Origin of the sequence: Hydrogenovibrio kuenenii DSM 12350 (assembly GCF_000526715.1) — a bacterium.
Classification (GTDB): domain Bacteria; phylum Pseudomonadota; class Gammaproteobacteria; order Thiomicrospirales; family Thiomicrospiraceae; genus Hydrogenovibrio; species Hydrogenovibrio kuenenii.
Map to the genome: position 1 here is coordinate 749,729 of NZ_JAGP01000001.1, position 115,343 is coordinate 865,071.

Consider the following 115,343-nt stretch of genomic DNA (forward strand, 5'->3'; position numbering starts at 1 on the left):
TCTTGCAAGAAGTCTTTATGGGGCACGATTTTGAAGCCTTGCATATACGTCTGAAGAAATTGCATTTTGATATCCGTAATGCACGTTTGTTTGTTGCTTTACACATGCATGCTGGGGATGGAAATATTCACACCAATATCCCAGTACACTCGAATAATTATGAAATGGTTCATCAAGCAGAAGTCCTTGTCGATCGTATTATGGAGATTGCCAAACGATTGAACGGAGTTATTTCTGGAGAGCATGGCATTGGTTTGACCAAATTCCAGTATTTGGATGAAGACAAAGTTCAGGCATTTGTTGAATATAAAAACAAAGTTGATCCGCATGGACGATTCAATAAAGGCAAGTTAATGCCTGGTTCAGGTTTGGATAATGCCTATACACCTTCCTTACATTTGGTTGAACAAGAAGCGTTGATTCTTGAAGCAAATGATTTGGATTTATTGAATAAAGACATTAAAGACTGTTTACGCTGCGGTAAGTGTAAGCCAGTTTGTCAGACGCACATTCCTAGAGCTAATTTACTTTACTCGCCCCGTAATAAGATTTTAGCGACAGGGCAGGTGATTGAAGCCTTCTTGTATGAAGAACAAACACGTCGTGGTATTTCTTTGCATCACTTTGATGCGATGAATGATGTAGCTGACCATTGTACGACTTGTCACAAGTGTGAGTCTCCTTGTCCTGTTGATATTGACTTTGGTGACGTGTCCATCCGTATGCGTACGATTCTGACCAATATGGGGCAGAAAAAAACCAGCATTATGGTTAAGTTGGCGATTTATTTCTTAAATACTAAGAGCCCATTTACCATCGGTTTGTTGCGTAAAACGATGATTGGTTGGGGAGCGATTGCCATGACGTTGGGACACCGTTTCGCTAAACTGTTTGGCTTGGTTGAAAGAAAAAATGCTTTGCCTGCAAGTACGAGTGAGCCTGCGCCACTTCAACAACACGTTATTAACTTTGTTCGTAAACCCTTAGATACTGGGCCGAATCAAAGCAGCTATCGTTCTGTACTCGGTTTGGAAGATGCAACGCAAGTTCCGATTGTTAGAGATCCGAATAAAACTACAGAAGATTCTGAAGCGGTGTTTTATTTCCCAGGCTGTGGTTCAGAGCGTTTGTTTAGCGATATAGGGTTAGCAACGATTTCATCACTTTACGATGCGGGTGTGCAAACGATATTGCCGCCAGGTTATTTGTGTTGTGGTTACCCTCAGGCTGCTGCAGGTCTGGCACAAAAAAGTTCTCAAATTACGACTGAGAATCGTGCGCTGTTCCACCGTGTTGCCAATACGTTGAATTACATGGATATTACAACGGTTATCGTTTCTTGTGGAACTTGTTATGACCAATTGACCAAATATGAATTCGAGCGTATTTTCCCAGGTTGCCGTTTAATGGATATTCATGAATATCTAACTGAAAAAGGTTTAGGTCTGGAAAATGCGACAGGTAAGCAGTATTTGTATCATGCACCATGTCATGACCCAATGAAGAAAATGGATGGAACACAAGTCGCAAAAGACTTGTTGAAGTCTGAGGTTCTTTTCTCAGATCGTTGTTGTGCAGAAGCAGGGACATTGGCAACCAGTCGTCCAGACATTGCAAATCAGCTTCGTTTTCGAAAAGAAGAAGAACTGACAAAAGGTATTGTCGAGTTGACTGGTGAGTCAAAAGTGAAAAATGGTGAGGTGAAGCTTCTGACCTCTTGTCCTGCGTGTCAGCAAGGCTTAAACCGTTATCACGATAATACGGGGTTAGATACGGATTATATTGTTGTTGAGCTAATGAAGAACCGTTATGGCAAGGCTTGGAATAAAGAGTTCTATGAGAAGTTGAAAAACGGTGGTGTTGAGAAAGTGTTGTTGTAGGCATTTTTTTAAATGCCAAATACAAAAAAACCTCCAATTTGGAGGTTTTTTTGTGTCTGAACTATTCTTCTTATTTTTGAGATGAATAGTAAGCAGCCAATTCCTTAATTTCGTCATCAGTAAGGCCTTTGGCGAACATTTGCATAGTAGCATTTCTGCGGAAGCCATCTCTAAAGTCTTTTAAAGCTTTTTCAATATACGCAGCATGTTGACCAGCAAGAACTGGGAAATTTGGAACCACACTATGACCGCCCTGACCATGACAGCCTACACAGGTTTTAACTTTGGCAGGCGCATCTGCTGCATTAGCCATGGAAGGTGCAAGTGTCAAAGTCGCTAAAGAGGTTACTAGGGCTAAAGTCGTTTTTTTCATTTTGCTTTCTCATTTCATGTATTTAAACAAATAGTTTGCTTATTAGAAACTATCCGTGTGTGGAGGTCAAGCTTAAGACGATGGCTAAAGCTTGAATGAATGTTGGGCCTGTGCAACTCAGTTATTAAAAAGAGTAAACTGCATTTCGGTAACGAGGCCATTTAATCTAACATCCCAAGGTTGGCTTTGCAGCTCTTTAACTTCCTGGCATTGGTGCGCCCAGCCAATTAATTTTGGGGAAGCGTTTTTAAAGTATCTTTTGAACTGAAACGTTTTGTCATAGTAGCCACCGCCCATGCCAATTCGGTTTCCTGATGCATCAAAGCAAGCTAAAGGTGTAATGACCAAGTCTAAATGCTTTCCATCAATAAGTTCGTGTTTACCTACTTGAGGTTCGTGAATACCAAAGTACTTTGGTTCAAGTTTGGTTTTAGTCGTGAAAGGTGCAAACATCATTGGACGGCGATTGTACCGAGTTAAGACGGGTAGATAGATATTCACTTTCCTTTGCCATAATGCTTGTATTAATGGCATGGTATTCATTTCACCATCTTCAGACAGGAACACGGCAACTTTTCGAGCGCGCATAATGGTTCTGCTTCTTAAGATGAAACGAGCAGCCGTTTGCGCATGCAGTTGTTGAAGCTCAGGAGGTAATGATCTTCTTCTTTGACGGCATTGTTGGCGAAGAGTAGCTTGGGACGTCATGAGTAGAATTAGGTTTGTTAAGTGGATACCGAGAAATTTTGGATACGGACTAGGTACGAACCCTGAACCGTTAAGTTCAGGTGGCAGCCTCCACTAAAATTTAGGCTTCTCGGACATAAGCGAGATGCGCACCATTTAAGTTTCTGGCCCGAGATCAAAGCTATCGGCAGGGGTTAAACCTAGCCCGTATGTGGGTTCATTATAACAAGAATTCAGCTGGAGCAAGCTGTAAATTCATTAGAAAAACTGATTTCGAATTAGAGAATATAATGATGGCTAGAGAATTTTGGGTGTTTTATTTTCGAGATTGTGCGACTTGAGCAATGGTTTCATCAAGTTGATCTTCAAGCTGCAAGCAATATTGTGTTGTTTCCGTTTTAAGCTGTAAATACTCATAACACATATTCAGTGCAACCATAAGAACCTTACTTTCACCTTTAAGTCCCGACACCTGATCAAGTTTATCTTCCAATAAGGTGGCAGCTTCAATCAGTTTTTCTTTGTCTTCCGGTTCGCAAGGAACTTGGAAGGTATGATTCATTAAAGATAGGGTCAGCATAGGTTTCTCAAGGGGTCATTGGAATTAGTGATTTATGTTATTATTCATTATTTACGGCAATTACTCAAGGCAATTACTTGGCTTGTTTCACAATTTTTACTTAGGTTAGTCAACAATGAATTTTGATCAAATTAGCGAAGCAATGGTCGCTTACCCTGAACTTGAATCCCCTTCTTTTTTACAAGGTTTGCTGATGGGCCTTATGTGTGGCGATTCGGATTTAAAAGAAAGTGCTTGGGTCAAAAGAATTTTAGAAGAAGCAGATATTAAGTCTGTAAAAGAAAGTTTTTTACTGGTGTTGCATGAGCTTTATTTAGAAGCCGAAAAAGGGCTGAATGGTTCAGGATTTGAGCTGGAACTATGCTTGCCAGACGAGAATGAATCTTTGAAGTTTCGGGCAGCCATGCTCGGGCAATGGTGCGAAGGATTTTTATACGGTATGGGATTGGTCGGACAGGACGAAGGTAAGTTAACAGGAGATGTTAGCGAACTGTTCCGTGACTTTGGCGATATTGCCCGTATCGAAATTTTGGATTTGGAAGAACCAACGGATGAAGAAGAGTCTGACTTTATGCAATTAATGGAGTTCGTTAGAATCGGTGTGTTGACGATTAACGAAGAGCTCAATCCTGTTGAAGGTTCTCCCGTTATGACGCAACAACCACCGACGGATTCTTTGCATTAAAATCATTAGGAAATAGTTTTCATGAACCCCCAAAATTCTTTTGTGCAGAGAAGACAGAAAGTACTGGATGCCATGGTTGATCATTCTTTGTTGATGATCTCTTCTGGTGAAGAACAGATCCGCAATCATGATGTTGAATATCCCTTTCGTGTGCAGTCAGATTTTTACTATCTAACGGGTTTTGAAGAGCCTGATGCTGTGCTTGTGCTGATAAAACGTTCCTCAAATGACCATTTCGAACAGCAAAAAAGTGTGTTGTTTTTACGTCCGAAAGACATTGAAAAAGAAATCTGGCAAGGGCGTCGCCTTGGTGTCATAGATGCACCTTCAGCCCTTAAGATGGATGATGCTTTTTCCATAGAAGATTTTTCGGATGAAATGTCTGATCTGATTGAAGGTATAGAAAAGCTTTATTTTAGCTTTACGCAGTTGTCTGATTGGTCAGAGTTGTTAACAGGTTGGATAGCGGCACAAAAAGCGAAAGCGAGAAAAGGAATTGAAGCGCCTTCTAGTTTGTTAGATGCGGATGTGATGCTGCATGAAATGCGCGTTATTAAATCCGGTAGTGAAATCGACGTCATGAGAAAGGCTGCGCAAATTTCAGTGCAAGGTCATTTGGCAGCGATGTCTTGGGCGGCAAAACAGTTTATGCAAAAATCTGCCAGGCTGGGGTCGGAAGAACCTGTTTACGAATATCAGATGCAGGCTGCACTTGAACATAAGTTCAAAGAACAAGGTTCCATGCGAGTGGCTTTTAACTCTATTGCTGCTGGTGGAGAAAATGCCTGTATTCTGCATTACACAGAAAATAATGCACCATTAAAAGATGGTGATTTGGTGTTGGTCGATGCAGGTGCTGAGTATCAAGGTTATGCGGGTGATATTACCAACACTTTTCCATTGAATGGCCGTTTTTCAGAAGCGCAAAAAGCTTTGTATGAAGTCGTTTTGCAGGCTCAGCAAGCTGCGATTGCCGTTATTGCTCCTGGTGTTCGTTATGATGAGATGCATAAAGCATCGTCACAAGTATTAGTGGAAGGCCTGGTTTCACTGGGTATTTTAAATGACGATATTGATAGCTTACTAAAAGAAGAAGCCTATAAACCTTTCTTTATGCACGGTACTGGCCACTGGTTGGGTATGGATGTGCATGATGTGGGGCGTTATAAGATAGGTGGAGAGTGGCGACTTTTAGAACCTGGTATGGTGATAACGGTTGAGCCTGGTCTTTATATTTCTGCGGATGTTGGTAAAGAATACCAAGTTGATCAAAAATTTTGGAATATAGGTATTCGGATTGAGGATGACGTGCTTGTCACGAGTTCAGGTCATGAAGTACTGACCACAGGCTTGCCGAGAACGCCGCAAGAAATCGAAAACTTTATGCAAAATGAGGTTTAGTCATAGTGTCTAAAGCAGCACCAAGTGAAGCCGAAAGAACATCTATAGATGCCTTCATCAATGGTGGAGGTCCTGTAGGATTGATTTTGGCGATAGGGCTGGCAGCGCAAAACAGGCAAGTAGTTTTGGTTGAAAAGTCGCTTCCCAAAAAAGGACCTTCTTTTGATGGACGAGTTCTGGCACTAAGCTATGGCTCACGTTTAGTGTTGGAACAGCTTGGTATCTGGCAAAAACTTGAACCTTATGTGACAGAAATATTGGATATCCATGTTTCGCAAAAAGGTTTTATGGGTGTGACACATTTACATGCTTCTGAGGTGAAAGTGCCTGCACTTGGTTATAGTGTGACGGCATTTGACTTGGGGCAAGTGCTTTGGGAAATCGCTCAGCAAACACAAAATATACAGCTTTTTACAGAGTGTAGTTTGGAAGGCTTTGAGCAAAACGAAACTCGGGTATCGATTGATATTCAATGCTCTAAAAATGAAAGTCGACCTTTGGCGTTTGACGCCAAGATTTTGGTGGGCGCGGATGGTACTTACTCAAAAGTAAGAGAAGTTCTTAAGCTTTCCTTAGAAGAAAGTGATTATGGTGCTTTCGGTTTTATTGCTAAAATTGAAACTGAGCTGAATCCAAATGGTTGGGCTTTTGAGCGCTTTACTTCTGAAGGTCCGGTAGCTTTGCTGCCTATGGGCGGCCATTTCCATAAGGCTGTTATGGTTGTGCCTAGTGCAAAAATGGATGAAGTAAAAGCTTTGAGTGATGATGAGTTTATCGCTCGTTTCACTGAAAAAATGGGCGAAAGGCTGGGGCGTTTTGTCAGTGTCAGTGAACGAGTGGCTTATCCATTAAAAGAAACTTATGTGCCGCAAATGGTTGTAGGACGAGCGGTATTGATGGGCAATGCTTCTCATACTCAGCACCCAGTTGCGGCCCAAGGATTGAATCTAGGGATTAGTGATATCCAAGCGTTTTTGTCAGCGGTTGAGGCAGAGAATGATCTGGGGAATGCAGAGGCATTACTGAGTTATCAAACATCGCAACAAACGCATCATCAGAAGATTATGGGTTTCACAGACAGTTTAATTCAGGTATTTCAAGCGCCCTCTTCAGTGGTGGGGCACATGAGAGGCATAGGCTTAATGGCAATGGAAGCTATGCCGAGTTTGCGGAAAAGATTGTCTAAAATGGCAATGGGTTTGGCAAAGTAAGTGAGTTCAGTCAGGAAATAAGATGGCAAAGACGAAGCAAGTTAAGAATCAATACAATCAATCAGAAGATTCTCTTTACGATGTTGCAGTTGTAGGGGGTGGCATGGTTGGTGCGACGGTTGCACTTGGCTTGGCTAAAGGTGGATTTAAGGTAGCTTTGATTGAAAAGTCTCGTCCGTCTTTGGAATGGCAATCTTCGGATTCTTTTGAAACGCGTGTGAGTGCTCTGACGCGTGCATCGGAAAACATTTTAAAAAGTTTGGGCGCTTGGCCGGGTATTCTCAGCAAGCGCTATCACGCCTTTACTGATATGCATGTTTGGGAAGATATTTCCAATGCTCAGGTTCATTTTGCTGCGAAGGATATAGAGGAATCTAATCTGGGCTTCGTGGTTGAAAACAAAGTGATTCAAATTGCGTTATGGGAACAGTTGCTTGAGCAGCAAAACGTAACGATCTTAACGGATGGTTTATTGGCTTCAATCCAAGTGGCGGTTCAGCCTGGGGGAATAAGTTCAACTTATCTAGAATTTGATAATGGAAACACTATTCAAGCTAGTCTAGTAGTTGGAGCTGATGGTGCTTTTTCTAAAGTGCGACAGATGTCTGGTATTGGCTTAGAATCTCATGATTATGAGCAATGTGCTGTGGTGGGGTGTGTCGAAACCGAGTTGAGCCATCAAAACACTTGTTGGCAACGTTATCGAGAGGAAGGACCTTTCGCTTACCTTTGCATGAATGGTAATATCAGTTCTATTGCATGGTATATGCCTGTTGAGAAAATGGATTGGGCCATGTCATTAGATGATAAAGCATTTGCTGAAGAAGTGGAAAAGGCTTCGGGTGGCTGTTTGGGGAGAGTCATCAGTGTTAATAAGCGTGATGCTTTTCCTTTGACAAGACGTCATGCTTTGGAATACGTTAAGCCAGGTATTGCCTTAGTGGGTGATGCTGCACACACAATCCATCCGCAAGCAGGCCAAGGTGTAAACTTAGGTTTGTTAGATGCAGCTGCACTTATTGAAACCTTGGTAAATGCCAAGCAAGAAAATGCAGTATCTTGGAGCCGTTTTTCTGTTTTGCGCCGATATGAGCGCTGGCGCAAAGGTGATAACCAAATCGTTCAACGATCGATGGAAGGATTTGACTGGTTGTTTGAACAAGACAATAATGCAAAAAATGCAGTAAGAAAAGCTTTGCTACCGATGGCAAATCGTATGCAAGCTGCAAAAAATTGGTTGATGTCACAAGCACTTAAAGGGCGACATGCTTTGCCTGAACTTGCTAGAGATTAGATGCGAATATGAGAGATGAAGATTTAGAGTCCCCGGGTCTGTTGAAGGATTCAGTGCAAGAAAGAATCAAGCAGGTTAACCTGAGAGCTATCCTTGGGGTAGAGAGCGTTAATGCGGATGAAAGTCAGTTAGCGATAACGGTGGGGCGAATATTTACAGTCGCGGTTGTTATAGCTCTAATTGCTGTTTTAATTCAACTGGTATTAGGGCTTGCTCGTGATCATCAAGGTGATTTTTATGTCACAGTAGGCGTTTGGGTGGTATTTGCTGCTGAGTTAGGTGTGAACCTTCTCTTGGTAAAAAATAGGAAACGCTATCTACTTCATAATTGGTTGAATGTTGCCATTGTCGTTTTTGCATTTCCATGGTTTGATTATGGAACAGAGTGGGCAGCTATTCTAAGAATATTGAGGTTTATGCTGCTCATTAGGGTTGTTGTGGATATTTTTTGGGATGTCGTGCTTGTCTTGAAACGCAATAACTTTTGGTTGGTGCTTTTAGCTGAAACTATTTTGATTATTGTTTCGGGTGCTATTTTTGCAGCATTGGAACACCGAGATTTCTCAACGGGTATCTGGTATTCATTGGTCACCATTACGACAGTAGGTTATGGAGATGTTGTCCCTTATACTGAAAAAGGGCGCATTTTTGGCGCGATTTTGATTGTATTTGGTGTGGTCTTCTTTTCACTGATTACGGCGAATATTTCAGCGTTCTTAGTTGGTGCGGAGCAAAGAAGAACTGAAAAAGAAATTTTAGAGTACGTTAAAATCACTAAGTTGCGCTTGGAAGAGCAGTCTGAGTTGCATGAAAAACGTATGAACCATATCTTGACGCAGTTAACCGAAAAGCTTGAAACGATTGAGGATGAAATCGAAGAAAGGCAACATGCGCACCGACTGGCAAAACGTGTTAATGAATTTGAAGATAAACTGTCAAACGACTCAATGCATTTCCAGCGTCGGTTAGATGAAATTGAAAAGCATATTAATAGACGTGCTCAAGAATTAGAGTAAATCGGCAGTTAAAGCAGGTTTTTAGTGAAAGTTTTTGACTTTTAGCGGCAATGGTTCTATAGTCGAAACACTAAATTTTTTTATGAGACGGTTGAAAAAATTCATTTCACCGTTTCCTTGAACAAAGAGGCAAAATGAATGGCAGATAGAAGGCTCCAAGTTTTTTATACTGTTGCAAAAGTTCTAAGTTTTACAAAAGCAGCAGAAACCCTTCATATGACCCAACCAGCGGTCACATTACAAGTAAAGCAACTCGAAGAATTTTTTAATACTCGTCTCTTTGACAGAACGCATAACAAAATCTCATTGACGGATGCCGGCAAGATTGTCTATGACTATGCCGAGAAGATTCTCGATCACTACGATAAGATGAATAGTGAGGTGAGGGAGCTTACGGGTGAGGTGACCGGTAGCTTACTTATTGGGGCAAGTACCACGATTGCTGAATATATGTTGCCTAGCCTGCTTGGTGCGTTCAAGAAGCAATTTGAAGATGTTAATATTCGCCTGCAAGTTGGGAATACGGATGCTATCGTTGCTATGGTCGAGAACAATATGATTGATCTTGGCGTGGTAGAGGCACCTGTTTATAACAAAAACTTGGAAGTAGAAGTTTGCCGTTTAGATGAGATGGTGTTGATTGTTCCATTAGGGCATCCGCTTTCTAATCGAGACAAAATTTCAGTTGAAGATATTCGTAAGTATCACTATATCTCACGTGAAGAAGGTTCAGGTTCTCGTTCAGTGATTGATAGCTATATCCGTGAACAAGGTTTGAGTTACTCTGACTTGAGAGTGGTTATGGAACTTGGTAGTCCAGAAGCCGTTAAGATGGCAGTAGAATCAGATGTAGGGGTTGCGATTGTATCTAGAACAACCATTACCAAAGAACTGAAGTTAGGCACTCTAAAAGCTATTCCATTAGATCCGCCACTAGATCGTCCGTTCTCTCATGTGCGTCAAAAACACAAGTTTAGACATAGAGCAGTTGGTGAGCTTTTGGATTTTGCGGTAGATTACTGTAAAGAGAAAGCTGTTGAGCAAGGGTTTAAATTACCTTCTGAAGAAGATATGGAGAAGTATACTTCTAAGTCGTCATCAAATTGATGGATGGTGATTAAGGTTTAGAGCTTTAAAAAAAAAGCGGGCATTTGCCCGCTTTTTTGTTATTGGCATTTTAAAAAAAATCTGCCAGGCTGGGTATGTAAAAAAACATCATTAACCCAGCCTGGTAGATTTTTTGTTTCGATAGCCAGTTTAAAGGTTGTCCGAAGCAAACTCTGCCAAACGAGAACGTTCACCTTGTTTTAAGGTGATGTGTGCTGCATGAGGCCAGCTTTTAAAACGGTCAACGATATAAGTTAAGCCCGTTGTCGTCTCCGTTAGGTAAGGAGAGTCAATTTGTCCGATGTTTCCTAAACAAACGATTTTGGTGCCTTCGCCTGCACGAGTGACCAGCGTTTTCATTTGTTTTGGAGTGAGGTTTTGCGCTTCATCTAAAATAATGTATTTGTTTTGGAAGGTGCGCCCACGCATAAAGTTTAGAGATTTGATTTTGATGCGTTTGTTTAGCAATTCCTGTGTGGTTTCTTTTTCCCAGTCGGTATGTCCTTCGGATTTGGTGAGAACCTCAAGGTTATCCATTAAGGCTCCCATCCACGGCGTCATTTTCTCTTCTTCCGTTCCAGGTAAAAAACCAATGTCATCACCAATTGGAATTGTCGCACGAGTCATAATGATTTCGTTGTAAACACCTTCGTCAAGCGTTTGTTGCAAGGCAGCAGCTAAGGCAAGTAATGTTTTCCCTGTACCTGCAACGCCTAATAGTGAAACAAAGTCGATCCCTGGGTCGAGTAAAAAGTTCAAAGCCATGTTTTGTTCGTGGTTTCTTGCACTAATGCCCCAAACATTATGTTTGTTGTTTTCAAAATTGTGCATGTATTCGAGCGTAGCCACACCATTGTGAATATTGCGAACAATGGCGCTAAACCCTGATTCGTTTTCACTGACTAAACATTGGTTTGGATACCAGTGGCTATTGTCTCCAACTTCAATTTCATAAAAGGTATTGTTGTTTTCTTGCCAGGACTTCATTTTGCTGAAATTGTCTTCAAAAAAGTTCTCAGGCAAAACTTCCCAGCCACTGAATAATAGATCAGCATCTTCTAGTACGCGGTCGTTGTAGTAGTCTTCAGAGTGGAGGCCTGCTGCAGAAGACTTGATGCGCATGTTAATATCTTTCGTGACCAGTGTTACGCCACGATCTGGATACATGGCTTTCAGTGCTAAACCGGTTTGAAGAATATGGTTATCCGCTTTATGGCTAGGTAGTGATTTTGGTAGTTCTGCCAGTAATGGTTCAGTTTCAAAGAACAATTTGCCAAGATGAGAATTATCAGCGTCTTTATTAGGGTGTATGCGCTCTAAATCTAAGCCCTGTTTGATTTCTTCAAAAGTTGCTTTGTTGATAATCTGATCAATCAAGCGGTTGGTTTCACGTACGTTTCGGGAAACTTCCGACATCCCTTTTTTGCCTGCATCTAACTCTTCCAGCACGGTCATTGGCAAAAAGATGTCGTGCTCTTCAAAGTTGAACAATGCCATGGGATCATGCATCAATACATTAGTGTCGAGAATAAAAAGTCTTTTTACGGTATCAGTCATGAACTTTTCCTATATCAAAGTTTCATTTTTAATTGGATTGTAGTTGGCGAACTTGGTTGAGCACGTCATTGACGTGTTCTTTTACTCTGACTTTACGCCATTCGTAAATCAATTTGCCCTCAGGGTCGATCAAGAAAGTACTCCTTTCGATACCAAGATATTCACGACCGTAGTTCTTTTTAAGTTTGATAACATCGAAGATTTGACAGAGGACCTCGTTGTCATCACTGATCAATTCAAATGGAAAGCTGTATTTTGCTTTAAAGTTTTCATGTTTTTTGATGCTGTCTTTTGAAACGCCGAAAATTTGCGTGTTTAGTGCTTGAAAGTCATCAAAGTGCTGAGTGAAATCTAGGCCTTCATTAGTACAGCCTGGCGTATTGTCTTTGGGGTAAAAGTAAATGACTGTATAGTGGCCGAATAAAAGGTCTTGCGTTATAGTCTGGTTGGATGTGGCTTCTAAGTTAAACGTTGGAATAACGTCCCCAATTTTCAGGCTCATTTTGGCTCCTTTTTTTTAATCAGTATGCAATGAAAAAAAACATTGTTCAATGAAAATTTTGTGAAAACAAAAAAAGCGTGGAAAGCTGGTTGAAAGGCGAAAAGTCTGCTTGAAGAAAAGGGGGGGAAAAGGTAATATTATGCCTTTGCCCTTCGGTTATTTTTTTGGAGAATTTTACTGTGTTTAGAGGAAGTATGGTTGCTTTGGTCACGCCAATGTTGGCGGACGAATCCGTGGATTTCGATGCGCTTGAAAACTTAATTGAGCTACATGTCAAATCCAAGACCAAGGCAATTGTCGCGGTCGGTACCACGGGAGAGTCTGCGACCCTTGATATGGAAGAGCACTGTCGAGTCGTGCGTTTTGTTGTTGAAAAGGCTGCGGGACGTATCCCGGTGATTGCTGGAACAGGCGCAAACTCGACTTCTGAAGCTATTGAGTTGACACAATGCGCTAAAGAAGCGGGGGCAGATGCTTGTTTGTTGGTGACGCCTTATTACAACAAGCCTACGCAAGAAGGGCTGTATCTGCATTATAAAAAGATAGCTGAAACGGTTGATATCCCTCAGATTCTATACAATGTTCCTGGCCGTACTGCTTGTGATCTTTTGCCAGAAACGGTGGGTCGTCTAGCTTCTATTAAAAATATTATCGGTATAAAAGAAGCAACGGGCGATCTATCTCGTGTTGCAAAAATAAAAGCCTTGGTTTCAGAGGATTTTGATCTTTATACGGGTGATGATGCAACCGGTATCGAATTTGTTTTATTAGGCGGGCACGGAACTATTTCAGTAACGGCAAACGTTGCGCCTGCGATAATGGCGGAAGCTTTTGATGAAGCCTTAGCTGGTAATGCAGATAAAGCTAGAGCGCTTGACGCAAAAGTTGCTGAGTTACACTCCAAGTTGTTTGTGGAAGCCAATCCTATTCCTGTTAAATGGGCAATGTTTGAAATGGGGCTGATTGGCTCCGCAATACGTTTACCTTTAACTTCTTTATCATCAGCCTATCATGATGTTGTTAGACAGGCATTAAGAACCGCTGGGGCACTCTAAATTATTATGAAATTTATTCACTTTTTAAAGCGTGCGGCTGTCATCATGATGGCAGCATTTTTTCTCGCATCTTGTTCATCCACAGCTTCTAAAAATGCCAACGATGTTTTAAATAATTATGACGATACTGACTATCGTACAACTGAAACTAAGTTGGCACCGAATCTTGAAGTGCCACCTAATTTATTGGCACCACGCGCTGCCCCTGATGGTTTCGCTCAAGCGCTAAAAGAAGAAAAGGCTGACGAGCCTAAGCAAACGATTCCCACCTATAAGGCTCAAAATATAAAAGTGGAATCCAATTTTTCTGAACGTTGGCTGGTGATTAAAAGCTTAAGTAGCGACCAGGTCTGGAAAGGTGTGACAGCATTTTTAACTTCCAGTGGCTTTAAAATTAAAGAATCTCGTAAAGATATAGGGTTAATTAAGACGGACTTTACGCCTAGAAAAGAAATAGTGCCGCCAGATGCAATGAGTTCTATTACACGAGTCTTGAATAGCTGGCGCCCAGAGTTGGCAACAGGTGGTTATGATAGAGTGACCGCTAGAATTGTTTATGATGCAGACAAGAATGAAACTCGTGTCTACTTCTATAACACAACTATTTATGATGCGACTTCAATAAATGATAATGACTCGATTACGGTAGAAGATGCAACTGGCTGGCGAATCCGACATTATAGCCCGTTAGCTGAAGCGGTTACGCTATACCAGGCTTTGATCTTCTTTGGGACATCACAAGAAGATGCCTTAAAACAAATTCAGTCAGTTGAACAGCAGCGTCAGTTAGTGGGTGGCGATAGTGAGTTTGAAGGTGTTTTGTTCAATGCAGATAAAGATACTGTTTGGAATTATCTAATCGCGATGGTTTATCGTTCAGGTTGGCAGATTGACCATATGAAACCTAAATCCTATGCGCTTTGGGTGAAAATTCCTGAAGGTCTTAAAAAAGATAAGAGCTTTATGTCCAAACTGGCTTTTTGGAAGTCTGATGGCGTAGCTAAGCCAGTGGTCGTTAAATTATCATTAAGTGATGTTAAAGATGCTAAAACGACGCAAAGCCTCTTGAGAGTTCAAGCTCTTGAATCGGCAACGCCATTAAATGCAGATCAACAGAAAGCGATTGTTCAGTCGATGGGTCTGCTTACAAAATAATATTAAGTTTAATTAAGCCCCTGAAAAATGGGGTTTTTTTTATTGCCTCAATCTAAGGAATTGTCATGCAAATTATTTGGGGAAATCCTGCACATTCTCAATATCGTTTAGAAAAACTATTGGCGAAACTTCGTCAAAAACAGACTGTCGAATCAATTCGTTCACAGTATGTTTACTTTGTTGAAACCAATGAGGGTGTAGATCTTTCTGAAACGGATATTCGTAGTTTAAATGTGTTGTTAAATGAAACAGAACAGATGGTTTCAGGTGCGCTAGATGATTCATCATTTATCGTTGTACCACGATTGGGAACGATTTCTCCTTGGTCGTCTAAAGCAACGGATATTACCCACACTTGCGGAATTGAGTCGGTTCAGAGAATTGAACGAGGGATTGTCTATTTTGTTGAGGGTGTCGTTGGCGTTAATCAGCAAGAGATTGCTGCAGAAATTTATGATCGTATGATGGAGCAGGTTTTCTATAGCTTTGATGGTTTGTCAGGGTTGTTCTCTCATCAGTCCCCAAAACCTTACAACACGGTTGATGTTTTAGGTGGTGGTAGAGAGGCTTTGATTGCGGCTAATAGCGCAATGGGGTTGGCATTGTCAGTTGATGAAATTGATTACCTAGTAGATGCATTCACGAGTTTGAATCGAAATCCCGTTGATGCTGAGTTAATGATGTTCGCACAAGCCAACTCTGAACACTGTCGCCACAAAATCTTTAATGCGGATTGGACGATTGACGGTCAAAATAAGCCTAATTCGTTGTTTGGGATGATTCGTAACACTTATCAAAAAAATCCTCAGGGCGTGTTATCGGCCTACAGTGATAACGCTGCGGTTGTTGAAGGTTCTAAAGCATCGCGTTTTTACCCTGATCCATCAACAAGACGTTACAAATATAATGAAGAAAATGTTCATTTCCAGATAAAAGTAGAGACACACAACCATCCTACGGCAATTTCACCGTGGCCTGGAGCGGCCACTGGTTCCGGTGGGGAGATTCGTGATGAAGGGGCAACGGGGCGTGGGTCCAAGCCTAAAGCAGGATTAACAGGTTTTACCGTTTCGAACTTGAATATTCCTGGCTACAAACAGCCTTGGGAAAGAGAGTATGGCAAGCCTTCTCGCATTGTGTCTGCGTTTGATATTATGGTCGAAGGACCATTGGGTGCAGCAGGCTTTAATAACGAGTTTGGTCGACCTGCAATCAATGGTTATTTTCGTACTTATGAAAATGCCATGATTACCCATGATGGTGAAGAAATTCGTGGTTACCACAAGCCAATTATGTTGGCAGGTGGTTTGGGTAATATCCGTGAGCAGCATATCCAGAAAAACGATATTCCTGTAGGTGCGAAATTAGTTGTGCTAGGCGGTCCTGCCATGTTGATTGGTTTAGGTGGCGGTGCAGCTTCCTCTGTGGATAGTGGGAAAGGCTCCGAAACACTTGATTTTGCTTCTGTGCAACGTGAAAACCCAGAAATGGAAAGACGCGCACAAGAAGTAATTGATCGTTGTACCTATTTAGGTGATGACTCTCCTGTTGCTTCAATTCATGATGTGGGGGCTGGCGGTTTGTCCAATGCTTTTCCTGAACTGGTGAATGATGCTGGTCGAGGTGGAAGCTTTAATTTAAGAAATGTACCAAATGACGAGCCGGGTATGTCGCCAATGGAGATTTGGTGTAACGAATCTCAAGAACGTTATGTTATCGCCATTTACCCTGATAAATTAGAGGAATTTGAAGCGATTTGTCGTCGTGAACGCTGTCTTTATGCTGTGGTTGGTGAGGCGACTAAAGAACAGAAGTTGGTTGTGAATGATACGGTGTTTGATAACAACCCTGTTGATATGCCGTTAAATGTTTTACTAGGTAAGCCACCTAAAATGCATCGTGCGGTAGAAACACGTCTTATTCCTCAACCAGGTTTTGAACCTGCAGTATTGAATATGGATGATGTTGCTGAGAGATTATTAAAATTACCGACAATTGCCAGCAAAAACTTTTTGATTACTATCGGAGATAGAAGTATCACCGGTATGGTGACAAGAGATCAAATGGTTGGCCCATGGCAAGTACCTGTAGCAAATGCGGGTATTACTTGTTCTGATTATCTTGGTTATACCGGTGAAGCGATGGCTTCAGGTGAAAGACCGCCTGTTGCATTAATTAATCCAAAAGCATCAGCGCGTTTGTCAATCGCCGAAGCAATTACTAATATTGCTTGTGCAAAAATTTCCGATATTAGTGAGATTAAAATTTCTGCAAACTGGATGGCAGCAGCAGGGCATCCAGGTGAAGATTCTGCTTTATATGATGCCGTTGAAACGGTCGGTTTGGAATTGTGTCCTGAGTTAGGTATTGCTGTGCCAGTTGGTAAAGACTCTATGTCGATGAAAACAGTTTGGCAAGATGATGATGGTGAGCAAAAGTCAGTGACGTCTCCAGTATCATTGAATATCACTACTTTTGCACGTGTTGAGGATGTTCGCAAAACGGTTACACCTCAATTGAGAACAGACTTGGGCGATACTCGCATTCTTGCTATTGATTTAGGGAAAGGCCAAAACCGTTTAGGTGGAAGTTGCTTAGCTCAGGTTTATAACCAAATTGGTGATGAAGCAGCGGACTTGGATTCTGCGCAAGATTTGAAGAACTTCTTTGTCGCTATTCAGGCATTGATGGCGGATGATAAGTTATTGGCTTATCACGATCGTGCTGATGGTGGGTTCTTAATCACTGCGTTAGAAATGGCGTTTGCGGGTCATTGTGGTTTGGCTTTGGATGTCAGTCCTTTAGGTTCTGAGTCAGTGTCTGCACTTTGTGCTGAAGAAGTGGGTGCGTTGATTCAAGTTAAAGCTTCGGATTTAGAGGTGGTTAACGCAGTATTGTCTCAATATGGTTTGGCTGAAATGACGTTTGATATCGGCTCTACCACTTCGGATGATCGCGTTTCGATTCAAGCGCATGGAAAAACAGTGCTTCAAGGTGAGCGTAAGCAGTATCAATCTTGGTGGTCGGAAACTAGCTATAAGATGCAAGCTTACCGTGATAATGAAGAGTGTGCAAAACAAGAATTTGATGCGATTGTTAATGATGATAAGACTGAGATTAAGCCTTTCGTCAGCTTTGATCAAAATGAAGATATTACAATAGGCTTCAGTCGTGAAAATCGACCAAAAGTAGCTATTCTCAGAGAGCAAGGTGTTAATGGGCAGCAAGAAATGGCCGCAGCTTTTGAAAAAGCAGGTTTTGATGCTGTTGATGTTCATATGACAGATGTGTTGTCTGGAGAAGTGAGCTTTAGAGACTATAAAGGTCTTGTTGCTTGTGGTGGTTTCTCATATGGTGATGTGCTTGGTGCAGGTAGAGGTTGGGCAAATTCAATTTTGTTTAACCCTGTAGCAAGAAATGAATTTGAGAGCTTTTTTAACCGAGAAGATACTTTTACATTAGGTGTTTGCAACGGTTGTCAAATGCTGTCGAATTTGAAAGAAATTATTCCTGGTGCAGAAGGTTGGCCGAAATTTGTTCGAAATCAGTCAGAGCAGTTTGAAGCACGTTTTTCTCTGGTTGAGATTCAATCTTCCCCTTCGATTTTATTGCAAGGTATGGAAGGATCTAGAATTCCGGTTGCGGTAGCGCATGGTGAAGGACGAATGGATTTTGGAGAAGGATCGTCTGCAAGTGTGGATGGTTTGGTTGGTGTGCGTTACATCAATGCCGATGGCGAACCAACAGAAACGTATCCTTTTAATCCAAATGGTACGGAAGCAGGTATGACAGGTTTAACGACTAAAGATGGTCGTGTGACGATTATGATGCCACACCCAGAGCGAGTCTTTAGAACAGTACAAAATTCATGGCATCCTGACGATTGGCAGGAAGATGCTCCATGGATGCGTTTGTTTAGAAATGCCAGAAAATGGGTTGGATAAAAGCGTTAAAACGTTTGTAAATGGAGTTTATTCCATAAAATTTAGTAGGAAAGCAATAATATGTCTTTATTTGACTTTTATAGCGTATTTCTATAATGTTATCCGACTTTAAAAAAACTTATTACTTATAGCGATTATTAAAGAAATTTAATAACAATTTTCAATTTAGCAAAACGGAGTAGGAGACTATGTCTTTAAATCGTCGTGAATTTCTTCATGTGATGTCTATGGCCGCTGCAGCAGGTATGTTACCAGGTACTGCAAGCGCTATGTCATCTAGCCCAGAAAAGAAAAAAGGTGCTGCGGCATCAATGGATATGTATAACTTGCCTATGAAGGGTAAAGTTCGCTTGTTGCACATTACAGATACTCATGCACAGTTGAAGCCTATCTACTTCCGTGAGCCTAACGTTAACTTGGGTACTGGTCCAGCATTCGGTAAGTTGCCACATGTTGTAGGTCACAAGTTGATTAAAGAGTTAGGCATCAAAGAAAATACACCTTTGTCATATGCGTTTTCTTATTTGAACTTCCCTGATGCGGCTGCTCAATACGGTAAAGTTGGTGGTTTTGCTCACGTTAAAACTTTGTTAGACAAGTTGCGTGAAACTGCTGGTGGACGTGATAACACTTTGACTATGGATGGTGGTGACTTGTGGCATGGTTCTGCTACAGCGCTTTGGACTCGTGGTCAAGATATGGTTGAAGCGTCAAATATCCTAGGTATTGATATTATGACTGGTCACTGGGAGTTTACTTATAAAGAAGATGAGGTTTTGACTAACCTTGGTAAATTCAAAGGTGAATTCTTAGCGCAAAACATTCGTATTAAAGAAGATTCTTTATTTGGTGATGACTATAAAGATATGACGGATCGTCATAATGGTATTGGTCTTTACAATGAAGATGAAGCTCGTGCATTCAAACCATATACTGTGAAGATTGTTAATGGTGAGCGTATTGCTGTTGTTGGTCAAGCTTTCCCACGTACGGCAAATGCTAACCCACAGTCTAACTTCCCAGATTGGTCATTTGGTCTTCGTGAACAAGCGCTTCAAGAGACTGTTGATAAGATCCGTAAACAAGAAAAAGTTGCAGCTGTTGTAATGATTTCTCATAACGGTATGGATGTTGATATCAAGATGGCTTCTCGTGTTAACGGTATCGATGCAATCTTCGGTGGTCATACACATGATGGTGTTCCAAAAACGATCGACGTAAAAACACCTGAAGGTGGTGTATGTTACGTAACGAACGCTGGTTCTAACGGTAAGTTCGTTGGTTGTATGGATTTGGATATTCAGAACGGTAAGTTGAGAGGTGTTAACTACTCACTATTGCCTGTTTTCTCTAACGTATTGCCAGCTGACCAAGAAGTAACTACTTTCTTGGATCACCTATATACTAAGAAATATGACACGAATATCGTAGAATCTCGTGATCCTTCTCGCGCTTATAACAAAGACCGTCTAGGTAAAACTTACGGTGAGATTCTAAGTGAAGAGTTAGCTGTAGCTGAAGATACACTTTACCGTCGTGGTAACTTCATGGGTACTTGGGATCAAATCATCGTAAACTCACTACGTGAAGAGCATGATACTCAATTAGCTATGTCAGCTGGTGTTCGTTGGGGTACTTCCGTTCTAGCTGGTGAAACTATTACTATGGAGCGTGTAATGGATGAAACTTCTATGACTTATGGTGAAACTTATAAGTCTGAAGTAACAGGTGCTCAAATGAAAGATATCCTAGAAGGTATCTGTGAAAACCTATTCCAAAAAGATCCATACCTACAATCTGGTGGTGATATGGTGCGTCTAGGTGGTATGGATTACACTTGTGAGCCAAACGCTTCACTTGGTAACCGTATCTCTAATATGCGTTTAGATGATGGTACACCTCTTGATCCAAGCAAAAAGTACAGTGTTGCTGGTTGGGCTCAAGTTGAGTCAGTTGGTAGTGGCCGTTTGATGTGGGATGTTGCTGCTGATTACCTACGTAATCATAAGAACGACATGAAGCTTAAGAAGGTGAATCACCCAACACTTAAGGGTGTTAAAAACAACCCAGGTATCGAAGCATACCCAGGTAAAATGCTTTAATATTTTATATATACTGAAGCTAATAAAAAAACCCGCCTTGCGCGGGTTTTTTTATGCGCGTTAGAAAAAGGGGGAGCTGGTTAGGTGTTTAGTTGTTCATTGGTGTTGGAGATATATATGTAGGGAGTGATCTCAAGGCTTTGCTTGTGGTCTAAATGTGCTACGGTTTGTATTGTGTTAAGAGTGTTGTTAGGGTTGTAGCTATAATTTAATGAAATGTTTGTAAAAGAATAGAGGGGTGGAGTATTGAGGCAATGTCGAGTTTAAGCTATAGAATTTGGATGGGATTTAAAAGACAAAAGAAAGTGGGGCGAATGACGGGGATTGAACCCGCGACAACAGGAATCACAATCCTGGGCTCTACCAACTGAGCTACATCCGCCATAGTAGGTGTTTCAAAAGAGTATGACACACCTTAAAATGGTGCGCCCATCAGGATTCGAACCTGAAACCCTCGCCTTAGAAGGGCGATGCACTATCCAGTTGTGCTATGGGCGCTCTTTCGAACCTTGTTGTATTCAATTTATATAAAATCAAACACGGAATTATTGGTCGGAGTAGAGGGATTTGAACCCCCGACCACTTGTACCCAAAACAAGTGCGCTACCAGGCTGCGCTATACTCCGATAAGATGCGGCGTATTTTATAGAGCACTGCTAAAGCTGTCAACCTATAAAATAAGATTTTTTAAAAATAATAGAGTTAAAAAACAAAGTGGGAAGAGCTTCTTAGTTTTAGCTAGATTTTTTGAAATGCGTTATGATATGCGCCAAGAGAAAAATACGATGGAGAATTGTTTATGGCGGCAAAAATTTTGGATGGAAAAGCCATTGCTCTTGAGTTGAGAGAGTCAATTGCTGAAGAAATAAAGAGTCAGGTTGCTAAAGGAAATAAAGCACCTGGATTGGCTGTTATTTTGGTGGGCGAAGATCCTGCATCACAAGTGTATGTAAGAAATAAAAAGATTGCTTGTGAGAAGGCTGGTTTTGTTGATGTATCAATGGAGTTACCTGCTTCGACCACACAAGAAGAATTATTAGCAAGAATTGATGAGCTGAATGCTAGAGATGATGTTCATGGCATTATTGTTCAATTGCCCGTGCCTAAACATATTGATCCTGAAGAATTGATCGAGCGCATTGATCCTAAAAAAGATGTTGATGGTTTTCATCCATATAATATGGGGCGTTTGGCAACACGTATGCCTGTATTGGCGCCTTGTACGCCACATGGTGTGATGACGATGCTTGCAAAAACAGGTATTCCGTTAAGAGGATTGAATGCAGTAGTAGTGGGAGCATCTAATATTGTGGGTGTACCTATGACACTTGAGCTGCTAAACGAGCGTGCAACGGTCACGGTTTGTCATAGCGCTACTAAAGACCTTGCGAAAAAAGTGAGTGAAGCGGATATTGTTGTAGTTGGTGTTGGTATCCCTGAGATGGTGAAAGGTGACTGGATTAAGGACGGCGCCATTGTTATTGATGTTGGTATTAATCGTTTGGAAGATGGTCGTTTAGTCGGTGATGTTGAATATGAAGTCGCTAAAGAAAAAGCCAGTTGGATTACGCCTGTGCCTGGTGGTGTAGGGCCAATGACCATTGCAACGTTATTACAAAATACCTTGCAAGCAGCTTATGAATTGTAAGTATGGAATTGAATAAAAAAAGCCCGGCAATTGCCGGGCTTTTTTGTAACAGATTTTTTATAGATTAAGCATCTTTTTCATCAGTTTTTGAAGCATTGTCAGCTGCTGATTCGGTATCCGTTGAAGCTGTTTGAGTTGGTGTGATGCCTAAGTATTTGTTGGTGAAATCGGTCATGCCTTTGGTAACTAAGTCCCACGTACTATTGAAGTTGTCTTTGATTTGACCATCAAAAACCTTGAGGTCACTCAAAATACCTTTAGCCTCATCAAACCCTTGTTTTAAACCGCCACCGACAACTTCATTGAATTTATCCATTAAAGCTTGCCCCTGCAATTCAGGGTGAATTTTTTGAAAGCCGTTTAAAAAGGCAGTTGAGCCTGAAACAATACGGTTTGCGGTGTTTTCTGGAGACCAGTATTCTATCCCACCTTGTTTTTTAAGGTTTTTTTCACTGATAGGCGCTGTGTCAGAATTATTCTTGCTCTTGTCTGTACTTGTTTCACCAGTAGCTTTTGCATCAGCAGATAGGATTTCATTCAGTTTGCTAATTGCTGCTTGATAAGTCATTTTCAGCGCATCACTAGGCGCACTTTCTTTATTGCTAAACAGTGATGTTACAATGCTGGATTGTTGAGAGCTTTTAGAAGAGCTGATTTCAACACCATATTGTGCGGCTCTCTGCGCAGCAATATCCAATCCTTTTGCTTTGTTATTCGTTTGATTGGCATTGTTTTGGTAAGTCTGAACTAAGTCAGTAATAGTTGTGGCAGCCATAATCTATTTCCTTCTGGTCAATGAAGAATTTTCTTCTAATGTTTTTTTATTTTACGCTTCTCATAAATGACTGAAAAGCTTTATATTTTTGTAAATAAGTTATCGGCCATAAGTGCTATTTCTTGAGAAATGTTTCATTGTTAGGTGTATTTGGATTAAGTATGTAAGAATTGTGTTTTTTGTGCTGTAACATGGCTGAATACTCTTGGCAAAAGTGATAAAATTCTCCTTTTTTATTGGGGCAGCTTTATGGCGAGGTCAAAAAAGATTTTTATCTTTGATCCGGATAAAGTCCTCATAGCCGTAAAAGACACCTAACAACAATGGAATTAAACCCGATTTATAGCAAAATCAAAGATTACTCTGAGCGTACGCAAGTGCTTAGGGGGTATCTTTGACTTTGAAACCAAACAAGAGCGCTTAGTCGAAGTCGATAGAGAGTTAGAAGACCCTACGATTTGGAATGATCCAGAAAAAGCCCAAGCGCTAGGAAAAGAAAAATCTCAATTAGATTTGGTTGTAAAAACTATCAATGACTTGGAATCTAGTCTTGAGTCTGTTCAAGAAATTCTTGAAATGGCGGAGATGGATGAAGATGAAGAAATGGTCAATGAGGTTGAAGAAGAATTATCCCGCCTTGAACAGATGCTTGATAAGCTGGAATTTCAGAGAATGTTCTCAGGCGAGTTGGATGCTAATAGTTGCTATCTCGAAATTCAGTCAGGTTCTGGTGGAACCGAAGCGCAAGATTGGGCAAATATATTGCTCAGAATGTATTTGCGTTGGGCCGAGTCACATGACTTTAAAGCAGAAATTTTAGAAATTTCGGATGGTGATGTTGCGGGTATTAAAGGTGCGACTGTTCATGTGCAAGGTGATTATGCCTACGGTTGGTTAAGAACAGAAACAGGTGTACATCGTTTGGTGCGAAAATCACCTTTTGATTCAGGAAATCGTCGACACACCTCTTTTGCATCCGTATTTATTTCACCTGAAATTGATGACAGTTTTGAGATTGAAATCAACCCAGCCGATTTGAGGATTGATGTTTATCGTGCGAGTGGTGCAGGTGGGCAGCATGTCAACCGAACAGAGTCTGCTGTACGTATTACGCATTTACCGACAAATACGGTGACTCAGTGTCAAAATGGTCGATCACAGCATCAAAATAAAGCGGAAGCAATGAAGCAGCTACGAGCTAAGCTTTATGAATTAGAAATGCAAAGCCGTAATGCTGAAAAGCAGCAGTTAGAAGATAGTAAGTCCGATATTGGTTGGGGAAGTCAAATTCGATCTTATGTCTTAGATTCGGGACGAATCAAAGACTTGAGAAGTAATATCGAAACGGGAAATACCGGTGCTGTATTGGATGGTGATTTGGATCAGTTTATTATTCCAAACCTGAAAGCGGGCGTTTAGCCAATAACTACCTGAAAGTAAATATTCTATACAGAGTTTAAGTTAATAGGAAATATCATGTCAAAAAACGAGAATCAGTCCTCAGAACAAGCTAATGCAGTTGATGAGAATAAAATTATTGCCGAACGTCGTGCAAAATTGACGGCATTACGTGAAGAGGGGCATTCTTATCCGAATACTTTTCGACGTCAGGATATTTCAGTAGATTTGCAAGCCGAATATGGTGAGATTTCTAAAGAAGATTTGGCAGAAATGGAACCTGTTCGTGTGAGAGTTGCTGGACGTATGATGTTGCGTCGTATTATGGGTAAAGCCAGTTTTGCAACCTTGCAAGATACTCAAGGGCGTATTCAAATTTATGTTACTCGTGATGAATTGCCGGAAGGTTTTTATAACACGCAATTCAAAAAATGGGATTTGGGTGATATTGTCGGTGCAGAAGGTTACTTGTTTAAAACGAATACAGGTGAGTTGTCGGTGCATGTGCAAAGCATTGAACTGATTACCAAATCAATTCGTCCTTTGCCGGATAAGTTTCATGGTTTGCAAGACCAAGAAATCAAATATCGTCAACGTTATGTTGATTTAATTGTGAACGAGGAAAGTCGTAACCGTTTTGTTGTGCGCTCAAAAATCGTACAGCATGTACGTGAGTTTTTGATTGGTAAAGGCTTTATGGAAGTTGAAACGCCAATGATGCACGTCATTCCAGGTGGTGCAACGGCCAAGCCGTTTAATACACATCATAATGCGTTGGATATGCCCCTGTATTTGCGTATTGCACCAGAGTTATATTTGAAGCGTTTGGTTGTTGGTGGTTTCGAAAAAGTATTTGAAATTAACCGTAGTTTCCGTAACGAAGGGCTGTCTACTCGCCATAACCCAGAGTTTACAATGGTTGAGTTTTATTCGGCTTACACCGATTATCATCAGTTGATGGATCATACGGAAGAGCTATTGAAAGAATTGGCTGAGCTGACAGTCGGCTCAACTAAAGTACCATATCAAGGTCAGGAATTTGACTTTGGTAAGCCGTTTGCTCGTATGACGATGAAAGAGTCGATTATGCATTTCTATCCAAATGTAGCTGAAGCGCAATTAGCGGATTTAGAGTCTGCAAAAGCTTTGGCAAAAGAAATGCATGTTTCTATTGATGATTCTTATGGTTTAGGGAAAGTGATTACCGAAATCTTTGAAGAGCATGTTGAAGAAAAGCTGCTTGATCCGACCTTTATTACAGAATATCCAGCAGAGGTTTCACCTTTAGCACGCCGTAATGACAATGATCCATTCATCACTGATCGTTTTGAGTTGTTTATCGGTGGTAGAGAGTTGGCAAACGGTTTTAATGAGTTGAATGATGCTGAAGATCAGGCAGAGCGCTTTAGAGCGCAAGTAGAAGCTAAAGATGCTGGTGATGATGAAGCGATGCATTATGATGAAGATTATATTGTTGCGCTGGAACATGGTATGCCACCAACTGCAGGAGAAGGGATTGGTATCGACCGTTTGGTTATGTTATTTACCGATTCGGCTTCTATTCGTGATGTGCTGTTATTCCCGCATATGAGACCAGCAGAGTGATTTGTAATTAGTTGTAGCAGTCAATAAAAAAGCCTTTGCATTTTGCAAAGGCTTTTTTGTTTTTACGCCGAAAGTTTTGATACCCAGCCTGGCAGATTTTCATCAAAATCTGCCAGGCTGGGGTAGAGGCGTTATTCTTCCGCTAAGTCATAAGGCATAGGTTCAATGGTGGCGATTGAACCAGTAGCTGTTTTTAAATCACCTTGTGCGGATTCTAGAGGCTTTAAAGTGGTTACTGCTAGGGCTATCGAGCCTTCATAGATATCTTGCCCAATAGAAATAATCGCAAACTTATAGTTACGATCAGCATCATCTTGTAGAACCAGTTCTTCACCAGAAGTTAAGGATAGTGGTTCATTAATATGAAGTCTTACCATGCGCTTGGTTGCTTTTCCACGATAGTGCATACGCGCGATGATTTCTTGCCCTGGGAAACACCCCTTTTTAAAGTTGATGGCTTCAAGTTTATCCAAGTTTAGGAATTGAGCTATAAATTCATTTGAAGTGTTTACAGTGACTTCTGGTTGACCTGAAACGATATTCAAAAGCGCCCAATCATTTTGTCCAACACCTTCACTGTTACCGCTTAGCGTGTTCCAAATTTGTTTGATGGTTTCGATATCACCGAATAAGCTATAACGATGATAAGGCCCTGGTAGCTTGATACCAATAACACCTTCTAATCCTTCTTTGGAAACGCTTTCAACTTGGTAAGTTTCTTTGATTTTTGTGGAAAGGGCTCTTTGTAAATCTAAATCGGCAAACTCGCCGGCATAACCAATTTGTATCATTTGCTCGGAGACATCTTCAAGTTCAACCTTTGAACGTAGTTTGAACATGGTCAGGCGTTGCATGATTTGATCTTTTAAAGAACTATCAAAGCTTAAGTAGTAAGCTTCACCCTGCTTAAAAACAGTGATCAGCGCAAGCACTTTACCTTGAGGTTCACAGTAAGCAGTTAACTGACCTTTTGTGTCCGTTACGTCATTAAGATCGTTTGAGAACTGACCTTGAAGAAAAGTTGCTGTTTCTTCACCAGTTACTTTGATTAAGGTTTGGTGTGATAGGTCAGCTAGTATTGGTCCATGTTTAACTAGAAAATGCTCTAATTCAGGGTTGCCAAAGTCTTTGATGCTACCCTGTTCATTAAAATTAGCGCCTTGTTCTTGTAAAAAAGATTTCCATTCACTATTCATTATTACTTTAGTCCCGTTTTTTGGCGTTATTATACTATTGATATGTGCAAACTTAATCGGTAATATCTTTGAATAAAGATTAAGAGTGCACTAAGCATTAGTTTTGGAGATAGATTGTGTCTGAATCAAAAAAAGAATTTTTAACATTTAAGCTGGGTAAAGAAGATTATGCGGTTGAAATTAATCGTGTTCAAGAGATTCGAGGATGGCAAGAGCCAAGTCCTTTGCCAAATGTGCCTGCATTTGTAAAAGGAGTGATTGACCTTCGTGGTGAAGTGGTACCAATCCTTGACCTGCGAGAACGTTTTCATTTGAACGTTAGTTATAACGCAACCACGGTAGTTATTGTTGTGAATGTTTCTACAAAAAATGGTGAGCGTATTGTTGGTTTTGTAGTGGATGCGGTGTCTGATGTGCATCAGTTTGATTTAAACACTATTCAGCCTGCACCTGATGTTGCAGCTATTGATAATCAATTTATGATGGGATTAACAACTATTGTCGAGAAAAACCATGCTTCTAATTCCATGTCTCAAGCAGAAAAAGAAGGTGAATCCGCTGGTACCAAGCGAATGGTTATCTTGATTGATATTGATAAACTGGCTTCTGACGGAATGCTTGAACAAATCAGCGACAATGTTGATAACATGCCGTTACAAAACGGTTAATTCAATATGATGTTAGGCGGAACCGCCTAACATTATCGGCCTAAACAGTTTTAATTTTTCTTTTCGTGCTTAGGTAGTTTTTTCTTAGGCTTTAAAGTGGTTGGTTTGGATTTTAGCTTTGTTTTTGGATAATCCAGATTGTAATGCAGACCTCTGCTTTCCTTGCGTTTGATTGCACTTTTTACCATCAAGTCCGCCACTTCAGTAAGATTTCTAAGCTCTAATAAATCACTTGTTAGTGTGTGTGCATAAAAGTATTCACGAATTTCTTGCTTTAGTATGCGGATACGTTTTAATGCTCGGTTAAGACGTTTATTAGTACGGACAATCCCGACATAGTCCCACATCAATCGACGTAACTCATCCCAATCGTGGCTAATAAGTACTTTTTCTTTAGCCTGGGTGACAAAGCTGGTATCCCAGTTTTTTACACAGAAAAAAGTTTCGGATGATACGGGTTCGAAATGCGTTTCTATCCATTCATAAGCTGTTTCGGCGAACACTAGTCCTTCTGCTAAAGAGTTGCTGGCTAGACGATTAGCACCATGTAATCCTGTGTAGGCAGTTTCACCTATCGCGAAGAGTCTTTTTAGGTCGGTTTTGCCATTTAAATCCGTTTTAATGCCGCCGCAAGTATAGTGGGCAGCAGGGACGACGGGGATAGGGTCTTTAGTGATGTCGATACCAACTTTTAAGCAACGTGCATAAATGGTTGGGAAGTGATGAATAATAAAGTCCTCTGGACGATGAGAGATGTCTAAATAGACACAATCAATCCCGTGCTTTTTCATTTCATGGTCAATGGCGCGTGCAACAATATCTCTTGGTGCAAGGTCGGCTCTTGAGTCGTGTTCGGACATGAAAGCATGACCATTTGGTAGCTTAAGGATGCCGCCTTCACCACGAACCGCTTCGGAAATCAAAAAAGAACGATCCTGAGGATGGTATAAACAAGTAGGGTGGAACTGGTTAAATTCCATATTCGTTACCGAGCAGCCAGCGCGCCATGCCATCGCAATGCCATCTCCAGTGGAGGTATCCGGGTTGCTGGTATAGAGATAGGTTTTGCTGGCACCGCCAGTTGCTAGCACAGTGTAGTGTGCAATTAGTGCTTCAACCTTATCTGTCTTTTTGTCTAGTACATAACTGCCTAAGCACTCAGTTCGGTCGCTGTTTAAAATCAGGTCAACCGTCATATGTTCTGGTAGTAATGTTATGTTTGGATTCTCTGTAACTCTTTCAATAAGCGTTTCCGCGACTGTTTTACCTGTATGGTCAGCAGCGTGGATGACGCGGCGATGGCTGTGTCCACCTTCTTGTGTGAGGTGGTAATCATCAGAAGAGGTGTCTTTGCTAAAAGGTACGCCTAACTCGATGAGTTCGTAGATGGCTTGAATGCCTTTGGTTGCGACTAAGCGAACGGCATTTTCTTCACAAAGCCCTGCACCAGCTTCTAAAGTGTCTTTAATATGTGATTCCACTGAGTCAAAAGGATCAAGTACAGCAGCAATGCCTCCTTGGGCATACTGAGTACTACCTTCTTGCAATGAAGCTTTTGCAACGACGGTGACTTGATAATGTCGAGCTAGTTTTAAGGCAATTGATAAGCCTGCAATTCCGCTACCAATAACCAAAATATCTGTTTGTTGCTTAAAAGCACTTGTCAAAAGAGGTATCCTACTGCTTTGGGTTTGAGTTTAATCTGAACAATTTTTGTTCTGGTGTGAACTTGTCGAGTTACATTATTATACCCTTGGCATAGAATAGATTTATCAGGATGTTGTTGTGGAAGACCAAAATAGAATTTTGAGCCCTTTTTCTTTGGAAGCGGAAAAAGAAAATTATGCCAGTCAAGGCAAACTAGTTGCGCTAGGTACTGTTGTTGAGCAGCAAGAAGAAAAGATTTGGGTTGTAACTGAACAGGATGCTGGATGTAAAGGTTGTGCAACAGAATCGGGTTGTGGAACCTCAGCTTTGGCTAAATTGTTTTCACCTAACAAGAATGCGCCTTTATTGATGTTGAATGATCTTGGAGTGAAAAAGGGAGATCTCGTCTTACTCTCAATAGATGAGTCAGACTTATTTAAACATTCTATGATGGCTTATGGCTTACCATTATTTTTAATGATTGGCTTGGCTTCGGTTGGTTTGGCAGTGACGCAATCAGATCAGTTTTCGATTTTGTTTGGTTTTTTTGGTTTGGGACTGGGCTGGTGGTCAGCTCGACATTTTTACCATCCGAAACAACCTAAGTTGGAAAGAGTGATCCAAGCCGAATAACTAGAAATTTCAATGGGAAGTTTCGAACGCGTAAGTAAAAAATCTAAGGGAGAAAACATGTTTACAAGTAAACATAAGTTCTTATCTGCTATGTGGTTGGCAGTTTTGTTAAGTTTTTCGGCAACGGCATCGGCACAAACGCCAATGGTTTCTTTGCCAGACTTTTCGGTATTAGCGGCACAAAACAGTCCGGTTGTCGTAAATATTAGTACAACCAAACATGTTTCAACGGTGCCAAAACAGTTTCGAGGTTTGCCGGACGAAATGCTACGCCGTTTCTTTGGTATTCCTGAGGGGCAGAGTCCAGGAGCACAAGAGCGACAAGTAACTTCCTTGGGTTCAGGTTTTATTATTAGTTCAGACGGTTATATTTTGACGAATAACCACGTGGTTGATGGTGCTGATGATGTGGTGGTCAAATTAAGTGACCGTAAAGAGCTTAAAGCAAAAATTATTGGTCAAGATAAGCGTACAGATGTAGCGGTATTAAAAGTTGATGCCACTGGTTTGCCTGTCGCAAAAATAGGGTCATCTAAAAACTTGAAAGTAGGTCAATGGGTACTGGCTATTGGCGAACCATTTGGTCTTGACTATACAGTTACACACGGTATCGTTTCAGCTATTGGGCGTGCGTTACCAGATGATACCTATGTCCCATTTATTCAAACAGATGTACCTATTAATCCAGGTAACTCTGGTGGACCATTATTTAACATGAATGGTGAAGTTGTTGGTATTAATTCTCAAATTTACAGCAGTAGCGGCGGTTCAATGGGGTTGTCTTTCTCAATTCCAATTGATATTGCTATGTCGGTTGCCGAACAATTAAAAGCGCAAGGGCATGTGACTCGTGGCTTCTTGGGTGTGAGCGTTCAAGATGTATCTGGTGATTTGGCAAAATCTTTTGGTTTAACTGTGCCAAAAGGTGCTTTGGTTGCAGAAGCTGTAAAAGGAACACCTGCTGAGAAAGCGGGGATTTTGGCCGGTGATATTATTCTTGCTTTCAATGGTCATCCAATCAATAAATCTGCTGACCTACCTCCAGTTGTAGGTGCTACACCAATTGGTAAGAAGGTAAAAGTTAAGCTGCTGAGAGCAGGTGATGTTAAGTATGTTTCGGTTAAGCTCAGAGCACTTGATAAGTTCGATGGAGTGAGCGAAGGTGCTGCCATTCACAATGCTGCATTGGGCGCACAAGTGAAAATGGTAAATCCTAAAGTTCTACATAAATTGAACCTGCCGTTTGGTATTCGTTTGGTGCATGTTGACAATGATGGTGCGGCAGCCAGAGCAGGTTTAAGAAATGGCGATATTTTAGTAACAGTTAATTTCCACTCAATAGAGTCTGTTAAGGGGCTCGAAAAAATCACAAAAGCTGTGCCTAAAGATAGAGCAGTGCCAGTGAGAATTGTGAGAGGGAGTCGCTCTATTTTCTTGCCAGTGAAGTTTGATAAATAAAACTCGGCTGACAAGATATTTTAATGAGTGAGTTTAAAGTCAAATTAGCGTAAAATACGCAGATTATTGAGTTGTTCTCGTATTTATTGCTGATTTGGCTTGTTTTGAATCACAGCGTAGCATGTATTTTTATGTGCTACAACGTTGAGGAAAGGGTGCAAATTCCGTCGGAATAAGCGCCCTTTTTTTGTGGTGCTGAAGGTAAATACGAGATGAAAGAATTTGAAGGTTATCGAGGCTTAGATGTCAGTAAATATTGACCACATCAGAAATTTTTCCATCATTGCGCACATTGACCATGGTAAATCCACTATTGCAGACCGTTTTATTCATTTATGCGGTGGTTTAACTGACCGTGAAATGGCTGCCCAAGTGCTGGATTCTATGGATATAGAACGTGAACGCGGTATTACCATTAAAGCGCAAAGTGTTACGTTAAACTATGAAGCTGATGATGGACAAGTCTATCAATTAAACTTTATCGATACGCCGGGCCACGTTGATTTTTCCTATGAAGTCTCACGTTCTCTTGCTGCTTGTGAAGGTGCATTGTTGGTTGTGGATGCTTCGCAAGGGGTAGAAGCTCAAACTGTTGCCAATTGTTATACCGCAATTGAGCAAGGGCTTGAAGTACTGCCTGTTTTGAATAAGATTGACCTGCCTGCTGCTGAACCTGACCGTGTGGTTGATGAGATTGAAGAAATTATTGGTATTGAAGCACATGACGCGGTTCATGCTAGCGCCAAAGCGGGTGTTGGTATTAAAGAAACTTTAGAGCAAATTGTTCAGAGAGTACCTGCACCGGAAGGTAATGCAGATGCACCACTAAAAGCTTTGATTATTGATTCTTGGTTTGATAACTATTTGGGTGTTGTCTCTCTCGTTCGTGTTGTTGATGGCAGAATTGGTAAAAAAATGAAAATGAAGATTTGTTCAACCAAGGAAGAGTATATGGTTGATCAAGTCGGGATTTTTACACCAAAACATACACCAACGGAGTATTTGTCTGCTGGCGAAGTTGGTTTTGTTGTTTCGGGAATTAAAGATATCGATGGTGCCCCGGTTGGAGATACCATTACCTTGGCGGGTAATGATGTTGAACCACTCCCCGGATTTAAACCTGTTCAACCTCGAGTATTTGCCGGTCTTTTTCCGATTAGTTCCGAAGATTATGAAGACCTTCGTGAAGCTCTCAGAAAGCTAAGATTAAATGATGCGGCTTTGCATTTTGAACCTGAGTCGTCAGATGCTTTGGGATTTGGTTTCCGTTGCGGTTTCTTAGGAATGCTTCATATGGAGATTATCCAAGAGCGTTTGGAACGTGAATATAACCTGGATTTGATTACCACTGCTCCAACCGTTATTTATGAAGTGCTGACTAAAAGTGGTGAGGTTGTTAAGGTAGATAACCCTTCTAGTTTGCCTGAAATTACTGTCATTGATGAAATACGTGAACCGATTATTCAAGCGAATATTTTGGTGCCAAACGAGTATGTCGGTGCGGTGATGAAGCTTTGTTTGGAAAAGCGTGGCGTTCAAAAAAATATGCAATATGCAGGAAATCAAGTATCTATCACTTATGAGCTGCCTTTGAATGAAGTGGTTCTGGATTTCTTTGATCGCCTAAAATCTACCAGTCGTGGCTATGCTTCCATGGATTACGAATTTAAGCGTTTCCAGTCTGATGACTTAGTAAAATTAGAGTTTTTAATTAATGGTGAACCTGTAGATGCGCTGGCAATTATCGTTCACCGCTCTACGGCAGTTCAACGAGGTAAAGTCTTAATTGAAAAACTGAAGGACATTATTCCGCGTCAGATGTTTGATGTTGCCATTCAGGCGGCCATTGGTGCTAAAATCATCGGCAGAACAAATGTGAAGGCACTCAGAAAGAACGTAACGGCTAAGTGTTATGGTGGTGATGTGTCTCGTAAGAAGAAATTGCTACAGAAACAGAAAGAAGGGAAAAAACGCATGAAATCAATCGGTAGCGTTGAACTGCCGCAAGAAGCGTTTTTAGCTGTATTGAATACCTCAGACGATTAAGGAAGACAGGATACGACTATGAGTTTTGAATTGATACTGGTCATCGCAACGGCTATAACAGGGGCGATTGCCTATGTCGATAAATTAGTATGGAAACCTAAGCGTGATCGATCTGTTACAACAGAAAGTGAGCCGCTGGTCGTTGAGTATGCGCGTTCATTGTTTCCGGTGTTTTTAGTTGTATTGGTTCTACGTTCATTTGTGGTTGAGCCTTTTAGAATCCCTTCTGGTTCAATGTATCCTACATTGGAAATTGGTGACTTCATTATTGTGAATAAGTTTGCTTATGGCTTAAAGTTGCCAGTAACGCAGACTAAAATTGTGCCAATCGGTGAACCTAAACGTGGTGATGTGGTTGTTTTTAAATATCCTAAAGATCCAGATGTGGATTACATTAAGCGCGTAATTGGTTTGCCTGGCGATAAAATTACCTATGTTGGACGTACAGTTTTCATTAATGGTGAGCCTTTGAAGCAGTCTTATATTGGTAGTTATAAAACTCATGGTGCGGGTGCAAATATGGATGGAACGTCTGAACTTTCAGAAACTTTTCCGTCTGGTAAAAAACACATGATTCTTTTGGATAAGGATAAATTTAGTCAGGATATGCAAACTGTTACAGTGCCGCCAGGACATTATTTTATGATGGGGGACAATCGTGACTATTCTAACGACAGCCGTTTCTGGGGCTTTGTTCCTGAACAAAATATTAAAGGTAAGGCTTTCGGAATTTGGATGAATTGGGATGACGGTATTCACTTTGATCGTATAGGTAAGGGAATTAATTAACCATGTCCGAATGGGAAAAAGAGGCTAAGTTAAAACGACTTTCAAAAGCGTTAGGCTACGAATATAAAGATTTAGGTTTCCTTGAAAAGGCTTTGACTCATCGAAGTGTGGGTTCTAAAAATAACGAAAGGCTTGAGTTTTTAGGGGATAGCCTTGTTAACTTTATGATTGCGGATGCGCTGTTTCACCAGTTTGAAAAAATTTCGGAAGGTGATTTAAGTCGAATTCGTGCCTTTTTGGTAAAAGGAGAAACGCTTGCCAAAATAGGCAAAGAGTACCAGCTTTCAGATTATTTGATGCTTGGCCCCGGAGAGTTGAAAAGCGGTGGTTATCGACGTGAATCAATTATTGCGGATGCAGTTGAAGCAATTATTGCATCTGTTTATGAAGATGGTGGGTTAACGCCTTGTAGAGAGTTGGTATCACGTCTTTATAAAGAAAGGTTGAATGAGCTTGAGCCTGAAAAGGTGGGTAAAGACCCTAAAACACGTTTACAGGAGTTTTTACAGTCGCGTCACCAACAGTTACCTGAATATAGCGTGATAAGTGTTAACGGCCCGGCGCATGCACAAGAGTTTATTGTCAGTTGTTATGTTGGTCAATTAAACCGTAAGTTTGAAGCAACGGCAACTAATCGTAGAAAGGCAGAGCAACTGGCTGCTGAACAAGCTTTGGACGTTTTGGAGAATCAATAATGACGGAAGAGACGGATTTTAAAGCTGGATTTGTTGCTGTTATAGGCCGACCAAATGTTGGAAAGTCTACGCTAATGAATATGCTGCTTGGGCAAAAACTAAGCATTACCTCACCTAAGCCTCAAACCACGCGTCATCGTATTCATGGCATTCATTCTACAGATCAGTTTCAAATTGTTTTTGTTGATACTCCAGGAATGCACCTGGGTGGACAAAAGTCGATTAATCGTTATATGAACCGTGCAGCTACCAGTGCATTTGCAGATGTAGATGTTGTGCTGTTTGTTGTTGAAGCTGGACGTTGGACAAAAGAAGATCAAGCGGTCGCTCAAAAATGTCAAAATTTAGATATTCCCGTTATTGTTTTAGTGAATAAGATCGATAAGATGCAGCAAAAAGAAGTCTTGTTGCCTTACCTGCACAAAATTGCAGAAAAGATTGATTTTGATGAAGTGATTCCTGTTTCGGCTTACAAGAAATCTGGTTTAGACATTGTAGAAAAAGAAGTCTTGAAGCACTTGCCGAATCAACCAGCCATTTTCCCAGAAGACTATATTACGGATCGTTCTTCTCGTTTTTTAGCATCGGAAATTGTGCGTGAAAAACTGATGCGAAGTCTTGGTGATGAAGTGCCTTATGGCGTGACAGTAGAGATTGAACAGTTTAAGTTTGAAGAAGACGAGGGGCGTTGGGTCATTCATGCACTGATTCTCGTTGAAAGATCAGGGCAAAAGCAAATCGTTATCGGTAAACAGGGGCAACTGATCAAGCAAGTTGGTATTCAAGCGCGAAAAGACCTAATGAAAATGCTGGATGGCCGAGTGCATCTTGAGCTTTGGGTCAAAGTGAAAGAAAATTGGGCGGATGATGATCGCGCTTTGGCAAGTTTGGGTTACACCGACGAAATAAATTGATGCATGGAGAAATAGGCTTTGGCTTTAGAAGTACAACAACAAGCCTATGTCTTGCATAAAAGACCCTACCGGGAAACGAGTTTGTTGGTTACCTTTTTAACATCAGAAAAGGGGCGACAAAATGCGGTTATCAAGGGCGTTAGAGGCCAGTCCAAGTCTAGTCGGATCAAACAAGCCTGGTTACAACCCTTTCAAAGCTTAAATATTAGTTGGTTAGAGCGTTCAGTTCATCAGTCAGACCTAGTTAACTTGAGATTGTTAGAACCTTCATCGGTTCGTTTTCCTCTGGTTGGCGATGCTAGTATTTGTGGTCTTTATCTCAATGAATTACTTTATCGTTTGCTGTATCCAAGAATTGCTTCTGAGTCGATTTATGAAGACTATCAGCAAGCTTTATTAGGGTTGGCAAAAGCCGGAACTCGATTTGAACAAGCATGGGTGTTGCGTAAATTCGAATTTCAGTTGTTGGGTGATCTAGGTTATGGGTTTGATTTGTCAGTAGATGCCAATGGTCTGCCTATTGATGAAAATCGGGTCTATAGATTTATACCGGAAATGGGCTTTATTGAACATTTTCCTTCGCAAGATTTACAAACAACAATCCTATCAGGAAAGTGTATTTTGCAGTTTTTGGAGCAAAAGTATTCTGAGAACTGTCTTAATGAAATGAAAAAATTCTTTAGACAGGTATTGGCCTATTACCTGGGAGAAAAACCTGTTCAAGCCAGGGCTTTATTTCAAGGGGAATAGGATAAAAAATGGGCGCATATAGAGGTAAGAAGGAATAAAAATGAATCCGATTTATTTAGGACTGAATATTGACCATGTAGCAACAATTCGTCAGGCAAGAGGAACGCGTTATCCTGATCCTGTTAAAGCTGCATTAGATGCTGAGATGGCCGGCGCAGATAGTATTACACTGCACCTAAGAGAAGATCGCCGTCATATTCAAGATGAAGATGTACGTCGAATTAGTGAAGCACGCCAAACTAAAGTAAATTTAGAAATGGCAGCCACTTCTGAAATGTTGTCTATTGCATTGCAGACTTGTCCAGAAGATGTTTGTTTGGTTCCAGAGAAAAGAGAAGAACTGACAACGGAAGGTGGACTTGATGTCGTTTCTCAGCAGGCATGGTTGACAGATTTTTGTGGTAAGTTAGCTGAAAATAAAACGCGAGTCTCTTTGTTTATTGATGCAGAAGAGTCGCAAATTCGTGCAGCAAAAGCCGTTGGTGTACCAGTTATTGAGCTTCATACGGGTACTTATGCCGAGCTAACAGATTCAACTGCAATTTCAGCTGAGTTAGAGCGCATTAAACAAGCGACTGCTCTAGCTAAATCTTTAGGATTAGTTGTTAACGCTGGTCATGGACTTCATTATCACAATGTTCAAGCGATTGCTGCGATTAAAGATATTGAAGAGTTAAATATCGGTCATGCGATTATTGCTCAAGCATTGTTTTCAGGTATGCCTGAAGCCGTTAGAGAAATGAAACGTATTATGGTGGAAAGCCGTAAACAAGCATACCTAGGATAATTGGGCTGGCTTCGGAATGATTGTTGGAATTGGAACAGACATTGTAGAAATAGCAAGAATTTCCTCCTTGCTCTCCAAAAGAGGGGAGGTGTTTGCACATAAGATTCTTTCAAGCATTGAAATGAAGGAATTTGCAGCGCAAATGCATCCTGAAATTTATTTAGCGAAACGATGGGCTGCAAAAGAAGCGATCGCAAAAGCATTGGGTACAGGTTTTTCTAATGGTGTAACTTTTGGGGAGATGACTATTGGACATACTGATCTAGGACAACCTTTGGTGAAGTTACATGGTAAAACACTTGCTTTGTCTGAGGAAAGGCAGATAAAGTATTGGTCTATTAGTATTAGTGATGAAAAACATTATGCAATTGCTTTTGTCGTTGCAGAGGCTGATTAGTTTCATAGATTGGTCTAGAAAAAAAATAAGGAAGAATACACGGATGAATTATTCCGCTTACACTTTTCAACAAGATTTAATACAATGCTAGCTATGAAGCGATTAATGATTGTTTTTTCAAGAAAAATCTGCCAGGCTGGGGTGCTTGTTGTGAGTTGGTTTTCAGCCAATGTATACGCTTCGACAGCTGATAGCGTTGGTCTTTCAAAGAATAATATAGAACCATCAAGTTATTTCGGACAAATTCTCATTTCTTTAATGTTTATTGTATTGGTTATTTTTGCCGGTGCATGGTTGCTAAAAAGATTTGGTAGAGTTAATGGGCTGGTGAGCAAAGATATGCGCATTCTGGGCAACATGGCCATAGGTCAGAGAGAGCGTATTTTGCTGTTACAGGTTGGAAAAGAACAGTTGTTAATAGGGGTAACTTCTAGTCGAATATCGCTATTGCACGAATTAAAAGAACCTATTGAAGTTCGAGAGGTTACGACACCAATGAACAGTGCCTTTGCTCAAAAGCTTCAAGAAGCCATAGCCAATAGAAAAAAGCCGGAAAATGACTAAAAGACTACCTTTCTTACTCTTTATTTTTACCCTTCTTTTTCCTGTAATGGGGGCTGCTGCTGTCCCTGGAATTCCTGCTTTCACGGTTCAAACGGATGCGCAAGGAAATCAGGACTATACCTTAACCATTCAAATTTTATTGCTGATGACTGGCTTGACGCTGCTACCGGCAGCGCTTATTGCAATGACATCTTTTTTGCGAATAATCGTCGTGTTAGCCTTATTAAGGCAAGCACTAGGGGTGCAATCGACACCTTCGAATCAAGTTTTGATTGGTTTGGCGCTATTTTTAACTTTGTTTGTTATGTCTCCCATACTCGATCAGATTTATAAAAACGCAGTTACCCCTTATCTTAATGAGCAAATTAAGTTTAAAGAAGCTATTGATGTCGGTGCTAAGCCTTTACATAAGTTTATGATCCAGCAAACACGAGAATCTGATCTTGGTATGTTTGCTCAGATGGCTGATGTAGAACTTAAAGACCCAGATACCGTGCCTTTCAAAGTATTGATTCCTGCATTTATGACCAGTGAATTGAAGACCGCCTTTCAAATTGGATTTATGATATTTATCCCATTTTTGATTATCGATCTGGTCGTGGCCACATTGTTGATGGCGATGGGGATGATGATGTTATCTCCGATGATTATTTCTATGCCTTTTAAACTTATGTTGTTTGTTTTAATAGATGGGTGGGCATTGATTATGGGAACGTTGGCGAATAGTTTCGTAGTTGCAGGAGGTACGTGATGACACCTGAATTTGTACTAACCCTAGGTCAAAGAATGCTGGAAGTTGTGACTATGTTGGCAGCGCCATTGTTGCTACCTGCATTAGCAGTAGGTTTGTTGGTTGGTATGTTTCAAGCAGCAACCCAGATTAATGAAATGACTCTGAGCTTTATCCCGAAAGTTGCTATCGTCGGCGTTGTTCTAGTTGTAGGTGGTCCTTGGATGCTAAACACCTTGGTTTCTTTTACCAAAGAGCTTTATGAAAATATTCCAGCACTGATTGGTTAGTCATAATGTTGACATTCAACTATGATGATTTTCTTAGTTTATTAGGGCTTTATTTTTGGCCCTTTATTCGTATCACGGGCATGCTAATGATGGTGCCACTATTTTCTGCAAGTTATGTTTCGGTTAATATTCGTTTGATGTTGGCTGTTTTCATTACTTTAGCAGTTGCACCGTCTTTACCACTTCCTGATCCTATTGATCCTTTTACCTGGCATGGCGTTTTGTTGATTGTGCAGCAGTTTGGTATAGGTTTGGCAATAGGACTGATTTTTGCTGTTATATTTCAGGTGTTCGTTATAGCGGGGCATTTGGCTTCTATGTCAATGGGATTGGCAATGGCAACAATGGTGGATCCCTCGACAGGTGTGAATACGCCAATTATAGGGCGTTATTTTACGATTGTTGCCACTTTACTGTTTTTGTTGATGAACGGGCATGTGTTGGTTTTTAAAATGGTTATGGACAGTTTTCAAACGCTACCTGTGGGGTTACATTTTTTTGACACTATGAGCTTGAAGCAAATTTATAGTTTTGGGTCGATTATGTTTGAATCTGGTGTGTTATTGGCTTTACCTCTGGTAACGGCGCTTTTATTAGTAAATATTTCGTTTGGAGTGGTTGCGAGAGCTGCGCCAGCCCTTAATATTTTTGCGGTTGGTTTTCCAATTACTTTGACTGTAGGTTTGGTGATGTTGATTTTTATTACTCCATTGTTGTTGCCAACGATGCAACATTTAATGGTTTCTGTTCACGATTTAATTGGTACTTTAAAATTGAATCAATAAGGTGATAGGGTTCGCCTGAAGAGTGCTAGATGGCTGAAAACGAAGACGGTACAGAAAAAACAGAAGACCCCTCCGACAAAAAACTCCGTGAAGCTAGGGAGAAAGGTCAGGTTCCAAGGTCAAAAGAGCTATCAACTCTTATGATGACCCTGTCTGCAGCTATTTTTTTATATTTTTTTGGTCACTATATGGTCGCTCAGTTTGAGGAGATTATGACCAAAGGGCTACAGTTAGATCGAGCCCATGCTTATGACATTGGTATGTTGACAAACAGGGTACTGGGTATGTTGCTAGAGTCGATTTATATGTCGCTACCCTTTCTGACATTAATGGTCGTTGTAGCGGTGGTTTCTCCGCTGCTTTTAGGTGGTTGGAATTTTAGTACACATCCGTTAATGCCTAAGTTGAGTAAACTTAATCCTGTTAGTGGAATAAAGCGGATGTTTTCCAAGACAGCGTTAGTTGAACTTATTAAAGCAATTCTCAAATTTGTACTGATTGCGGCCGTGGCGGCATATTTTTTGTGGCATACCTACCATGAAGTCGTTTCTATTGGTCTGGAACCGTTAAAAATGGCTATGGCGCATTCCGCTAAGCTAGTGCTTGAAGCTTTTATTTTTGTAAGTTTGTCTCTGATAGTGATTGCTGCTATTGATGTTCCGTTTCAGGTGTATCAACATATCAGTCAATTAAAAATGACAAAACAAGAAGTAAAAGATGAGCATAAGCAACAAGAAGGGAGTCCCGAGGTTAAAGGGCGTATTCGTCAGCTACAAAGAGAAATGTCCCAACAGCGTATGATGCAGCGAGTACCAGAGGCTGATGTTGTTATTACCAACCCAACACACTTTGCTGTGGCTTTAAAATATGATGCAGATGGTATGCAGGAACCAATTGTTCTTGCAATGGGGGCAGATTTTATGGCGGCACAAATTAGAACACTGGCGACAGATAATAATATTCCATTAGTAGAAGCGCCACCCTTAGCACGTGCTTTATACTATAATGCAGATGTTGATAAACCAATACCTTATGAGTTATTTAAAGCTGTAGCAGCGGTATTGGCTTATGTCTATCAGCTGAAAGATGGACGAGTACCACAAGAGTTGGATTTTGAAACCTTGCCTATTCCTGATGGAATGAAAACGGAGTCGTCTTCAGAGAGTAGTGAACAGGAACTAACAGAACAATAATTAGATGAATTTTTCTCAGCTACTCAATCAGATCAAGCAATCATTTAAAAATGGGTTAGGGATACCTATCGCTATTTTAGCTCTGTTAGCGATGGTAGTTGTTCCTTTACCACCGTTTTTGCTTGATGTCTTTTTTACATTTAACATAGCTCTGTCGCTCGTTGTCTTGATGGTAACGCTTTACTCTAAGCGCCCTGTAGAATTTTCTATTTTCCCAACTATTATCCTATTAACAACACTATTTAGACTTTCTTTAAACATTGCTTCTACTCGAGTCATTCTTTTAGAAGGGCACAATGGTGGGGCATCAGCCGGTTATGTTATTGAATCATTTGGTGAATTTGTTATCGGTGGAAACTTTGCCGTTGGTTTGGTTGTTTTTGCCATTTTAGTTGTCATCAACTTTGTGGTTATCACAAAAGGTGCAGGCCGTGTCGCAGAAGTTAGTGCACGTTTTACTTTGGACTCCATGCCGGGGAAGCAAATGGCGATAGATGCGGACTTGAATGCCGGGTTGATTACTCAAGAGCAGGCACAAGAACGACGTGGTGAAATTGCAACTGAAGCAGACTTTTACGGTTCTATGGATGGTGCGAGTAAATTTGTTCGAGGTGACGCCGTTGCCGGGATAGTGATTCTTTTCATTAACTTACTGGGTGGTTTTGCGATAGGGGTTGGGCAACATGATATGTCCTTTAGTGATGCGACACATGTATATACGATTTTGACTCTAGGGGATGGGTTGGTTGCGCAAATCCCATCACTTTTACTCTCCACCGCGACAGCAATTATCGTTACCCGTGTTACTGGTGACAAAAAAGATATGTCGCAACAGGTGCAGATGCAAATGTTCGCCAATCCTAAAGCACTGGGAATGAGTGCAGGTATAGTAGGTATTTTTGGATTGGTTCCAGGTATGCCTAATGTTGCTTTTCTGTCTTTTGCCGCAGTTTCAGGGCTTGGCGCTTATTTAATCCATAAAAAACAACAAGAAACGCCGCCTGTAGAAGAATTATTGAATGATGCTGAAGGGGATACGGTAGAACAGGGTTCTGAGTTGAGTTGGGATGATGTTCAATCCGTCGATACACTTGGGTTGGAAGTGGGTTATCGTTTGATTCCAATGGTGGATCAGGCGCAAAATGGCCAGTTGTTAGAACGTGTTAAAGGCGTTAGGCGCAAGGTTTCACAGGAACTCGGTTTTCTTGTACCACCTGTACATATTCGAGATAACTTAGATTTAGCGCCAAATCATTATAAAATTATGCTGTTAGGTGTTGCTGCCGGTGAAGGTGAAGTTTTTCCTGACAAAGAGTTGGCAATTAATCCAGGACAAGTATTTGGAGAGGTTCAAGGAACGCCTACAAAAGATCCTACGTTTGGTTTAGATGCTGTTTGGATTTCGTTGGCAGACCGTGAGCAGGCTCAAGCCCTCGGTTATACCGTTGTAGACTCTAGTACCGTTGTAGCAACACATATTAGCCAAATTATTCAAGATTATGCATCTGAACTGCTTGGTTATGATGAAACGCAAAAACTATTAGATAAGCTTAAAGAGGTTTCACCTAAGTTGGTGAGTGAGCTGATACCAGATAAATTATCTTTGTCTGCTGTAGTAAAAGTATTGCAGAATCTTTTGATAGAAAAAGTTTCAATTAAAGATTTAAGAACAATCTTGGAAACCTTGACGGAAAATGCAGGTCGTTTACAGGATCCAGAGTTGCTGACTATGCAAGTTAGGGCTGCGTTGGGACGATCTATCATTCAGAACCTTGTGGGCTCTGAAGGTGACTTGAAAGTGATTACTCTTGATCCAGGATTGGAACAGTTATTGCTACAAGCTTCTCAAGGGTCTCCAGAAGGACAGTTGGCTATAGAGCCAGGCTTAGCCGAAAGATTGCATGCGACTTTAAAAGAAGAGTCGCAAAAGGTTGAAATAGAAGGGCAGTCGGCAGTTCTTCTTGTCGCACCACAAATCCGAGCTCAATTAGCTAAACTGTTTAAGTTCAGTTTACCTAATTTGAATATATTGGCTTATTCAGAAGTGCCAGAAAATCGTCAAATTAGTGTGGTTGCAAATGTTGGACAGGAGGCTAGCTAGATGAAGCTAAAACGTTATCTTGGGCCTAACATGCGGCAAGTAATGGCGTTAGTTCGTGATGAACTGGGCGACGATGCGGTCATTATGTCAACCCGAAATACGGATGAAGGTGTTGAAATAGTTGCTGCGATGGATCCAGATTCATCACCAAAAGAAGACAAAAATAATGCTGTAGCTAAGGCAAGTTTTGCTTCTCCTGAGTTATCACAGAATGCGCAGATGAGCGCTCGCGGTAACCAAGAAATACAAAAAATGGCAGCAGAACTGCAGTCAGTCAAGACGATGCTGCAAGATCAGTTATCAGGCTTGGCCTGGAATCATTCTGAAAAAATGGAACCTGAAAAGGTCAGGTTGTTAAAACGGTTGGTTCAGTTAGGCATAGGTTGGGATTTAGCTCAGAACTTGGTAAATGGCATAGAAACAATTGATGAGAGTGCTTGGTCTGAAGTTTTATTTGAACTAGAAAGACGTATTCCTTCAGGTGCTGGTGATGTAGTTGATTCAGGTGGGGTGGTTGCTTTAGTTGGACCCACAGGTGTAGGGAAAACAACGACGATTGCTAAAATGGCAAGCCGTTTTGTAATGCGGAATAGTGCAAGTCAACTCGCACTTATTACCACGGATTGTTATAAAATAGGGGCTCAAGCGCAACTAAAGACTTTTGCTGATTTGTTGGGCGTGCCAGTTTATGTTGCTGCAACAGAAGGTGAACTATTGAACTTATTGGCATCATTAACGAGTAAGAAGTTGATATTGATTGACACAGCTGGTTTAAGCCAAAAAGATGCATTAATTGACCAGCAACCAACAAAAACCAAAATGGGATTAGAAATGATTCGGAACTATTTGGTTATGTCGGCGGCAACGCAACTTAGTGTGATGAAAGATATTGTTGGTTCCTTTGGTAGAGTAGGGCTCAAAGGATGTATTTTAACCAAATTGGATGAAGCTACTCAGCTTGGCAATGTGTTGACCGTTTTAATTGAACAAAAGTTAGCACCTGTTTATGCTTCTAATGGACAACGGGTTCCTGAAGATTTGGAACCAATAAAAATAAGAGATTTAGTCGACAAAGCAATGGTACTAGGACAACAGAAATCAGTAAACGAAGAAGAAATGGCATTTCGTTTAGGTATGGGTAAGGATATTTCAGATGCACAATGATCAAGCAGCTGGTTTAAGAGCTATGCAATCTCATAATACTAGTCCGGTAAATGAAACCGAGCCGAAAAAAACTTCTGGGCGTCCATCAAAGCCAGTTAGAGTTCTAGCTGTAGCAAGTGGGAAAGGTGGTGTTGGTAAGACTAATGTCTCCGTAAATTTGGCTGTCTCTTTAGGTCAGTTAGGCAATCGTGTTTTGCTTATGGATGCAGATATGGGGTTAGCTAATGTAGATATCATGCTCGGCCTGCAAACGAAATATAATTTAGCCGATGTTTTGGATGGAGAAAAAACGCTTAGAGAAGTCATGGTTGATGCCCCAGGTGGTATTAAGGTTATACCAGCCGCATCAGGTGTCAGGCGTATGGCTCAATTAACGCCAGCAGAGAATGCCGGCATAATTAACGCTTTTTCCGAGATAGATGGTTTTCTTGATGTATTAGTGATTGATACTGCTGCGGGGATTGCAGATAGTGTTGTGAGTTTTTGTAGAGCTTCTCAAGAAGTGATTGTTGTCGTAAACGATGAACCTGCATCAATGACAGATGCTTACGCATTGATAAAAGTATTAAGTAGGGAATATAATCTTACAAAGTTTAAATTGTTAGCCAACATGGTTAGGTCAGAAAAGCATGGTTTAATGCTATATGACAAGTTTTCTAAGGTTTGTGAACAGTTTTTGGATGTGTATATTGACTATTTAGGAACAATTCCTTTTGACCATGATTTGAGAGAAGCAGTGCAACGACAAACACCGGTTACAATAGCAAAGCCGGATAGTGAGTCTGCTAAAGCTTTTAAAAAAATAGCAGTAGAAATTAATAACTGGCCAATACCAACGGGAGTAACGGGGTATTTACAGTTCTTTGTCGAGCGTTTGTTTCAAACGCAGAACAGTTAATTAAAGGTTGGGTAATTCATGACGGGTACTCAAATTTATGCAAATATTCAAAAGCAATTGGGTCAACCTATTGATATTGAAGAATTTTTGCCGCTTGTCAATCGAATTGCTTATCACTTGAAAGGGCGTTTGCCAGATAGTGTCATGGTTGATGATCTTATTCAATCTGGTGTTATTGGGTTGATTGAAGCATCACAGAAATTTGATGCCAGCCAAGGTGCTAGTTTCGAAACCTATGCCGGTATTCGAATTCGTGGTGCTATGTTAGATGAAATTCGTAGAGGTGATTGGACGCCAAGGTCTGTTTATCGAAAATCTAGAGAAGTATCTGACGCTATTTCGAAAATTGAAGCGAGAGAGGGGCGAGAAGCAAAAGACCCAGAAGTCGCTAAAGAAATGCAGGTAAGTTTGGACGAATACTATCATATTCTCCAAGATACAAATTCGGTACAATTGCTTTCCATTGACCAACCTGACCACGATGAGTTGTCAGAAGACAGAATGGTTGGACAAATGAAATCTCAGTTATTAGAGATTTCTGAAGATGGGTTCCACAAGGAATTATCACGGGAAATTGATAATTTGCCTGAAAAAGAGAAGCTTGTGATGGCTCTTTACTATGATGAAGAGCTTAACTTAAAAGAAATTGGTGAAGTATTAGAAGTCAGTGAATCTCGTGTAAGCCAGATTCATAGCCAAGCAATAAAAAGATTAAAAGCTAGGCTAAAAGATTGGATTTAAAATTGAAAGGTCAGTGTTAACTGAAGGAATAAACAATGCAAATTGATAGAAATATGAATATATTGGTTGTGGACGATTTTTCTACCATGAGAAGAATTGTAAAGAACTTATTGAAAGAATTAGGTTTTAGTAAGTTTGATGAAGCAGATGATGGCGCGACTGCCTGGCCGATGATTCAAAGTGGTAAATACGATTTTATTGTTAGTGACTGGAATATGCCTCAGATGACAGGAATCGATCTTTTGAGACATGTTAGAGCAGATGCGGCACTAAAAGATACGCCATTTTTGTTGATTACTGCAGAAGCAAAAAGAAGTCAGATATTGGAAGCTGCTGAAGCAGGTGTTGATGGTTATATTGTTAAACCATTTACCGCGGCAACATTAAATGCCAAAATTCAAAAGATTTTTGAAAGAGTTGAAGAACGTAAAAAAGCCAATGCCGGTTAAATTCACTTCGATAAAATCTATAGAAAAAGCCTTATATAATGTTAATTATATAGGGCTTTTTTTTTAACAAAGAGGGGAGAAAATGGAGAGCATAAGTGTTGAACAAGTAGAGTCTTTGTTAAAGTCGATAAAAGACAAAAATTATCAAGAAGCTGCTTCAATTATTGATGAATTGGTAAAAGTTAAAAATGAGAGCTTGGTAAAAGAAGTTCAAGAGTTATCAACCAGTTTACACAAATCACTGGAAAGCTTTGGAAATGATGCTGTTATATTGAAACATACCAAACATGATCTTCCTGATGCCTCTGAGAGGCTTAAATATGTTATCGATGCTACAGAAGAGGCTAGCAACAAAACTCTGGCAGCGGCTGAATCGGTATTGGAAAAAATCGAAGCCATAGAGTCTAAAACAACAGATAAGTCAATTTTGGATACGCTTTCCGCTGTTCAGTCGCAAATGACGGATATTATGGTTGCACAATCATTCCAAGACTTAACAGGTCAAGTTCTGAATCGTATTGTTGATTTGGTGACCAGTCTAGAAAAAAGTTTAAATGAATTAATTGTGAAAGCTGGTGTTGATTTGGATCTAATCACAAATCTGGAAGTTTCAGGCGATAAGAAACATTCAGATGAAATGAAAGGAATTGGTCCAAATGTGACTAAGGCAAGTAAAAAGGATGCTGTTTCTTCACAGGATGATGTGGATGATTTGCTTGGAGATCTAGGGATATAACTTGAGTGGCATACTCGTTGCTTTAAATTTCCTATATTTAAACTATTGGAAAATAGTCACTTTGTTGACAGGCATCTAGACGAGGACTGAATTGTGGATGAAGAAATTTTACAGGATTTTTTAGTTGAAGCGTCTGAGCTGGTAGAACAGCTCGATGAACAATTAACAGATCTAGCCAATTCACCGACGGATTCTGATTTATTAAACGCAATTTTCAGAGGTTTCCACACAATTAAAGGCGGCGCAGGGTTTCTGGGCGTAACTGCCTTGATTGAAGTGTGTCATAGAGCTGAAAATGTTTTTGATAAAATTAGAAATGATGAGATAGCTTATGACCATGTTGCAAGTGATATCATCATGCGTGCCTTTGATGTTATTACAGACTATATAGAGCAGTTAAAGGATGGTGCAAGAGAGCTTGAAGATGCAGATCAAGGATTACTTGATGAGTTAGATGGTTTGTGGCGCGGACAGGCTGTCTCTTCAGGTGACGCATCGCAAGAGGAAGATGTTGCCACTCATGAGGCTGAAGTTGCCTCTGCACAACCAGAGGTTAAGCTTCAATTAGATGAAGGGCTTGATCCTGATGGTGAAATTAGTGATGATGAATTTGAAGCGTTACTGAATCAACGAGACGCACTCTCCGAAGGTGGGGCTGGCGGTACTGAGTCTGCGCCAGTTAAACTTGAGCTGGATGAAGGACTTGACCCTGATGGTGATATTACTGACGATGAGTTTGAAGCTTTATTGAACCAAAGGGATATGTTGAGTTCAGAGCCAGTTCAATCTTCACAACCACCTGAACCACCAAAAGTAGAAACACCTCCTCCTGCGCCAAAACCTACCGCAAAACCTGCTTCTAAGACAGCAGAAGAAGGTAAATCTGATGATAAGCAACATTCTAAGGCTGCTGCAGAGTCAACAGTAAGGGTCGATACACGTCGTTTAGATGAGATTATGAATTTAGTCGGTGAGTTGGTATTGGTTCGTAACCGCTTGCTGACTTTGAAGTCGCTTGAGGACTCTCAGGAAGAGCTATCCAATGCTGTTGGAAACCTTGATCATGTCACTACGGATCTACAAAATTCAGTTATGAAAACACGGATGCAACCCGTGAAAAAAGTCTTTGGACGTTTTCCTCGTGTCGTAAGAGATTTAGCGAGAAAACTGGGCAAAGAGATTGAGCTAGAGTTGCAGGGTGAAGAAACAGATTTAGATAAAAACTTGGTTGAAGCATTGGCTGATCCTTTAGTTCATTTAGTAAGAAACTCTGTTGATCATGGTGTTGAAATGCCTGATGTTCGTGAGCAAGCGAATAAACCGAGAAAAGGCACAGTAATTTTAGCTGCGGAACAGGAAGGTGATCATATTCTTCTCTCTATTACCGATGATGGTAAAGGGATGGATCCAGATGTCTTGAGAAGAAAAGCTGTTGAAAAGGGCATGATGGATGAGGTTAGTGCCAATCAGCTAGATGATAAGTCAGCGTTTGAATTGATTATGTCTGCTGGTTTTTCGACAGCAGAAGTAATTAGTGATATTTCCGGACGTGGTGTTGGTATGGATGTGGTTAAAAACATGATTACCAAACTGAACGGCAGTATTGATATCCACTCTGTTCTTGGCAAGGGAACTCAGATTAATATTCGAGTGCCTTTAACCTTGGCTATTTTACCAACGTTAATGGTTGCCTTTGAAGAAGATAGTTATGCGATTCCTTTGACTAGCGTACAAGAAATTTTCGATTTTGACTCAAGTCAAACTAACAAGATAGATGGACAAATGATGGTTCGTTTGCGTGAGAAGAGTATTCCTCTATTCTTCTTATCAGAGTGGTTGGCACCAGACAGTCAAAAAGAAGGTTTTGATGGAGACAAGGTTATTATTGTTTCTATTGGCAATCAAAGGGCAGGTTTTGTTGTTGATCAGGTTAATGGTCAAGAAGAAGTGGTTATCAAACCTTTGGGGGTTATGATGAAGCATATTGAAGGATATGCTGGCGCTACCATTACAGGTAATGGGAATATTGCTCTAATTCTGGATTTACCAGGTGTAATTCAACGTTTTCAATGTTAAGGAAGGATGCACATGGCTTTAGTTGCAGCAGGTCAAAATAAAGACGTCGATTTAGCTCTTATGAATGAAGAGGATCAGGAAAAGTATTCTGGTCCCAGTATTCGATGCGTTTTATTTGAATTAGACTCGGAAGTTTACGGTATCAATGTTAAGAAAATTCGTGAAGTATTGCGAGTAGGTTCTATCCGAAAAGTTGAAGGGTCAGGCTATAACGTGCTTGGCATTATTAATGTCCGCGGTGTTATTGTAACAGTTGTAGATACTCGACTTTCTTACGGGATTTCGCCTAAGCCTATCGATGATCTATCAAGAATCATTATTGTTGAAATGGATGAAGAAAATATTGTGGGAATGTTAGTAGATTGCGTTCTAGAAGTTAAAGATATTCCTGAAAAACAATTTGAACCTATGTCATCAACGAAAGAAGGTGCTTCACGTTATCTTCAAGGAATAGCGCATTTTAATGGAAATGTGATTATTCTTGTTGATGTTGACAGTATGTTTAAGGCTTAAGGTCAAACTGTTTCCCAGAAAGTTGATAGGCAAAAATCAACACTTGAACGACAGCTTCATAGAGGGATTCAGGAATTTCGCTATCGAGTTCTACTTGTGATAGCAAAGAGACTAAGTTGTGATCTGAAGTAATTGGAATGTCATGTTCCTTGGCAATTTTAATAATCTCATCAGCAATATATCCGTAGCCTTTCGCAGAAACTTTAGGTGCACTTGAGCCATCATATTCTAGCGATATCGCAACGGATTTATCTAATGTAATCTTTTCCAAAAAATACTCACTATCTGAAAGCGATTAAGCGTGATTAATTGGCTTTTACGAGATTGAATCTACCAATAAATAGTATAAAGTTTAGGTTTTTTTAAGAGAGCATAAGCTTTTCGGTTAAGCCTAATTTTGTTGCGCTTGTGGTTAATTGTTCTGACGGAGTAATCCACTGAATGGTTTTATTTTGAGATTGTGCCTGCTTTATGAGAGCCAATAACAACTGCAATCCTGAAGTGTCTATCGCTTCTATACTGGATGCTTCCAAGTTTAAAGTGTCGGCATCAGCTTGAAAGGCCATTCTTAAGTCCCCTAGATGACCTTCTATTTGATGAATCGTCAAGCTTTCAGGGAGAGTAATGCTGGTTTCACTCATGACGTTCTACTCCGGGGTTGAGATTAGGGGTTACAGTACGCGAGAAATGACAGATAGCAATTTTTCAGGGCTGAAAGGTTTAACAATCCACCCTGTTGCACCGGCTTCTTTACCCTTTTGCTTCATATCACCTGATGACTCTGTTGTTAAACATAAAACAGGTGTGAATTTGTAATTTGGCATGCCTCTTAACGCCTGAATTAACTCAATACCATTCATATTTGGCATATTGATGTCAGTAACGACTAAATCAAACTGTTCACGTTTTGCAATATCAAGTGCAATGGCGCCGTCTTCAGCTTCAGTAACGTCGTGGCCAGCAGATTTTAAAGACATACTTACCATTTGACGCATTGATTTAGAATCATCTACTGCGAGAATTTTAGACATTTTTTTCCTCTCAAAAAAAATTAAATTTTAAAATGAATTATAACGTTATTCTTCTATACGCAAGCTTTTTTTAATGGCACTTAAGATGCCTTGAGTGATCAATTGATCGACATTCAAGACGATAACCATTTTTTCAGAAACGGTAGCCAGTCCTTTTACGTAATCAGAGTGAATAGAGCCATTTATATCAGGAGCACTTTGAATAGTATTATTATCTAATGTGTGCACATCTGAAACACCATCAACCACAATGCCGATGATTTTTTGTGTTCCAGTATTTTCGTCGTTGGATCTCAAAATAATGACAACTGTACTGTCATCATAAGTGATATTTGGTAGGCCGAAACGAACTCGCAGGTCTATAACTGGAACAACAGCACCGCGAAGGTTAATGACACCCTTAACATAATCTGGTGAGTTTGGAATACTCGTGGTTTTTTCCCAGTCTTTAATTTCTTGAACACGAAGAATATCAACGCCATATTCTTCTCCGCCCAGAACGAAGCTTAAGATTTGTTCATCAACGCCATCTGTAGGCTCATATTGGTTCGGACTGTTTTCAGTTTCTACTTCTGCATTCATAAAACACCATTAGTACCCGAAATCGTTTCGTATGCGTAAAAGTTAACCGATTTGAGTCAAAAGGTCTAGCCCATTTTGATGATAATTGATGTGAGGATTAGTAAATTTTAAGAGATGAAAAAATATGTTGTTGTTTTAACGTTAAAAAGCCAGTGGTTTTATTGATTAAACTTTAATGTCAATCAACGCAATTTTTGTAGCTATTGGGTTGGGTTCGGGTTTCTGCTGGTTAATTAGAATATGCTTTACCTTTAACCCATTCTGGTTGAGCTGATGTCTGAATGTTTCTATTTGTGTTTCAAGCTCTGATTTTAAAATGGGTTTTTCAGCCCAGAATTGAAATCCAAATTCTTCATTTTGTAACGTACATTTGCTAATTAGCGTACCCATGTCTTCGATTTCAAGCGAAATGATAGTCTCCCAAATAGCATCACTTTTAGTGGTTGTTTTTCGAATATCCAGTTGAAATTCGATTAATGAATGGTCTGGAGATGTGGGTATTTGAACGTGCCATGAGTTCGGGTTTTCGATTGCTTGAATCTGTTGATGAGTGATTTTATTTAAGAGCTGTTGTAGCGTTTTGGCAAGTGTTTTAAGCTCGGGTGACTGCGTTGATTCACTTTGTACCAGATTAAGGAGTTTTAAAAGGTTTGCTTTAAAGTCGTTTCGAGGTGGCTGTTTATTTTTGGCAATGGCGCTTTCTAAAAATAATCCACTGGATAAAAGGGCTGCTTGAAATTCTTCAGGTTTGACTCGTCCGCTAAGTTTAAAAAGACCGTCAAAGAGTTTGAATAAATACCCTTGAATTGCGGTGGGAAAGTTGCTCGTTTGTGTAAGCTGAACCAGTTGTGCCATGCCGTGTGATATTGACGTTTGGTTGGGCAGTATCTGTGTGAGAAGTTGTTGCATAAGTTTTTCTGGCGCTATAGAGCTTGGAGTATTGGTAGTTGATATAGCTTGTGGATTGGAAAAAGTTAAAACCACACTAGGTTTGATTTGTGTCACCTTTACTTGTAATTGTTGGCCTTCAGTCAATGTTTGTTGTGGCAGTTTTGCTGTTATGGTTTGTCCTGCTATATTGAGGAGTGCTTGGCCATTACTTATTTTAACGACCGTTGCAGCCAATTTTTGCCCTAGAACAATTTGTAGCCCCCCCTTATCTGAAGAGCTGGCTTTTCCAAGAGAAGAGAGTGTCTCATTTGTTTGAGGGGGAGTTGGTGGTGATAAAGCCATAAATTAGTTCTCAAACGAGTGAATTTAATTAAATTGAAGTTTATTATCTTTTATATAATCTAACCATAGATAAAGCCTTGGTCAAAACAAAATTCTAAACTGCTATTAGAGTATATTTAGATCAAAAAGAAGGTGTAAGATGAGTTCAGAAAGAGAATTTCACTATACAGATAATGATTTTTTGCGTGTAAAAAAACTGGTTTATGATTTTGCTGGTATTGATTTAAATGAATCGAAAAAGAATTTAGTTTATAACCGACTAGCTAAGCGTATCCGTTTTCTTGAGCAAGATTCTTTTGATGAATACTTAACTTATGTCGAGGCACAAGGTGAGTCTGAATTCATTCATCTTATTAATGCAATCACTACCAATCTGACCTTCTTCTTCAGAGAAAATCACCATTTTGAGTTTCTGGCAGAAACGGTTGTTCCCGAGTTGCTACAAAAAAACCAGTCGAGTAAAAAAATTCGTATTTGGTCTGCTGGTTGTTCTACGGGTGAAGAACCTTATTCTTTAGCGATTGTATTGAAGGAAGCCGTTCCAAAAGATTGGGATGCCAAAGTTATTGCTACTGATTTAGATACTAATGTTGTCAACACAGCTCAGAAAGGTGTTTATAAAATCGACAGATTGAAAGGGGTGTCTGAAGAGCGTAAAAAAAATTGGTTTCTGAAAGGAAAAGGCAGTAATAGTGGGTATGTCAAGGTTAAACCAGAAGTTCAATCTATTATTGAGTTTGGCCAAATTAATCTGATGAATGACTGGCCAATTAAAGATCAAATAGATGTTATCTTTTGTCGAAATGTTGTGATTTATTTTGATAAAGAAACTCAGTCACGCTTGTTTGATCGTTATGCGGACTTGTTGAGTGAAAAAAGATATCTATTTGTTGGTCACTCAGAGTCACTATATAAAGTCTGTGACCGCTTTGAGTTGCTGGGCAAGACCATTTATCAGAAAAAATATTGAGTTATATGACAGCACTCATACAAAAGAAAAAATTAGATAGGGTGGCAGTATGTCAAAAGTAAAGGTACTCGTTGTTGATGATTCGTCGTTGGTAAGACAAATGTTGTCGGATATGTTGAGTTCAGACCCTTTTATTGAAGTGGTAGGAACTGCATCTGATCCTTATGATGCCAGAGATAAAGTAAAGTCACTTCGCCCAGACGTTCTGACCTTGGATATAGAAATGCCACGTATGGATGGCGTGACTTTCTTAAAAAACTTGATGCGTTTACACCCTTTACCAGTTGTGATGGTTTCAACTTTGACGGAGAAGGGTGCTGACATCACTTTTGAAGCGCTTGATTTAGGCGCTGTTGATTTTGTTACCAAACCTAAAATTGATTTAGAACATACCTTCGAAGCCTATTCATTAGAAATTCGTCGCAAGGTTAAAATTGCTGCCAAAGTTGAAAAAGAGCAACTTGCAAGGCAGTATGAGCGTTACGTAAAAAACTTAGAGTCCAAGCCTAAATATCAACCAAATCGAGTTCAAACACCATCTTCTGTACCAGAGAAGTTAAGTGTGGATGCTATCTTACCGTCAAAGCCTGCGCCAAAAAGTTTTGGAAAAACACAACAAGTCATTGCACTAGGAGCGTCAACTGGTGGGACTGAAGCGATTAAAGAAGTTTTGATGCGCCTTCCTGAAAATACGCCTCCAATAGTGATTTCACAGCATATTCCAGCTGCGTTTAGTTTGCCATTCGCTAATCGTATGGATTCTATTTCGGCAATGAGAGTTGTTCAGGCGGAAGATGGACAAGAAATTCTGCCAGGCTGGGTTTATATTGCCCCAGGTGATAGGCATCTCTTAGTTGAAAAGCTAGGTGGGAAATATGTTTGCCGCTTAAATGATGGTCCACCTGTAAACCGTCATAAACCCTCTGTGGATGTCATGTTTCGTAGCGTATTGCAAACAGTAGGTACTAATGCTATCGGTGTTATCTTGACGGGTATGGGGGCTGATGGTGCTCAGGGGTTGAAAGAATTACGTGAAATTGGGGTACACACAATAGCACAAGATGAAAAAACCAGCGTTGTTTGGGGAATGCCTGGAGAAGCCACTAAAATTGGTGCCGCAGAAGAAGTGTTATCTTTAGATAAAATATCGGAAAAAATTCTTAGTTGGGCGAAGTAAAGTCTTAATCGGTTACTTGGCACGATGTCTGCTCTCAAAAATACATTGTTATTGTCGAAATAAGGTCTCAATATGTTACGTGTACTACAGCGTTTTTGGATTGCATGGTTGCTTACTATAATAGGTGTGGGCTTGTCTTTTACTGTCATACCTTATATCGGTGTTATCTTCCTTTTTATTGTTTCTATTACTTGGACGCTTTTAGCGGCAAATACTGCCGATAAAACTGAGAATGTATTGCTTGAAAAAGTAAGTAAGCCTATCGCTAAAGAAGCGGCTAAAGGCGGCGATATTGATATGATCGAAACGACGCTTGCAACGATTTTGGATGATATTGATTCAGTTATGGGGCAGGAAGTTGAAGTAGTTAGAGGTGAGCTAACGCAAGTTAAAACTCTAGTTGCTGAAGCAATAGAAACTTTAAATGATAGTTTCATGGGGTTGCACGAACAAACCCAGGCAGAATACCAGCTGGTATTATCACTTTTAGATAACTTGGGTGGTGGTTCGGAAGGCATGAGTATCCAAAAGTTCTCTGAAGAGATCAAAATACTTTTAGCCTCTCTCATCGAACTTTTAACTGTTTCGAGTCAACGTAGTAATGAAACTGTCAACAAAATCGATAACATGGTTGAACAAATTGAATCAATCTTTATATTGTTGGAAGATGTAAAAGGTATTGCTGATCAAACTAACCTGCTTGCACTGAATGCGGCAATCGAAGCGGCAAGAGCTGGCGAAGCAGGTAGAGGGTTTGCCGTTGTGGCAGATGAAGTTAGAAAGCTCTCTCTAAACTCTAATCAATTGAATGAACAAATTCGTAAGCAAGCAGAAAAAGCGAAGCAAACTGTTGATCACGTACGTAAGCTGGTAAGTGATACAGCAGCTAAAGATATTCAAGAAGCCAATACTTCTCGAGATCTGGTTACCAACTTGTTGACTGATCTTGAGTCTATGAATACGGGGATTTCTACAAAACTGGGTGATGTATCAGGCTTGATTTCTGAAATTGAAGTTTCGGTATCTAATGCGATGCGTTCACTTCAGTTTGAAGATATTGTGAGACAGCTGGTTGAGCAAATTACGCATCATTTAGATAATTTGCAATCTTTCTCGCAAGAGATTAATAAGCATGTGCATGAAGACTGTGAAACACCATCACTTTCGTTTGAAGAGTATAAAGATAAAATGGCAGATTTCCGTGCGACTATCCATTCTCAGCGAGAGTCAATTGAAAGTCAGCGTATGAAACGCGTTACGTCGGCCTCTATGGATGAAGGTGAAGTTGACCTTTTCTAAAATAAGCTGAGAGATAATGCCTAATAAAAAAGCCCTTGACGGGCTTTTTTATTAGGCATTTTATTATTTTATTTTACATGCCACCCATTTGAGAATTCCAAAGGGTACCAAAAATTAAGCTAAAGAATAAGCCTGTAGCAAATACGATATACCAGTATTTTTTGTAGGTAGTAGCTTTGACTGCGACTTCTGAGTTTTTGTCTTCATTAGCAGAAGGATCTTTAAAAAATACGACCATAAAACCAATTGCGGCAATAAAGCCAGCAATATTGGCGAAATAATGTATTTTAGTAACCATTGAAAGAATACCCAGTGTAAGAATGACGGCATAGGTAATTAAAATTAATTTCATGGATTGCATATCAGTTGTCCTAACGCTTTTTTTTAAGAAGATTTATTGTATCCGCTATTGGTTGTTAAGGGGAGGGTAAGCAGATTGTTAAAGTTAGTTTTTTATGTTCCCGAATCTCATTTAGAGCATGTTAAAACGGCATTATTTTCCGTTGGAGCAGGAAAAATAGGACATTATGATAGTTGTTGTTGGCAAGTGCAAGGTCAAGGGCAATTTCGTCCCTTAGAAGGGAGTCAGCCATTTTTGGGTAAACAAGATGAGGTTGAGACTGTTAGTGAATATAAGGTTGAGATGGTTCTAAAGGAAAGCTTGGTGAAAGTGGTTCAGACAGCATTGTTAGAGGCTCATCCCTACGAAACGCCTGCCTATGATTTTTACGAAATTTTGGATGTAAATTGATAAATAATAAGGCTATTTATTAGTCTTATCTATAGGTATAAAAGAATATTATATTAGGAAGGGGTAAAGTATTGGCTTATGATGTGCGCCAGTTGAAACTTCAACTAATCCTCCCACTTGGTATTTAAGATAATACTGACCCCAGAATTTTCTGGGGTTTTTTTATTTCAGAGAAGTCAATTTCGTTGATTAATGAGTAGGCTTATCTTTACTGTATGTAATCAGTTCAATTGTGAAGACTAATGTTTGGTTAGGTCCGATCACTTTCCCTGCGCCTTTTGATCCATAACCAAGTGAAGGTGGAACAAAAATTTTCCACTTAGAACCAGGTTTCATCATTTTTAGAGCTTCAGACCAACCTGCAATGACATTACTCATTTGAATTTCAATAGGCGTTCCTCTTTGGTAAGAGCTATCAAAGACTTTACCATCAATGGACGTCCCTTCATAGTTGGCAGTGATGTAATCTTTTTCAGAAGGAGGCGTGCCTTTACCTTTTTTTAGAACAATATACTGAAGGCCACTTTTAGTTACTTTTACACCAGGTTTGGTTTTATTTTTTTCTAAGAAAGCTTGTCCTGCTTTGGCGTTTTGCTCACCTAGCATTTTGTGTGCTTCCATTTGTTTTTTCATCAAGTCTTTTTTAACTTTTTCGACAGCGGTTTCCATGTCTTTTTCAGTTAGACGGATTTTTTGTTTATTCATTACATCAGTCAAACCCAACATTAAAGCTTTGGAATCAATTTCTAATCCTTGTTTTTCAAAGCTTTTTGCCAAGTCAATTCCCAGTGCATAGCTTGCTTTTTGATTTGCAGTTTTAAGATCTACATTAGCATCAGCGGCAAAAACGGCTGGCGCAAGCAAAGATGTGGTGAGTATTGAAATTAAGGCGGTATGTTTCATATCAATCCTTGGATGTGTTAGATAATAAAATCTACCAGGCTGGGCCAGGTAGATTTAAGTGAAATTTGACTATACAAGAAGATGCATTCTTATTCAAACCCTTTTAAAAATTAGGATTTTTTTGACTCAAGAAGATCTAAATATTTTTCAGCATCAAGCGCAGCCATGCAACCAGCACCAGCTGAAGTGATTGCTTGCTTATAGACTTGATCCATGACATCGCCAGCAGCAAAGACACCTTCAACAGACGTTTGTGTCGCATTGCCTTGGATGCCACTTTGTACTTTAATGTAACCATGATCCATCAGCATTTGGCCTTCAAAAATACCGGTGTTTGGTGTGTGACCAATGGCGATAAAAACGCCTGAAACATCAAGGTCTTTGGTTTCACCTGTCTGGGTGCTTTTCAGTCTTACGCCTGTTACCCCCATGTTGTCACCAAGTACTTCATCAACTTCGCTGTGGAATTCAATGTTGATGTTGCCGTTTTCAGCTTTATCCATCAGTTGTTGCGCTAGAATTTTTTCAGAAGAAAAGTAATCACGACGATGAACAATGGTCACTTCAGCAGCGATATTTGATAAATAAAGTGCTTCCTCCACTGCGGTGTTACCACCACCAATAACAGCAACCTTTTGGTTGCGGTAGAAGAATCCATCACAAGTCGCACAAGCAGAAACGCCTTTTCCTTTGAAAGCTTCTTCTGAAGGTAGGCCAAGATATTTTGCTGATGCACCCGTTGCAATAATTAGAGCGTCACAAGTATATTCACCAGCATCGCCTGTCAATTTAAAAGGGCGGTTTTTTAAGTCGGCTGTGTGAATGTGGTCGAAAATGATTTCAGTCCCAAAACGCTCGGCGTGTTTTTGCATGCGTACCATCAAGTCCGGTCCGGTCAATCCTTCAACATCACCTGGCCAGTTATCAACTTCTGTAGTTGTCGTTAGTTGTCCGCCTTGTTGCATACCTGTAATCATCACAGGCTCAAGGTTTGCGCGCGCCGCGTAAACCGCAGCGGTGTAACCAGCTGGTCCTGAGCCGAGAATAAGTAGTTTACAATGTCTTGCAGCCATTAATTGGTTCCTCTATTTTTTGATGCTAAACTAGCTAGAATTTTAGGCAAAATACCCCGTCGAGCCTTTGTGAAGTTTAATGCTTACCACTAGGCTGGTCATTTTTGCTAGGTGTAGCGGGTATCAATCCGAGAATTAAATTCTGTGCTTTTGTGCTAAAATTCTAGCAGCTTTTGTAACGGCAAGTTAAGGAATTATGATTCTCTCAAGAGTATTTCCATAAAACCTTTTTTAACATATAACTTCGCCTTGAGATGTCGAATAACTTCGTTTTCTCATGGGTGTTCAAACAAAAATTAAGTGATTTAAAGCGAAACCATGCCGGATTATTCTCGATCTCAAGCTTCAAAAAAAAATGACGAGCAAGTCGAAGTGTCAAAGCAACCTATTCATTGGATATTAAAAGATGCCATTGTGCTTGCGTGCATTGGCCTGTCGTTTTTCTTATTTTTGGTTTTGTTTAGTTACCATGGCTCTGACCCAGGGTTTGAAACTGCATCAGCTTCTCAAGATATTCAAAACTATGGTGGTAGAACAGGTGCATGGATTGCATCGCTATTGCTATATTTATTCGGCTTGGTCGGGTTTTTGATTCCCTTCGGTATCTTTATGGCCGGCATGGTTACCTTAAAAATTCGTGCGCAAGGGGAAACGGATTACCTACATTTTGGTTTGAGCTTAGCCGGACTGATCTTATTAATTATTTCTGGCTCAGCGTTATCAACCTTGTTTCTTTCTCCTGACTTAGGGGCGCTGAAGTTACCTTATTCCGGCGGCGGTGTTTTGGGATATGAAGTCAGTAATACATTGGTAAATGCCATTGATTTATTGGGTACCACGCTTTTACTACTGATTGTTTTTGCCGTTGGCATCAGTTTGTTTACCCAGCTGTCTTGGATGTCAATTTTAGATAAAACAGGCCAGTTGACTTGGTTTGTCATCAATAAAGCAAAACCACACTTGCAAGCCTTGTGGGAAAATACAAAAAATAAAACGGATCGTGATGACCAAGAAAGAAGAGCTTATCCGGTAATCGCCTCTAAAGAGGAAGACGAACAAAAGACACGAAGTCCTATCGTTGAAAAGCTTGCGGAAAAGGTCAAGTCAAAGACTCTATCAGTCTTGGAAAGAAAAGATGAAAAGCTTTCTAATGCGGCTGATCATGAAATATCTATCGACGGCAGTTCTAATAGTGATGTTTCTGTAAAAGTAGGGCGTAAAGTTTCTTCAAATATTACTGTTCCTGTACATCAAACGGGGGACTTGCCAAGCGTTGAACTACTTGATCCAATTCCTGATAGTTCAGATGAAGGTTTCTCGGCAGATGAGCTAACATCACTGTCATTGTTGCTAGAAAAACGCTTAGAAGAGTTTGGTGTATCTATTAAGGTAGAAGCAGTTCAACCTGGTCCTGTCGTCACGCGTTTTGAAGTTTTACCAGCAGCAGGGGTGAAGGTCAGTCAAATTTCTAACTTAGCGAAAGATTTGGCTCGTGTTCTATCGGTTAAGTCAGTTCGTGTTGTCGATATTATTCCCGGTAAGGCGGTAGTAGGGATCGAAATTCCAAATGAAGAACGTGAAGTCGTGAGCTTCCGCGAAGTGATTTCTTCAGAAGAATTCCAAAACTCAAAATCCCCTTTAACGGTTGCTTTGGGGAAAGATATTTCCGGTAAACCCGTTGTTGCAGATATTGGCAAAATGCCACATCTTCTTGTTGCTGGGACTACGGGTTCCGGTAAGTCGGTTGGGGTGAATAGTATGATTCTGAGTTTGCTTTATAAAAGCACGCCAGAAGAAGTTCGCCTTATTATGGTTGACCCAAAAATGCTGGAGTTGTCCATTTATGAAGATATTCCGCATTTACTAACGCCAGTGGTAACGGATATGTCTGATGCGGCTAACGCCTTGCGTTGGAGTGTGTTTGAAATGGATCGTCGTTATCAATTAATGGCGAAGCTCGGTGTGCGAAATATTGCTGGTTTTAATGCCAAAGTGAAGGGCGCTATTGATAGGGGCGAACCGTTGGTTGATCCAATGTATGAGCAAGTTGCCAACTTTGGGCATGAGCTTGGTGAGCAACCGCCAACACTGGAACCTTTACCTTATATCGTCGTCGTTGTGGATGAGTTTGCCGATATGATTATGGTGGTTGGTAAAGAGGTTGAACAGTTGATTGCGCGCATCGCGCAAAAAGCGCGTGCCGCCGGTATTCATTTGATTCTGGCAACGCAAAGACCTTCTGTTAACGTAATTACCGGTCTGATTAAAGCGAATATCCCTACGCGAATTTCCTTTATGGTTAATACCAAAATAGATTCCAGAACCATTCTAGATCAAGGGGGAGCTGAACAGCTTCTTGGTATGGGGGATATGCTCTTTATGCCGCCTGGTAGCGGTAATCCGCGTCGTGTGCATGGTGCTTTCATGACGGATGAAGAAGTGCATCGAGTTGCCGAGTTTGTGAAATCTCAAGGTGAACCTCAGTATTTAGAAAGCGTTACTCAAGCTAATGTTGCTGAAAATGGTGGTGGTTTAGAACAAGATGCAGAGCAAGACTTGCTCTACGATCAAGTGGTTGCATTTGTTACCGACAATCAACGAGTTTCTGTTTCTTTAGTACAGCGTCATTTTAAAATTGGTTATAACCGTGCAGCGCGGATTGTTGAAGCAATGGAATCTTCTGGTGTGGTTTCAACAATGAAGTCAAACGGAAATCGTGATGTATTAGCTCCTAAGTCGACCTAGTCAACTTGCACAAACTAAAATTTACACATTTAACTTAATATATTAACTAACAGCGGGCACCCAGCCTGGCAGATTTTGAAGATAACATATGAAAAAACAATTATTAACTTGGATAGGTCTATTGGTTTTAGTAATGGCTAGCTGGCAGGCCCAAGCAGAAGTGCCTAAATCAAAAATAGAGACGTTACATCACTTCTTAGAAAATCTGCATACTTTTAAAGCCAACTTTGTTCAAACACAGCCTGACGAAGAGTTGTTTCAATTAAACAAGTCCACTGGGTATGTTGTCTTATCCCGTCCAGGTAAACTGATTTGGGTTTACAAAAAACCAGATCGCCAAGAAATTATTACCGACAGCTTAAACCTTTGGGTTTATGAGCCAGATATTGATCAAGTCACCGTTCGTCCATTAACCTCAGTACAAACTGATTTTCCATTGCGTTGGTTGTTGTATAACGACAGAATTGAAAGTAACTTCAATATCCAGCCTGAAAGCATTAGAGGCGGTGTGAGTTGGTATAATCTAACGCCGAAAGATTCCACCTTTTTCCAAAGCTTAGAAGTCGCGATTAAAGGCGATCAATTGCAGCAAATCTGGATGTATCAAAGCATGGATAATGTGACTAAAGTGAAGTTTACCGATATTCAGCAGAATCCAACGATTGCCAGTAACCAGTTTGATTTTAAGCCGCCGGAAGGGGTTGATGTTGTTGGGCAGCAGGTACAAAACGTTAAATAACCATGAGTTATAAACCACTTTCTGACAGGTTGCGTCCTACTAGCTTAGAACATTATGTTGGGCAAAAACATTTGCTCGGGACAAATCGTGCTTTATCTAAATTGTTGGATTCAGGGCGTTTACACTCCATGATTTTTTGGGGGCCGCCGGGCACGGGTAAAACCACGCTTGCGAGATTGATAGCCAAACAATCCGACTTACAATTTATCAGTCTTTCTGCTGTATTGGATGGTGTGAAATCGGTACGCGAAGCAGTGGAACAGGCAAAGCTCCATCAAGCACAATTTAACCAAGGCACCTTGTTATTCGTGGACGAAGTCCACCGTTTTAACAAAGCGCAGCAAGATGCATTTTTACCTTATATTGAAGATGGCACCTTTATTTTTATAGGTGCAACGACCGAGAATCCATCGTTTGAACTCAATAACGCCTTGCTATCTCGAGCACGGGTCTATGTTTTAAGACCTTTAGAGCAAGAGGATTTAACTCAGGTTTTGCATCGAGGCATTGAACTGTTAAGTGAAGATTTAGGTGCAACACTTGAGCTAGAACCCCAAGCAGAAGAGTTATTGGTGCAATATGCTGATGGCGATGCACGTCGGTTGTTAAATTTGCTCGAACAAGCTGTGGATTTTGCCGAGCAAAATCTGCCAGGCAGGGTTGTGCTAACGGCTGAGCATTGTCGTGAAATCGTTCAGGGCGGTGTGCGTCGCCAAGATAAAGGTGGTGAGCTTTTTTACGATCAAATCTCCGCTTTGCATAAATCGATACGAGGGTCAGATGCCAATGCTGCTTTATATTGGCTGACACGTATGCTTGAAACGGGCGTGGATGCGCGTTACCTATCAAGGCGTTTGATTCGTATGGCCAGTGAAGATATTGGTAATGCAGATGTCAAAGCTTTAAGACTTTGTTTGGATGCTGCAGAGTCCTATGAACGACTTGGTTCGCCTGAAGGCGAATTGGCGCTAGCACAAGCGGCAGTTTACTTAGCGGTGGCGCCAAAATCCAATGCGGTTTATATGGCATACAAAGCTGCGGTTAGAGATATTCAAGAGCAGGGAACCTCCGAGGTACCACTTCATTTGCGCAATGCACCAACCAAACTGATGAAGAATTTGGATTATGGTGAAGGCTACCGTTATGCGCATGATGAGCCAGAAGCTTTCGCAGCGGGAGAATGTTATTTCCCTGAAGATATGCCAGAGCGTGATTATTACCAACCCGTACCAAGAGGGCTGGAAATAAAGATTGCTGAAAAAATGGCAAGACTCAAGCAGATGAATTTGCAATCGCCAATTAAACGGCGTGAAGATTAAGGCTGGTTTTGGCCTAACAAAGCTGTTAGTTGGCATAGATGCCAAAGACAAAGATTAATGGAATGAATAAGACGTTTGAAACGTTGATTTAACAAGATTTGGGAGGCAATTATCATGCAAAGTTTTCACATAATGCAATTGTTGGCAGTCGGCGTTGGCGGTACTTTTGGTGCTATGTCGCGTTTTTTATTATCGAACCAAATGTATGCCTGGTGGGGGCGTGATTTTGTTTGGGGTACGCTTACCGTTAACGCACTAGGGTCTTTTTTGATTGGTCTGATGACAATCTTAATGATCGATAAATTGCAATTGGCTCTAGAGTGGCGAGCATTATTGATTGTTGGCTTCCTAGGTTCATTTACGACATTTTCAACATTTGCTTTTGAAACGCTATTGTTTTTGCAAGAAGGGCTGTTTGAAAAAGCCATGATGAATATCGTTGCCAATGTGGTTCTATGTTTGTACATGGTTTGGTTTGGGGTTTGGTCAGGAAAACAGTTTCTTTTATAAGATAAATTTTCTCGTCAAGCGCCACATTTTGATAAACTTTTGGCTTCGAATTTCGCAATTTAATGCAATTAGAGAGACACTATGACAGAGTCCGCCAATCTTCTTAAAACACCCTTTTATGACCTACATGTTGAAGCGGGAGCCAGAATGGTTCCTTTTGCTGGTTATGACATGCCTGTGCAATATCCTTTAGGCATTAAAAAAGAGCATTTACATACCCGTGAAAAAGCCGGTTTGTTTGATGTTTCTCACATGGGGCAAGTTAAGCTAAAAGGGGAGAAGGCAGCTCAAGCATTAGAAGCATTGGTTCCAGTTGATATTATTGATTTACCTCTTTTGAAGCAGCGTTATGCATTGTTTACTAATGACCAAGGCGGTGTGTTGGATGACTTAATGGTCACCAGTGTTGAAGACGGTTTATTTCTAGTGGTCAACGCAGCCTGTAAAGAGCAAGATATTGCCCATTTAAAGGCGAATTTAGACAGTTCGGTTGAAGTGCAAGTGCTAGATGATAAAGCTTTGTTGGCGCTACAAGGGCCAGAAGCTAAAACTGTCATGGCGAAACTTGCGCCAGAGTCTGAATCTATGGTGTTTATGACGGCGAAATCGTTGGAAATTGGTGGCATTCCCTGTTTTGTAACACGTTCTGGTTATACTGGCGAAGACGGTTTTGAGATTTCAGTTGCTAAAGATCAGGCCGAAGCCTTGGCTAAATTATTACTGGCCGACGATGCTGTTGAATGGATTGGGTTAGGCGCGCGTGATTCTTTGAGATTGGAAGCGGGTCTGTGTTTATATGGCCATGAGCTTGCAACAGATATCACACCTATCGAAGCCAGTTTAAATTGGGCAATCTCCAAAGCCCGACGCCCAGACGGTGAAAGAGCAGGCGGTTATCCTGGCGCTGACATTATAGGCTCACAAATGCAATCTGGCGCACCACGTAAAAGAGTTGCGTTATTGCCTCAAGGAAAAATGCCAGTTCGTGATGGCGCAGAAATCGTTACCGAAGATCAAACACTTGTAGGTGTGGTAACCAGTGGCGGGTTTGGGCCTAGTCTGAATGCACCTATTGCCATAGCATTATTGGATTCTAAAGTTGTTCAAAGCCAACAACCACTTTTTGCAATGGTTCGTGGCAAAGCTATACCTGTTGAAATAACGTCTTTACCGTTTGTAAAACAGAATTATTATCGTGGTGTGTAAGCACTAAATAAATACCGTTCAGTTGGTTCAGAGGAGATGAGTGATGAGTCAAATTAAATATACAGAAGATCATGAGTGGATTGAGATTCACGGTGATGGTACTGCGACAATTGGAATTACCGATTTCGCGCAAGAACAACTAGGTGATTTGGTGTACGTTGAAGTACCTGAAGAAGGTTCTGTGATTACCAAGGGTGACGCGGTTTCAGTCATCGAATCAGTAAAAGCTGCTTCAGATCTGATTGCTCCAGTGACAGGAACTATTGTTGAAGTGAATCATGTTTTGGATGATGAACCAGAAATGGTCAATGAAGATCCTATGGGGGCTGGTTGGTTTATAAAGGTTCAGATTGACGACGAATCTGAATTGGAAGATTTGATGGATGAAGCAGCATATCAAGCATGTATTGAATAAAGCTTTATTCCTAAAGATGGTGTGATGTTGTAAAAAAGAGTGATTTAAGAGAAAAGTTTATGGACCAAAAAATTGCAGGCTTAATGAAAAACGATGATTTTAGTCAGCGTCATATTGGCTCAAATACAGAGCAACAGCAGGCAATGTTGTCTGCTCTTGGCTACGATTCTCTTGAAGCACTTCTCGATGCCATCGTACCGCAATCTATCCGTCGTCAATCAAGCATGGCGCTCGGTAATGGTTTGTCTGAGCATGATGCCTTAGAAAAGCTTAAATCTATGGCGGATAAAAACCAATCCGTTAAGTCTTTTATCGGAATGGGTTTTTACAATACTCTAACGCCACCAGTGGTTTTGCGTAATGTTTTGGAAAATCCAGCTTGGTACACCGCTTATACTCCTTATCAAGCAGAGATTTCGCAAGGCCGAATGGAGGCCATGCTTAATTTCCAAACCATGATTGCTGATCTCACTGGTATGGAGCTCGCTAATGCCTCTATGTTGGATGAAGCCACTGCTTGTGCCGAGGCCATGACCTTATGCCAACGGGTATCTAAATCGAAAGGCAATGTTTTTTTTGTTGCTGAGGATTGTCATCCACAAAATATTGAAGTCCTTAAAACACGTGCTGAACCACTTGGTATTGAGGTCGTTGTTGGTAACCCAGAACACGGGTTTGATGACCTTGATTTATTTGGTGTGTTGTTACAATACCCAGGAACTTATGGGGATGTTAAAGACCTATCAACCATCATTGAAGAAGCGCATAACAAAAAAGCTTTAGTTGCGGTGGCAACCGATTTATTGGCGCTAACGTTATTGAAGTCACCAGGTGAAATGGGCGCGGATGTTGCCATTGGTAACTCACAACGTTTTGGTGTGCCTTTAGGTTATGGCGGACCACATGCTGCGTTTATGGCAACGCAAGATGCTTATAAACGCTCTATGCCGGGTCGCTTGATTGGGGTATCTGTTGACCGTTTGGGAAATCACGCTTATCGCCTAGCGCTTCAAACCCGTGAGCAACATATCCGTCGTGAAAAAGCGACCAGTAACATTTGTACGGCACAAGCACTATTGGCTGTCATGGCAAGTTTTTACGCTGCTTATCACGGGCCAAAAGGACTTAAACGCATAGCCAATAAAGTGTTTCAATTGACCTCAGTATTTGTTTTGGCTTTAGAGAAAGCAGGCTTTGAAGTTAACAATAAAACTTTCTTTGATACGGTTAGTTTTGTCGTGCCATCTGCGGATGCGGTATTGCAGGCAGCAGAAGCAGAAGGTTACAACCTGAGAAAAATCAGTGATACGCAAGTAGGTGTATCTTTTGATGAAATGACAACACTGGAAGACGTCGCCTTATTGATTAAAGTGCTTGTACCAGATACCACTTGTGATGCAACGGAGTATGGTGAACGCGCAGCTTTCAGTATTCCGGGTGAGTTGCAACGTCAAACGGATTTCTTGACGCACGAAGTCTTTAATCGCTATCACTCAGAAACAGAAATGATGCGTTATATGCGTCATCTTGCCGACAAAGATTTGGCGCTCGATAGAGCAATGATTCCATTGGGGTCATGCACCATGAAGCTGAATGCGGCAGCGGAACTTATGCCGATTTCCTGGCTAGAATTTAGTGGGATTCATCCTTTTGCGCCTTTGCATCAAGTAGAGGGTTATCAAGAGATGATTGAAGACCTGGAAAATATGCTTTGCGAAGCGACAGGCTATGATGCCGTTTCTTTACAACCAAACTCTGGTGCTCAAGGCGAATACGCAGGTTTATTAGCTATTCGTGCTTATCATGAAAGCCGTGGTGAAGGGCATAGAGATATCTGTTTGATTCCAGCTTCTGCTCACGGAACCAACCCAGCTTCTGCCCACATGGCGGGAATGAAAGTGGTCGTGGTCAAAACTTCAGAGAAGGGCGATATTGACTTGGCTGATTTACAAGCCAAGTGCGAGCAGCATGGTCAAAATATCTCCGCCATTATGATTACCTATCCTTCTACACACGGTGTGTTTGAAGAAGACGTCAAAACCGTTTGCGATATGGTGCATCAGCAAGGTGGGCAAGTCTATATTGATGGTGCCAACATGAATGCGATGGTGGGGGTTTCTTCGCCAGGTGAGTTCGGTGGTGATGTTTCCCACTTAAACCTGCATAAAACTTTTGCCATTCCTCATGGTGGCGGTGGACCAGGTGTTGGGCCTATTGGTGTAGGTAAGCATCTCGCGCCTTTCTTGCCTTGTACCCCAAAACAAGATTCAACTGTAGGGCAAGTGTCCGCAGCGCCTTGGGGGAGTGCCGGCATTTTACCAATCAGTTGGATGTATATTGCCATGATGGGTAAAGACGGTTTATATAAAGCAACGGCAAATGCCATTTTGAATGCCAATTATATTGCACACCGTTTGGCACCACATTTCCCTATTTTATATACCGACAAAAACGGTCATGTTGCCCATGAGTGTATTGTCGATTTACGCCCTATTAAAAATGACTCCGGCATTACGGTAGATGATATCGCCAAGCGATTGATTGATTATGGTTTCCACGCACCGACTATGTCTTTCCCGGTTGCAGGGACTTTGATGATTGAACCAACCGAGTCAGAATCTCAAATTGAACTGGATCGTTTTTGTGACGCCATGATTCAGATTAAACATGAGATCGCTCAAATAATGGAAGGTCAATTTAGTGAACAAGACAACCCATTGATTAATGCACCTCATACTGCATTGGAAGTGACAGAAGACGAATGGTCGCATGCCTACTCAAGACAGCAAGCTGCTTATCCGCTAGAAAGCCTGAAGCGTGAAAAATATTGGTCTCCAGTTGCTAGGGTCGATAATGTCTATGGTGATAAGAACCTTATGTGTTCTTGTTTGCCAGTTTCGGCTTATGAGTAATACCGAATAACATAAGAGGAAATCAGATGAGACAATCGATAGTGGTCAGTGTTTTAGGTGAAGATTCTCCCGGTTTGGTTGCGGCTTTATCAAAGTTGATTGTCAGCTATCAAGGAGACTGGGTAGAAAGTAGCATGGCTGGCCTGGCAGGAAAATTTGCCGGTATTTTGCGTGTCGATTTACCTAAAGATCAGGTTGAAGCTTTTACAAAAGCGCTTGAGTCAGAAAATTTAGGGCTTAAAGTAATGTATGAAATGTCAGAGCCAGATGACGTATCTCAGGCATTTAAACAATATGACATTGAATTGATTGGTCAAGATCGCCCTGGCATCGTTCATCGTTTAACTGATGCTCTGGCGCGCTTAGGCGGTAGTGTTGAAACACTAGAGTCCGAAGTAATTGAAGCCAGTATGTCGGGTGAGCAATTATTTAAAGCGCAGCTCTCGCTAAAGATTCCATTAGATATTGATCGAAATGAAATTCAGCAGGCATTAGAAGCCATTGCAAATGAACTGATTGCCGATATTCAATTGGCAGATGCATAAACAGCACGTAACAAATTGGCAGATGTTGCAAAGCTCACTTACAATACGCGCATAACGAATTATTATTTAAAAACAGAACTAAACTAAGAGATTACCATGCTAGACGCAAAGTTACTGAGAACGGAACTGGAACAAGTTGCAGAAAAACTGAAAACACGCGGTTTTGATTTAGATGTTGCACATATCCAATCACTTGAAACGCAACGTAAAGAGCTGCAAGTTAAAGCGCAAGAACTTCAAGCGCAACGCAACAGTCGTTCTAAAGAAATAGGTAAAGCGAAAGCATCCGGTCAAGACATTCAGCCACTATTAGATGAAGTCGCAACTTTGGGCGATAGCTTAAAAGAAGCAGAAGAAGCCAGCCAATCTATCCAAGCAAAAATGGAAGAAATCTATGCCGGTATTCCGAACCTTCCTCACGAAAGCACGCCTGTTGGTGGCGGAGAAGACGACAATGTATTGGTGCGCCAGTGGGGTGAACCGAAACAATTTGATTTTGAGGTCAAAGATCATGTTGATTTAGCAGAGTCACGTGGTTGGTATGACAATGATGCCGCAGTTAAAATTACCTCATCAAGATTCTCAGTTTTAAAAGGGTCTATGGCCAAGCTACAGCGTGCCATTACTCAATTTATGCTAGATACCCATGCAGAAGCAGGTTATGAAGAAGTTTATGTACCATTTTTGGTCAACCAAGACAGTTTGCGTGGTACTGGGCAATTACCAAAGTTTGAAGCAGACTTATATAAGATCGACAAGCACGAAGAGCATGATACTTCCGATCGTGATCTTTATTTGATACCGACAGCAGAAGTGCCTGTGACTAACTTGGTTCGTGATGAAATCATAGATCAAGCTAACTTGCCACTTAAGTTTACCGCTCATACGCCATGCTTCCGTTCAGAAGCAGGTTCTTACGGTAAGGACACCAAAGGTCTGATTCGTCAGCACCAGTTTGAAAAAGTCGAGTTGGTACAAGTGGTTGAACCTGAAACCTCTTACCAAGCACTAGAAGAATTAACGCAACAAGCTGAACTCATCCTGCAAAAGCTAGAGCTGCCATATCGTTTAATGTCACTTTGTACGGGTGATATTGGCTTCTCCTCAGCCAAGACCTATGATTTGGAAGTTTGGTTGCCTGGGCAAAGCGCTTATCGTGAAATTTCTTCTTGCTCTAACTTCGAAGATTTCCAAGCAAGACGTTTAATGACACGCTATAGAAGTGGGCAAGATAAACCACAACTCGTTCATACCCTAAACGGTTCTGGTTTGGCAGTAGGGCGCACATTGGTTGCTGTTCTAGAAAACTATCAGAATGCAGATGGAAGTGTTACCGTACCTAAAGCATTAAGACCTTATTTGGGTGGTGCAGAGACGCTTTAACAAGTTGATTATTGCTTGTAAGTAACGTCTTATTTATGTTTTTTTATTGAAGACCGAGTTGTTACAAAAAAATAAATAAAAAGTGCGTTATTTGCTTGCAATTATTCTGCCACACTCTATAATACGCACCTGTTCCGGTGGACTGGCTGAGCGGTTGAAGGCGGCGGTCTTGAAAACCGTTGTAGGTTTGTAGCCTACCTGGGGTTCGAATCCCTAGTCCACCGCCATTTTCCAATGCATGTCATAGAAAATGAGGAACAAAGTGAATAGTCAGAAAACTTGACGCAATGTCATAAATAACTACCATTCACAGCTTACTTTGAATTTTCATTACAAAGTTCTCAATAAGCGCCCGTAGCTCAATTGGATAGAGTACTCGGCTACGAACCGAGCGGTTAGGGGTTCGACTCCCTTCGGGCGCACCATTTATTTTTTATATAAATCAATAACTTACGTCAATCTGGACGGCTAATTTTATCCCAAAAAATTTCCCCCAAAAACACTGCTTTCCCCCAAGAATTTCCCGCCCTAGTACTCGAAATATAAGTTGTTGATATTTAAGGATTGTATGCTTGGGAATAAACCTAGTACTCTAATGACTTTTTCGTAGATTCGTTGCTACAAATTTTTTCTTGTATTAAAACATTGAAAATAGCCTGCCCAGACAAAACAATTTATTTCATAAATGAGTGTATTATTCATTTTTTTTGCTCTTATTCATCATGTTGTTATAGACTTAAATAATAATTTCAGGTTTTTGATTAATAGCGACAAATTTATTTGGAAGATACTAAGGGTGGAAGGAAATGAGAAAAAAGGTAACTGAAAATACTCCGATTGATGAACTCCATCAGGTTTTTAAGTTGTCAAAAGAAGATTTTGAAGCAAAAAAAGCTAGACTTTTTCCCATAGGAAATTCTGAATTGGAAGTACCTACTACTTCGATATTCTTAGCATCACTGAGTGCTGTAAAAGAATTTAGAATGGAATTGTTGTCGAAAATTGGTGTAACTAAAATTAATGCTAAGTCAGCTCAAATTCATGTATATAGAGAAATTTTTAGCGAAAGCAAATTAGATCGACCAGATGGTTTAATAGTAATAACAAGTGGAGTTAGGTCTCCAATTATAGAGTGGATTTCTTTTGTTGAGGCGAAAGTGGGAAACAACTTGGTGGATAGTGATCAAGTAGAAAGATATTTGAGTTATGGTAACGAAATCGGGGTAAAAAATATTATTACAATCTCGAATCAGATGGTTACTACGCCTTACGACACTCCAGTGGTCACAAAAAGGACTGGTTTTGACTTATATCATTGGTCGTGGAGTTATATAAAAGTCATAGCTTCTTATTTGATAAGAACGGATCAAGTAGCAGATGAAGATCATGTGTATATTTTAAGTGAGCTTAGAAGGTATTTGGATTCACATAGGAATGTATCTCATTTTGACGATATGGGGAGTGAATGGAAAGCTGCTGTTGGTCAAATTCAGCATATGAGAGAAGATGAAAAAATTTCTTCTAGACTTTTGACCTCTGTAGTTTCAGCATATACACAAGAAGAAAAAGATTTAAGTCTGCACTTAACGGATTCATCTAAATACTTTATAGAGTTACGTCTTACTAAATCAAAAGCTAGGGATGATGAACTAAGTGAAATGTTAAATAGCTACAAATGTATAACCTCAACTTATGTAATTGATTATGACAGAAACAGTTCCTTTGATATTGAGGTGGACTTTATTAGGCAGGCTGTTAATTGTGTTTACAAGGTTGAAATAGATAAAGGTAAAGCTCAAGCTCAGACATCAAAGTTACTTAGCATTCTTAATGGTATTGCTATTGCTGATCGAATTCTTATTAAAGCTGTTTACCCTAGGAATAAAGTTAAGCTAGAAAATCCAGAAGTTTCAGTGGAACAGTTATCTATCGAAAAAGAAGAATCTGAACTATATTCAGTTTTGGACAAAGAAATTGGGGATAAAGTGAAATATTTTGAGCTTAGAACTAGAAAATCATTAGGTGCAAGGAACTTTGAAGGAAAAAGAAACTTTATTGTTTATTTGGAAGAAGAAGCAAAAACATTTGTAGAGCAAGTTATTGGTGCATTTTATAGGTAATGGACTTTGTTGTTTTAATTGTATAAATATGTGAAAAATACGGTATTAAAGGATAAGCAATGGTTGAAGCAACATGTACTTGGACACCTCAATTAATAGTTGATTTAATCAAAGGGGTTGTTTGGCCTCTTACTGTTATATTTATTGTGCTTAAGTTTCGATCAAATATCCTTGAGTGGATTAAAGGTTTTTTTTCAAAAAACACCGTTTCAGAGTTTTCAGCAGGAGCTGGTGGTGTATATGTTAAATTAGCAGAGAAGCAGTCCACAGAAACAAAGAAACCTTCCAATACTGCTACCAGCTTACCTGGAACGATGAACTCTGTCGAAGAAATTCATAAACAACATAATGAACAGCAGACAGAGTTTAGTGAAAAACTCTATAAAGATATTCAAGAGCATATTCATGCTTTGGGTGTGTCATCTGAAGAACAGGTCAATATCCTGTCGAAAGAAGCTTCAATATTGAAGAGTGTATTGTTCTATGTAGATGTGAATAAATTTTTATTTAGGTCTCAGTTCAATCTGCTCTCCATGATGTTAAGCACAGGTGGCTCTCTTTCAAAAGACGATATTCAAAACCACTTTTTGGCTACTAAAAATTTAGCAGGGGATGTATTTTCTGATTGGGATTGGGTTAAGTATATAGCGTACCCAATTGAAGTCAGACTGTTCTCCAGTGATGGTGGAGATAAATACACTTTGACCTTGGCGGGTCGATCCTATCTTTCATTCATGACACGCAACCCTAGGTTCGTTGATGAGTTGGTAAAACTTTAGAGGTGTATAGTTTCCCCTCAAATCCAGTTTAACTGGCACTTAGTTAGAGTTGTTGAGCATAAAGCTGGGGGTATCTGGATTCTTGTGTTACATCCATTAAGTATTTTTAAATCAAGTTAAATCAATTGGTTATAGCTGTTAGTCTAAAGGTTTGTTAATGTCAGTTATCAATAGTAAGCCCACTTCGGGCGCGCCATTTATCTTAGTTTTGTAATCAATTGTCTTAGAAGATCATTCATCCTGCTGTTGTCTTACAAATCAATCTATTCTCTCCACAAATTTCATTGTATTTGCTTCCGGTAAAGTTGTGCTAATATGGTTTTCAGAAACTAAACCACCTCAAAAGGAGTTAAGTGTGGATTTTAGCTCTTCAGATTGTTATAGATTTAAGACATTCATCGAAAATATGAACGATGCCATTGTTGTTGAGAACGAGAGTGGAGAGCTCGTCTTAGCTAACCAAGCCTTTTGTGATTTGTTCAATATCACCGCCTCACCTGATGATCTCATCGGCATGGACTGCTCGTATTCGGCTCAGCAATCAAAGCATCTGTTTAAAGACCCTGAACGTTTTATTGAAAGAAAAAACGAAATACTTAAGGATAAAGAACCCGTTCGCCATGAGTTGCTTGAAATGGTGGGAGATAAGTTTTTGGAAAGGGACTTTATTCCTATTTTCGAGAATGGAGAATATGTCGGGTTGGTTTGGGTTTTTAAGGATCTGACAACGCATTACATCATGGAATCTCAGCTCATGATGTTGACAGAAAAGATACGAGAGCAGAGTTTGACGGACTCTCTCACCGGCATTGGTAATAGAAGATATTTGGATAGCGAATTGCCAAAATACTGCGACTATGCCAAGCGCCACAACACGCCATTATGTATAGCGATTATTGATATAGATTACTTCAAGTCAATAAACGATGAGTATGGTCACGAAATAGGCGATCAGGCGTTGGTTCATGTCGCCAACTACTTAAAGGCATCGGTTCGTTCATCTGATTTAATTGGACGGATGGGCGGGGAAGAGTTCATGGTCGTTATGCCGGAAACCTCCTTGGCGGATGCGGCAAAAAGAATTTCAGACTTGCATGCATCTTATCAATCTCCTTCGGTTCTCAATAAGAGAATGACTTTTAGTGTCGGGGTGTCTTGTGTTTTACCTGAGCGAGATTTTAAAACGAGTTTAAATAGCGCTGACCAAGCACTTTATCAGGCAAAAAGAGAGGGCAGGGATAGAGTTGTTGTTTCAGAAGACTAAATTCTAGTCTTTTGAGATGTCATTTTGTGGGATAGAAATGAAAAAGGTCAGCTACGCTGACCTTTTTTGTTTTAACGTTGTTTATTTCACAAGTGCTTTACACCAGTCTTCCATAAAGTCGGTAGCGACTTGCATTGGTGGTTCCATAAAGCTGACCATGAAGCTGTCTCCTAGGTCGGTAACCGCAATTGAGCGTGGGCGAACCGCCAGCACTTCTGGGTTAGGGATTTTCATGCCGAAACAGAAGATGATGTTTTTGGCGTCTTTGATGTCACCACGAATTTCGCCATCAATGCTTTGCGTATGGCTGTAGTGGTCGAAAATAGCGATTAGTGTCGCCTTCGGGTTGGCTTCGATTTCTGATTGCAATTGTGCAATGATGTCGTCTACAGTGGCGAATTTGGATTCGGACTTGTTAAACTGAAGCTTGTAGATAGGAAACTTTTCTTGGAAGAATTGTTGTTGCATGATGATTTCTCCTGGTTGGACGTGATTGCCTAGGTTAATTAACTGGTAAATAATAGTTATAAACAATGTTTATGGATAATACATTTTTTTAATGGCAAAGCGAAAGCAAAATTAATTGAAATAATAGTATAGAAAATAAATGCGAATTTTTATTGGTGTTGAAGTAAGTGACGGTGATTTGCGGCAATCTTTGACTGCATGGCAGCACAGGTCTGAATCTTTTTTGAGCGAACGCTGGCGCATGACAAAGCCTGATAACTTGCATTTAACGTTGAGGTTTTTGGGTCAGGTAGAAGAGCATCGTATTCATGAAATCGCTGAAAATCTGCCAGGCTGGGTCTCTGAAGATAAAGAGATAAGCGTAGAAAGTACGACTCTTAAGCTTTTGCCAAGTGATGAAAAGGTTCGAGTGGTTGCTTTAGCTTTTGTAAATGACCCCTCTTTACAGTTAATGGTGGATAAAATTAATGGGGGTTTAAACTGTTTGGGTTTTGAAAAACCTGATTTACCTTTTTTACCTCATGTTTCACTTGCTAGGCATAAGGGAAAACCTTTAAAAGAATTTGATGTACAAGAAATTTCTTGGCCTCAAGATGTTTCAGTTCGTTTAAATATTTGTGCGGTGACGATCTTTAGTAGTGAGTCGTCAGATAATGGAGTTGTCTATCGCCCATTGTTTAGTCATCCCCTTTAATTTTATTGAGTAATTTTGCTAATTTTTTATAAATTTCATTCATTTACTTCTCAGTTAGCCTCAATCAGTAGTGCACATTTTTCATTGTGAACCACCTTTGCGTGAACCATATTGGTTCACAGTTGCTTCATTTTTATCCCTGTATTTGTCATTGAAAGTATTAAGTAATTGATTAGGTTCTATAAATTAATATTTGGAATGTTACTTGTTAGTTAGCTGCTATTAGTTTGGAGGTGCAAAGATGCGTTCAAAGTTTGATGTATTGATTGTCTCGGATGGCGGTGACGTTGGTGAGCTTGAGGCAGGTCTGCTTGCTATCGGTGCAAACCAAATCAAAGTGCTACCGATAGAACAAAATATTCTAAAAGCGCTTAATGATATGCCGGTAGATTTGATGGTTCTGGATGTACAGAAACCTACGGCCAAAATGTTTGAACAGTTTGAGTTGGTAAGTGAGTACTGTCCTAAGCCGATCATTTGCTTTAGTGACGAGCGAGACAGCAAAGTCATTGAGCAGTCTGTAAAGGCTGGTGTGGCAGCTTATATTGTGGAAGGAAAAGATGCGTCTCGTTTAAAGCCGATTATTGATGTGGCGATGTTACGTTTTAATGCGTGCCAAGCAGTTAAAAAAGAGTTGATGCAGGTTAAGGATAAGCTGTCACAAAGAGCAGTAATCGAAAAAGCGAAAGGTTTGTTGATTGAACATAGAAATATGTCTGAAGATCAGGCATATAAAACCATGCGCAAAATGGCAATGGATCAAGGCAAAAAAATTTCGACGATTGCACATGAAATTTGTGACGTGGTTGCTGGTCTAGAACGTTCTATGTCAAGTGTCTGATCAAATATTAGATCTAGCACGACCGAAGAATAAATTTAAAAACGCATTTCATTTGAAATGCGTTTTTGTGTCTGCCGGAAGCAGAAAACGAAATAAATTCAGTTCAAAGAACTAATAAATTAGGTTTGCAAATAATGGAAAACATAAATAGGCTGAATATGGAGCAAATAGATTTGTCGGAGCTTTCGACATTAAATACCCATGAACTTGAATTGTTTTCAGTGTTTCAGCCAATTTATAGTTTTTCCAATCAAGCCTGTATAGGCGCCGAAGCTTTGGTAAGAGGACGCTCCTTAAAGAGTGGTTTTCAGGTGCCAGTTTATACCTGCTTGCAAGTGCCAGAAGATCAAACTCAAGCAGAGTTTAGTCATCAATTAAATAGAATTCATTTTGAAAACTGGGCAAAACTCAGGCGCCCTGATAATTGGTTATTTCTAAATCTCGATTTTGAAGGCGTAACTTCATTAGAAGACTTATGTATTGCAGATTTGCTCGCAGAGTTAAATGTGGAAGGACATGAGGTTGTTATTGAAGTGGTTGAAAGTGAGATTAAAGATGAGGCTCTATTTGAAACCATAATTTCAACCTTGCGGGGGTTGGGCTGCCTGATAGCATTAGATGACTTCGGTGCCGGTCATTCTAATGTTGATCGTATATGGAAGGCTCAGCCTGATATCGTTAAGTTGGATCGCGGTGTCTTGCTAGAAGCGACCAAAAGTCTAAGAACCCAAAGTGTATTACGAAACCTTACGAATCTAATCAAGCAGGCGGGTAGTATTTGTTTGCTGGAAGGGATAGAAAATAAAGAACAAGCCTTGTTGGCAATGGATGTAGGTGTTGACTTGGTGCAAGGGTTTTACTTTGCAAGACCAAGGCAGTTGCTGGATCGCATTAAACAAGGCGAAGCTTGTATCAAAGAAGTGACTGAACAATATCCCGCTTATATTGAAGAAAAAAGCTTCTTAAAACAGATTCAACGCCGAGGGTATGAAACGCTATTTGAAAACTTTGTTGATTTAAATAGTTTTGTCGAACTTGAACTTTGCATGGAAAAGCTCTTAACGCTTTCATTTGTGAAACGCTTTTTTATCTTAGATAAAGAGGGCTATCAAGTGAGTGATGAGCACAATGTACCTAGCATGGTGAAACAGGTTAGTGTGTTGAAAAAAGGTAAGGGGTTGTGTTGGAAAAACCGTCGCTATTTTATTAAGGCAGCAAATAAGCCCGGCAATTTGTATGTGTCTGAACCTTACCGATCTTTAATCGATATGCAGCTTTGTCTAACGGTTTCCAGAATGGTGGATATTGATGGAGAGCAGTTTGTGGCTTGTTTTGATGTGAGCTATGTCGATAAATCAACAGAGAGTATTCAAATCTCGGTCTAGTCAGTATTAATGACGCTTTGTCATTGCATTTCATATTGCACCAAAATGAACATCAAAGCTCAAAAGTAACCTGAGTCGTTTGGTGTGTTTTTTGAAGTAACCTTCTGAAATATAAAACAAAACTTAAACGGGTCTCCTTCTCGCTAGATTGAGTGTAATAGAAGAGAGATTTGAGTGTATGCAGGAGTTTATTAGTCTTTACCATGACCATAGAGTTGAAATCGAGAAGTTTCTGATTGAAACGATCCGAAATAATGGACAGTGGTTACAACCTCATGTTGTTGGGATAAAAGCATTTTACCCAATACTGCCGAGTCTTGAGTTGGTGTATATCACCGATAAAACGTTCACACAAATTTCTCCCAACGTATTCAAATCCAAGCTAGATAAGTCTGTTGTCGGTAAAAACCGGGATTATTTGGTTGCCAAAGTGCAATCCAGAGGTGATGAGGTTTCCATTAGTGATCCCTATATCAGTTCAGCGACAGGAGAGTCTTGTGTGACGGTAATGATGTCGAATGACGATTACTATTACTTTTTCGATTTTAATCTGCCAAAGTTATTAACCCGTTTTGGGTTGCTTGAGCGTCATCCGCTATTTAACCAAGTCACCAAAAGTTTTTATTTGGTGATAGGGCTGTCATTGATGTTTTTTTCTATCATGTCTATTGCTTATGCGTTTTATGACTATGTGGTACAACTAAAGCATATAGCTCAGTACAGTTTGGAAAGTATCTTTAAGCCCATTATTTCTTTAACGATGGGGTTGGCAATTTTTGATTTGGCAAAAACTCTTTTAGAAAGAGAAGTATTCTTTAAAGCCTATTCGGATAAAAAAGATGATGCGAGGTTGTTAGCCAAGTTTTTAACGGCGATTATTATTGCATTGTCCATTGAAGCACTGATGGTAGTGTTTAAGGTGGCGCTGAACGATCCTGCACAAATGCTTTATGCATTGTATTTAATTGTGGGCATAGCACTGATTATTATGTCGCTAGCCTTTTATAACAAGTTTGTCATTAAGAAACCCAACGACTGATGTTTCAATATTGTCGTATTGAGGTATTTTAGGTAAATAGGAAATCGGCTTATATGAGTCAAATAGTCATTTTTACAGATTTGGATGGCACCCTGTTAAATCATCATAACTATGATTATGCAGGGGTGTGCCCGCTTTTGGGTCGACTTAAAGAAATGAACATTCCAGTTATTCTAAATTCGAGTAAGACATTGGATGAACTTTCAAGGTGGCAGGAAATGCTTCAACTTGACCCACCTGTGATTGCGGAAAATGGCGGTGTGGTTTTACTACCTACACACAATGGCACGCAAAAAGTTTTGATTGGTAAGCCTTATGCTGAAATACGTTCCTATTTAAAGCATTTGAGAAAATCGCATCACTGGAATTTTGAAGGATTTGGTGATTGGACGGTAGCAGAAGTCATGAATAAAACAGGACTTAAGGCTAAGGAAGCAGCATTAGCAAAAGAGCGAGAAGTCACTGAGCCGATTATCTGGAATGATAGCGAAGAGGCATTGGCGCTTTTTGCAATAGAGCTAGAAAAAGAAGATTTGATTCTTAAAAAAGGCGGCCGTTTTTATCACGTAATGGGTAAGCACGATAAAGCCGATGCGATGCAATTTCTGGTGAATAAAGAATATTTTAGTTGTGGCAGCATGTGTAAAATTGTAGCACTTGGAGACGGAGAAAATGATTTGTCTATGTTGAATTATGCAGATATCCCAGTGGTTCTGCCTTCGGCTTCAGGCGATCGTTTAGAAGTGAACGGCGCAATTTATGTTGAAGAGGCAGCGCCTGTAGGCTGGGTAAAAGCTGTGGAATCCATTGTCGGTTTGTAAGTAACGAAGTAGTAAATGTAGAAAGCATAGGAGCTTTAGTTATGGGTGATTTTTTTCAAAACGGAACAGTAACGACCTTTCACAATTTAACGGATAGACCGATTGAAGAGCTGGAAAGAGAGCTCATGAACTTTAGCCAGACAAAACCTTTGGGGATTATTTTACCTTCATTGTTTAGTGAACTCGAAGGCGAGGCTTTAGCACATATTGTCAGTGAATTGAAAAAAGTGCCTTATCTTAAGCAAATCGTTATAGGGCTGGATCGAGCAAACGCTGAACAATTTGAATATGCTAAACAGTATTTTTCCGAGTTACCGCAAGACTTCAAAATTATTTGGAATGATGGTCCAAGAATGCAAGCCATTACCGCAAAGCTGAAAGAAAAGGACCTTGCGCCATTGGAACGTGGCAAAGGCAGTAATGTTTGGAATTGTTATGGTTACGTACTGGCTTCAAATCAAGTGGAGGCGGTTGCGCTACACGATTGCGATGTTTTGACTTATGACCGCAGTTTACTGGCGAGGTTGATTTACCCAGTAGCGCATCCGACATTTAACTTTGTTTTCTCAAAAGGGTATTACCCTCGTTATTCAGAAGGCAAACTTAACGGTCGGGCTTCGCGCTTATTGGTGACACCATTGTTGCGTGCGCTGCAAGGCGTGTTGGGGAATGATGCCTTGCTTGAATATCTAGACAGCTTCCGTTATCCGCTGGCAGGTGAGTTCGCGATGGATGTTCATTGCTTGAAAGAAATTCGTATTCCTTATGATTGGGGATTGGAAATAGGCGTGTTGTCTGAAGTGCTGAGAAACTATTCCAACCGTCGTATTTGTCAGGTGGATATTGCCGATGTTTACGATCACAAACATCAAGACGTATCTTTTGAAGACAAGACGGCTGGTTTGTCTCGTATGAGTCAAGATATTGCCAAGTCGTTATTTAGAAAGCTAGCTGTGCGAGGGCATGAGTTTTCGCGTAGTACTCTGCGAACCATTCGTGCCAAATATTACCGCACCGCATTAGATCAGCTTGAATCTTACGCTTTTGATGCGGAGATGAACGGGCTTGGTCTAGATTTGCACTCAGAAGAAAAAGTGATTGAGTTGTTTGCCAAAAACATTATGGATGCGGGTGTTGGCTTTATCGATAACCCTGGCGAAATGCCGTTTATGCCAAACTGGAACCGTGTGGTAAGTGCTTGCCCAACCATTTTGGAAGAGATTAAGTTGGCTGTTGAATTGGATAATGCCTAAGCGCATTTAAAACTGTTTAAAACAGTTTAGAAAATACTTCATTAAAACCATTGGAGAAAATATGAGTCAAGAAACGCTCCGTCAGATCGAAACCAAGTTGAAATCCCTCTATCCTGAAAAAGAGGCTGATTATGCTTATAGCAAAATTATGCAACTGGTTGATGCGTTTCCTAAAAACTCAACAGTAAAAGAAGAGCGCTGGGATCAGCAAGATGTGTTGTTGATTACCTACGGAGATACCTTTCTTCATGAAGATTTAACTCCTCTGGGAACACTGAAGAAGTTTTTACAGGCGCACATTAAAGACGCGATTAATACCGTTCATATTTTGCCTTTCTTTCCTTACAGTTCAGATGATGGTTTTTCGGTTATTGATTACACCATGGTCGACCCTGATCTGGGGGAGTGGGAGCATGTTGAAAGCATAAAAGAATCATATGATTTGATGTTTGATTTAGTGGTGAATCATGTGTCGCGTGAAAGCTTATGGTTTACCGACTATAAGGCGGATAGAGAGCCATACAATCGATTTTTTATCGAGATGGAGGGCGATGAAGATGTGTCACAAGTCACGCGCCCTAGAAATACACCATTGCTTGTGCCAGCCTATACACACAGAGGTCGCAAGATGGTATGGGCTACCTTTAGTTCAGATCAGGTTGATTTGAACTTTAAAGAAGTAGAAGTGCTAATCAAAATGGTTGAAGTGTTGCTACTCTATCTTGAAAAGGGTGCAAGATTGATTCGTTTGGATGCGATTGCTTTTTTGTGGAAAGAGCTAGGTACTAATTGTATTCATTTGCCTAAAACTCATGAGGCGGTAAAACTCTTCCGAGATATTATGGCGTTGGTTAGCCCAGAAGCTATTTTGTTGACGGAAACCAATGTACCTCACCAAGAAAATTTGTCTTATTTTGGTGAGCGGGATGAAGCGCATATGGTGTATCAGTTTGCATTGGCACCTTTGGTGTTGCATGCGTTGCACCGTGGAGAAGGGCAGTATTTAACGCAATGGGCTCAAGAATTGGGTGAACCGCCTGAAGGGTGTACTTTCCTAAACTTTACCGCTTCTCATGACGGTATTGGGGTGCGTCCGATTGAAGGTATCCTGCCGAAACGTGAAGTGGATGATTTGATTACCAGCATGCACCGTTTAGGTGGTTTCGTATCAATGAAGACGAACGCGGATGGTACGGAAAGTCCTTATGAAATTAACATCGCTCTGTTTAGTGCTTTCCGTGAAACGCATCAATCAAACGGCCCCGATCAATGGCAGGTGGATCGCTTTATCTGTTCTCAAAACATTATGATGACCCTGCAAGGGATTCCAGCGTTTTACATCCATAGTTTGGTAGCAACACCTAATGATTTGGATGGTGTTGAGAAAAGTGGACGTACGCGTTCCATTAACCGCAGAAAATGGGACTATGAATATTTGCAAGCGTTGATCGAAAGTGGCAGAACCTCAAATGCCGAAGTGATTAAGCGTTTAACCAATATTCTGCAAAGACGTAAAAAGCATAAAGCCTTTCATCCAGATACACCGCAGACCATTGTTGATTTGGGGAGTGACTTTTTCGCGCTTTGGCGTGATGGTAAAGATTTGACGTTTCCATTATTGGCCATCCATAATCTAACAAGTGAGATTAAGATTTTAAATCTTTCTGATGTGCAGGGTATTAAACGACACAACTACTGGGTTAACTTATTGGATAACCAAGGTGTTTCGAGTCAGGAAGAGAAGTACGTGATACAACCTTATCAATCTGTTTGGTTGATGCCTGAATCTATTGATAGCGTCTCGGCACTATGGGCACCTTTCACGCCATAAGTGTGCCATAGATTGTTGTTTGCACCGCTTTAAAACATAAATGTTTAAGTGTGAAGCAAATATTAATAAATAATGAATTAAAATTGATGGTATTTTTGCTAAAAATGTTGTAACTGTTTGAAATTAAAAGTTATTTTTTTATAGGCATGTCGATTGTTATAAAATAGGTGTTAAGTTAGAGTGCCTTGCTCGCGCAAAGCGATTATTGTTTTGTGCGAGATCTTTTTGACTTAGTAACGTTATTAATGGTTTGTTAGAGTGTTCAACGAAATCTAGCAAGTTAAGTAGCAGTGAAGTATTTATCTAAGAATCCGTTTAGGTTTCTTTTTAGTCATAACACCTCCATTGAGCCATTCATAAATTCCCTCTTTATGAATGGTTTTTTTTATGCTTTGTTTTTTAAGCATTTTTTATATTCCATGTCTTAACAAAACCAATCCAATTATTGCGTCTTAGATGGACAAACCCCAAGCATCGCAGTAAAATGCCTGCCCAAATAAAACCAAAATTTTAGTTATCCGCTTAGAGAGTGATATCAATGGGAAGAGCTTACCAAAACCGTAAGGATTCAATGGCCAAAACCTCCAATATGAAGGCTAAGGTTTACTCAAAATTCAGTAAAGAAATTTATGTGTGTGCAAAAAATAGCGGTGCTGATCCTAGCGCAAACTTGGCGCTGTCCCATTTGATTGAAAAAGCGAAGCAAAACCAAGTACCTGCACACGTTATTGATAAGGCGTTGGAAAAGGCTTCTGGTGCCGGCGGTGAAGATTTTATAACCGTTCGCTTTGAAGGCTTTGGGCCAGGCGGCTGTATGATGATTGTGGATTGTTTAACCGATAACAATAACCGTACTTTTGGTGAAGTACGCGGCGTTTTCAACAAGATTAAAGCTAAGTTGGGAACTCCTGGTACCACGGCACATATGTTTGATCACCGAGCGGTATTCGAATTTAAATATGATGATGAAGATGCCGTTTTGGAAGCGCTGATGGAAGCCGATATTGATGTATCGGACGTTGAATCTGAAGGTGAGATAGTTCGTGTCTTGACGCCACCAACGGAATACTTCAAGGCGAGAACGGCTTTAATGGAAGCTTTTCCTGATGTGACGTTTGAAACAGATGAGATTACGTTTATTCCACAAACCTATACTTTGTTGCAGGGTGAGGATTTGGAAACTTTCGATAAATTCTTGGACTTGTTAAACGATCTTGATGATGTGCAAGAAATCTACCATAACGTTGAAGTAGAAGACTAATTTACCTTTCTACCCAGCCTGGCAGATTTTGTAAAATCTGCCAGGCTGGGGTATTTATCCATTTCTTGTTCTAGTTAAAACTCTTTCCAAAATAGAAATATACCGATTGTTTATCCGCATTGTGATAACCATAGGCCAAGTAAGTGGGGCCAAGAGGGGTATTCATGCCGATAAACAAACTGCCGGATTGTTTGGTGTTGTTCCAATCAATTTTTTCCGGTTGTGTATAGTCACCGAAAACATTACCTGCCTCTAAGGTGGCACCAAGGTAAACCGGGAAATGGAAGACGTTATTACTGTCGCCCAGTAATCGGTAAAGGTATTTGAGTCTGGCAAAAACAATCTGATTGCCGATGAGTTCATTTTGTCTAAAACCTGAAAGTCTTTGGAAGCCTCCCAGTGAATAAAATTGACTGCTTTCAAAGCCGATAGGGCCGTTCATGTCTGAATATTCTGCGTAGAGGTTTAGTGTGTGGCGTTGATAGCTGAGGTAATTAGAAAGCTTAAATACATCCGTATGACTCTCCAATGAGGGTTCAAATTTATTGGATATACCGGAAAATCCGAAATAGAGTAGCGTTCCTTTAGATGGGAAGGCGACTTGATTTAGCGTGTCACGCATAAAACCGACTGTCGTGACGACTTGGTGATATCTATCCTTAATTTCTTTGGTGGTTTTGTGTCCATAAACCAACTCACCACTTTCATAAAAATACTGTGTAAATAATCGGTTGTCGTTTGAAAGGTTAATGCCAAATTCAACGCCCGTTTGTGTTCGCTGTTTGTCCATGGAGATAGAATATGTGCCGAGGGCAGCCGAGTTATAAAGGTAATTTTCTTCGTGGAAATCAATAAAGGGTTTGACGTAATAGCGTTGATTAACCGTTACGGGTTGATAAAACGCTGAACGAGCATGTTGAATTTCACCAATCTGAATTTTGTTGCGCCATTCAGCACCAAGATCGTTTACCGGTTGGTAGGTATGGCGCACGCCAAGATTGAATTGAGTGTCATCACTTAAGTTAGATGCTAGGTTGAATTTAAGTTTAAAAAAGTTTGGCCCCCAGCTCGGTGCAGTGCTGTGAATAATCAATATGCCTTGATTGTGGTCATTAATAAAGTCATAACTGACGTTCTGAAAAAAGCCTAGGCCGTATAGAGAAGATAAATCTGTTTCTAGCTGAGTTCGATTTAGTGGTTCGCCCGTTTTTTGGTGTAAATAATGGTGGATAACCTTGTTGGAAATCTGCGTGTGATTTTCTAACCGTATTTGCCTGACAACTAATGAATGATTTTGGTGGTGATTTGGTATTAAGTAAGGCTTTGAAGATTTTAATTTTGCTAAAGAAGCCTGCTGGGCAGATACGGCTTCTTCACCTTTTTGAATGAATAGCTTTGCCTTGTCGAAGTCGGTTGAGGTTAGGCCAGTTAATTCAGGGCGAATTAAAATGTCTTTGTCTGTCAGGGTTGAAAGCTGCTGTAGGCTGTTATTTAACGTTAAGCCCGTAATGAGTTGGTTGGTGATGTCGACAAAACTTTTGAGCTTATCTCTGTGAGCCCGTTCATCATGAATGTCAGAAACGATGACAATATCTGCGCCCATTTTTCGGACAACATCAATGGGGGTGTTGTCGGTAATACCGCCATCAACCAAAAGGTGGTTGCCTATTTTGACGGGTGCAAAAATTCCGGGTACAGACATACTGGCTCTGAGCGTTTGAGCAAGGTTGCCTTGTTTCAGGACAATGCTTTGTCCAGTAGCAATATCGGTTGCAACAGCTCGAAAAGGAATGGGGAGTTTATCAAAATCCTGAGATGGTGCTGTATTGAGGAGCATGCTTTCTAAAAGGACATCTTGTTTTTGCCCTTGAATCAATCCATTAGGTAGTCTAAAGCGCCAGTTATGCATGCCAAGTTCGCCTTTGATGGAATAGCCAAACTGTTCATGTTTACGTCGAAAAGATTGATAGTAACGGTTTGGATCGTCATTAAAGGTTTGTTCCCAGTTGATATGGGTTACAAAGTGTTCAATCTGGTTAATGGGCAAACCAGCGGCATAGAGCCCGCCGACCAATGCCCCCATGCTGGTACCGGCAATATAGTCGATGTGAATATGTTGGGCTTCAAGTGCTTTAATTACCCCAATATGGGCAATTCCTCTAGCGCCACCACCCGCGAGTACCAGTCCAATTTTGGGACGATGGACTTGTTTAGAATCAGCAGAGTTTTGTACGACCTGTTTTGTGGCGTTGTTTGTTGTAGTTGGCGTTTGCGCGAATGCTGGTTTAATGAGCTGGAAGCCAATCAGCAAGACAGAAAAAAGTAATTTTTTTGTCATTTAACTTTCCTGTTTAACATCTGGCTCTAGTCCTGTTTAGCGTTTACCGTTTCCACCTGCTTTGAGCAATAACGCATCAAGCCAGCGGTTTGGTAGCAAGCGTTTGAGCCAAGCAAATAAATAGGTTGGAAAAGTAACCGGATAGCGTATTTTTGGTCTTTTTGATTGGATAATCTTTTCCACTCTTGCGCAGACGGCTTCTGGGCCAAGTGTAAATGGGGCTGCAGCGCCTTCAGTTTCTAAGCGTTGAATCATAGAGTCATAGCTGTCTTGATGAGCACTTGGTTTGCCGGCAATCCAGCGTTGATATTGTCGGAAAGAGTTGGCGCGAAACTCCGATAATATCGGGCCAGGCTCAATCAAACTGACCTGTATATTGTCTTTAGCAACTTCCAATCTGAGTGTGTCCGCCAAGCCTTCAATAGCAAATTTACTGGCATTGTAAGCGCCACGATAAGCCATAGCTGCGAAACCGAGTATGGAGCTGTTATAGATGATTTTTCCACCGCCATTTTCACGCATAATCGGCACTATGAGATTGGTGAGCTCTTGGGTGCCAAAGACATTGGTTTCAAATTGATAACGCAACGCATCGCGTGATAGGTCTTCTACCGCACCAGGTAAGCCAAAGGCACCATTGTTGAATAGAACATCAATTTGACCGTTGGTCATTTCAACCAAAGTTTTGACTGCTTGTTGAATAGAGCCCGAATCTACCAAGTCTAATTGCAGGCAGGGAATACCCATCTGTTGAATTCTGTTTACATCTTCCGGATTGCGGCAGCTGCCTATAGCCTTATAACCTTTAGCATGAAGTGCTTTTAATGTGTAATGGCCAATGCCTGTTGAACAGCCTGTAATAAAGATGGTTGAGGAGGAAAGTGGTTTCATAGATTGCTCAAAATACTGTTTGTGAATATGATGCTTGCCATCTTAGAGTATTTTTCAGGCTTGCCCAAGTCATTAGTGAGTGTATTTATGTTTAAGAAGATCATCGTATCCCGTTTAATTCCAACTAGCATTAACTAAAAATGATTTCATTTTGAAGGGGTTTTAATTTCGATAAAACCTCGGAATTCTTATATAATAAGCCATTCTTTTTTATATAGAGTTTTGTTTTCAATACAACCATGTCTTATATTAAACGTTATTTAATTGCCGGATTACTCGTGTGGCTGCCGTTGGGTGTCACGATTGCGGCATTGATTTTTCTTGTTAACTTGTTTGATAAGAGCTTGGTGCTATTGCCGAAACACCTCCGCCCTGAATATTGGTTGGGGTACGAAATTCCCGGATTTGGTGTCATCCTATCGTTTTTTCTGATTTTGATTACGGGGATGCTGGTTGCCAATTTCTTCGGTCGTTATCTATATGGATGGTGGGAAAAATTCTTAGCTAGAATACCGTTGGTGCGCTCGATCTATATGGCGGTCAAGCAGATTGCTGAGGCCTTATTTGGTTCTGGTGCAGATACCTTTCAAAAAGTGTATTTGATTCAGTATCCACGTGAAGGTCTATGGACATTGGCCTTTCAAACGAGCCGTACTCATGGCGAAGCACAATTGAAAACGGGTGAGATAGATGCGGTTAATTTGTTCGTGCCAACAACGCCAAACCCAACTTCCGGTTTTTTTCTGATTGCTTCAAGGCATGAAATTATCGAGTTAGATATGAGTGTGGACAATGCATTGAAAATGGTCATCTCTGGTGGTGTTGTCGTCCCACCATGGAAAAAGCATCCAGAAGCAGACATTGCTCCGGTTGTAGAGTCAGATTCAAATAAACCAGCAGCTGGTTAAGTAAACAAATAATCAAATAGTTAAAATTAAATTAAAAGTTCAATTTAAAGGTATACAACACATGATGCGTACACACTACTGTGGACAAGTTACAGAAGTTTTAGAAGGCCAAAAAGTCACGGTTGCAGGATGGGTGCACAGACGTCGAGATCACGGCGGTGTAATTTTTATCGACTTGCGTGATCGCAGTGGCTTGGTTCAAGTAGTGGTGAATCCAGATGATGCGGACAAGTTCGCTAAAGCGGAAAGAGTACGTTCTGAATATGTGTTGAAAGTCGAAGGGCAGGTTTGCGCGAGAACACCGGAAACCATCAATCCTAAAATGGTAACCGGTAAGGTTGAAATCGTTGCTGAAAGCATTGAGATTCTAAGCGCGTCTGACCCGATTCCTTTCCAGTTGGATGATAAACATATTTCTGAAGAAGTACGTTTGGTTTATCGTTATTTAGATTTGCGTCGTGATGAAATGCAACAAACCATGAGAACGCGTTATGAAGTAACTCGTTCTATGCGCCGTTATCTTGATGACAATGACTTTATGGATATTGAAACACCAATCTTGACCAAATCAACACCAGAAGGTGCGCGTGATTATTTGGTGCCAAGTCGTACTCATCAAAACAAATTCTTTGCTTTACCTCAGTCGCCGCAGTTGTTTAAACAATTGTTGATGATGTCAGGCTTCGATCGCTACTATCAAATCACGCGTTGTTTCCGTGATGAAGATTTGCGTGCGGATCGTCAGCCAGAATTTACTCAGTTGGATATCGAAACTTCTTTCATGACAGAAGAAGAAGTCATGGATATGATGGAAGGGTTGGCGAAAACCATTTTCCGTGAAGCGGTTGATGTGAATTTTGATTATGACTTCCCACGCATGCCTTACTCAGAAGCTATTGAAAAGTACGGTATTGACCGTCCAGATTTGCGTATTCCATTGCAATTGGTTGATGTTGCGGATTTACTGCAAGATATCGAATTTAAAGTATTCTCTGGTCCAGCAAAAGACCCTATGGGACGTGTTGCAGCACTTAGAGTTCCTCAAGGCGGTAAACTGTCTCGTAAAGAAATTGATGATTACACCAAATTTGTCAGTATCTACGGTGCGAAAGGTTTGGCTTACATCAAAGTGAATGATTTGTCTGCAGGGCTTGATGGATTGCAATCACCAATCGTTAAGTTCTTCCCTGAACAAGCAATGGAAATCATGAGTCGTGTTGGCGCGGAAGATGGTGACATCGTTTTCTTCGGTGCGGACAACGCGAAAATCGTTAACGAAGCGCTGGGTGCATTGCGTTGCAAACTGGGTGAAGACCTAGGCATGATTGAAAAAGAATGGGCGCCAGTTTGGGTTGTTGATTTCCCAATGTTTGAAATGGATGAAAAAACCGCTAGATTGACAGCAATTCACCATCCGTTCACCCAGCCAAAAGCGACGACGGAAGAAATTCTAAACCACGATAAGCCGGAACAAATGTTATCTCGTGCTTATGACTTGGTTATCAACGGTATTGAAGTGGGGGGTGGATCTGTTCGTATCCATGACACAAATATGCAAGCAGCCGTTTTGAAAATGCTTGGTATTTCCGATGAAGAAGCCAATGAAAAATTCGGCTTCTTATTAAACGCATTGAAGTATGGTTGTCCTCCGCATGCGGGTATGGCATTTGGTCTGGATCGTCTAGTCATGTTGATGGCGAACCGTGATTCCATTCGTGATGTTATTGCCTTTCCGAAAACTCAGTCTGCCGCCTGTATGCTGACTGAAGCACCAGGTTTGGTTGATGATGGTCAGCTTATGGATTTGGCTTTGCGTTTCCGTAAACCAGTTAAAGACTAATCGAGTCGCTATCTTTATAAAAGAGCGTCAAAAAAACGCTCTGAACCTTGAAAAAGGGCATAAAATAAACAAAAAGGCGTGTGGTTTTTAAAACACGCCTTGTGTTTCATTTGCTGGAAATACCATGTCTAAATCATCTCCAACGAAACAGGCTTCAAGCTTGGCAAATTCTATTCCGCTTGAGCTAGTCAATAGTATTAACTTATTGGCACAGTCAGCTACGCCTGCAAAATATCTTGATGAAGCAGAGCGCGCATCACTTAAAAGCAAAATCAAAGCCTTGTTAAAAGAAAAAAATGCACAAATTGTAGCTCACTATTATGTGGATGCAGAGTTGCAGGCTTTAGCGGAAGAAACTGGTGGTAAGGTTGCCGATTCGCTTGAAATGGCGAATTTCGGTGCGCAGTCAGACGCAGATATTTTAGTAGTTTGTGGTGTCCGTTTTATGGGTGAAACCGCCAAGATGTTAAGCCCTGAAAAAACCATTTTGATGCCAGATTTGGAAGCGAATTGTTCTCTAGATATTGGCTGTCCAGCTAAAGAGTTTGCTGAGTTTTGTCAGCAGTATCCTGATCGCAAAGTTGTGGTTTACGCCAATACCAGTGTAGAAGTGAAAGCGATTGCTGACTGGGTTGTAACTTCAGGTAATGCGTTGGAAATCGTTACACATTTGAAAGAGCAGGGTGAAAAAATCATTTGGGCGCCAGATCGTCATTTAGGTCATTGGATTCAAAAAGAAACTGGTATTGATATGATTCTTTGGCAGGGTCAGTGTATTGTTCATAATGAATTTCAGGTGTATGAGTTAAAAACTCTGAAAGAAAAACACCCAAATGCCAAGGTATTGGTACACCCAGAATCACCAGCAGATGTTGTTGAGTTAGCGGATGTCGTTGGCTCTACCCGTGTTATGATTGAAGCGGTAAGAGATTTGCCTGATCAAGAGTTTATTGTGGCGACTGATTTGGGTATTTTTTACAAGATGCAGCAATTGGCACCCAATAAAAATTTGATTGTCGCACCTACGGCAGGTAAAGATGGGCATTGCATCAGTTGCGCTCATTGCCCATGGATGGCGATGAATGGTTCGGAAAATCTTTATCATTGCCTTCGTGATGAAACGGGTGAAATTTTGCTCGAAGAATCCATTCGCCAAAAAGCTTTGGCTTCCGTGAACCGTATGCTAGAGTTTTCTAGACAAGCCGGTTTGGTTAAGGGTAATAAATAGTGTCTTTGAGTGGAGAGTAAGTGCCGAAGATTCAACGTATATTGGGCATAGATCCGGGCTCGCGCAAAGCAGGGTTCGGTATTATTGAATCGGGGCGTTATCATCCCAACTATCTGATTAGCGGTGTTATCCGTGTCGAGAAGCTCTCGGGTGCAGAGCGTTTAAAAACCATTTTTGAATCAGTCATGCAGATTATTGATCAATACCAGCCGGATGTGATGGCAATCGAAAAGGTATTTGTTTATAAAAACCCCAATTCTGCTATTAAATTGGGTCAAGCGCGCGGTGTAATTTTGTGTGCTGCTGCTTTGAAAAGCGTGCCGATTATGGAATATACGCCAACACAAATTAAAAGTACGATTGTTGGCAATGGGCATGCCAGTAAGGATCAGGTGCAATATATGGTTAAAAACTTACTCAAGCTAACGGAAACGCCACAAGAAGATGCAGCAGATGCTTTGGCAACCGCCTTGTGCCACGACCGCTATTTAACGCTGGGAATTAATCCCGAAGATATTTCTAAGGGCACGAAGTTTTAGGACACGATATTTTTTAGGAACGATTATGATTGGCTTTTTATCTGGAAAACTTCATGCAAAACAACCACCGATGTTGCTGATCGATGTCAATGGCGTTGGTTATGAAGTTGAAGCACCTATGTCTACTTTTTATGCGCTTGGAGAGGCGGGTAGTCAGGTAACGGTGGTTACACACATGCATGTGCGTGAAGATGCTATGCTGTTGTTTGGCTTTGCCACAGAATTGGAAAGAAGCTTATTTCGTGAACTGGTTAAGGTAAACGGCATTGGTGCGAAGATGGCTATCGGTATTTTATCGGCAATGACTGTTAATGAATTTGTTGGCTTGGTGGAAATTGCTGATACCACTGCATTGACCAAAATCCCAGGCGTGGGCAAAAAGACTGCCGAGCGCTTGGTGATCGAAATGCGAGATCGACTAAAAGGATGGCAAGGTGAAGCATGGTCAGGTTTGACTGCTTCAACAACAGCTTCATCTGCAACTGCTGCTATTCAGGGGGCAAATGTATCAACGGCGATACAGGCACTGATTGCCTTAGGTTATAAATCTGCACAAGCAGAGAAAATGGTTCAAGCTGTACCAGAAGGTTTGAGTACAGAAGAAACCATTCGTAAGGCATTACAGTCCATCAAACTTTAATTTCCATTTTAAGTTAAAAATCTGCCAGGCTGGGGTTAGCCTATCAGGCTGTAAGCATTGTCTTGCCTGATGTTTGTCTTCATTTTTTTGTCATAAAATTGGTCTTAAAACGCACGCTATAAATGTTTATAATTGACCCCAGTAAAAAAATAGATGATACGCGGGGAAAACCCTACTAAGGACTTGTAACGAATGATTGAAACAGATCGAATTGTCGGAGGCCAGGCTCAAGAAGAAGACATGTATGTGTCTCCAAGCGTCCGCCCTCAAATTATTGCCGACTATATCGGTCAGCAAGCAGTTCGCGAACAGCTTCAACTTTCGATTACAGCTGCCAAAATGCGTAGTGAACACTTGGATCATGTGCTACTTTACGGCCCACCAGGGCTGGGTAAAACCACGCTTTCTCATATTATTGCGCAAGAAATGGGCGTAACGTTGCGCCAAACGTCAGGTCCGGTTATTGAAAAACCAGGTGATCTTGCGGCTATTCTGACGCGTCTTGAACCCCATGATGTTTTGTTTGTAGATGAAATTCATCGTTTGAGTCCTATCGTGGAAGAAGTGCTTTATCCTGCAATGGAAGACTTTCAGATTGATATCGTGATTGGCGAAGGCCCAGCAGCGCAAAGTGTCAAAATTGATATTCCACCTTTTACCTTAGTGGGCGCGACGACGCGTGCGGGCTTACTGACGTCTCCTCTAAGAGATCGTTTTGGTATCGTGCAGCGTTTGGAGTTTTATTCGGTTGAAGAGCTAAGCCAGATTGTTCATCGTTCTGCGAATATTCTCGGTATTGAGTCGGATGAGATGGGGGCGATAGAAATTGCCAAACGTTCACGAGGTACACCACGTATTGCAAACCGTTTATTGCGACGCGTAAGAGATTTTGCGCAGGTAAAAGGTAATGGCGTGGTGACGGTAGAAATTGCGGATGCAGCGTTAAATCTTTTAGAAGTCGACCCTTTAGGGCTGGATAAGATGGATCGCCGCTTACTGGAACTGTTGATTCATAAATTTGAAGGGCGTCCGGTTGGTATTGACAGTATTTCGACGGCTTTGGGTGAAGAGCGGGGTACGATTGAAGATGTGATTGAACCCTTTTTGGTTCAGCATGGCTTTTTGGTAAGAACCCCGCGCGGCAGAGTGGTAACGAAACATGCTTTTAAACATTTAGGTTTGGATATGCCTGAAAAAGAATTTTTTGATTAAAGAATATTTGAAGAAGGATTGATTGAATGAGTGATGGTTTGTCTTTAACAGAATTGGTCTTTCACGCCAGCCCTGTTGTTCAAGGGGTGATGGCGTTGTTGCTGATTATGTCGATTATGTCTTGGGCGATTATTTTCGCCAAATCTTATCAGTTGAAAAAAGCCAGACAAGCTGCGAATGAATTTGATGAGCTGTTTTGGAATACGCCTGAACTTTCCGTGCTGTATAACCAAATTAATAATGGTGATCTGCAGATGACGGGTTCGTCACTTATTTTTGATGCCGGCTTTAAAGAGTTTGTTCGTCTTAAAAAGCAAGGCGTGAAGGATGCGTCAGACTTGGTGACAGGTACACAACGTGTCATGAAAGTTGCTTTTACCAAGCAAGCTGAAATTATGGAAAACCGTATTGCTTCTTTAGCAACAGTAGGATCTTCTGCACCTTATATCGGGCTGTTTGGAACAGTGTGGGGGGTTATGCATGCATTCGCCTCACTGGGAGATGTACAAAACGCCACACTTTCTACAGTTGCACCGGGTATTTCGGAAGCCTTGATTGCGACAGCGATTGGTTTGTTTGCAGCGATTCCTGCTTCAGTAGCTTTTAACCGCCTGACAGTTAAAGCAGAAAAACTGATTACGCAATACGAAAATTTTGCAGAAGGGTTTCTGACAATTATTCAACGTCAAGCACACTTGGCAGAACAAGCAGAAGACAAAGGGTAACGGAGTACTTATGTCGATGCGCTCAAGCCTAAGAAATGGCAACCGTAAAAAGCTGATGTCTGAAATGAACGTCGTGCCTTATATCGACGTTACTTTGATATTGTTAATTATCTTTATGATTACGGCGCCGATTGTGCAGCAAGCCGTTACGGTTAACCTGCCACAAACGCCTAAGATTCAAAATAAGAAAAAAGCCACTTCTCAGCAGGTGCCTTTTGTTATCAGTGTCACCAAAGAAGGGTATTACAAAACATCAGATGACCCAAAGACGTTATTGAGTTTTGGTGATATTGCTGCGCAGATTGTTGCACGAGCACAATTACACCCGAATCAACAATTTACTATCCAAGGGGATCGTTTAACACCTTATCAGAATGTGATGCGATTATTTGTCACACTAAAAGCAAACGGTGTTGAAAAAGTTTCTTTGGTTACTCAGCCTGAACAGTAGGTTATAAAAACGTAGTTATGATTCCATTTATTTTAAGACACCCCGTTGCATTTTCCTTCGCTGTGCTTCTCCATATCTTTATTTTATTGGGGCTTACGTATCAGAATTTTATGTCACCGGATGACAATACCATTCAGGTTACTTTGACTTCACCGGACGATAAAGCGACAGGTGAAAAGACAACTGTAGAAAAAATGAAGCCAATGAAAACGACTTTGTTGGATGCAAAAACAGTGCAAGCGGCATTAGATAAAGTTAAGAAAGAAGAAGCTGATAAAAAGCGTCAGCAAAAAGAGTTGGCTGCTAAAACCCAAGCGGAAAAGCGCAGAATTGCTTTGCTACAACAGCAAAAAATGGCTGAGCGTAAGAAGATAGAACAAGCTAAATTGCAAACCGAAGCGGAAAATCGTAAAGCGGAAGAAGCAGCTAAGCTTGCAGCAATTCAAAAACAAAAAGTCGAAGCTGAAAAACAGCGTGCCATAGCTGAATCACAAAAGGCTGAACAGGCTAAAAAAGAAGCTTTATTGGCTGAAAAACAGCGCCAAGAAGCTAAAAAGCAGGTTGAGCAGGCGCAAGCTGCGCGTAAAGCGGAAGAAGCTAAAAAATTGGCACTACAAGAACAGATTAAGCAGCATTCGGAAGAGAAAAAACTTCTAGAGCAAGAGGCTTTAAAAGCCAGATTGCTTAAAGAGCAAGAAGAACAGGAAACACAAATTCAGCAACAGATAGCTGCTGAAGAAGCTAAAAAACGTGAAAAAGCAAAAGCCAAACAATTACAGGATTTGACGGAAGTTTATAAAACAACCATTGCCTCAGCAGTGAGACAGAACTGGCGTACGGCAGCTAAGATTTCTGACAAAGCAGAGTGTTTGATTACCATTACGCAAACACCTAACGGTATGGTGAGTAGTGTTAAAGTGAACCAGTGTAATCAGTATGCTAATGCCCAGTTCAAAAAGGATGCTGAAAGTGCGGTATTGCGTTCACAGCCGCTACCTCAGCCGCCAATGAAAGAATTGTTTGATCGTAACATTCAATTCAAATTTAAACCTTAATAAGTATCTGTAAGAGAAATTATGTCTATATATCGTCATATGAATCGGTTTGTATATCGCTTAGTTGTTTTAACTTTCTTGCTGAGTTGGTTTTCAGTTGCGAAAGCTGATTTAACGATTGAAATAGATCATAGTTCAACCAATGCGACGCCGATTGCGATCGTTCCGTTCGAGTGGAAAGATCCGAATGATGCTCCGCCCCAAGATCTGGCGCAGATTATTGGCGCAGACTTAGACCGTAGTGGAAAGTTCCGTCCGGTGGATGATGCGAAGTTACCTGCAAGACCCTCTAAACTGGAAGATATTAATTTTCCAGACTGGCGTGCGTTGGGTGCAGACAATATGCTGATTGGTAGTATTCAGAAAAACGCACAAGGCAATTATGATATTGAAATGCGTTTTATCGATATTTTGCGCCAAGAGCAAGTCATTGGTAAAAAATGGACGAATATTCCCGCCCGATTGTTGCGCCAGGTTGCCCATGTAATCAGTGATATGTTGTACAAAGAGTTGACCGGTATTCGTGGCGCTTACAACACTAAGATTGCGTACGTTGTTGTGAGAAAAGTTGATGGAAAAAGACAATACAGTTTAGAAATCGCTGACTCTGATGGCTTTAACGCACAGCCGATTTTGAAATCTTCTGAACCGATTATGTCGCCAAGCTGGTCTCCTGACGGGAAGCAACTTGCCTATGTATCGTTTGAAAATGGTCGTTCGGAAATAGTGCTGCAAAGTTTAGATGGCAAAATGCGTAAAATCATAGCCAAGTTTAAAGGTATAAATGGCGCGCCAGCCTGGTCACCTGATGGTAAAAATTTAGCATTAACGCTTTCTAAAGACGGTTCTGCTGACATTTATATTATGAATATGAAAACTGGAAAGTTACGACGCATCACGCGTAACCTAGCAATTGAGACAGAGTCGACTTGGGCACCGAATGGACACTCTCTATTCTTTAACTCAGACCGTCGTGGGCAACCACAAATCTTTCAGGCGTTTTTAGACACGGGAGAGATTCGTCGTATTTCTTTTATAGGGCGTTACAATTCAAATCCTGCGGTTTCGCCTGATGGACGCTATGTTGCTATGATTAATGGCAATAACAATGGGTTTAATGTTGCCTTGTTGGACTTATATACCAATGATTTCCGCCTGATGACGAAAACCTATCTTGATGAATCGCCAAGTTTCTCGCCTAATGGAGAAATGATTCTTTATGCGATGAATAAGAATGGTAAAGCACGTTTAGCAGTTGTTTCTATCGATAATAGTGTCACGCAAGTTCTAAGCGTGAAAGACGGAGAAGTAAGAGCGCCTTCTTGGGGACCTTACTTAAACTAGAAGCAGAAGCCTTATTGAACTAATTAATTCATAACCTTCATCAACAAGTTATGCCGAAAATTGATAACGGGAGAAAAGAATGCAGAGTGAAAAAATGCTGAAAACAGCAACAAATATCACGCAAAAGACAGCAAGCAAATCTTTAATGGTAATTGGCGTTTTATCGCTATTTTCCGTCATGTCCTTAACCGGTTGTAGCACTCTGCCGAAAAAGTCATCTGCTGATTCAGACCAAGCTACCGCATCACAAACTGAAGACGGTGCAGCTACCTCATCGAGCTCCGAAGATAAGGGCGTAGAAGTTATCGGTGCAAATGGTGCTAATGGACAAGATATTAGTGGTTCAAATTTAAATGGTAGCCAGACAGGTCAAAATTCGGGTGAGCAAGCTCAGGTATACAAACCAGTTATCTACTTTGATTACGATCAATATGAAGTGAGTGACAAAGGGGTTGATATCGCCAAGTATTACGCGAAAATTTTGGTTGATAATCCTCAAGAATCCGTAAAATTAATCGGGAATACCGATGAGCGTGGTACACCGGGTTATAACCTTGCGTTGGGTGAAAAGCGTGCTAAAGCCGTTGAGCAAGTGATGATGCTTTACGGTGTGTCTCAAGCACAAATCGAAGTGGTTTCAATGGGGGAAGAGAACCCTGCGGTAGATGGTCATGATGAAGCTGCATGGGAAAAAAATCGTCGTGTTGAAATCAAAATTAACCAATAATGCCATTAAGCAAGTAAAAACAGAACAAAGGTGATAGGAAAGGATATGGGCAAAAAGGAAAAAGTGTTTGTACTAGGTGTTGTGCTGCTTTCGCTGTTTTCTGTTCAGGCCTTTGCCAAAGAGCAGTCGCTTGAAGATCGTGTCGCGCGCCTGGAAAGAATGGTGAATAATCCTGTTTTGATTCAGTTAAGTAGACAGTTAGCTGAACAAGAGCGTGAAATTCAAGATATGCATGACTTGATTGATCGCATGAACTATAAAATGGATCAGCTTACAAAACAGCAGAATGAACGTTATAAAGAAACTGATGACCGTTTAAGTAAGTTAGAAGCAGCAGCGCAAAAGCAGGCAGCGGATGCGCAATCTGATGCAGTGGATACTGATGATACGCCAGCTGATACAGCAACCAACCAAGCCGCGGTTGCTCCTGTAGCAGTGACTACAAAGAAAACAGCTTCGACGAAAGTTGGTACGAATGCTAAGGTTTCCGCAAAAGCTAAAGGCACTAAAACAAAGGATGCTAAAGCAGCAAAAACCGCAAGTGACGTCGTTAAGCCAATTGCTACTCATGCACCGACTAAAGCGGAAAACGCAGCTTACCAAGATGCTTTTGCTCTGATTAAGTCATCAAACTATAAAAGTGCTGCGAAAGCTTTCTCGGTTTTCCGTAATAAATATCCTAAAAGTGCTTTAGCAAGTAACGCTTCTTATTGGGCAGCAGAGTCTTATCTTGTTTTGGAGCAACCCGATAAAGCCATTAAAGCATTTCAAGATGTGAATCAAACTTACCCTGATTCAGCTAAAGCACCAGCGGCATTATTACGCTTGGGTGATACCTATGTGAATCAATCACAGGTTGCGGATGCGAAATCAACTTATCAGTTGCTAATCAAGCAGTATCCAAAGTCAAAAATGGCAGCTAAGGCCAAAAAGCGAATGGCTGCCCTAAAAAAGAAAAAATAAGAAACAAGTTCTATGAAAACAGAAAATAAACGCGCTGTTGTTCTTTTATCTGGCGGTCTAGACTCAACAACGGTACTGGCGATTGCGCAGTCACAAGGCTATGAGTGTCACGCTTTAAGCTTTGATTACGGGCAACGCCATCAAGTAGAGTTGCAAGCCGCACTACGCATTGCAGAAGCTGCTAATGTGGCCTCTCATCGTGTCATGCAAATGAATATGCACGCCATTGGCGGTTCTGCTTTGACCGATAATAATATTGACGTGCCGATAGGTGGCGTGGAAGACAACACCATTCCAGTTACTTATGTACCTGCACGTAATACCATTTTCTTATCCTACGCACTTGGTTTGGCAGAAGTGATAGATGCCGATACGATTTGTATCGGTGTTAATGCTGTCGATTATTCTGGTTACCCTGATTGTCGTCCAGAGTATATTGAAGCCTTTGAAAAGATGGCTAATCTAGCAACAAAAAAAGGTATAGAAGGGCACAAGACGCATATTGAAACGCCATTGATCTCTATGACCAAAGCAGAGATTATTCAAGCAGGGGTGTCTCTAGGCGTAGATTATGGATTGACGGTCTCTTGTTATCAAGCAAACGAAGAAGGCGAAGCTTGCGGTGTTTGCGACTCATGTCGTCTGAGGAAACAAGGCTTTGCTGACGCGGGTGTTGCTGACCCAACGCATTACTTTTCTCATTGATTTGATTGGCTCAAAGAGCCAAACCTTTGATTTCACATAGAATCAAAAAAAGATTCTCAAAAGATGGCTAAAATGTCTTGCCAATTCGTTTTCAGCTTGTATAATACGCCCCATTCCAGAGAGGGTCGTTAGCTCAGCTGGTAGAGCAGTTGGCTTTTAACCAATTGGTCGCGCGTTCGAATCGCGCACGACCCACCATTTTCTTCGGAACCAAACATATCTATGCTTTTGCATAATCTCCATATGGGTCGTTAGCTCAGCTGGTAGAGCAGTTGGCTTTTAACCAATTGGTCGCGCGTTCGAATCGCGCACGACCCACCATTTACTCTCTCAATACCTTAATATTTCCCAAGTTGCTTAACAGCAAAGATTTTTCTGTGTCTGACGTTAAAAATCTGCCAGGCTGGGCTGTGTAATGGTTTTTTCTTCAAAAAGCTATTAAGTCCGAATTTTTATGTTTCATGTGTTTAGAGTTTGCCCATTCTTTCTAAAGCATTTCTTAAGCATTTTTATTTATAAATAAGTAATTTTGATTAGCATAAAATATACTTTTGATTGTAAGATCTTTATAGATTTTATTTATCAGGGACGATTTGAAATTTTCCATGGATTCGGGTTTATATTGCACGCACACAATTTCCCGTTTTTTTGGTTTAGCGACTAATATTGATCAGCTTAGGCGTCAATATGTTAAGCCAGAAGAACAGGCTACTACTATAGACATTCTTCGTATTTTTAAATCTATTGGTTTGAAAGCAAAAGAAGTTAATGTAAAACATTCAAGTCTATCTAATATACCTCTACCTGCTATTGCACAGAAGTCGACGGGTGAATACTTTATTCTTGCCAAAAAAGTTATTTCTCATGAAGCTGAAGGCTATTTAGTTCAAGAGCCAGGCTCTAACGAAGTTGAAGTCAAAGATGAACAGTGGCTGAAAGAAAACTGGAACGGTCGCCTTGTTTTGGTAACCAAAAGGGCAGGGTTTTCTAATAGTTCGACAGCATTTGGTTTTAAATGGTTTGTTCCCGCTTTACTTAAATACAAAACTATTCTTTCCGAAGTGCTTATTGCATCAGCATTCATCCAGTTTTTTGCGCTATTAACCCCCATTTTCTTCCAGGTGGTTATGGACAAGGTCATGGCTCATAAGGGGTTTACGACCCTTGATGTTTTAGCTATGGGCTTGGTGTTCGTCGCTATTTTTGATGTCATCCTTTCCGGCTTAAGAAGTTACATTCTGACGCATACAACCAGTAGAGTTGATGTCGAGTTAGGGGCTAAACTTTATAATCATACGCTTGCTTTACCTCTGGCCTATTTTCAGACGAGACGAGTGGGAGATAGTGTTGCCAGAATTAGAGAAGTAGACACAATTCGTGAATTCATCACCGGTTCGGCACTAACGCTCACCATTGATCTGGGGTTTACCCTCATCATTATTGCGGTCTTGTTCTTGTATAGCCCAATGCTCACGCTAATTGTTTTAGGTGCCATTCCATTTTTTATTCTTCTATCCTTCTTGATTACGCCGGTTCTGAGAAAGCGCCTCAATGAAAAATTTGCTCATGGTGCTGAAAGACAGTCCTTTTTAGTGGAAAGCATTTCTGGTGTTGAAACCATTAAATCTTTGTCTATAGAGCCGGACAGTCAACGCCGTTGGGAAGATCAATCTGCTGCTTATGTTCAGGCATCCTTTAAGGCCAATAACCTAAACAATATCGCCAACCAATCGGCAGAGTTTATCAGCAAAATCATGATGCTAGGTATTTTGTACTTTGGAGCGCATGCGGTGATTGCTGGGGACTTAACTATCGGTCAGTTCATCGCCTTTAATATGCTAGCAGGCAGAGTTAGTGGGCCTATTCTTAAAATTGTGCATTTATGGCAAGATTTTCAACAGGCAGGTATTTCCGTTAAGCGGCTGGGTGATATTCTAAACATGCCAACCGAACCCAAATACAATCCAAGTAGAACAACTCTACCTAATTTAAAAGGCAAGGTAGAGTTTGATCACGTGTCTTTTAAATATCGTCCAGATGGAAAAGAGATTATTAAGAACTTCTCATTATCTGTTGAACCAGGTCAAGTGATAGGTTTGGTAGGGCGCTCTGGTTCTGGCAAAAGCACTTTGACCAAACTTATCCAAAGACTCTATTCACCTGCTACAGGTCGGGTGCTTGTTGATGGTATTGACTTAAATATGGTTAATACCAGCTGGTTGAGAAGCCAAATCGGCGTTGTGCTCCAAGAAAATTTCCTTTTCAACCGTAGTATTCGAGAAAACATTGCGGTTGCCGACCCGGGTGTGCCGATTGAACGCGTCATTCATGCGGCCAAGCTTTCAGGTGCGCATGACTTTATTTTGGAGCTTGAAGAAGGTTATGACACCTTGGTCGAAGAACAGGGAGTGAATCTATCAGGTGGTCAACGTCAACGTATCGCCATTGCTAGAGCCTTAATCAATAACCCAAGTATTTTGATATTAGATGAAGCCACTTCTGCATTGGATTATGAGTCTGAAAGCATTATTCAGAGAAACATGAAAGCCATTAGCCATAATCGGACAGTGTTTATTATCGCTCATAGGCTCTCAACCGTTAGAGATGCCAATCATATTGTTGTTATGGATAAAGGCCGGATTGTAGAACAGGGCGATCACGAAAGGTTAATTCATCAAAAAGGTTTCTATGCGGAACTTTGGGCGCATCAAAATCGTAAACCGATGGTACAGAACCGCAGTCAACAAGGTTCTGCCAAAGGGAAAACGGCATGAAGTTTGAACAAAGTGTGAAAAATAGTTTTGGCAAACTCTATGGCAGGTGGCTAGCCAGCAGACATCATAGAGAAAGCCTAGCGTTTTTACCCGCAGCTTTGGAAGTGCAAAAAACACCACCTTCACCTATTGGTCGTACTATTCTTTGGTTGATTATGTTGTTTTTCACTTTAGCGTTTGTTTGGGCATGGTTTGGAAAGGTCGACATCATTGCGACGTCAACGGGTCAACTGATTCCATCCGGTAAAAGCAAAGTTATCCAGCCAGTTGAAGCAGGAAAAATAAGTGGTATTTATGTGAAAGACGGTGATCATGTTAAAAAAGGTCAAATACTGGTTTCTTTAAATAGCACCATGAGTCAGGCAGACGTCCAGAAACTGAGTGAACAACTGCATCAGTATGAAAATGACATCAAGCGAATCAACTCTGTGTTGTCTTATATCAACAAAAAGTCAGATTTTAATAAAGTAACGATTCCAGAAGGGCTGGAGAATTCACAGATACTTTATTTGAAAAAACAGATTTCAGAATACAACGAACAGCTGGCAAATCTTAAATCTCAAGAGTTGCAATATCAGTCTGAAATATTTGCTTCTAAAGCGACTTTTCTAAAGCTTAAAAATACTCTGCCGATTGTTGAAAAACGCCTGCAATCTACCGAAAACCTCTATCACAAGTCTTATGTATCAGAAGACCAATATCTCAAACTGAAGCAGGACTATATTTCTCAAAAACAGGATTTGGAAGTTGAAAAGTACAATATCCAGAAAAACCAAGCACTATTGGAGCAAATAAATACACAGCGTAATCTTTTGGATAGCCAAACCCAACAAAAATTACTCCAAAGCCTAATGGATGCCAAGCATCAAAAACTGGCCTTGCAACAAGAACTGGTCAAGGCAAAAGAAAGCAAGGATTACACAGATTTGCGTTCTCCCATTGATGGCGATGTTCAACAACTCGCCATTACTACTATCGGAGGCGTGGTAACACCAGCAGAAGAGCTTATGGTTATTGTGCCAAGTAACCAATCTTTAGAAGTCAGTGCCAAACTGTTAAACAAAGACATCGGGTTTGTGAATGAAAATCAAGCAGCAGAAGTAAAGGTCAATACCTTCAATTTCACCAAGTACGGCATGATTGACGCAACGGTGGAAAATATTTCTGATGCCGCAGCACAAGACAAAGATTTAGGTTGGGTTTACGACATGAAACTCGCCATTGATAAAAACAACATTAGAGTCAATGGCAAAACCGTCAAGTTAAGCCCGGGTATGGAAGTGGTGGCAGAGATTAAAACAGGGCAAAGACGGATTATTGAGTATTTACTAACGCCTTTATTAAGGTACAAGCAAGAAAGTATTAGGGAGAGATGAATGGAAAGTAACGCTTCTTTAATCAAAGAAAGGAAGAAATATTTTAATGCTTTAAGTATTCGAGTTTTACATCTACCTTTTTTGTTTTTTTCGATTTTAGTGGTATTAGTTTTAAGTAAAGAACCTGAACCATTTGGAGAGGTTATCAAAGCATCTTCATCATGGCTTTTAACTTGGATAGAACCAGCTCAGACATGGGTAAACGTTTCTGTAGTGTATAGAGAAAAAATGGCTCTTATATATGTGCTTTTTGTGCTTACAGGTATTTACATTTTAATTTCTACTAGTTTGGCACTATGGAAAAACAGAAAGTTTTTTACTGTTGATTTTGTGCCTCCTATGCGCATCGATTGCAAGAATATACTCCCAATAATTTTTGTCTTATTTTTTCTATGTTTTTTTATATATATGGCCGGATTTTCTGAAATATATCAGGGTTCAAATATCTGGCTGGATTCACTGGAACACGTTAAACAAAGAACAGGATTTGCTTGGTTAGTTTCTGTGGAAGCTATGTGGAATATTAAATGGACTTTTTTGTTTACTAGGTGGGTTCAATTGACTGTTATATGGTCATTCTCAATAGGCTGCTTACAGTATTTTGCAGCGTTAAGAATTTGTTTAAATGGAGGAAAATAATGAGCACGGATAGTAATGGAGATACAGCAGCACAACAGCCTTCAAACAGTGACGTGTTAGGAGAGTTGGGAAATATAGTTGATGGTGGTTTTTCTGCTTTAGAAGATTATGCTAAGTCACATGGGCAACCGCTTCCTGAGGGAGCAATAACAAATTTAAAAGGGGGGGGTACTGTCGGCATTGTCTCTGATAGAGTCGGACTCTCCCGGAGCATTATATGCAAATGCTATAGCTGGAGGTCTTGGTTTTATAGCTGGTTCGTTAGCATTTACAATGGGTGCTGGAGCAGCAGGTGTTTGGGCTACTGGAGTTTTAGCTGGTGTTCTATACTCTGAATTATTGGGTGATGACGCCAAAAAAGCAATCAATGATGCGTTGGCAGAACCTATTCCTACAGGTGGTGATCCTACAGGTGGTGATCCTACAGGTGGTGATCCTACAGGTGGTGATCCTGGCAAATGCCCATTTCCGTCGCCACCGCCATTACCAACACCTCCAGCAGCGCCCGCATCACCATTGGTGTTGGATTTAGATGGAGATGGTGTTGAAACGGTTGGATTGGATGCCAATATCCATTTTGACCATGCAGGAGACGGATTTAATGAATTATCTGGCTTTGTTGGTGCCGATGACGGTTTGTTGGTCTGGGACAGAAACGGAGATGGAGAAATCAATTCGGGCTCCGAGCTATTTGGGAATGAAACTGTTTTAGGTGATGGTACAAAAGCTGACAATGGATTTTTGGCATTGGCAGATTTGGACTCAAATGGGGATGGAGTTTTTGATGTTAATGATGACAAGTTCTCTGCACTTAGAGTGTTTCAAGATAAAAATCAAAACGGTCAAGCTGACGATGGTGAGCTTATAACACTCTCGGATGCTGGTGTTCAGTCTATTTCATTAGGATATAACAGTTCTTCTTCAGTAGATGAAAATGGTAACGAACATAGACAGATAGGAAGTTTTACAACCACTGCTGGAGAAACACATTCTGTCGAAGATGTTTGGTTTACAAGAGATTTAACAAATTCAGTTGAAGAAACAGTAGCTGTTTCTGATGAAATAGCAGAACTTCCAGATGCAATGAATTTTGGGACAGCTCATTCATTACATCAAGCAATGGCAATAGATGAAACAGGTAAGTTACAGCAATTGGTTCAACAGTTTGTTGATGCGACTACAAGTGAAGAACGTCACTCCCTGATTGACCCTATCATTTTTGCTTGGACAAACCAGGGCGACGAGTATAGTCAATATTATCAGTCTCCAATTGATGCAAGAAAGATCGGAGCACTTGAAGCGTTTTATGGTCATGATTTAGACACGCCTAATGGATCAGGACAAGATTTTGCAACGCTATATGAAGGAATTTATCAAGACTTGTCTGATACAATTTTTTATCAGTTGTCAGCAAACAGTTATTTGAAGCCAGTGTTTTCAGATGTTACCTGGACTCAAAATGAGGCAGGAGAATGGGAAGGTGATTTCTCAAAGGCAGTTTCTGATTTGCTTGAATATGCAAAAAATAACCCGAATCAAGGTGAAGCCTATGTCTCGGATTTTGCTGAAGCAGTACGAGGAGTTAACCCATATAGTGAAATGAATAGTAAAATCTTAGATCAAACATTAAGACACTATTTACCAATTATAGATGCCTTGAAGGCGTTGTCTGCTTATTCGCAATCTACTATAGATATTATTACCAGTGGTATATTGGGAGCGACATCAGAAGATGATGTTGTTTATGGTGATGATTCTGGAAGCACACTGTATGCTCTGGCTGGAGATGACTCTATATATGGAAGCAATGCTGATGATGTTTTTGTAGGAGGTAAGGGTAATGACTACCTGAAAGGTGGTAATGGCTTATCTACCGGTTCGGATAGTTATCATTTCAGTGTAGGAGACGGTCAAGATACGATTAATGACCGAGATTATTACAACGAAGATACAGATGCGATTTATATCCACGGAGTAACCTCGGATCAATTAAGTTTTACCTCAAATAGTGATGGGGATTTATTGATTGGTTATAGCGATAGTGACCAAATCAAGATTCAAAACTTTATGGGCTCACCTGAATACCAAATCGAAAAGTTAGTGCTGGATGACGGTACTGAATTGAACGTAGATGACATGGTAGCTCAAGCCACTACAGGCACAGATGCAGATGAGACGATCTACGGTTCTTACAAAGGGGATGTTTTTGTAGGAGGTAAGGGTAATGACTACTTTAACAGCGACTCCTTTACGAGTGGATCAGACAGTTATCACTTCAGTGTAGGAGACGGTCAAGATACGATTAATGACCGAGATTATTACAACGAAGATACGGATGCGATTTATATCCACGGAGTAACCTCGGATCAATTAAGTTTTACCTCAAATAGTGATGGGGATTTATTGATTGGTTATAGCGATAGTGACCAAATCAAGATTCAAAACTTTATGGGCTCACCTGAATACCAAATCGAAAAGTTAGTGCTGGATGACGGTACTGAATTGAACGTAGATGACATGGTAGCTCAAGCCACTACAGGCACAGATGCAGATGAGACGATCTACGGTTCTTACAAAGGGGATGTTTTTGTAGGAGGTAAGGGTAATGACTACTTTAACAGCGACTCCTTTACGAGTGGATCAGACAGTTATCACTTCAGTGTAGGAGATGGACAAGATACTATTGACGAGTATGACTACTACAGTGGTTACACGGATACAGTTTACCTTCATGGAGTGACATCTGACCAAGTTAGCTTTACCTCAAACAGCAGTGGAGACTTACTGATTGGTTATGGTGAAAGTGATCAGGTTAAAGTTCTAAACTTTATGGAAAGTTCGCGTAATCAGATTGAAAAGTTGGTGTTGGACGATGGAACTGAATTTAATGCTGACGAACTGGTTGCTTGTGCGATACTTGGCAGTACCGATGGGAACGATACGATAATCGGTACATCAGATGATAATTTAATTATTGGCCGAAAAGGCAATGACCGAATGGTCGGAGGCACAGGTAACGACACATACGAGTTCAATGTAGGAGACGGCCAAGATGCTATCAATGACAACTCTTCAGTAACCGGGGAAGTTGATAAGATTCTCCTGCATGGTGTTGCAAAAGAAGATGTGGCCTTCACAACAAATAACTGGGGTGATCTATTAGTTCATTATGGAGACAGTGATCAAATCATAATAGAAAACTCACTTGAGTCGGAACGTTATCAAATAGAACAAATTGTTTTTGATGATGGAAGTGTTATTAGTGCGGATGAAGCCACAGCGCAGGCCATGATCGGGACAGATATAGATGAATCTATTTATGGAACGGGTAAAGATGATGTCATTATCGGCGGCAAAGGCAATGACCGAATGGTCGGAGGCACAGGTAACGACACATACGAGTTCAATGTAGGAGACGGCCAAGATGCTATCAATGACAACTCTTCAGTAACCGGGGAAGTTGATAAGATTCTCCTGCATGGTGTTGCAAAAGAAGATGTGGCCTTCACAACAAATAACTGGGGTGATCTATTAGTTCATTATGGAGACAGTGATCAAATCATAATAGAAAACTCACTTGAGTCGGAACGTTATCAAATAGAACAAATTGTTTTTGATGATGGAAGTGTTATTAGTGCGGATGAAGCCACAGCGCAGGCCATGATCGGGACAGATATAGATGAATCTATTTATGGAACGGGTAAAGATGATGTCATTATCGGCGGCAAAGGCAATGACCGAATGGTCGGAGGCACAGGTAACGACACATACGAGTTCAATGTAGGAGACGGCCAAGATGCTATCAATGACAACTCTTCAGTAACCGGGGAAGTTGATCAGATTCTCCTGCATGGTGTTGCAAAAGAAGATGTGGCCTTCACAACAAATAACTGGGGTGATCTATTAGTTCATTATGGAGACAGTGATCAAATCATAATAGAAAACTCACTTGAGTCGGAACGTTATCAAATAGAACAAATTGTTTTCGATGACGGTTCAAGTTACACCTCCGAAGAATTTGAAGCCTTAGCCATGACAGGAACAGATTCAGATGAGACGATCTATGGGTCATTCAAAGATGACGTTATTACTGGTGGTAAAGGAAACGATCTTCTGAAAGGTGGAGCAAGTAATGACAGCTATCACTTCAATGTAGGAGATGGTCAAGACCAGATACTGGACTACTCTTTTGGCTATACTCAAGGTGGTGTAGATAGCATTTACCTACATGGCGTCACTAAAGACGATGTCAGCTTCAGCACCACAGATGGTCGAGTGGTTGTGCACTACGGAACAAATGACAGTATCAGTATTCAAGATCAACTGAACTACGATAGAAACAAAGTCGAGAACATTGTTTTCGATGACGGTTCAAGTTACACCTCCGAAGAATTCGAAGCCTTAGCCATGACAGGAACAGATTCAGATGAGACGATCTATGGGTCATTCAAAGATGACGTTATTACTGGTGGTAAAGGAAACGATCTTCTGAAAGGTGGAGCAGGTAATGACAGCTATCACTTCAATGTAGGAGATGGACAAGACCAGATACTGGACTACTCTTTTGACTCAACTCAAGGTGGCACTGACTCCATTGATTTACATGGTGTTTCTAAAGAAGGTCTTTGGTTTTCAAAAAATGGAGATGACATGAAAATTAATCTTATTGGAACTAGTGATTCTATTACGGTTAATGATTGGTATTATTCAGATAGAAATAAAATTGAAAGCATAAACTTAGACTCGGGGGAATCATTGGATGTTAGCGGTGTTTCACAGTTGGTAGATGCTTTGGCTTCCTTCCCTGAGGGTGGTGATTCAGCTGTAAATATGACTGATGATGAAAAAACGCAGTTTAATCAAATTGTGGCATCAAATTGGAAAATGACAGCATAAGTCTTTAGTTGCTATTTTCTACATAGAATAAACCCGGAAGTTTCCGGGTTTATTTTTTGTTTAAATTTTTTAAAAAATCTGCCAGGCTGGGGTAAAGGTCAGAGACCCTGCCTGGTAGATTTTAGTTGTTTAAAGAGAGGCTTGGATGTCTCTTAGTGTCGGAACTTTAAGTCCAGCTTCATCGGCAAAGCCAAGCGCGCGTTTTAATCTAGCTGGTGCGGAGCGTCCCATACAACCGTGTTGTGGATCACCTTCAAAGGCTTCTAGCATGCCTTTAATAAGCTTTTCTCTATCTTGTTTGGATTGGGTTAGGTAATCTTGAATATCCAGTACATCTTGTGCAACGGCATTCATTACACCTGCGTGGTTTTTCGCCAGCTCTTCAACATTGCCGCCCACTTTTAGTCCCGCGATATTGGTGGTCAAAATATAGAGGTTTTTTCTGACCAGCTCATAAAGCAGTTCATCTGCTGAATCAAGCTGCATGCAAGGTAGGTCAAGGGTTGCTAATGCATCGAAAACTAACTTTGCGTGTTGCCCATATACAGGAGAAGGCAGAACGACTTTGCTGTCCATGCCTTTTTTCTTTTCAAACCATACTGAAATAACCGTTGGGTTTTCGATGGTTGTATTTTCCCAGTCGCGAGGGAGTAATTCGTTTTGTAATAGAATGACTTTGTCTTGCCATTCTACTGGGCAATCTGCCAAGGTTTGGTGGATGTCTGCTTCACCAACAGAGATCAGAACAGCAACAGGTTTTGGAATGCTTTCTGCAACATCTTTCATGGATTGTTGGCGGCTAACCGCTTGTACAGGATAGCCAAGTTTTAAAAAGCCACGAGCGAAGACGCTACCGAGCTCTCCCATTCCGACAACAATGATTGGATTTTGCATAAATGCCCCTTTTTCGAATCAGTTTGTTTTAAAATAGTGCATAGTGTTTAACCCTCCTGTTTTACGCCTCAATTTAATGAGAAATATTTGGTGCAGGAGAACCTCATAATTTGGGAAAGGATATTACCAATGAATGCCAAAAAAGCAAAATTTACGTGGCATTATTATTTTATGGCGTTCGGTGCGTTGATGGCATTGTTGGCTGTGACACTTTCCGCTTGGGGCGCCACTATCAGCGCTTTGGCATTTACGATTTTATCTCATCCAGTCATACGGTTTGCAGGGGTTGGTCGATTTGTTTTCTTGATCCTGTTTGCCATATTGTATGTGTTTTCTTTTCCAGATCCTGCCGTGGTTAAATCTATGATGGCGAGTGATGTGGCGCATTCTTAGCTTAGTAGGAGAGTATTGTGCCTAGTAAAGCTTTAGAAGATTATTTAAAAATCATTTATAAGTTGGAAGAATCTTTGCCTGATAAAGATGGTAAAGGTGTGAGCACGACGGCGATAGCCGAGCGTTTGTCTATTTCTAAAGCCTCTGTTTCCAATATGCTTAAAAAGCTTGCCGATAAGAATTTGATTCGCTATGAACCTTATTATGGCGTAATCTTAACTGATGAAGGTAATAAGATTGCGCTGAACATGATTCGGAAACATCGAATTTTGGAGCAATATCTTGTTGAAAATCTTGATTACTCTTGGGATGAGGTGGATGCTGAGGCCGAAATATTAGAGCATGCAGTTTCTGATCGTTTAATCAATCATATGTGGGATGCATTGGGGCGTCCAACTCGTGATCCTCATGGTTCTCCAATTCCAAATGAAGCTGGGGAAATGGCGAGTGAAACGGGAGAAAGCTTATCCGGTGTTGATGTCGGTAAAGTCTGCATGGTTGTCCGTATTCAGAATCGATCACCAGAAGAATTACGTTATTTGTCTTCAATAGGGTTGGCGAGAAAAACACAGGTTAAAGTGCAGGCAAAAGCCCCTTTTAATGGACCGATTTCGATAGAGGTGGGTGGTGAAACCCAAGCGTTGGATTTTCGTTTAGCGCAATCTATTTTTGTTCGCTAGTTTAGGAGTGATACCTTTGAATCACAGCAAGATTGAGCAAAAAGTTTCAGAGTCTGAAATTTTAGCAGGACTAACAACTTCTGTAGTTTGGATCGACAAAAATGAAAATATTGGCTTTATTAATTTGGCAGCGGCTGAGCTGTTGCAATTAAGTCAGTATCGGGTGATTGGTGTTAATTGGCGCTATATTCTGCCGAGACTATTAGACGATATTCATGCTTGTGGGACAGGGCGATTAACTATTCATGAATATGCTATTCGTTTACCGGATGGCCAAAAGTCGCATGTGACTTGTACCATTTCATATTATGAAATGGACGGGGAAGATGGTTGGTTAATTGAGCTTTATGATACTGAACGTCACCATCGTATTGCAGAAGAAGACGAGCGTTGGCATCAATATGAAGCAGGTAATCTTCTGGTTAGAACGCTAGCGCATGAAATCAAAAATCCTTTGGCGGGGATTTACGGTTCGACTCAGTTGTTGAGAAAACGTTTTCCGGACAATGACAAAGCGGAAAAGTTTTTGGATGTTATCTCCAATGAAGTGAATCGTTTGAAAGATTTAGTGGATAGAATGCTTGGGCCAAAAGGCAATGATCTTCAGGAGCCGCATAATATCCATGAATTAATTGGCTATGTACTTGAAATTGTGAATGGTGAAAAGCCAAAGAATGTTGCAGTTAAGTTAGATTATGACCCGAGTATTCCAGAGATTTCTATGGACTTTGGTGCAATGGTTCAAGCTGTGCTGAATTTGGCTAAAAACGGCATTCAAGCAATGGAAGAACGTGGTGGGTTACTGACTTTTCGGACGCGTGTAGAGTCTAAATTTACCTTAGGTACAAAAACTTATCCTCTTGTCGCTGTCATCAGTGTTATCGATGAAGGGGAAGGGATCGATCCAGAAGTATTTGATGCTATTTTCTACCCAATGGTGAGTAGTAAAAAAGACGGAACTGGTTTAGGTTTACCAGTGTCGCAAAATATTGTGCGTCAACATGGCGGGTTAATTGTTGCTGAAAGCGAACCGGGCAAAACAACTTTTAACATTTATTTGCCGTTTGATCATAATCGGGAAGAATCACAGAAAAATAATTATCAGGAATTAACATGAACCATCAAAACTCGCCTGAATTTCAAGAACCAGTAGTATGGATCGTCGATGACGATGCTTCTATTCGTTGGGTGTTAAACGAAGCACTTGAAGACCGTTCTTATGAGGTGCATGCATTTGAGTCGCCTTTGGAAGCTCTTAAGCATATTGAAACAGCGCCACCAACGGTTGTTATTTCGGATGTTCGCATGCCTGAAATGAGCGGTTTGGAGTTCATGGAAGAAATTCATCTGTTTGATAAGAATATTCCAGTCATTATTATGACTGCCCATGCCGACTTGAGTACTGCAGTACGATCGTTACAAAGTAGTGCATTCGAATATTTGCCTAAACCTTTTGAAATCGATGATGCATTGACGGTCATAGACCGTGCCGTTAAACGTCATTTGTCAGGTGGAAAAAAACCGAGAAAATCCAAAACAACTAAACAGCCATTGAATATCATTGGTTCTGCTCCGGCCATGCAGGAAGTGTTCCGTATCTTGGGGCGCGTTTCACAGTTGGATGTAACGGTATTGATTAATGGTGAAACGGGAACAGGTAAAGAGTTGGTTGCCAGAGCACTTTATGAGCTTAGTAGCCGGGCAAACCAACCCTTTGTTGCCATCAATACTGCCGCTATTCCGCGAGACTTGCTGGAGTCTGAATTGTTTGGGCATGAAAAAGGAGCCTTTACCGGTGCTTTGACCCAACGTATGGGGCGCTTTGAAGAAGCTAATGGCGGGACGTTGTTTTTGGATGAAATCGGGGATATGCCGGTAGATTTGCAAACACGTTTATTACGTGTGTTGAATGATGGTACTTTTTATCGTGTGGGTGGCAAAACACCGATTAAAACCGATGTGCGTATTATTGCGGCAACTCACCAAAATATGCGTGAACTGGTTAAACAAGGACGCTTTCGTGAGGATTTACTTTATCGTTTGAATGTTATTCGTATAAAAGTGCCCGCTTTGCGTGAACGCCGCGATGACATTATTCCGATTTTGCGTTACTACTTGTCTGAAGAAGCGAAAATTTACGGGCTAGAAGAAAAGCAATTGAGTCGCCCTGTTGAAAAGTATTTGGAAAATTTACCTTGGCCGGGTAATGTTCGTCAGATTCGCAGTTTGTGTACTTGGTTAACTATAATGGCACCGGATAAAACGGTTCATATGGAAGACCTGCCTTTGGAATTAAAATCAGGTACCGTCACAGATGATACTGTTGCGGGAAGCTCGGGTACCGATGATTGGGAAACGCCATTACAACATTGGGCGGAAGCATTCCTAGCATCAGGGAAAAGTGGTTTGCATACTGAAGCCGAACCTTTGTTTGAGAAGGTTTTGATTGACGTTGCTATGCGTGCCAGCATGAACCATCGTCAGAAAGCAGCACAGTTGCTAGGATGGGGTCGTAACACACTCACTAGAAAAACACAGGCTTTAGAAGAGCGTGATGCTTCGACTTCTGAATAGTATGAGGCCTTTGCACGAGATGGGGTCACGGATAAAAAAGGTTAAAATTTTGCATTTCAGCGTTAAAAAACTTGCCAATAGCTAGCTATTGACGGTGTTTTCTGCCTTGAACTGCAAAATTTTCTCACTTTTTTACCTCGCACCCCACTCATGCAAAGGTCTCAGTATGTTTTTTATTCACTGAGTGGCAAACTGATTTGTTAAAAGAATTTTTTCAACTCTACACCACACCCACTTTTGCGCCTTGGGTGCGAAAGATGGGTTTTCTTTATGAAGCCATTGCCATGGACAGCCGTTATAGCCGTTGTCAGCAGCAATGGCAATTTCACTTTGATCAATGTCGACAAGCGATCTTGCAGGCAGCATCTCAATGTCAGCAAAAGCGTTCAATTTTGATTGTTGGGGCGGGCTCTCTCCGAGATATACCCTTAGAAAAGTTATCAAAAGAATTTTCCTCTGTTTATCTTGTTGATTTGGTTTTTTTGCGTGATGCGAGAAAACAAGCGTCTCATTTTCAAAATATTCATCTAATTGAAGCGGATGTGACGGGGTGTTTAGCTCAGGTTTACCAAGGAAAAGCCGATTGTGATAAAGATTTCAGTTGGATGGATGGGGTTAATGATATTGACTGTGTGGTTTCATTGAACTTAACAACACAATTGCCTTTGATTCCTGTGAGTTGGATGATGAAAAAATTTAACATGCAGGAAAAAGAAGCGGGTGTCTTTGGAAAGAAAATGACGGAATCACATTTAAATTGGCTTAATGCACAGCCAGGTGTTAAGTGTTTGATTTCTGATCGTTGGA

At 40.7% G+C, this 115,343-nt stretch carries 103 protein-coding genes and 7 tRNA genes (2 of these 110 running past the window's edge); 87 read left to right on the top strand and 23 right to left on the bottom strand.

All coding sequences use genetic code 11. From position 1 onward, the window contains the following. Positions 1-1,880, top strand: the 3' portion of a protein-coding gene (locus N745_RS0103470) for a DUF3683 domain-containing protein (protein WP_038070594.1). It extends 1,972 nt beyond the left edge of the window; only the last 1,880 of its 3,852 coding nucleotides appear in the window; its start codon lies beyond the left edge, outside the window; its stop codon occupies positions 1,878-1,880. Positions 1,881-1,950: 70 nt separating this feature from the next. Here the strand turns inward: N745_RS0103470 and N745_RS0103475 are convergent, their stop codons facing one another. From N745_RS0103475 to N745_RS0103485, 3 genes are all read right to left on the bottom strand, one after another. Next, entirely contained in the window at positions 1,951-2,253 is a 303-nt protein-coding gene (locus tag N745_RS0103475) for a c-type cytochrome (protein WP_024850749.1), read from the bottom strand. Positions 2,254-2,370: 117 nt separating this feature from the next. Continuing rightward, positions 2,371-2,961, bottom strand: coding sequence for a 5-formyltetrahydrofolate cyclo-ligase (locus N745_RS0103480; protein ID WP_024850750.1), 591 nt, complete (start codon positions 2,959-2,961; stop codon positions 2,371-2,373). Between the two features lie 295 nt (positions 2,962-3,256). Further along, positions 3,257-3,520: a cell division protein ZapA gene (locus N745_RS0103485; RefSeq protein WP_024850751.1), complete on the bottom strand. Its 264-nt coding sequence runs from the start codon at positions 3,518-3,520 to the stop codon at positions 3,257-3,259. Between the two features lie 115 nt (positions 3,521-3,635). Here N745_RS0103485 and N745_RS0103490 point away from each other — a divergent pair, with 115 nt between their 5' ends. The 6 genes from N745_RS0103490 to N745_RS0103515 all read left to right on the top strand — a co-directional run bounded on the left by N745_RS0103490 (position 3,636) and on the right by N745_RS0103515 (position 10,234). Then, complete coding sequence (locus N745_RS0103490) at positions 3,636-4,205, top strand: UPF0149 family protein (RefSeq protein ID WP_024850752.1); 570 nt, start codon at positions 3,636-3,638, stop codon at positions 4,203-4,205. Positions 4,206-4,226: 21 nt separating this feature from the next. After that, the gene (gene pepP, locus N745_RS0103495; RefSeq protein ID WP_024850753.1) at positions 4,227-5,606 is read left to right on the top strand and encodes a Xaa-Pro aminopeptidase; all 1,380 of its coding nucleotides are present in this window, start codon (positions 4,227-4,229) and stop codon (positions 5,604-5,606) included. A gap of 5 nt (positions 5,607-5,611) precedes the next feature. Beyond that, positions 5,612-6,817, top strand: coding sequence for an FAD-dependent monooxygenase (locus tag N745_RS0103500; RefSeq protein WP_024850754.1), 1,206 nt, complete (start codon positions 5,612-5,614; stop codon positions 6,815-6,817). 22 nt (positions 6,818-6,839) lie between these two features. Then, entirely contained in the window at positions 6,840-8,111 is a 1,272-nt protein-coding gene (locus tag N745_RS0103505; RefSeq protein WP_024850755.1) for a UbiH/UbiF/VisC/COQ6 family ubiquinone biosynthesis hydroxylase, read from the top strand. A gap of 8 nt (positions 8,112-8,119) precedes the next feature. Then, positions 8,120-9,127 carry a potassium channel family protein gene (locus N745_RS11665; RefSeq protein WP_024850756.1) on the top strand — a complete coding sequence of 336 codons (1,008 nt, stop codon included), beginning with the start codon at positions 8,120-8,122 and terminating at the stop codon, positions 9,125-9,127. Between the two features lie 138 nt (positions 9,128-9,265). Then, entirely contained in the window at positions 9,266-10,234 is a 969-nt protein-coding gene (locus N745_RS0103515) for a LysR family transcriptional regulator (RefSeq protein WP_024850757.1), read from the top strand. A 150-nt stretch (positions 10,235-10,384) separates the two neighbouring features. Here the strand turns inward: N745_RS0103515 and N745_RS0103520 are convergent, their stop codons facing one another. Both N745_RS0103520 and N745_RS0103525 read right to left on the bottom strand, forming a co-directional pair. Continuing rightward, the gene (locus tag N745_RS0103520; RefSeq protein WP_024850758.1) at positions 10,385-11,791 is read right to left on the bottom strand and encodes a PhoH family protein; all 1,407 of its coding nucleotides are present in this window, start codon (positions 11,789-11,791) and stop codon (positions 10,385-10,387) included. A gap of 28 nt (positions 11,792-11,819) precedes the next feature. After that, complete coding sequence (locus tag N745_RS0103525; RefSeq protein WP_024850759.1) at positions 11,820-12,293, bottom strand: peroxiredoxin; 474 nt, start codon at positions 12,291-12,293, stop codon at positions 11,820-11,822. A 179-nt stretch (positions 12,294-12,472) separates the two neighbouring features. On the opposite strand from N745_RS0103525, the gene dapA reads away from it, so the two are divergent. From dapA to N745_RS0103545, 4 genes are all read left to right on the top strand, one after another. Further along, positions 12,473-13,348, top strand: a complete 876-nt coding sequence (gene dapA / locus N745_RS0103530) for a 4-hydroxy-tetrahydrodipicolinate synthase (protein ID WP_024850760.1) — start codon at positions 12,473-12,475, stop codon at positions 13,346-13,348. A 6-nt stretch (positions 13,349-13,354) separates the two neighbouring features. Beyond that, a complete protein-coding gene (locus N745_RS0103535) occupies positions 13,355-14,503 on the top strand; it encodes an outer membrane protein assembly factor BamC (protein WP_024850761.1) in 1,149 nt (382 codons plus the stop codon). Between the two features lie 65 nt (positions 14,504-14,568). Continuing rightward, on the top strand, positions 14,569-18,447 hold the full coding sequence (purL, locus tag N745_RS0103540) for a phosphoribosylformylglycinamidine synthase (RefSeq protein ID WP_024850762.1): 3,879 nt from the start codon (positions 14,569-14,571) through the stop codon (positions 18,445-18,447). Between the two features lie 188 nt (positions 18,448-18,635). Continuing rightward, positions 18,636-20,549, top strand: coding sequence for a 5'-nucleotidase C-terminal domain-containing protein (locus tag N745_RS0103545; protein WP_024850763.1), 1,914 nt, complete (start codon positions 18,636-18,638; stop codon positions 20,547-20,549). 306 nt (positions 20,550-20,855) lie between these two features. On the opposite strand, the gene N745_RS0103550 is transcribed toward N745_RS0103545, so the two are convergent. From N745_RS0103550 to N745_RS0103560, 3 genes are all read right to left on the bottom strand, one after another. Next, a tRNA-His gene (locus N745_RS0103550) sits at positions 20,856-20,931 on the bottom strand. Between the two features lie 39 nt (positions 20,932-20,970). Then, positions 20,971-21,047: transfer RNA gene (locus tag N745_RS0103555), tRNA-Arg, on the bottom strand. A 51-nt stretch (positions 21,048-21,098) separates the two neighbouring features. Next, positions 21,099-21,175: transfer RNA gene (locus N745_RS0103560), tRNA-Pro, on the bottom strand. A 173-nt stretch (positions 21,176-21,348) separates the two neighbouring features. Between N745_RS0103560 and folD the strand changes: the two genes are divergently transcribed. Then, positions 21,349-22,197: a bifunctional methylenetetrahydrofolate dehydrogenase/methenyltetrahydrofolate cyclohydrolase FolD gene (gene folD, locus N745_RS0103565; RefSeq protein WP_024850764.1), complete on the top strand. Its 849-nt coding sequence runs from the start codon at positions 21,349-21,351 to the stop codon at positions 22,195-22,197. 64 nt (positions 22,198-22,261) lie between these two features. On the opposite strand, the gene N745_RS0103570 is transcribed toward folD, so the two are convergent. Further along, positions 22,262-22,972, bottom strand: a complete 711-nt coding sequence (locus N745_RS0103570; RefSeq protein WP_024850765.1) for a DUF5610 domain-containing protein — start codon at positions 22,970-22,972, stop codon at positions 22,262-22,264. 323 nt (positions 22,973-23,295) lie between these two features. On the opposite strand from N745_RS0103570, the gene prfB reads away from it, so the two are divergent. Together prfB and lysS are read left to right on the top strand one after the other, a co-directional pair. Beyond that, positions 23,296-24,391, top strand: a protein-coding gene (prfB, locus tag N745_RS0103575) for a peptide chain release factor 2 (RefSeq protein WP_096761355.1) whose coding sequence is annotated in 2 segments (ribosomal slippage) — positions 23,296-23,367 and positions 23,369-24,391 — 1,095 coding nt in all. Because the reading frame shifts where the segments join, the coding sequence is not laid out codon by codon here. A gap of 57 nt (positions 24,392-24,448) precedes the next feature. Beyond that, positions 24,449-25,975: a lysine--tRNA ligase gene (lysS, locus tag N745_RS0103580; protein WP_024850767.1), complete on the top strand. Its 1,527-nt coding sequence runs from the start codon at positions 24,449-24,451 to the stop codon at positions 25,973-25,975. 131 nt (positions 25,976-26,106) lie between these two features. Here lysS and ygfZ read toward each other — a convergent pair whose 3' ends face one another. Beyond that, positions 26,107-27,171 (bottom strand): CAF17-like 4Fe-4S cluster assembly/insertion protein YgfZ, encoded by a 1,065-nt coding sequence (gene ygfZ / locus N745_RS0103585; RefSeq protein WP_024850768.1) that lies wholly within the window; start codon positions 27,169-27,171, stop codon positions 26,107-26,109. A 116-nt stretch (positions 27,172-27,287) separates the two neighbouring features. Here ygfZ and N745_RS0103590 point away from each other — a divergent pair, with 116 nt between their 5' ends. Further along, positions 27,288-27,839, top strand: a complete 552-nt coding sequence (locus N745_RS0103590; RefSeq protein WP_024850769.1) for a chemotaxis protein CheW — start codon at positions 27,288-27,290, stop codon at positions 27,837-27,839. Positions 27,840-27,889: 50 nt separating this feature from the next. Here N745_RS0103590 and nadB read toward each other — a convergent pair whose 3' ends face one another. Continuing rightward, positions 27,890-29,506 (bottom strand): L-aspartate oxidase, encoded by a 1,617-nt coding sequence (nadB, locus tag N745_RS0103595; protein WP_024850770.1) that lies wholly within the window; start codon positions 29,504-29,506, stop codon positions 27,890-27,892. Between the two features lie 118 nt (positions 29,507-29,624). Here nadB and N745_RS0103600 point away from each other — a divergent pair, with 118 nt between their 5' ends. The 22 genes from N745_RS0103600 to N745_RS0103705 all read left to right on the top strand — a co-directional run bounded on the left by N745_RS0103600 (position 29,625) and on the right by N745_RS0103705 (position 50,195). Further along, positions 29,625-30,119 (top strand): SoxR reducing system RseC family protein, encoded by a 495-nt coding sequence (locus N745_RS0103600; RefSeq protein WP_024850771.1) that lies wholly within the window; start codon positions 29,625-29,627, stop codon positions 30,117-30,119. 57 nt (positions 30,120-30,176) lie between these two features. After that, positions 30,177-31,577, top strand: a complete 1,401-nt coding sequence (locus N745_RS0103605) for a Do family serine endopeptidase (protein ID WP_024850772.1) — start codon at positions 30,177-30,179, stop codon at positions 31,575-31,577. A 243-nt stretch (positions 31,578-31,820) separates the two neighbouring features. After that, positions 31,821-33,623, top strand: a complete 1,803-nt coding sequence (gene lepA / locus N745_RS0103610; protein ID WP_024850773.1) for a translation elongation factor 4 — start codon at positions 31,821-31,823, stop codon at positions 33,621-33,623. An 18-nt stretch (positions 33,624-33,641) separates the two neighbouring features. Beyond that, positions 33,642-34,412, top strand: coding sequence for a signal peptidase I (lepB, locus tag N745_RS0103615; RefSeq protein WP_024850774.1), 771 nt, complete (start codon positions 33,642-33,644; stop codon positions 34,410-34,412). A gap of 2 nt (positions 34,413-34,414) precedes the next feature. Next, positions 34,415-35,107: a ribonuclease III gene (gene rnc / locus N745_RS0103620; RefSeq protein WP_024850775.1), complete on the top strand. Its 693-nt coding sequence runs from the start codon at positions 34,415-34,417 to the stop codon at positions 35,105-35,107. After that, positions 35,107-36,021, top strand: a complete 915-nt coding sequence (era, locus tag N745_RS0103625; RefSeq protein WP_024850776.1) for a GTPase Era — start codon at positions 35,107-35,109, stop codon at positions 36,019-36,021. Before rnc ends, era begins: the two co-directional genes overlap by 1 nt. Before the next feature lie 18 nt (positions 36,022-36,039). Continuing rightward, positions 36,040-36,771, top strand: coding sequence for a DNA repair protein RecO (gene recO / locus N745_RS0103630; protein ID WP_024850777.1), 732 nt, complete (start codon positions 36,040-36,042; stop codon positions 36,769-36,771). A gap of 40 nt (positions 36,772-36,811) precedes the next feature. Beyond that, on the top strand, positions 36,812-37,558 hold the full coding sequence (pdxJ, locus tag N745_RS0103635) for a pyridoxine 5'-phosphate synthase (protein ID WP_024850778.1): 747 nt from the start codon (positions 36,812-36,814) through the stop codon (positions 37,556-37,558). A gap of 16 nt (positions 37,559-37,574) precedes the next feature. Next, entirely contained in the window at positions 37,575-37,955 is a 381-nt protein-coding gene (gene acpS / locus N745_RS0103640; RefSeq protein ID WP_024850779.1) for a holo-ACP synthase, read from the top strand. Positions 37,956-38,060: 105 nt separating this feature from the next. Continuing rightward, positions 38,061-38,519 (top strand): flagellar biosynthetic protein FliO, encoded by a 459-nt coding sequence (gene fliO / locus N745_RS0103645; RefSeq protein ID WP_038070602.1) that lies wholly within the window; start codon positions 38,061-38,063, stop codon positions 38,517-38,519. Next, on the top strand, positions 38,512-39,270 hold the full coding sequence (gene fliP / locus N745_RS0103650) for a flagellar type III secretion system pore protein FliP (RefSeq protein WP_024850781.1): 759 nt from the start codon (positions 38,512-38,514) through the stop codon (positions 39,268-39,270). The genes fliO and fliP overlap by 8 nt, the downstream gene beginning before the upstream one ends. Next, on the top strand, positions 39,270-39,539 hold the full coding sequence (gene fliQ / locus N745_RS0103655; protein ID WP_024850782.1) for a flagellar biosynthesis protein FliQ: 270 nt from the start codon (positions 39,270-39,272) through the stop codon (positions 39,537-39,539). The genes fliP and fliQ overlap by 1 nt, the downstream gene beginning before the upstream one ends. Positions 39,540-39,544: 5 nt before the next feature. Continuing rightward, positions 39,545-40,324 carry a flagellar biosynthetic protein FliR gene (fliR, locus tag N745_RS0103660; protein ID WP_084657292.1) on the top strand — a complete coding sequence of 260 codons (780 nt, stop codon included), beginning with the start codon at positions 39,545-39,547 and terminating at the stop codon, positions 40,322-40,324. Between the two features lie 29 nt (positions 40,325-40,353). Further along, positions 40,354-41,517, top strand: coding sequence for a flagellar biosynthesis protein FlhB (gene flhB, locus N745_RS0103665; protein ID WP_024850784.1), 1,164 nt, complete (start codon positions 40,354-40,356; stop codon positions 41,515-41,517). A gap of 4 nt (positions 41,518-41,521) precedes the next feature. After that, on the top strand, positions 41,522-43,618 hold the full coding sequence (gene flhA, locus N745_RS0103670) for a flagellar biosynthesis protein FlhA (RefSeq protein ID WP_024850785.1): 2,097 nt from the start codon (positions 41,522-41,524) through the stop codon (positions 43,616-43,618). After that, entirely contained in the window at positions 43,619-44,782 is a 1,164-nt protein-coding gene (flhF, locus tag N745_RS0103675) for a flagellar biosynthesis protein FlhF (protein WP_024850786.1), read from the top strand. Then, on the top strand, positions 44,772-45,680 hold the full coding sequence (locus N745_RS0103680) for a MinD/ParA family protein (RefSeq protein ID WP_024850787.1): 909 nt from the start codon (positions 44,772-44,774) through the stop codon (positions 45,678-45,680). The genes flhF and N745_RS0103680 overlap by 11 nt, the downstream gene beginning before the upstream one ends. A gap of 18 nt (positions 45,681-45,698) precedes the next feature. Beyond that, positions 45,699-46,421 (top strand): RNA polymerase sigma factor FliA, encoded by a 723-nt coding sequence (locus N745_RS0103685; RefSeq protein ID WP_051453367.1) that lies wholly within the window; start codon positions 45,699-45,701, stop codon positions 46,419-46,421. 35 nt (positions 46,422-46,456) lie between these two features. Beyond that, complete coding sequence (locus tag N745_RS0103690; RefSeq protein WP_456152164.1) at positions 46,457-46,870, top strand: chemotaxis response regulator CheY; 414 nt, start codon at positions 46,457-46,459, stop codon at positions 46,868-46,870. Positions 46,871-46,952: 82 nt separating this feature from the next. Continuing rightward, positions 46,953-47,606: a protein phosphatase CheZ gene (locus N745_RS0103695; protein ID WP_024850790.1), complete on the top strand. Its 654-nt coding sequence runs from the start codon at positions 46,953-46,955 to the stop codon at positions 47,604-47,606. A gap of 93 nt (positions 47,607-47,699) precedes the next feature. After that, positions 47,700-49,682 carry a chemotaxis protein CheA gene (locus N745_RS0103700; protein ID WP_024850791.1) on the top strand — a complete coding sequence of 661 codons (1,983 nt, stop codon included), beginning with the start codon at positions 47,700-47,702 and terminating at the stop codon, positions 49,680-49,682. 12 nt (positions 49,683-49,694) lie between these two features. Further along, positions 49,695-50,195 carry a chemotaxis protein CheW gene (locus N745_RS0103705; protein ID WP_096761356.1) on the top strand — a complete coding sequence of 167 codons (501 nt, stop codon included), beginning with the start codon at positions 49,695-49,697 and terminating at the stop codon, positions 50,193-50,195. Here the strand turns inward: N745_RS0103705 and N745_RS0103710 are convergent. The 5 genes from N745_RS0103710 to fliK all read right to left on the bottom strand — a co-directional run bounded on the left by N745_RS0103710 (position 50,185) and on the right by fliK (position 53,041). Further along, a complete protein-coding gene (locus tag N745_RS0103710) occupies positions 50,185-50,466 on the bottom strand; it encodes an EscU/YscU/HrcU family type III secretion system export apparatus switch protein (RefSeq protein WP_245595656.1) in 282 nt (93 codons plus the stop codon). The two genes, N745_RS0103705 and N745_RS0103710, sit on opposite strands and share 11 nt — an antisense overlap. A 91-nt stretch (positions 50,467-50,557) precedes the next feature. Next, the gene (locus N745_RS0103715; protein WP_024850794.1) at positions 50,558-50,836 is read right to left on the bottom strand and encodes an STAS domain-containing protein; all 279 of its coding nucleotides are present in this window, start codon (positions 50,834-50,836) and stop codon (positions 50,558-50,560) included. A gap of 30 nt (positions 50,837-50,866) precedes the next feature. Next, on the bottom strand, positions 50,867-51,226 hold the full coding sequence (locus tag N745_RS0103720) for a response regulator (protein WP_024850795.1): 360 nt from the start codon (positions 51,224-51,226) through the stop codon (positions 50,867-50,869). A gap of 45 nt (positions 51,227-51,271) precedes the next feature. Further along, positions 51,272-51,808 (bottom strand): chemotaxis protein CheW, encoded by a 537-nt coding sequence (locus tag N745_RS0103725; protein ID WP_024850796.1) that lies wholly within the window; start codon positions 51,806-51,808, stop codon positions 51,272-51,274. A 165-nt stretch (positions 51,809-51,973) separates the two neighbouring features. Beyond that, on the bottom strand, positions 51,974-53,041 hold the full coding sequence (fliK, locus tag N745_RS0103730; protein ID WP_024850797.1) for a flagellar hook-length control protein FliK: 1,068 nt from the start codon (positions 53,039-53,041) through the stop codon (positions 51,974-51,976). A 139-nt stretch (positions 53,042-53,180) separates the two neighbouring features. On the opposite strand from fliK, the gene N745_RS0103735 reads away from it, so the two are divergent. The 3 genes from N745_RS0103735 (at position 53,181) to N745_RS0103745 (ending at position 56,487) form a co-directional block, all read left to right on the top strand. Then, entirely contained in the window at positions 53,181-54,011 is an 831-nt protein-coding gene (locus tag N745_RS0103735; protein ID WP_024850798.1) for a CheR family methyltransferase, read from the top strand. Positions 54,012-54,060: 49 nt separating this feature from the next. Continuing rightward, positions 54,061-55,188, top strand: coding sequence for a protein-glutamate methylesterase/protein-glutamine glutaminase (locus tag N745_RS0103740; protein WP_024850799.1), 1,128 nt, complete (start codon positions 54,061-54,063; stop codon positions 55,186-55,188). 72 nt (positions 55,189-55,260) lie between these two features. Continuing rightward, complete coding sequence (locus N745_RS0103745) at positions 55,261-56,487, top strand: methyl-accepting chemotaxis protein (RefSeq protein ID WP_024850800.1); 1,227 nt, start codon at positions 55,261-55,263, stop codon at positions 56,485-56,487. A 73-nt stretch (positions 56,488-56,560) separates the two neighbouring features. Here N745_RS0103745 and N745_RS0103750 read toward each other — a convergent pair whose 3' ends face one another. After that, entirely contained in the window at positions 56,561-56,848 is a 288-nt protein-coding gene (locus tag N745_RS0103750) for a hypothetical protein (protein ID WP_245595657.1), read from the bottom strand. A 75-nt stretch (positions 56,849-56,923) separates the two neighbouring features. Here N745_RS0103750 and N745_RS0103755 point away from each other — a divergent pair, with 75 nt between their 5' ends. After that, the gene (locus tag N745_RS0103755) at positions 56,924-57,238 is read left to right on the top strand and encodes an NGG1p interacting factor 3 protein, NIF3 (RefSeq protein WP_024850802.1); all 315 of its coding nucleotides are present in this window, start codon (positions 56,924-56,926) and stop codon (positions 57,236-57,238) included. A gap of 189 nt (positions 57,239-57,427) precedes the next feature. Here the strand turns inward: N745_RS0103755 and N745_RS0103760 are convergent, their stop codons facing one another. Both N745_RS0103760 and trxB read right to left on the bottom strand, forming a co-directional pair. Then, the gene (locus tag N745_RS0103760) at positions 57,428-58,141 is read right to left on the bottom strand and encodes an FKBP-type peptidyl-prolyl cis-trans isomerase (RefSeq protein WP_024850803.1); all 714 of its coding nucleotides are present in this window, start codon (positions 58,139-58,141) and stop codon (positions 57,428-57,430) included. 110 nt (positions 58,142-58,251) lie between these two features. Further along, on the bottom strand, positions 58,252-59,214 hold the full coding sequence (gene trxB, locus N745_RS0103765) for a thioredoxin-disulfide reductase (protein ID WP_024850804.1): 963 nt from the start codon (positions 59,212-59,214) through the stop codon (positions 58,252-58,254). 318 nt (positions 59,215-59,532) lie between these two features. Here trxB and N745_RS0103770 point away from each other — a divergent pair, with 318 nt between their 5' ends. The 14 genes from N745_RS0103770 to N745_RS12220 all read left to right on the top strand — a co-directional run bounded on the left by N745_RS0103770 (position 59,533) and on the right by N745_RS12220 (position 75,151). Further along, positions 59,533-61,959 carry a DNA translocase FtsK gene (locus tag N745_RS0103770; RefSeq protein WP_024850805.1) on the top strand — a complete coding sequence of 809 codons (2,427 nt, stop codon included), beginning with the start codon at positions 59,533-59,535 and terminating at the stop codon, positions 61,957-61,959. A gap of 88 nt (positions 61,960-62,047) precedes the next feature. After that, positions 62,048-62,698 carry an outer membrane lipoprotein chaperone LolA gene (lolA, locus tag N745_RS0103775; RefSeq protein ID WP_024850806.1) on the top strand — a complete coding sequence of 217 codons (651 nt, stop codon included), beginning with the start codon at positions 62,048-62,050 and terminating at the stop codon, positions 62,696-62,698. 2 nt (positions 62,699-62,700) lie between these two features. Next, positions 62,701-64,017, top strand: coding sequence for a replication-associated recombination protein A (locus tag N745_RS0103780; protein WP_024850807.1), 1,317 nt, complete (start codon positions 62,701-62,703; stop codon positions 64,015-64,017). Positions 64,018-64,131: 114 nt separating this feature from the next. Beyond that, positions 64,132-64,527: a fluoride efflux transporter CrcB gene (crcB, locus tag N745_RS0103785; protein ID WP_038070609.1), complete on the top strand. Its 396-nt coding sequence runs from the start codon at positions 64,132-64,134 to the stop codon at positions 64,525-64,527. Positions 64,528-64,608: 81 nt separating this feature from the next. After that, positions 64,609-65,733 carry a glycine cleavage system aminomethyltransferase GcvT gene (gene gcvT, locus N745_RS0103790; protein WP_024850809.1) on the top strand — a complete coding sequence of 375 codons (1,125 nt, stop codon included), beginning with the start codon at positions 64,609-64,611 and terminating at the stop codon, positions 65,731-65,733. A gap of 43 nt (positions 65,734-65,776) precedes the next feature. Next, positions 65,777-66,148: a glycine cleavage system protein GcvH gene (gcvH, locus tag N745_RS0103795; protein ID WP_024850810.1), complete on the top strand. Its 372-nt coding sequence runs from the start codon at positions 65,777-65,779 to the stop codon at positions 66,146-66,148. A 59-nt stretch (positions 66,149-66,207) separates the two neighbouring features. Continuing rightward, a complete protein-coding gene (gcvP, locus tag N745_RS0103800) occupies positions 66,208-69,060 on the top strand; it encodes an aminomethyl-transferring glycine dehydrogenase (RefSeq protein WP_024850811.1) in 2,853 nt (950 codons plus the stop codon). A 26-nt stretch (positions 69,061-69,086) separates the two neighbouring features. Continuing rightward, positions 69,087-69,605, top strand: a complete 519-nt coding sequence (locus tag N745_RS0103805) for a glycine cleavage system protein R (protein WP_024850812.1) — start codon at positions 69,087-69,089, stop codon at positions 69,603-69,605. A 96-nt stretch (positions 69,606-69,701) separates the two neighbouring features. Beyond that, the gene (gene serS, locus N745_RS0103810; protein ID WP_024850813.1) at positions 69,702-70,988 is read left to right on the top strand and encodes a serine--tRNA ligase; all 1,287 of its coding nucleotides are present in this window, start codon (positions 69,702-69,704) and stop codon (positions 70,986-70,988) included. Positions 70,989-71,124: 136 nt separating this feature from the next. Then, a tRNA-Ser gene (locus tag N745_RS0103815) sits at positions 71,125-71,215 on the top strand. 121 nt (positions 71,216-71,336) lie between these two features. Beyond that, positions 71,337-71,413: transfer RNA gene (locus tag N745_RS0103820), tRNA-Arg, on the top strand. Positions 71,414-71,794: 381 nt separating this feature from the next. Further along, positions 71,795-73,108: a hypothetical protein gene (locus tag N745_RS0103825; RefSeq protein WP_024850814.1), complete on the top strand. Its 1,314-nt coding sequence runs from the start codon at positions 71,795-71,797 to the stop codon at positions 73,106-73,108. Positions 73,109-73,167: 59 nt separating this feature from the next. Then, complete coding sequence (locus tag N745_RS0103830; RefSeq protein ID WP_024850815.1) at positions 73,168-73,887, top strand: hypothetical protein; 720 nt, start codon at positions 73,168-73,170, stop codon at positions 73,885-73,887. A gap of 355 nt (positions 73,888-74,242) precedes the next feature. Continuing rightward, complete coding sequence (locus tag N745_RS12220) at positions 74,243-75,151, top strand: sensor domain-containing diguanylate cyclase (RefSeq protein WP_024850816.1); 909 nt, start codon at positions 74,243-74,245, stop codon at positions 75,149-75,151. A gap of 81 nt (positions 75,152-75,232) precedes the next feature. On the opposite strand, the gene N745_RS0103840 is transcribed toward N745_RS12220, so the two are convergent. After that, positions 75,233-75,619, bottom strand: coding sequence for a DUF6858 family protein (locus N745_RS0103840; protein WP_024850817.1), 387 nt, complete (start codon positions 75,617-75,619; stop codon positions 75,233-75,235). 139 nt (positions 75,620-75,758) lie between these two features. Between N745_RS0103840 and thpR the strand changes: the two genes are divergently transcribed. The 8 genes from thpR (at position 75,759) to N745_RS0103885 (ending at position 84,744) form a co-directional block, all read left to right on the top strand. Continuing rightward, complete coding sequence (gene thpR / locus N745_RS0103845; RefSeq protein WP_024850818.1) at positions 75,759-76,313, top strand: RNA 2',3'-cyclic phosphodiesterase; 555 nt, start codon at positions 75,759-75,761, stop codon at positions 76,311-76,313. A gap of 241 nt (positions 76,314-76,554) precedes the next feature. Next, positions 76,555-77,154 (top strand): ANTAR domain-containing response regulator, encoded by a 600-nt coding sequence (locus N745_RS0103850; RefSeq protein WP_024850819.1) that lies wholly within the window; start codon positions 76,555-76,557, stop codon positions 77,152-77,154. A 134-nt stretch (positions 77,155-77,288) separates the two neighbouring features. Then, entirely contained in the window at positions 77,289-78,539 is a 1,251-nt protein-coding gene (locus tag N745_RS0103855; RefSeq protein WP_084657294.1) for a sensor domain-containing phosphodiesterase, read from the top strand. 178 nt (positions 78,540-78,717) lie between these two features. Beyond that, positions 78,718-79,578, top strand: a complete 861-nt coding sequence (locus tag N745_RS0103860) for a hypothetical protein (RefSeq protein WP_024850821.1) — start codon at positions 78,718-78,720, stop codon at positions 79,576-79,578. A 53-nt stretch (positions 79,579-79,631) separates the two neighbouring features. Continuing rightward, positions 79,632-80,399 carry an HAD-IIB family hydrolase gene (locus N745_RS0103865; RefSeq protein WP_024850822.1) on the top strand — a complete coding sequence of 256 codons (768 nt, stop codon included), beginning with the start codon at positions 79,632-79,634 and terminating at the stop codon, positions 80,397-80,399. A gap of 41 nt (positions 80,400-80,440) precedes the next feature. Beyond that, positions 80,441-81,652 carry a glycosyltransferase family protein gene (locus tag N745_RS0103870; protein ID WP_024850823.1) on the top strand — a complete coding sequence of 404 codons (1,212 nt, stop codon included), beginning with the start codon at positions 80,441-80,443 and terminating at the stop codon, positions 81,650-81,652. A 61-nt stretch (positions 81,653-81,713) separates the two neighbouring features. Next, entirely contained in the window at positions 81,714-83,483 is a 1,770-nt protein-coding gene (locus tag N745_RS0103875; protein WP_024850824.1) for a sugar phosphorylase, read from the top strand. Positions 83,484-84,021: 538 nt separating this feature from the next. Beyond that, positions 84,022-84,744: a YebC/PmpR family DNA-binding transcriptional regulator gene (locus N745_RS0103885; RefSeq protein WP_024850825.1), complete on the top strand. Its 723-nt coding sequence runs from the start codon at positions 84,022-84,024 to the stop codon at positions 84,742-84,744. Positions 84,745-84,814: 70 nt separating this feature from the next. Here N745_RS0103885 and N745_RS0103890 read toward each other — a convergent pair whose 3' ends face one another. Both N745_RS0103890 and N745_RS0103895 read right to left on the bottom strand, forming a co-directional pair. Next, on the bottom strand, positions 84,815-87,082 hold the full coding sequence (locus N745_RS0103890; protein WP_024850826.1) for a patatin-like phospholipase family protein: 2,268 nt from the start codon (positions 87,080-87,082) through the stop codon (positions 84,815-84,817). Between the two features lie 36 nt (positions 87,083-87,118). Beyond that, a complete protein-coding gene (locus tag N745_RS0103895; RefSeq protein WP_024850827.1) occupies positions 87,119-87,973 on the bottom strand; it encodes an SDR family NAD(P)-dependent oxidoreductase in 855 nt (284 codons plus the stop codon). A gap of 239 nt (positions 87,974-88,212) precedes the next feature. On the opposite strand from N745_RS0103895, the gene N745_RS0103900 reads away from it, so the two are divergent. From N745_RS0103900 to N745_RS0103990, 19 genes are all read left to right on the top strand, one after another. Then, entirely contained in the window at positions 88,213-88,881 is a 669-nt protein-coding gene (locus N745_RS0103900; RefSeq protein ID WP_024850828.1) for a DUF502 domain-containing protein, read from the top strand. Between the two features lie 64 nt (positions 88,882-88,945). After that, positions 88,946-90,721, top strand: a complete 1,776-nt coding sequence (gene aspS, locus N745_RS0103905; protein ID WP_024850829.1) for an aspartate--tRNA ligase — start codon at positions 88,946-88,948, stop codon at positions 90,719-90,721. Positions 90,722-90,845: 124 nt separating this feature from the next. After that, the gene (gene nadA / locus N745_RS0103910; RefSeq protein WP_024850830.1) at positions 90,846-91,949 is read left to right on the top strand and encodes a quinolinate synthase NadA; all 1,104 of its coding nucleotides are present in this window, start codon (positions 90,846-90,848) and stop codon (positions 91,947-91,949) included. Between the two features lie 20 nt (positions 91,950-91,969). After that, positions 91,970-92,488 carry a crossover junction endodeoxyribonuclease RuvC gene (gene ruvC / locus N745_RS0103915; RefSeq protein WP_051453369.1) on the top strand — a complete coding sequence of 173 codons (519 nt, stop codon included), beginning with the start codon at positions 91,970-91,972 and terminating at the stop codon, positions 92,486-92,488. 25 nt (positions 92,489-92,513) lie between these two features. After that, positions 92,514-93,128, top strand: coding sequence for a Holliday junction branch migration protein RuvA (ruvA, locus tag N745_RS0103920; RefSeq protein ID WP_024850832.1), 615 nt, complete (start codon positions 92,514-92,516; stop codon positions 93,126-93,128). Positions 93,129-93,320: 192 nt separating this feature from the next. After that, positions 93,321-94,340 (top strand): Holliday junction branch migration DNA helicase RuvB, encoded by a 1,020-nt coding sequence (gene ruvB, locus N745_RS0103925; RefSeq protein ID WP_024850833.1) that lies wholly within the window; start codon positions 93,321-93,323, stop codon positions 94,338-94,340. Positions 94,341-94,366: 26 nt separating this feature from the next. Continuing rightward, entirely contained in the window at positions 94,367-95,065 is a 699-nt protein-coding gene (gene tolQ / locus N745_RS0103930) for a protein TolQ (RefSeq protein ID WP_024850834.1), read from the top strand. A 10-nt stretch (positions 95,066-95,075) separates the two neighbouring features. Then, positions 95,076-95,516: a biopolymer transporter ExbD gene (locus N745_RS0103935; protein ID WP_245595658.1), complete on the top strand. Its 441-nt coding sequence runs from the start codon at positions 95,076-95,078 to the stop codon at positions 95,514-95,516. Positions 95,517-95,533: 17 nt separating this feature from the next. Continuing rightward, positions 95,534-96,571, top strand: a complete 1,038-nt coding sequence (gene tolA / locus N745_RS0103940) for a cell envelope integrity protein TolA (RefSeq protein WP_024850836.1) — start codon at positions 95,534-95,536, stop codon at positions 96,569-96,571. A 21-nt stretch (positions 96,572-96,592) separates the two neighbouring features. Then, positions 96,593-97,915, top strand: coding sequence for a Tol-Pal system beta propeller repeat protein TolB (gene tolB / locus N745_RS0103945; protein ID WP_245595659.1), 1,323 nt, complete (start codon positions 96,593-96,595; stop codon positions 97,913-97,915). Between the two features lie 79 nt (positions 97,916-97,994). Beyond that, positions 97,995-98,642 carry an OmpA family protein gene (locus N745_RS0103950; protein ID WP_024850838.1) on the top strand — a complete coding sequence of 216 codons (648 nt, stop codon included), beginning with the start codon at positions 97,995-97,997 and terminating at the stop codon, positions 98,640-98,642. Between the two features lie 45 nt (positions 98,643-98,687). Continuing rightward, entirely contained in the window at positions 98,688-99,605 is a 918-nt protein-coding gene (gene ybgF, locus N745_RS0103955; RefSeq protein ID WP_024850839.1) for a tol-pal system protein YbgF, read from the top strand. A 12-nt stretch (positions 99,606-99,617) separates the two neighbouring features. Continuing rightward, on the top strand, positions 99,618-100,310 hold the full coding sequence (gene queC / locus N745_RS0103960; protein WP_024850840.1) for a 7-cyano-7-deazaguanine synthase QueC: 693 nt from the start codon (positions 99,618-99,620) through the stop codon (positions 100,308-100,310). Between the two features lie 122 nt (positions 100,311-100,432). Continuing rightward, a tRNA-Lys gene (locus N745_RS0103965) sits at positions 100,433-100,508 on the top strand. A 47-nt stretch (positions 100,509-100,555) separates the two neighbouring features. Next, a tRNA-Lys gene (locus N745_RS0103970) sits at positions 100,556-100,631 on the top strand. 284 nt (positions 100,632-100,915) lie between these two features. After that, on the top strand, positions 100,916-103,084 hold the full coding sequence (locus tag N745_RS0103975; RefSeq protein WP_024850841.1) for a type I secretion system permease/ATPase: 2,169 nt from the start codon (positions 100,916-100,918) through the stop codon (positions 103,082-103,084). Then, entirely contained in the window at positions 103,081-104,460 is a 1,380-nt protein-coding gene (locus N745_RS0103980) for an HlyD family type I secretion periplasmic adaptor subunit (protein ID WP_024850842.1), read from the top strand. Before N745_RS0103975 ends, N745_RS0103980 begins: the two co-directional genes overlap by 4 nt. Continuing rightward, a complete protein-coding gene (locus N745_RS0103985; RefSeq protein ID WP_024850843.1) occupies positions 104,461-105,099 on the top strand; it encodes a hypothetical protein in 639 nt (212 codons plus the stop codon). A 273-nt stretch (positions 105,100-105,372) separates the two neighbouring features. Then, the gene (locus N745_RS0103990) at positions 105,373-109,995 is read left to right on the top strand and encodes a calcium-binding protein (RefSeq protein ID WP_024850844.1); all 4,623 of its coding nucleotides are present in this window, start codon (positions 105,373-105,375) and stop codon (positions 109,993-109,995) included. A 129-nt stretch (positions 109,996-110,124) separates the two neighbouring features. Here the strand turns inward: N745_RS0103990 and N745_RS0103995 are convergent, their stop codons facing one another. Then, positions 110,125-110,889, bottom strand: a complete 765-nt coding sequence (locus N745_RS0103995) for a hypothetical protein (protein WP_024850845.1) — start codon at positions 110,887-110,889, stop codon at positions 110,125-110,127. Between the two features lie 129 nt (positions 110,890-111,018). On the opposite strand from N745_RS0103995, the gene N745_RS0104000 reads away from it, so the two are divergent. The 5 genes from N745_RS0104000 to N745_RS0104020 form a co-directional block, all read left to right on the top strand. Beyond that, positions 111,019-111,282 (top strand): hypothetical protein, encoded by a 264-nt coding sequence (locus N745_RS0104000; protein WP_024850846.1) that lies wholly within the window; start codon positions 111,019-111,021, stop codon positions 111,280-111,282. Positions 111,283-111,299: 17 nt separating this feature from the next. Then, the gene (locus tag N745_RS0104005) at positions 111,300-111,962 is read left to right on the top strand and encodes a metal-dependent transcriptional regulator (RefSeq protein WP_024850847.1); all 663 of its coding nucleotides are present in this window, start codon (positions 111,300-111,302) and stop codon (positions 111,960-111,962) included. Between the two features lie 16 nt (positions 111,963-111,978). Continuing rightward, positions 111,979-113,079 carry a nitrogen regulation protein NR(II) gene (gene glnL, locus N745_RS0104010; protein WP_024850848.1) on the top strand — a complete coding sequence of 367 codons (1,101 nt, stop codon included), beginning with the start codon at positions 111,979-111,981 and terminating at the stop codon, positions 113,077-113,079. Then, positions 113,076-114,536, top strand: coding sequence for a nitrogen regulation protein NR(I) (ntrC, locus tag N745_RS0104015; protein WP_038070611.1), 1,461 nt, complete (start codon positions 113,076-113,078; stop codon positions 114,534-114,536). The genes glnL and ntrC overlap by 4 nt, the downstream gene beginning before the upstream one ends. A 257-nt stretch (positions 114,537-114,793) precedes the next feature. Next, positions 114,794-115,343 carry the 5' portion of a hypothetical protein gene (locus N745_RS0104020; protein ID WP_157833743.1) on the top strand. It continues 167 nt past the right edge of the window, so 550 of the gene's 717 nt are visible here — the first part of the coding sequence; the start codon lies at positions 114,794-114,796; its stop codon lies beyond the right edge, outside the window.

Excerpts from the sequence above, each read along its gene's own strand:
- N745_RS0103475 (WP_024850749.1), bottom strand. The coding sequence starts at position 2,253 with ATGAAAAAAACGACTTTAGCCCTAGTAACCTCTTTAGCGACTTTGACA.
- N745_RS0103480 (WP_024850750.1), bottom strand. The coding sequence starts at position 2,961 with ATGACGTCCCAAGCTACTCTTCGCCAACAATGCCGTCAAAGAAGAAGA.
- N745_RS0103485 (WP_024850751.1), bottom strand. The coding sequence starts at position 3,520 with ATGCTGACCCTATCTTTAATGAATCATACCTTCCAAGTTCCTTGCGAA.
- N745_RS0103490 (WP_024850752.1), top strand. The coding sequence starts at position 3,636 with ATGAATTTTGATCAAATTAGCGAAGCAATGGTCGCTTACCCTGAACTT.
- pepP (WP_024850753.1), top strand. The coding sequence starts at position 4,227 with ATGAACCCCCAAAATTCTTTTGTGCAGAGAAGACAGAAAGTACTGGAT.
- N745_RS0103505 (WP_024850755.1), top strand. The coding sequence starts at position 6,840 with ATGGCAAAGACGAAGCAAGTTAAGAATCAATACAATCAATCAGAAGAT.
- N745_RS11665 (WP_024850756.1), top strand. The coding sequence starts at position 8,120 with ATGAGAGATGAAGATTTAGAGTCCCCGGGTCTGTTGAAGGATTCAGTG.
- N745_RS0103515 (WP_024850757.1), top strand. The coding sequence starts at position 9,266 with ATGGCAGATAGAAGGCTCCAAGTTTTTTATACTGTTGCAAAAGTTCTA.
- N745_RS0103520 (WP_024850758.1), bottom strand. The coding sequence starts at position 11,791 with ATGACTGATACCGTAAAAAGACTTTTTATTCTCGACACTAATGTATTG.
- N745_RS0103525 (WP_024850759.1), bottom strand. The coding sequence starts at position 12,293 with ATGAGCCTGAAAATTGGGGACGTTATTCCAACGTTTAACTTAGAAGCC.
- N745_RS0103535 (WP_024850761.1), top strand. The coding sequence starts at position 13,355 with ATGAAATTTATTCACTTTTTAAAGCGTGCGGCTGTCATCATGATGGCA.
- purL (WP_024850762.1), top strand. The coding sequence starts at position 14,569 with ATGCAAATTATTTGGGGAAATCCTGCACATTCTCAATATCGTTTAGAA.
- N745_RS0103545 (WP_024850763.1), top strand. The coding sequence starts at position 18,636 with ATGTCTTTAAATCGTCGTGAATTTCTTCATGTGATGTCTATGGCCGCT.
- folD (WP_024850764.1), top strand. The coding sequence starts at position 21,349 with ATGGCGGCAAAAATTTTGGATGGAAAAGCCATTGCTCTTGAGTTGAGA.
- N745_RS0103570 (WP_024850765.1), bottom strand. The coding sequence starts at position 22,972 with ATGGCTGCCACAACTATTACTGACTTAGTTCAGACTTACCAAAACAAT.
- lysS (WP_024850767.1), top strand. The coding sequence starts at position 24,449 with ATGTCAAAAAACGAGAATCAGTCCTCAGAACAAGCTAATGCAGTTGAT.
- ygfZ (WP_024850768.1), bottom strand. The coding sequence starts at position 27,171 with ATGAATAGTGAATGGAAATCTTTTTTACAAGAACAAGGCGCTAATTTT.
- N745_RS0103605 (WP_024850772.1), top strand. The coding sequence starts at position 30,177 with ATGTTTACAAGTAAACATAAGTTCTTATCTGCTATGTGGTTGGCAGTT.
- lepA (WP_024850773.1), top strand. The coding sequence starts at position 31,821 with ATGTCAGTAAATATTGACCACATCAGAAATTTTTCCATCATTGCGCAC.
- lepB (WP_024850774.1), top strand. The coding sequence starts at position 33,642 with ATGAGTTTTGAATTGATACTGGTCATCGCAACGGCTATAACAGGGGCG.
- rnc (WP_024850775.1), top strand. The coding sequence starts at position 34,415 with ATGTCCGAATGGGAAAAAGAGGCTAAGTTAAAACGACTTTCAAAAGCG.
- era (WP_024850776.1), top strand. The coding sequence starts at position 35,107 with ATGACGGAAGAGACGGATTTTAAAGCTGGATTTGTTGCTGTTATAGGC.
- pdxJ (WP_024850778.1), top strand. The coding sequence starts at position 36,812 with ATGAATCCGATTTATTTAGGACTGAATATTGACCATGTAGCAACAATT.
- acpS (WP_024850779.1), top strand. The coding sequence starts at position 37,575 with ATGATTGTTGGAATTGGAACAGACATTGTAGAAATAGCAAGAATTTCC.
- fliO (WP_038070602.1), top strand. The coding sequence starts at position 38,061 with ATGATTGTTTTTTCAAGAAAAATCTGCCAGGCTGGGGTGCTTGTTGTG.
- fliP (WP_024850781.1), top strand. The coding sequence starts at position 38,512 with ATGACTAAAAGACTACCTTTCTTACTCTTTATTTTTACCCTTCTTTTT.
- fliQ (WP_024850782.1), top strand. The coding sequence starts at position 39,270 with ATGACACCTGAATTTGTACTAACCCTAGGTCAAAGAATGCTGGAAGTT.
- fliR (WP_084657292.1), top strand. The coding sequence starts at position 39,545 with ATGTTGACATTCAACTATGATGATTTTCTTAGTTTATTAGGGCTTTAT.
- flhB (WP_024850784.1), top strand. The coding sequence starts at position 40,354 with ATGGCTGAAAACGAAGACGGTACAGAAAAAACAGAAGACCCCTCCGAC.
- flhA (WP_024850785.1), top strand. The coding sequence starts at position 41,522 with ATGAATTTTTCTCAGCTACTCAATCAGATCAAGCAATCATTTAAAAAT.
- flhF (WP_024850786.1), top strand. The coding sequence starts at position 43,619 with ATGAAGCTAAAACGTTATCTTGGGCCTAACATGCGGCAAGTAATGGCG.
- N745_RS0103680 (WP_024850787.1), top strand. The coding sequence starts at position 44,772 with ATGCACAATGATCAAGCAGCTGGTTTAAGAGCTATGCAATCTCATAAT.
- N745_RS0103685 (WP_051453367.1), top strand. The coding sequence starts at position 45,699 with ATGACGGGTACTCAAATTTATGCAAATATTCAAAAGCAATTGGGTCAA.
- N745_RS0103690 (WP_456152164.1), top strand. The coding sequence starts at position 46,457 with ATGCAAATTGATAGAAATATGAATATATTGGTTGTGGACGATTTTTCT.
- N745_RS0103695 (WP_024850790.1), top strand. The coding sequence starts at position 46,953 with ATGGAGAGCATAAGTGTTGAACAAGTAGAGTCTTTGTTAAAGTCGATA.
- N745_RS0103705 (WP_096761356.1), top strand. The coding sequence starts at position 49,695 with ATGGCTTTAGTTGCAGCAGGTCAAAATAAAGACGTCGATTTAGCTCTT.
- N745_RS0103715 (WP_024850794.1), bottom strand. The coding sequence starts at position 50,836 with ATGAGTGAAACCAGCATTACTCTCCCTGAAAGCTTGACGATTCATCAA.
- N745_RS0103720 (WP_024850795.1), bottom strand. The coding sequence starts at position 51,226 with ATGTCTAAAATTCTCGCAGTAGATGATTCTAAATCAATGCGTCAAATG.
- N745_RS0103725 (WP_024850796.1), bottom strand. The coding sequence starts at position 51,808 with ATGAATGCAGAAGTAGAAACTGAAAACAGTCCGAACCAATATGAGCCT.
- fliK (WP_024850797.1), bottom strand. The coding sequence starts at position 53,041 with ATGGCTTTATCACCACCAACTCCCCCTCAAACAAATGAGACACTCTCT.
- N745_RS0103735 (WP_024850798.1), top strand. The coding sequence starts at position 53,181 with ATGAGTTCAGAAAGAGAATTTCACTATACAGATAATGATTTTTTGCGT.
- N745_RS0103740 (WP_024850799.1), top strand. The coding sequence starts at position 54,061 with ATGTCAAAAGTAAAGGTACTCGTTGTTGATGATTCGTCGTTGGTAAGA.
- N745_RS0103745 (WP_024850800.1), top strand. The coding sequence starts at position 55,261 with ATGTTACGTGTACTACAGCGTTTTTGGATTGCATGGTTGCTTACTATA.
- N745_RS0103750 (WP_245595657.1), bottom strand. The coding sequence starts at position 56,848 with ATGCAATCCATGAAATTAATTTTAATTACCTATGCCGTCATTCTTACA.
- N745_RS0103760 (WP_024850803.1), bottom strand. The coding sequence starts at position 58,141 with ATGAAACATACCGCCTTAATTTCAATACTCACCACATCTTTGCTTGCG.
- trxB (WP_024850804.1), bottom strand. The coding sequence starts at position 59,214 with ATGGCTGCAAGACATTGTAAACTACTTATTCTCGGCTCAGGACCAGCT.
- N745_RS0103770 (WP_024850805.1), top strand. The coding sequence starts at position 59,533 with ATGCCGGATTATTCTCGATCTCAAGCTTCAAAAAAAAATGACGAGCAA.
- lolA (WP_024850806.1), top strand. The coding sequence starts at position 62,048 with ATGAAAAAACAATTATTAACTTGGATAGGTCTATTGGTTTTAGTAATG.
- N745_RS0103780 (WP_024850807.1), top strand. The coding sequence starts at position 62,701 with ATGAGTTATAAACCACTTTCTGACAGGTTGCGTCCTACTAGCTTAGAA.
- crcB (WP_038070609.1), top strand. The coding sequence starts at position 64,132 with ATGCAAAGTTTTCACATAATGCAATTGTTGGCAGTCGGCGTTGGCGGT.
- gcvT (WP_024850809.1), top strand. The coding sequence starts at position 64,609 with ATGACAGAGTCCGCCAATCTTCTTAAAACACCCTTTTATGACCTACAT.
- gcvH (WP_024850810.1), top strand. The coding sequence starts at position 65,777 with ATGAGTCAAATTAAATATACAGAAGATCATGAGTGGATTGAGATTCAC.
- gcvP (WP_024850811.1), top strand. The coding sequence starts at position 66,208 with ATGGACCAAAAAATTGCAGGCTTAATGAAAAACGATGATTTTAGTCAG.
- N745_RS0103805 (WP_024850812.1), top strand. The coding sequence starts at position 69,087 with ATGAGACAATCGATAGTGGTCAGTGTTTTAGGTGAAGATTCTCCCGGT.
- serS (WP_024850813.1), top strand. The coding sequence starts at position 69,702 with ATGCTAGACGCAAAGTTACTGAGAACGGAACTGGAACAAGTTGCAGAA.
- N745_RS0103825 (WP_024850814.1), top strand. The coding sequence starts at position 71,795 with ATGAGAAAAAAGGTAACTGAAAATACTCCGATTGATGAACTCCATCAG.
- N745_RS0103830 (WP_024850815.1), top strand. The coding sequence starts at position 73,168 with ATGGTTGAAGCAACATGTACTTGGACACCTCAATTAATAGTTGATTTA.
- N745_RS0103840 (WP_024850817.1), bottom strand. The coding sequence starts at position 75,619 with ATGCAACAACAATTCTTCCAAGAAAAGTTTCCTATCTACAAGCTTCAG.
- thpR (WP_024850818.1), top strand. The coding sequence starts at position 75,759 with ATGCGAATTTTTATTGGTGTTGAAGTAAGTGACGGTGATTTGCGGCAA.
- N745_RS0103850 (WP_024850819.1), top strand. The coding sequence starts at position 76,555 with ATGCGTTCAAAGTTTGATGTATTGATTGTCTCGGATGGCGGTGACGTT.
- N745_RS0103855 (WP_084657294.1), top strand. The coding sequence starts at position 77,289 with ATGGAAAACATAAATAGGCTGAATATGGAGCAAATAGATTTGTCGGAG.
- N745_RS0103860 (WP_024850821.1), top strand. The coding sequence starts at position 78,718 with ATGCAGGAGTTTATTAGTCTTTACCATGACCATAGAGTTGAAATCGAG.
- N745_RS0103865 (WP_024850822.1), top strand. The coding sequence starts at position 79,632 with ATGAGTCAAATAGTCATTTTTACAGATTTGGATGGCACCCTGTTAAAT.
- N745_RS0103870 (WP_024850823.1), top strand. The coding sequence starts at position 80,441 with ATGGGTGATTTTTTTCAAAACGGAACAGTAACGACCTTTCACAATTTA.
- N745_RS0103875 (WP_024850824.1), top strand. The coding sequence starts at position 81,714 with ATGAGTCAAGAAACGCTCCGTCAGATCGAAACCAAGTTGAAATCCCTC.
- N745_RS0103885 (WP_024850825.1), top strand. The coding sequence starts at position 84,022 with ATGGGAAGAGCTTACCAAAACCGTAAGGATTCAATGGCCAAAACCTCC.
- N745_RS0103890 (WP_024850826.1), bottom strand. The coding sequence starts at position 87,082 with ATGACAAAAAAATTACTTTTTTCTGTCTTGCTGATTGGCTTCCAGCTC.
- N745_RS0103895 (WP_024850827.1), bottom strand. The coding sequence starts at position 87,973 with ATGAAACCACTTTCCTCCTCAACCATCTTTATTACAGGCTGTTCAACA.
- N745_RS0103900 (WP_024850828.1), top strand. The coding sequence starts at position 88,213 with ATGTCTTATATTAAACGTTATTTAATTGCCGGATTACTCGTGTGGCTG.
- aspS (WP_024850829.1), top strand. The coding sequence starts at position 88,946 with ATGCGTACACACTACTGTGGACAAGTTACAGAAGTTTTAGAAGGCCAA.
- nadA (WP_024850830.1), top strand. The coding sequence starts at position 90,846 with ATGTCTAAATCATCTCCAACGAAACAGGCTTCAAGCTTGGCAAATTCT.
- ruvA (WP_024850832.1), top strand. The coding sequence starts at position 92,514 with ATGATTGGCTTTTTATCTGGAAAACTTCATGCAAAACAACCACCGATG.
- ruvB (WP_024850833.1), top strand. The coding sequence starts at position 93,321 with ATGATTGAAACAGATCGAATTGTCGGAGGCCAGGCTCAAGAAGAAGAC.
- tolQ (WP_024850834.1), top strand. The coding sequence starts at position 94,367 with ATGAGTGATGGTTTGTCTTTAACAGAATTGGTCTTTCACGCCAGCCCT.
- N745_RS0103935 (WP_245595658.1), top strand. The coding sequence starts at position 95,076 with ATGTCGATGCGCTCAAGCCTAAGAAATGGCAACCGTAAAAAGCTGATG.
- tolA (WP_024850836.1), top strand. The coding sequence starts at position 95,534 with ATGATTCCATTTATTTTAAGACACCCCGTTGCATTTTCCTTCGCTGTG.
- tolB (WP_245595659.1), top strand. The coding sequence starts at position 96,593 with ATGTCTATATATCGTCATATGAATCGGTTTGTATATCGCTTAGTTGTT.
- N745_RS0103950 (WP_024850838.1), top strand. The coding sequence starts at position 97,995 with ATGCAGAGTGAAAAAATGCTGAAAACAGCAACAAATATCACGCAAAAG.
- ybgF (WP_024850839.1), top strand. The coding sequence starts at position 98,688 with ATGGGCAAAAAGGAAAAAGTGTTTGTACTAGGTGTTGTGCTGCTTTCG.
- queC (WP_024850840.1), top strand. The coding sequence starts at position 99,618 with ATGAAAACAGAAAATAAACGCGCTGTTGTTCTTTTATCTGGCGGTCTA.
- N745_RS0103975 (WP_024850841.1), top strand. The coding sequence starts at position 100,916 with ATGGATTCGGGTTTATATTGCACGCACACAATTTCCCGTTTTTTTGGT.
- N745_RS0103980 (WP_024850842.1), top strand. The coding sequence starts at position 103,081 with ATGAAGTTTGAACAAAGTGTGAAAAATAGTTTTGGCAAACTCTATGGC.
- N745_RS0103985 (WP_024850843.1), top strand. The coding sequence starts at position 104,461 with ATGGAAAGTAACGCTTCTTTAATCAAAGAAAGGAAGAAATATTTTAAT.
- N745_RS0103990 (WP_024850844.1), top strand. The coding sequence starts at position 105,373 with ATGGGTGCTGGAGCAGCAGGTGTTTGGGCTACTGGAGTTTTAGCTGGT.
- N745_RS0103995 (WP_024850845.1), bottom strand. The coding sequence starts at position 110,889 with ATGCAAAATCCAATCATTGTTGTCGGAATGGGAGAGCTCGGTAGCGTC.
- N745_RS0104000 (WP_024850846.1), top strand. The coding sequence starts at position 111,019 with ATGAATGCCAAAAAAGCAAAATTTACGTGGCATTATTATTTTATGGCG.
- ntrC (WP_038070611.1), top strand. The coding sequence starts at position 113,076 with ATGAACCATCAAAACTCGCCTGAATTTCAAGAACCAGTAGTATGGATC.